Source organism: Frigoribacterium sp. Leaf186 (genome assembly GCF_001423905.1).
GTDB lineage: Bacteria > Actinomycetota > Actinomycetes > Actinomycetales > Microbacteriaceae > Frigoribacterium.
In genome coordinates, this window is sequence record NZ_LMPQ01000001.1 from 1 (window position 1) to 99,481 (window position 99,481).

General features: G+C 70.5%; 102 protein-coding genes. 63 read left to right on the plus strand and 39 right to left on the minus strand.

Going from position 1 to position 99,481, the window contains the following annotated elements:
* Nucleotides 1–104 precede the first annotated feature (104 nt).
* The 4 genes from ASG05_RS16075 to ASG05_RS00025 all read right to left on the minus strand — a co-directional run bounded on the left by ASG05_RS16075 (nucleotide 105) and on the right by ASG05_RS00025 (nucleotide 2,526).
* On the minus strand, nucleotides 105–503 hold the full coding sequence (locus ASG05_RS16075; RefSeq protein WP_157489982.1) for a hypothetical protein: 399 nt from the start codon (nucleotides 501–503) through the stop codon (nucleotides 105–107).
* 160 nt (nucleotides 504–663) lie between these two features.
* Nucleotides 664–1,215 carry a hypothetical protein gene (locus tag ASG05_RS00010; RefSeq protein ID WP_056255868.1) on the minus strand — a complete coding sequence of 184 codons (552 nt, stop codon included), beginning with the start codon at nucleotides 1,213–1,215 and terminating at the stop codon, nucleotides 664–666.
* Between the two features lie 202 nt (nucleotides 1,216–1,417).
* Nucleotides 1,418–1,753 carry a hypothetical protein gene (locus tag ASG05_RS16080; RefSeq protein ID WP_157489983.1) on the minus strand — a complete coding sequence of 112 codons (336 nt, stop codon included), beginning with the start codon at nucleotides 1,751–1,753 and terminating at the stop codon, nucleotides 1,418–1,420.
* Nucleotides 1,754–2,043: 290 nt separating this feature from the next.
* Complete coding sequence (locus tag ASG05_RS00025) at nucleotides 2,044–2,526, minus strand: hypothetical protein (protein ID WP_157489984.1); 483 nt, start codon at nucleotides 2,524–2,526, stop codon at nucleotides 2,044–2,046.
* A 165-nt stretch (nucleotides 2,527–2,691) separates the two neighbouring features.
* On the opposite strand from ASG05_RS00025, the gene ASG05_RS00030 reads away from it, so the two are divergent.
* Together ASG05_RS00030 and ASG05_RS16085 are read left to right on the plus strand one after the other, a co-directional pair.
* Nucleotides 2,692–2,967: a LuxR C-terminal-related transcriptional regulator gene (locus ASG05_RS00030; protein WP_056255879.1), complete on the plus strand. Its 276-nt coding sequence runs from the start codon at nucleotides 2,692–2,694 to the stop codon at nucleotides 2,965–2,967.
* Between the two features lie 559 nt (nucleotides 2,968–3,526).
* Nucleotides 3,527–3,832: a hypothetical protein gene (locus tag ASG05_RS16085; RefSeq protein WP_157489985.1), complete on the plus strand. Its 306-nt coding sequence runs from the start codon at nucleotides 3,527–3,529 to the stop codon at nucleotides 3,830–3,832.
* 46 nt (nucleotides 3,833–3,878) lie between these two features.
* On the opposite strand, the gene ASG05_RS00035 is transcribed toward ASG05_RS16085, so the two are convergent.
* A complete protein-coding gene (locus ASG05_RS00035) occupies nucleotides 3,879–4,088 on the minus strand; it encodes a helix-turn-helix transcriptional regulator (protein WP_235491340.1) in 210 nt (69 codons plus the stop codon).
* On the minus strand, nucleotides 4,085–4,753 hold the full coding sequence (locus tag ASG05_RS00040) for a hypothetical protein (RefSeq protein WP_056255885.1): 669 nt from the start codon (nucleotides 4,751–4,753) through the stop codon (nucleotides 4,085–4,087). Before ASG05_RS00040 ends, ASG05_RS00035 begins: the two co-directional genes overlap by 4 nt.
* A 211-nt stretch (nucleotides 4,754–4,964) precedes the next feature.
* Here ASG05_RS00040 and ASG05_RS00045 point away from each other — a divergent pair, with 211 nt between their 5' ends.
* The gene (locus tag ASG05_RS00045; RefSeq protein WP_056255887.1) at nucleotides 4,965–5,411 is read left to right on the plus strand and encodes a hypothetical protein; all 447 of its coding nucleotides are present in this window, start codon (nucleotides 4,965–4,967) and stop codon (nucleotides 5,409–5,411) included.
* A gap of 72 nt (nucleotides 5,412–5,483) precedes the next feature.
* Here the strand turns inward: ASG05_RS00045 and ASG05_RS00050 are convergent, their stop codons facing one another.
* Entirely contained in the window at nucleotides 5,484–5,960 is a 477-nt protein-coding gene (locus tag ASG05_RS00050; protein WP_157489986.1) for a hypothetical protein, read from the minus strand.
* Between the two features lie 182 nt (nucleotides 5,961–6,142).
* On the opposite strand from ASG05_RS00050, the gene ASG05_RS00055 reads away from it, so the two are divergent.
* On the plus strand, nucleotides 6,143–6,484 hold the full coding sequence (locus ASG05_RS00055) for an ASCH domain-containing protein (protein ID WP_056255892.1): 342 nt from the start codon (nucleotides 6,143–6,145) through the stop codon (nucleotides 6,482–6,484).
* 118 nt (nucleotides 6,485–6,602) lie between these two features.
* On the opposite strand, the gene ASG05_RS00060 is transcribed toward ASG05_RS00055, so the two are convergent.
* The 5 genes from ASG05_RS00060 to ASG05_RS00080 form a co-directional block, all read right to left on the minus strand.
* Nucleotides 6,603–7,019, minus strand: coding sequence for a hypothetical protein (locus ASG05_RS00060; protein ID WP_056255896.1), 417 nt, complete (start codon nucleotides 7,017–7,019; stop codon nucleotides 6,603–6,605).
* A gap of 13 nt (nucleotides 7,020–7,032) precedes the next feature.
* The gene (locus ASG05_RS00065; protein WP_082486181.1) at nucleotides 7,033–7,608 is read right to left on the minus strand and encodes an RNA polymerase sigma factor; all 576 of its coding nucleotides are present in this window, start codon (nucleotides 7,606–7,608) and stop codon (nucleotides 7,033–7,035) included.
* A gap of 100 nt (nucleotides 7,609–7,708) precedes the next feature.
* Complete coding sequence (locus tag ASG05_RS00070; RefSeq protein WP_056255901.1) at nucleotides 7,709–8,362, minus strand: hypothetical protein; 654 nt, start codon at nucleotides 8,360–8,362, stop codon at nucleotides 7,709–7,711.
* 91 nt (nucleotides 8,363–8,453) lie between these two features.
* Nucleotides 8,454–10,241, minus strand: coding sequence for a hypothetical protein (locus ASG05_RS16765; RefSeq protein ID WP_056255903.1), 1,788 nt, complete (start codon nucleotides 10,239–10,241; stop codon nucleotides 8,454–8,456).
* Entirely contained in the window at nucleotides 10,241–11,320 is a 1,080-nt protein-coding gene (locus ASG05_RS00080; RefSeq protein WP_056255906.1) for an ATP-binding protein, read from the minus strand. Before ASG05_RS00080 ends, ASG05_RS16765 begins: the two co-directional genes overlap by 1 nt.
* Before the next feature lie 63 nt (nucleotides 11,321–11,383).
* Here ASG05_RS00080 and ASG05_RS00085 point away from each other — a divergent pair, with 63 nt between their 5' ends.
* The gene (locus tag ASG05_RS00085; protein ID WP_056255911.1) at nucleotides 11,384–11,908 is read left to right on the plus strand and encodes a DUF427 domain-containing protein; all 525 of its coding nucleotides are present in this window, start codon (nucleotides 11,384–11,386) and stop codon (nucleotides 11,906–11,908) included.
* Nucleotides 11,909–12,000: 92 nt separating this feature from the next.
* Nucleotides 12,001–12,441 carry a hypothetical protein gene (locus ASG05_RS00090; protein ID WP_056255915.1) on the plus strand — a complete coding sequence of 147 codons (441 nt, stop codon included), beginning with the start codon at nucleotides 12,001–12,003 and terminating at the stop codon, nucleotides 12,439–12,441.
* Between the two features lie 43 nt (nucleotides 12,442–12,484).
* Here the strand turns inward: ASG05_RS00090 and ASG05_RS00095 are convergent, their stop codons facing one another.
* The 4 genes from ASG05_RS00095 to ASG05_RS00110 all read right to left on the minus strand — a co-directional run bounded on the left by ASG05_RS00095 (nucleotide 12,485) and on the right by ASG05_RS00110 (nucleotide 15,672).
* Nucleotides 12,485–13,075 carry a hypothetical protein gene (locus ASG05_RS00095; protein ID WP_056255918.1) on the minus strand — a complete coding sequence of 197 codons (591 nt, stop codon included), beginning with the start codon at nucleotides 13,073–13,075 and terminating at the stop codon, nucleotides 12,485–12,487.
* Between the two features lie 202 nt (nucleotides 13,076–13,277).
* Nucleotides 13,278–13,820 carry a hypothetical protein gene (locus tag ASG05_RS00100; RefSeq protein WP_082486182.1) on the minus strand — a complete coding sequence of 181 codons (543 nt, stop codon included), beginning with the start codon at nucleotides 13,818–13,820 and terminating at the stop codon, nucleotides 13,278–13,280.
* Between the two features lie 19 nt (nucleotides 13,821–13,839).
* Entirely contained in the window at nucleotides 13,840–14,319 is a 480-nt protein-coding gene (locus tag ASG05_RS00105) for a heme-degrading domain-containing protein (protein WP_056255921.1), read from the minus strand.
* 129 nt (nucleotides 14,320–14,448) lie between these two features.
* A complete protein-coding gene (locus tag ASG05_RS00110) occupies nucleotides 14,449–15,672 on the minus strand; it encodes a glycosyltransferase (protein ID WP_056255923.1) in 1,224 nt (407 codons plus the stop codon).
* 161 nt (nucleotides 15,673–15,833) lie between these two features.
* On the opposite strand from ASG05_RS00110, the gene ASG05_RS00115 reads away from it, so the two are divergent.
* Both ASG05_RS00115 and ASG05_RS00120 read left to right on the plus strand, forming a co-directional pair.
* Nucleotides 15,834–16,091 carry a ribbon-helix-helix protein, CopG family gene (locus ASG05_RS00115; protein WP_056255926.1) on the plus strand — a complete coding sequence of 86 codons (258 nt, stop codon included), beginning with the start codon at nucleotides 15,834–15,836 and terminating at the stop codon, nucleotides 16,089–16,091.
* On the plus strand, nucleotides 16,085–16,426 hold the full coding sequence (locus ASG05_RS00120) for a type II toxin-antitoxin system PemK/MazF family toxin (protein WP_056255929.1): 342 nt from the start codon (nucleotides 16,085–16,087) through the stop codon (nucleotides 16,424–16,426). The genes ASG05_RS00115 and ASG05_RS00120 overlap by 7 nt, the downstream gene beginning before the upstream one ends.
* 13 nt (nucleotides 16,427–16,439) lie before the next feature.
* On the opposite strand, the gene ASG05_RS00125 is transcribed toward ASG05_RS00120, so the two are convergent.
* The 3 genes from ASG05_RS00125 to ASG05_RS00135 form a co-directional block, all read right to left on the minus strand.
* Nucleotides 16,440–17,315: a patatin-like phospholipase family protein gene (locus ASG05_RS00125; protein ID WP_056255932.1), complete on the minus strand. Its 876-nt coding sequence runs from the start codon at nucleotides 17,313–17,315 to the stop codon at nucleotides 16,440–16,442.
* Nucleotides 17,316–17,419: 104 nt separating this feature from the next.
* Nucleotides 17,420–18,469: an MBL fold metallo-hydrolase gene (locus tag ASG05_RS00130; protein WP_082486184.1), complete on the minus strand. Its 1,050-nt coding sequence runs from the start codon at nucleotides 18,467–18,469 to the stop codon at nucleotides 17,420–17,422.
* Between the two features lie 61 nt (nucleotides 18,470–18,530).
* Nucleotides 18,531–19,562, minus strand: coding sequence for an NADPH:quinone reductase (locus ASG05_RS00135; protein ID WP_056255938.1), 1,032 nt, complete (start codon nucleotides 19,560–19,562; stop codon nucleotides 18,531–18,533).
* A gap of 66 nt (nucleotides 19,563–19,628) precedes the next feature.
* Between ASG05_RS00135 and ASG05_RS00140 the strand changes: the two genes are divergently transcribed.
* The 3 genes from ASG05_RS00140 (at nucleotide 19,629) to ASG05_RS00150 (ending at nucleotide 22,727) form a co-directional block, all read left to right on the plus strand.
* Nucleotides 19,629–21,050, plus strand: coding sequence for a sensor histidine kinase (locus tag ASG05_RS00140; protein ID WP_157489987.1), 1,422 nt, complete (start codon nucleotides 19,629–19,631; stop codon nucleotides 21,048–21,050).
* Entirely contained in the window at nucleotides 21,047–21,778 is a 732-nt protein-coding gene (locus tag ASG05_RS00145) for a response regulator transcription factor (protein WP_056258100.1), read from the plus strand. The genes ASG05_RS00140 and ASG05_RS00145 overlap by 4 nt, the downstream gene beginning before the upstream one ends.
* 91 nt (nucleotides 21,779–21,869) lie before the next feature.
* Complete coding sequence (locus tag ASG05_RS00150) at nucleotides 21,870–22,727, plus strand: hypothetical protein (protein WP_056255950.1); 858 nt, start codon at nucleotides 21,870–21,872, stop codon at nucleotides 22,725–22,727.
* 176 nt (nucleotides 22,728–22,903) lie between these two features.
* On the opposite strand, the gene ASG05_RS00155 is transcribed toward ASG05_RS00150, so the two are convergent.
* Nucleotides 22,904–23,866 (minus strand): acetylxylan esterase, encoded by a 963-nt coding sequence (locus ASG05_RS00155; RefSeq protein ID WP_056255953.1) that lies wholly within the window; start codon nucleotides 23,864–23,866, stop codon nucleotides 22,904–22,906.
* A 125-nt stretch (nucleotides 23,867–23,991) separates the two neighbouring features.
* The gene (locus ASG05_RS00160; RefSeq protein WP_056255956.1) at nucleotides 23,992–25,035 is read right to left on the minus strand and encodes an LLM class flavin-dependent oxidoreductase; all 1,044 of its coding nucleotides are present in this window, start codon (nucleotides 25,033–25,035) and stop codon (nucleotides 23,992–23,994) included.
* Between the two features lie 67 nt (nucleotides 25,036–25,102).
* On the opposite strand from ASG05_RS00160, the gene ASG05_RS00165 reads away from it, so the two are divergent.
* Together ASG05_RS00165 and ASG05_RS00170 are read left to right on the plus strand one after the other, a co-directional pair.
* On the plus strand, nucleotides 25,103–25,504 hold the full coding sequence (locus tag ASG05_RS00165) for a hypothetical protein (protein ID WP_056255959.1): 402 nt from the start codon (nucleotides 25,103–25,105) through the stop codon (nucleotides 25,502–25,504).
* Between the two features lie 271 nt (nucleotides 25,505–25,775).
* Complete coding sequence (locus ASG05_RS00170) at nucleotides 25,776–26,393, plus strand: TetR/AcrR family transcriptional regulator (RefSeq protein WP_056255962.1); 618 nt, start codon at nucleotides 25,776–25,778, stop codon at nucleotides 26,391–26,393.
* A gap of 43 nt (nucleotides 26,394–26,436) precedes the next feature.
* On the opposite strand, the gene ASG05_RS00175 is transcribed toward ASG05_RS00170, so the two are convergent.
* Complete coding sequence (locus ASG05_RS00175; RefSeq protein WP_056258102.1) at nucleotides 26,437–27,759, minus strand: MFS transporter; 1,323 nt, start codon at nucleotides 27,757–27,759, stop codon at nucleotides 26,437–26,439.
* A gap of 142 nt (nucleotides 27,760–27,901) precedes the next feature.
* Between ASG05_RS00175 and ASG05_RS00180 the strand changes: the two genes are divergently transcribed.
* From ASG05_RS00180 to ASG05_RS00195, 4 genes are all read left to right on the plus strand, one after another.
* Complete coding sequence (locus tag ASG05_RS00180; RefSeq protein ID WP_056255965.1) at nucleotides 27,902–28,759, plus strand: LysR substrate-binding domain-containing protein; 858 nt, start codon at nucleotides 27,902–27,904, stop codon at nucleotides 28,757–28,759.
* A gap of 55 nt (nucleotides 28,760–28,814) precedes the next feature.
* Nucleotides 28,815–29,219, plus strand: a complete 405-nt coding sequence (locus ASG05_RS00185; protein WP_056255967.1) for a hypothetical protein — start codon at nucleotides 28,815–28,817, stop codon at nucleotides 29,217–29,219.
* Between the two features lie 142 nt (nucleotides 29,220–29,361).
* Nucleotides 29,362–30,831, plus strand: a complete 1,470-nt coding sequence (locus tag ASG05_RS00190; protein ID WP_200936675.1) for an NCS2 family permease — start codon at nucleotides 29,362–29,364, stop codon at nucleotides 30,829–30,831.
* Nucleotides 30,832–30,913: 82 nt separating this feature from the next.
* Nucleotides 30,914–31,399 carry a VOC family protein gene (locus ASG05_RS00195; protein WP_056255969.1) on the plus strand — a complete coding sequence of 162 codons (486 nt, stop codon included), beginning with the start codon at nucleotides 30,914–30,916 and terminating at the stop codon, nucleotides 31,397–31,399.
* Nucleotides 31,400–31,426: 27 nt separating this feature from the next.
* Here the strand turns inward: ASG05_RS00195 and manD are convergent, their stop codons facing one another.
* On the minus strand, nucleotides 31,427–32,665 hold the full coding sequence (gene manD / locus ASG05_RS00200) for a D-mannonate dehydratase ManD (protein WP_056255971.1): 1,239 nt from the start codon (nucleotides 32,663–32,665) through the stop codon (nucleotides 31,427–31,429).
* Between the two features lie 104 nt (nucleotides 32,666–32,769).
* Nucleotides 32,770–33,630 (minus strand): aldo/keto reductase, encoded by an 861-nt coding sequence (locus ASG05_RS00205; RefSeq protein WP_056255974.1) that lies wholly within the window; start codon nucleotides 33,628–33,630, stop codon nucleotides 32,770–32,772.
* A gap of 151 nt (nucleotides 33,631–33,781) precedes the next feature.
* On the opposite strand from ASG05_RS00205, the gene ASG05_RS00210 reads away from it, so the two are divergent.
* From ASG05_RS00210 to ASG05_RS00220, 3 genes are read left to right on the plus strand one after another with little or no spacing between them, the layout of a single operon-like run.
* Nucleotides 33,782–34,201, plus strand: coding sequence for a hypothetical protein (locus ASG05_RS00210; protein WP_056255982.1), 420 nt, complete (start codon nucleotides 33,782–33,784; stop codon nucleotides 34,199–34,201).
* Between the two features lie 3 nt (nucleotides 34,202–34,204).
* A complete protein-coding gene (locus ASG05_RS00215) occupies nucleotides 34,205–34,684 on the plus strand; it encodes a hypothetical protein (RefSeq protein WP_056255983.1) in 480 nt (159 codons plus the stop codon).
* Between the two features lie 47 nt (nucleotides 34,685–34,731).
* Complete coding sequence (locus ASG05_RS00220) at nucleotides 34,732–35,736, plus strand: aldo/keto reductase family protein (protein WP_056255984.1); 1,005 nt, start codon at nucleotides 34,732–34,734, stop codon at nucleotides 35,734–35,736.
* Nucleotides 35,737–35,814: 78 nt separating this feature from the next.
* Here the strand turns inward: ASG05_RS00220 and ASG05_RS00225 are convergent, their stop codons facing one another.
* From ASG05_RS00225 to ASG05_RS00235, 3 genes are all read right to left on the minus strand, one after another.
* Nucleotides 35,815–36,363, minus strand: a complete 549-nt coding sequence (locus ASG05_RS00225; RefSeq protein ID WP_157489988.1) for a YbhB/YbcL family Raf kinase inhibitor-like protein — start codon at nucleotides 36,361–36,363, stop codon at nucleotides 35,815–35,817.
* Nucleotides 36,364–36,435: 72 nt separating this feature from the next.
* Entirely contained in the window at nucleotides 36,436–37,299 is an 864-nt protein-coding gene (locus ASG05_RS00230; RefSeq protein ID WP_056255987.1) for an aldo/keto reductase, read from the minus strand.
* 13 nt (nucleotides 37,300–37,312) lie between these two features.
* Nucleotides 37,313–38,284 (minus strand): aldo/keto reductase, encoded by a 972-nt coding sequence (locus ASG05_RS00235; RefSeq protein WP_056255990.1) that lies wholly within the window; start codon nucleotides 38,282–38,284, stop codon nucleotides 37,313–37,315.
* Between the two features lie 62 nt (nucleotides 38,285–38,346).
* Between ASG05_RS00235 and ASG05_RS00240 the strand changes: the two genes are divergently transcribed.
* From ASG05_RS00240 to ASG05_RS00255, 4 genes are all read left to right on the plus strand, one after another.
* Entirely contained in the window at nucleotides 38,347–38,754 is a 408-nt protein-coding gene (locus ASG05_RS00240) for a TIGR02611 family protein (RefSeq protein WP_082486185.1), read from the plus strand.
* Nucleotides 38,755–38,821: 67 nt separating this feature from the next.
* Complete coding sequence (locus tag ASG05_RS00245; protein WP_056256000.1) at nucleotides 38,822–39,769, plus strand: DnaJ domain-containing protein; 948 nt, start codon at nucleotides 38,822–38,824, stop codon at nucleotides 39,767–39,769.
* An 88-nt stretch (nucleotides 39,770–39,857) separates the two neighbouring features.
* The gene (locus ASG05_RS00250; protein ID WP_056256003.1) at nucleotides 39,858–40,244 is read left to right on the plus strand and encodes a VOC family protein; all 387 of its coding nucleotides are present in this window, start codon (nucleotides 39,858–39,860) and stop codon (nucleotides 40,242–40,244) included.
* A gap of 228 nt (nucleotides 40,245–40,472) precedes the next feature.
* Entirely contained in the window at nucleotides 40,473–41,450 is a 978-nt protein-coding gene (locus ASG05_RS00255; protein ID WP_056256005.1) for an NUDIX hydrolase, read from the plus strand.
* 61 nt (nucleotides 41,451–41,511) lie between these two features.
* Here the strand turns inward: ASG05_RS00255 and ASG05_RS00260 are convergent, their stop codons facing one another.
* A complete protein-coding gene (locus ASG05_RS00260) occupies nucleotides 41,512–43,002 on the minus strand; it encodes a S1C family serine protease (RefSeq protein ID WP_056256009.1) in 1,491 nt (496 codons plus the stop codon).
* 231 nt (nucleotides 43,003–43,233) lie between these two features.
* On the opposite strand from ASG05_RS00260, the gene ASG05_RS00265 reads away from it, so the two are divergent.
* From ASG05_RS00265 to ASG05_RS00275, 3 genes are all read left to right on the plus strand, one after another.
* Complete coding sequence (locus ASG05_RS00265) at nucleotides 43,234–43,722, plus strand: FHA domain-containing protein (protein ID WP_056256013.1); 489 nt, start codon at nucleotides 43,234–43,236, stop codon at nucleotides 43,720–43,722.
* Between the two features lie 2 nt (nucleotides 43,723–43,724).
* Entirely contained in the window at nucleotides 43,725–44,423 is a 699-nt protein-coding gene (locus ASG05_RS00270; protein WP_056256015.1) for a MerR family transcriptional regulator, read from the plus strand.
* 154 nt (nucleotides 44,424–44,577) lie between these two features.
* On the plus strand, nucleotides 44,578–45,126 hold the full coding sequence (locus tag ASG05_RS00275; protein ID WP_043595057.1) for a MerR family transcriptional regulator: 549 nt from the start codon (nucleotides 44,578–44,580) through the stop codon (nucleotides 45,124–45,126).
* Between the two features lie 93 nt (nucleotides 45,127–45,219).
* Here the strand turns inward: ASG05_RS00275 and ASG05_RS00280 are convergent, their stop codons facing one another.
* Nucleotides 45,220–46,032: a ParA family protein gene (locus tag ASG05_RS00280; RefSeq protein WP_056256018.1), complete on the minus strand. Its 813-nt coding sequence runs from the start codon at nucleotides 46,030–46,032 to the stop codon at nucleotides 45,220–45,222.
* Nucleotides 46,033–46,120: 88 nt separating this feature from the next.
* Here ASG05_RS00280 and ASG05_RS00285 point away from each other — a divergent pair, with 88 nt between their 5' ends.
* Complete coding sequence (locus tag ASG05_RS00285; protein WP_056256020.1) at nucleotides 46,121–49,519, plus strand: pyruvate carboxylase; 3,399 nt, start codon at nucleotides 46,121–46,123, stop codon at nucleotides 49,517–49,519.
* A 120-nt stretch (nucleotides 49,520–49,639) separates the two neighbouring features.
* Nucleotides 49,640–50,137: a peptide deformylase gene (gene def / locus ASG05_RS00290; protein WP_056256024.1), complete on the plus strand. Its 498-nt coding sequence runs from the start codon at nucleotides 49,640–49,642 to the stop codon at nucleotides 50,135–50,137.
* Here def and ASG05_RS00295 read toward each other — a convergent pair whose 3' ends face one another.
* Entirely contained in the window at nucleotides 50,138–51,976 is a 1,839-nt protein-coding gene (locus ASG05_RS00295; RefSeq protein WP_056256025.1) for a long-chain fatty acid--CoA ligase, read from the minus strand. It abuts the gene before it with no gap.
* A 101-nt stretch (nucleotides 51,977–52,077) separates the two neighbouring features.
* On the opposite strand from ASG05_RS00295, the gene ASG05_RS00300 reads away from it, so the two are divergent.
* The 3 genes from ASG05_RS00300 to ASG05_RS00310 all read left to right on the plus strand — a co-directional run bounded on the left by ASG05_RS00300 (nucleotide 52,078) and on the right by ASG05_RS00310 (nucleotide 55,172).
* Nucleotides 52,078–53,028, plus strand: a complete 951-nt coding sequence (locus ASG05_RS00300; RefSeq protein WP_056256029.1) for an ROK family glucokinase — start codon at nucleotides 52,078–52,080, stop codon at nucleotides 53,026–53,028.
* 30 nt (nucleotides 53,029–53,058) lie between these two features.
* Entirely contained in the window at nucleotides 53,059–53,748 is a 690-nt protein-coding gene (locus tag ASG05_RS00305; protein WP_056256033.1) for a 1-acyl-sn-glycerol-3-phosphate acyltransferase, read from the plus strand.
* A gap of 95 nt (nucleotides 53,749–53,843) precedes the next feature.
* Nucleotides 53,844–55,172: a class II 3-deoxy-7-phosphoheptulonate synthase gene (locus ASG05_RS00310; RefSeq protein WP_056258110.1), complete on the plus strand. Its 1,329-nt coding sequence runs from the start codon at nucleotides 53,844–53,846 to the stop codon at nucleotides 55,170–55,172.
* An 89-nt stretch (nucleotides 55,173–55,261) separates the two neighbouring features.
* Here the strand turns inward: ASG05_RS00310 and pknB are convergent, their stop codons facing one another.
* Together pknB and ASG05_RS00320 are read right to left on the minus strand one after the other, a co-directional pair.
* Nucleotides 55,262–57,220, minus strand: coding sequence for a Stk1 family PASTA domain-containing Ser/Thr kinase (pknB, locus tag ASG05_RS00315; protein WP_056256036.1), 1,959 nt, complete (start codon nucleotides 57,218–57,220; stop codon nucleotides 55,262–55,264).
* An 86-nt stretch (nucleotides 57,221–57,306) separates the two neighbouring features.
* The gene (locus ASG05_RS00320) at nucleotides 57,307–58,656 is read right to left on the minus strand and encodes a LysM peptidoglycan-binding domain-containing protein (RefSeq protein ID WP_082486187.1); all 1,350 of its coding nucleotides are present in this window, start codon (nucleotides 58,654–58,656) and stop codon (nucleotides 57,307–57,309) included.
* A 193-nt stretch (nucleotides 58,657–58,849) separates the two neighbouring features.
* Here ASG05_RS00320 and ASG05_RS00325 point away from each other — a divergent pair, with 193 nt between their 5' ends.
* Nucleotides 58,850–59,206, plus strand: coding sequence for an Rv2175c family DNA-binding protein (locus ASG05_RS00325; protein WP_056256039.1), 357 nt, complete (start codon nucleotides 58,850–58,852; stop codon nucleotides 59,204–59,206).
* A 16-nt stretch (nucleotides 59,207–59,222) separates the two neighbouring features.
* Here the strand turns inward: ASG05_RS00325 and ASG05_RS00330 are convergent, their stop codons facing one another.
* Nucleotides 59,223–60,344: a polyprenyl synthetase family protein gene (locus tag ASG05_RS00330; RefSeq protein WP_056256041.1), complete on the minus strand. Its 1,122-nt coding sequence runs from the start codon at nucleotides 60,342–60,344 to the stop codon at nucleotides 59,223–59,225.
* 110 nt (nucleotides 60,345–60,454) lie between these two features.
* On the opposite strand from ASG05_RS00330, the gene ASG05_RS00335 reads away from it, so the two are divergent.
* The 21 genes from ASG05_RS00335 to dnaE all read left to right on the plus strand — a co-directional run bounded on the left by ASG05_RS00335 (nucleotide 60,455) and on the right by dnaE (nucleotide 84,874).
* Nucleotides 60,455–60,856 (plus strand): DUF3040 domain-containing protein, encoded by a 402-nt coding sequence (locus ASG05_RS00335; protein ID WP_056258117.1) that lies wholly within the window; start codon nucleotides 60,455–60,457, stop codon nucleotides 60,854–60,856.
* A gap of 277 nt (nucleotides 60,857–61,133) precedes the next feature.
* Nucleotides 61,134–61,565 carry a division/cell wall cluster transcriptional repressor MraZ gene (gene mraZ / locus ASG05_RS00340; protein ID WP_056256045.1) on the plus strand — a complete coding sequence of 144 codons (432 nt, stop codon included), beginning with the start codon at nucleotides 61,134–61,136 and terminating at the stop codon, nucleotides 61,563–61,565.
* 101 nt (nucleotides 61,566–61,666) lie between these two features.
* Nucleotides 61,667–62,617, plus strand: coding sequence for a 16S rRNA (cytosine(1402)-N(4))-methyltransferase RsmH (rsmH, locus tag ASG05_RS00345; RefSeq protein ID WP_056256048.1), 951 nt, complete (start codon nucleotides 61,667–61,669; stop codon nucleotides 62,615–62,617).
* On the plus strand, nucleotides 62,614–63,291 hold the full coding sequence (locus ASG05_RS00350) for a hypothetical protein (RefSeq protein WP_056256051.1): 678 nt from the start codon (nucleotides 62,614–62,616) through the stop codon (nucleotides 63,289–63,291). The genes rsmH and ASG05_RS00350 overlap by 4 nt, the downstream gene beginning before the upstream one ends.
* Nucleotides 63,292–63,410: 119 nt before the next feature.
* Entirely contained in the window at nucleotides 63,411–65,132 is a 1,722-nt protein-coding gene (locus ASG05_RS00355) for a penicillin-binding protein 2 (protein WP_056258120.1), read from the plus strand.
* 14 nt (nucleotides 65,133–65,146) lie between these two features.
* On the plus strand, nucleotides 65,147–66,697 hold the full coding sequence (locus tag ASG05_RS00360; RefSeq protein ID WP_056256055.1) for a Mur ligase family protein: 1,551 nt from the start codon (nucleotides 65,147–65,149) through the stop codon (nucleotides 66,695–66,697).
* Complete coding sequence (gene murF, locus ASG05_RS00365) at nucleotides 66,694–68,100, plus strand: UDP-N-acetylmuramoyl-tripeptide--D-alanyl-D-alanine ligase (RefSeq protein WP_056258121.1); 1,407 nt, start codon at nucleotides 66,694–66,696, stop codon at nucleotides 68,098–68,100. The genes ASG05_RS00360 and murF overlap by 4 nt, the downstream gene beginning before the upstream one ends.
* Nucleotides 68,097–69,200: a phospho-N-acetylmuramoyl-pentapeptide-transferase gene (mraY, locus tag ASG05_RS00370; protein WP_056256058.1), complete on the plus strand. Its 1,104-nt coding sequence runs from the start codon at nucleotides 68,097–68,099 to the stop codon at nucleotides 69,198–69,200. Before murF ends, mraY begins: the two co-directional genes overlap by 4 nt.
* Complete coding sequence (gene murD, locus ASG05_RS00375) at nucleotides 69,197–70,765, plus strand: UDP-N-acetylmuramoyl-L-alanine--D-glutamate ligase (protein ID WP_056256060.1); 1,569 nt, start codon at nucleotides 69,197–69,199, stop codon at nucleotides 70,763–70,765. The genes mraY and murD overlap by 4 nt, the downstream gene beginning before the upstream one ends.
* Nucleotides 70,722–72,029 (plus strand): putative lipid II flippase FtsW, encoded by a 1,308-nt coding sequence (gene ftsW / locus ASG05_RS00380; RefSeq protein WP_056256064.1) that lies wholly within the window; start codon nucleotides 70,722–70,724, stop codon nucleotides 72,027–72,029. Before murD ends, ftsW begins: the two co-directional genes overlap by 44 nt.
* Nucleotides 72,026–73,186: a glycosyltransferase gene (locus ASG05_RS00385; RefSeq protein ID WP_056256067.1), complete on the plus strand. Its 1,161-nt coding sequence runs from the start codon at nucleotides 72,026–72,028 to the stop codon at nucleotides 73,184–73,186. The genes ftsW and ASG05_RS00385 overlap by 4 nt, the downstream gene beginning before the upstream one ends.
* Complete coding sequence (murC, locus tag ASG05_RS00390) at nucleotides 73,183–74,613, plus strand: UDP-N-acetylmuramate--L-alanine ligase (protein WP_056256070.1); 1,431 nt, start codon at nucleotides 73,183–73,185, stop codon at nucleotides 74,611–74,613. The genes ASG05_RS00385 and murC overlap by 4 nt, the downstream gene beginning before the upstream one ends.
* Nucleotides 74,614–74,650: 37 nt before the next feature.
* On the plus strand, nucleotides 74,651–75,862 hold the full coding sequence (locus tag ASG05_RS00395; protein ID WP_235491342.1) for an FtsQ-type POTRA domain-containing protein: 1,212 nt from the start codon (nucleotides 74,651–74,653) through the stop codon (nucleotides 75,860–75,862).
* A 137-nt stretch (nucleotides 75,863–75,999) separates the two neighbouring features.
* Complete coding sequence (gene ftsZ / locus ASG05_RS00400) at nucleotides 76,000–77,160, plus strand: cell division protein FtsZ (RefSeq protein ID WP_056256073.1); 1,161 nt, start codon at nucleotides 76,000–76,002, stop codon at nucleotides 77,158–77,160.
* 6 nt (nucleotides 77,161–77,166) lie between these two features.
* Complete coding sequence (locus tag ASG05_RS00405) at nucleotides 77,167–77,865, plus strand: YggS family pyridoxal phosphate-dependent enzyme (protein WP_056256074.1); 699 nt, start codon at nucleotides 77,167–77,169, stop codon at nucleotides 77,863–77,865.
* Between the two features lie 36 nt (nucleotides 77,866–77,901).
* On the plus strand, nucleotides 77,902–78,426 hold the full coding sequence (locus ASG05_RS00410) for a cell division protein SepF (RefSeq protein ID WP_056256076.1): 525 nt from the start codon (nucleotides 77,902–77,904) through the stop codon (nucleotides 78,424–78,426).
* An 85-nt stretch (nucleotides 78,427–78,511) separates the two neighbouring features.
* The gene (locus ASG05_RS00415) at nucleotides 78,512–78,814 is read left to right on the plus strand and encodes a YggT family protein (RefSeq protein ID WP_056256080.1); all 303 of its coding nucleotides are present in this window, start codon (nucleotides 78,512–78,514) and stop codon (nucleotides 78,812–78,814) included.
* 145 nt (nucleotides 78,815–78,959) lie between these two features.
* Nucleotides 78,960–79,736, plus strand: a complete 777-nt coding sequence (locus tag ASG05_RS00420; protein WP_056256083.1) for a DivIVA domain-containing protein — start codon at nucleotides 78,960–78,962, stop codon at nucleotides 79,734–79,736.
* 4 nt (nucleotides 79,737–79,740) lie between these two features.
* Nucleotides 79,741–80,391: a signal peptidase II gene (gene lspA, locus ASG05_RS00425; protein WP_082486188.1), complete on the plus strand. Its 651-nt coding sequence runs from the start codon at nucleotides 79,741–79,743 to the stop codon at nucleotides 80,389–80,391.
* Nucleotides 80,388–81,311 carry an RluA family pseudouridine synthase gene (locus ASG05_RS00430; protein WP_056256086.1) on the plus strand — a complete coding sequence of 308 codons (924 nt, stop codon included), beginning with the start codon at nucleotides 80,388–80,390 and terminating at the stop codon, nucleotides 81,309–81,311. The genes lspA and ASG05_RS00430 overlap by 4 nt, the downstream gene beginning before the upstream one ends.
* Nucleotides 81,312–81,355: 44 nt before the next feature.
* On the plus strand, nucleotides 81,356–84,874 hold the full coding sequence (dnaE, locus tag ASG05_RS00435; protein ID WP_255354527.1) for a DNA polymerase III subunit alpha: 3,519 nt from the start codon (nucleotides 81,356–81,358) through the stop codon (nucleotides 84,872–84,874).
* A 58-nt stretch (nucleotides 84,875–84,932) separates the two neighbouring features.
* Here dnaE and ASG05_RS00440 read toward each other — a convergent pair whose 3' ends face one another.
* Nucleotides 84,933–85,451, minus strand: a complete 519-nt coding sequence (locus tag ASG05_RS00440) for a flavin reductase family protein (RefSeq protein ID WP_056256088.1) — start codon at nucleotides 85,449–85,451, stop codon at nucleotides 84,933–84,935.
* 33 nt (nucleotides 85,452–85,484) lie between these two features.
* Here ASG05_RS00440 and hisD point away from each other — a divergent pair, with 33 nt between their 5' ends.
* From hisD to ASG05_RS00455, 3 genes are all read left to right on the plus strand, one after another.
* On the plus strand, nucleotides 85,485–86,795 hold the full coding sequence (hisD, locus tag ASG05_RS00445; protein WP_056256090.1) for a histidinol dehydrogenase: 1,311 nt from the start codon (nucleotides 85,485–85,487) through the stop codon (nucleotides 86,793–86,795).
* Between the two features lie 72 nt (nucleotides 86,796–86,867).
* The gene (gene nrdR / locus ASG05_RS00450; RefSeq protein WP_056256091.1) at nucleotides 86,868–87,350 is read left to right on the plus strand and encodes a transcriptional regulator NrdR; all 483 of its coding nucleotides are present in this window, start codon (nucleotides 86,868–86,870) and stop codon (nucleotides 87,348–87,350) included.
* The gene (locus ASG05_RS00455) at nucleotides 87,347–88,399 is read left to right on the plus strand and encodes a quinone-dependent dihydroorotate dehydrogenase (protein WP_056256094.1); all 1,053 of its coding nucleotides are present in this window, start codon (nucleotides 87,347–87,349) and stop codon (nucleotides 88,397–88,399) included. Before nrdR ends, ASG05_RS00455 begins: the two co-directional genes overlap by 4 nt.
* A gap of 89 nt (nucleotides 88,400–88,488) precedes the next feature.
* On the opposite strand, the gene ASG05_RS00460 is transcribed toward ASG05_RS00455, so the two are convergent.
* A complete protein-coding gene (locus ASG05_RS00460; RefSeq protein WP_056256097.1) occupies nucleotides 88,489–89,067 on the minus strand; it encodes a DUF3043 domain-containing protein in 579 nt (192 codons plus the stop codon).
* A 41-nt stretch (nucleotides 89,068–89,108) separates the two neighbouring features.
* Between ASG05_RS00460 and ASG05_RS00465 the strand changes: the two genes are divergently transcribed.
* The 6 genes from ASG05_RS00465 to ASG05_RS16090 all read left to right on the plus strand — a co-directional run bounded on the left by ASG05_RS00465 (nucleotide 89,109) and on the right by ASG05_RS16090 (nucleotide 94,700).
* Complete coding sequence (locus tag ASG05_RS00465; protein WP_056256099.1) at nucleotides 89,109–90,524, plus strand: dipeptidase; 1,416 nt, start codon at nucleotides 89,109–89,111, stop codon at nucleotides 90,522–90,524.
* 135 nt (nucleotides 90,525–90,659) lie between these two features.
* Nucleotides 90,660–91,022, plus strand: a complete 363-nt coding sequence (gene erpA, locus ASG05_RS00470) for an iron-sulfur cluster insertion protein ErpA (protein WP_043594936.1) — start codon at nucleotides 90,660–90,662, stop codon at nucleotides 91,020–91,022.
* Nucleotides 91,023–91,261: 239 nt separating this feature from the next.
* A complete protein-coding gene (gene coxB / locus ASG05_RS00475) occupies nucleotides 91,262–92,119 on the plus strand; it encodes a cytochrome c oxidase subunit II (protein ID WP_082486189.1) in 858 nt (285 codons plus the stop codon).
* A 12-nt stretch (nucleotides 92,120–92,131) separates the two neighbouring features.
* Nucleotides 92,132–93,877: a cytochrome c oxidase subunit I gene (ctaD, locus tag ASG05_RS00480; RefSeq protein ID WP_082059957.1), complete on the plus strand. Its 1,746-nt coding sequence runs from the start codon at nucleotides 92,132–92,134 to the stop codon at nucleotides 93,875–93,877.
* 5 nt (nucleotides 93,878–93,882) lie between these two features.
* Nucleotides 93,883–94,299, plus strand: coding sequence for a cytochrome c oxidase subunit 4 (locus ASG05_RS00485; protein ID WP_056256104.1), 417 nt, complete (start codon nucleotides 93,883–93,885; stop codon nucleotides 94,297–94,299).
* 113 nt (nucleotides 94,300–94,412) lie between these two features.
* Entirely contained in the window at nucleotides 94,413–94,700 is a 288-nt protein-coding gene (locus tag ASG05_RS16090; RefSeq protein ID WP_157489989.1) for a hypothetical protein, read from the plus strand.
* A 501-nt stretch (nucleotides 94,701–95,201) separates the two neighbouring features.
* On the opposite strand, the gene ASG05_RS00490 is transcribed toward ASG05_RS16090, so the two are convergent.
* Genes ASG05_RS00490 through ASG05_RS00505 form a run of 4 tightly spaced genes read right to left on the minus strand, consistent with a single transcriptional unit; the run spans nucleotide 95,202 to nucleotide 99,446 of the window.
* Nucleotides 95,202–96,812: a cytochrome bc complex cytochrome b subunit gene (locus tag ASG05_RS00490; protein WP_056258126.1), complete on the minus strand. Its 1,611-nt coding sequence runs from the start codon at nucleotides 96,810–96,812 to the stop codon at nucleotides 95,202–95,204.
* A gap of 47 nt (nucleotides 96,813–96,859) precedes the next feature.
* The gene (locus tag ASG05_RS00495) at nucleotides 96,860–97,927 is read right to left on the minus strand and encodes a ubiquinol-cytochrome c reductase iron-sulfur subunit (RefSeq protein WP_056256107.1); all 1,068 of its coding nucleotides are present in this window, start codon (nucleotides 97,925–97,927) and stop codon (nucleotides 96,860–96,862) included.
* 37 nt (nucleotides 97,928–97,964) lie between these two features.
* Nucleotides 97,965–98,780: a c-type cytochrome gene (locus ASG05_RS00500; protein ID WP_056256108.1), complete on the minus strand. Its 816-nt coding sequence runs from the start codon at nucleotides 98,778–98,780 to the stop codon at nucleotides 97,965–97,967.
* A gap of 21 nt (nucleotides 98,781–98,801) precedes the next feature.
* Nucleotides 98,802–99,446: a heme-copper oxidase subunit III gene (locus tag ASG05_RS00505; protein ID WP_082486190.1), complete on the minus strand. Its 645-nt coding sequence runs from the start codon at nucleotides 99,444–99,446 to the stop codon at nucleotides 98,802–98,804.
* Between the last annotated feature and the right edge of the window lie 35 nt (nucleotides 99,447–99,481).

A 99,481-nucleotide genomic window follows, 5' to 3' on the forward strand; every position in this document is an offset into this window, starting at 1 on the left:
GCATGCGCCGACGTTCAGCCCTGTAGAAGCGCGTGCTTGGAGCGCCCGATAGGGGATCGGCCAACGGGATGCCGTCGAGCTGCCGCGGCGCAAGCCACAGCGGTCTACGTGAAAAGCGCGAGGGGCAGCGACACCACGAAACATACGGGCGGCACGATCGCGATGCCGCCACAGATGCCGGCCCATCGGCCGGCGCGGCCGCCTAGCGCTCCGGCGATGAGTGCGAGCACTATGGAGGCGACCAGGAGGAATGGCACGGCAAACCAGACCATAGAGGTCCACTCTGCGGCGGAGAACCAGAGCCACGAACCCTCGGCGCAGGCCGTGACGAAGCAGACGAAGAGGGTCACCGGGGCGAGCAATCGAGCCCGACCGGTCGGTTCGATAATGGCCGCGGGGCCTTGACCCGACCAGGCAGACGGGTCAGCGAGGGAGTCACGGTGGGGCAGCGCTGCCACCTCCGCCTCAGCCCGGCGGAGCAGTTCGCGGTCGGCCTCGTTCATGCCCTGACCCTAGCGCCGGCGTGGCCGCCGGCCGCGCTAGCACCCTCAAATTTGTCTCGCATCATCAACGACTCGAGTCATGAGCGTGTCCCGGTAGACGATCGCTTTCAGCGATCAATTCCACTTCGGCATCCGGCAATAGGTCGTGCTGCTGGGCACGTCAGGCGCGCCTGTAGAAGTTCCGAGCCATGCTCTCGAATGACGCTCTCAGTGCTCTCCCGACGGTGTCGTCGGTCATCAGGCGCCCATCAACGGGGTTCATTACCGCCGGGTCGCGATCAGTGGCATGCCGAACAGCCGAGGACATCACCGCGAGGTCGTCTTCCGAGATGCAGAACAAAGCCTCGTCCGTTCGCGGGGAGCTGGCTTCAGAGTCGACCTTGCTCCAAGCTGCCCAGTCGATACGTCGTGCACGGACGGCAGGCGAAGACAGCGGAATTGCCTCGCGTTCCTCAAAGACGCTTTGCCGAAGAAGGCGAAGGTCGTCGGCCCAGCGCAACGCTTCGTGAACGTCGAGCGGCATATGATCCGTGAATTCCCGTCGGTCCATGCTGACGACGACGTCGCAAAGCGACAATTCAATTGTCCGCAGATCTTGTTCTGACAAGGCGATGACGATTTCGCGCCCCTCGTTCAAAGGCGCTTTGGCCTGGTCATCGGCGTCGTCGACGAGCAGTATCGACAGGGCTTCGTCGCGGCTGAGGACGTGCATGAGCTAACTTTTGCACTCGTTCGGCCCGAGAACCGGCCAGATGCCCGATAGGGGATCGGTCATCGGTTCACGCTGCGGTTCTTGCCCCGTGGTGATTGCGTCTTCATCAAGGATGATCTCGTGACGACTCTCGTCAGATCGGTCCCCGCCGGCCTGAGATGTCGACGGGGACCGACTGTGTCGAGCGATGGGCCGTTCGGTGTCAGGACACTCGCGACGTCTGGAAGTGCCATTCCTGCTGCGGGGCGTTGAAGGTCGCGGAGGAGCCCTGCTTCACGAGGGTGCAGCTGGAGTTCTCGATGTACTTCGTGGTCGTGCCGCTGTACTTCATCGAGCCGATCGCGAGGCGCCCTGACCCGTAGCTGGACGGGACCGTCCATGACCCCGAGTTCGTTGTCGTGCCGGTCTTGCTGGCGCCGATGGTCACGCCCACGTCAGCTTTGACGCTCGCGACGACATTGCTCACTGTGACTCCCGTGGTGGCGGTGATGCTGCCCGAGACCGTGAACGAGGTGGAGGTGCTGATCGCGAGGGTCACGCCCGGGCCACCTGTGACCGAGCTGTTCGCCCCCGACGCTTGGGTGAAAGACCCGGCCGAGCTTGACGATTTGTAGACGACCCGGCTTCCCGAGCAGAGGGAGTCGGTGCCGTCAATGGAGTCCGTCCCGTTGGTCGTTGTCGGTGCACTCTGGACACCCGCGGTGGGGACCTCAGCTGCCATCGCGCTTGTGCCACCCGCCAAGACGAGAAGGGCTGTGACGGCGACGGCGGCAAGGCTTTTCTTCATGAGTACTCCTTTTGTTGTCTGGTCCGACTCGCGTCGGCTGGTCACGGCACCGGGATGGCGGTGATCCAGTAGTCAGTCCCCACCGAGACGTCCAGGCGGACGCTCAGGGGGTCTTCCCCGGATGGCAGCGGGATGGTCCCGCTGCTGGTGAAGTCAGGTGTGCAGTCGCCCGAGTAGAACGTGCCGAGAGTGACCGTGAACTCACCGGCTGCGCAGGCGATGTAGAAACGCAGCTGCGTCAAGGACGGGTCGGGCCTGGCCACGTCGAACGTGGCCGCACCTGTGCCGTGTTCGTGCAGCGACGGCGAGACGGTCGTGGCGAGGAAGGCGTCCGAATCGGGGTCCTCGAGCCGTGTCAACGGGTCGACGAGTGTGCCACCGGTTGCAGGAGGCGACGTCGGGCTGATCATCGTCGGGTGGTTCGACGCTGGATCGGTGGAGGATGTCGTGGCGACGCATCCGGTCAGGCTGACGAGGCAGATGGTCGTGGCGAAAGCGCCCGTCCAGGTGGTCTTCGTGGCCATCATGTCTCCTTCACGAGGTGCTGCAGTGAGGCTCATGAAAGACCAGAGGGCCCTCCCGCCACAAGGCGAAACGGCCTGTTCTCGTGAGGACTAGTGATCTGTATAGTGACCGACAGACCGGTCGGAAGGGGCCTCGTGGCACACAAGTCGCGCTGCGCGCATTGCGTGACGCCCACCCAGGCTCAGATCCTGGTCGAGCTCTCGCGTGGCCAGAGCTACGACACCATCGGTCAGCGGCTTTACCTCGCACCGACCACGGTCGCTTACCACGTCGCCAAATTGCAGGCGAAGTTCCGGGTGCCGAATCGTGCAGCGCTCGTCGCGGCTGCATTCGTGTTCGGCATCCTGGCCGGCGACCAGTGGCCGATCGAGGCCTCGGGGCTCTTGCACGCCACGCTCGCTGAGCCTTGTGACGACGCACTCGACGCCTCGACGTCGTAGAACTCATCCGCGCTGGCTTCGGCGAACGAGGTCGGTTTCTCTGAGCCAGGCCGATGTCCTGTGTGGCAGTCGACACCTCGAGTCGGTCAGCTTTGCTGGGATGCTGGAGACCTGCCCTGCGAAGGGGCGCGAAGAGAGGCGTTGAGGGCATGTGGAAGTGGCGTGTGTCGGGCGGCTGCGTCGTCGTTCTGGGGATCGCCACGCTGGTGGTGGGCCTTTGGCTCACGGACGCTTGGCTCGCAGGTGATCTCGAATCCACCGGCCGAGGCCACCCGCTCCTCGTCGTCACGACTGGTGGGCTGATCGCGTGGTCAGGTGTCGGTCTCTTCACTCACCCGACGCGGGAAGCAGCACGTCTGACTCGTGGCGATGAGCTCCTGGCTCGAGCTCGACGAGCTCATGCAACGGCGCGCCAGGACGCGGCTCGACGCGCGCGGCGGAGGGCCCGCTCAGCTCGGTGGCCGTTCAGCTGGTTCGTTCGCGATTGAGGCGCGTTGCCCGTTCGGGGATCGGCCAGCGGGCGCGACTGCTCGGGTCAAAGAATGGGTTTACTCGTGGCATGGGTAGTCACTCCGGGAATCCGACATCTGGCGAACAGCGTGTCCCGATCGAGCAGGCTCTGGCGGGCTTAGAGGTCCATCCACTGGAGGAAGGCGAGACGGCTATTGAGGCGTTCGTACTCGTGAAGACCTTGAATGCCGAGGGGGAAGCGACGTGGGCATACAGAACGACAAACAGGCTCAACCGCGAAGAACTCCTTGGGGCCCTGACGGTTCAGGTCGCAGTTCTTACAAAAAGGAGATGCGCGACGAGTGGGATGACGACTGAGTCCCTGACAAACGTGTTTTGCGTCAACCTGAGTTAGCGCCCGATAGACGATGGTTCTCCGGAGCTCTGCGCAGTGGGCAAGGTTACGAGTCGAAAGTGAGCAGTTGACCGATCGTGCAGTCGAGGGCGTCGCATATGGCCTCCAGGGTGCTGAAGCGGATGGCCTTGGCGTGGCCATTTTTGAGGATCGAGAGATTGACAGTGGTCACTCCCACTCGCTGGGAGAGTTCCACGAGAGTCATGCCGCGATCGTTCAGGAGCGACTCGAGGTGGCATGTGACCCGACCGATCACACGAGGCCCGAACTGTCGTTCTGGTATGCGGCACCGGTTCTGAACACGGCTGCCAGGGCTGCCAGGACAACCGCAACGTAGATGGGCCAGAACGGCACCGACGCCCCGTAGCCACTGCCAACGAACGTTCCCTGGAACGTGGGCTCACTGAAGATGATGTGAGGCTGCGAGATATCGCTGACGACTCTGAGGACACTGGCGCCTTCGAAACCGACGAAGACCACGATCGCCAGGGCGATGAGCGCTCGGGAGCATGCTCGAGCAAAAGGTGCCCCGGAGCCGATCGTGCGGACGAGGATGAAGACGCACAACGCCGCACCGAAGATCGTCAGCGCGGAGACCAGATCGCTCGCACCGTCGAGAACGAGGATCGACACGGGGAGGTCTTTCACCGTGCCGGTCATCTGAGTGATTGCCGAAGTGGTGCCGGCAACGACCGACGGCGCGCCTTCACGAGGCGAGCCCGCGAGCTCACGGATGGGTGCCGTTGTGTTCCAGGTGTAGTCAACGCCGGATGCTCGGTCGTTCAACCGACCAACGAGAGTGACGATCGCGAGGACTGCCTGCCCCAGTGCAGCTAGCATCGCGCCTAGGGACAGGACGAACACCAAGCTGATCGAGTGTTTCTGAGTGAGTGCCCTGGCGGGCTGATCCATCAAGGTCACGGACAGAAGCGTAACGATAAACGTTGTGCCATTCCAGGCCCCAGAGTGGGTACCGTCGGTCCTTCCGTGGCGACGTGCTCTTGGGCCGCGGTCAAGGTCCTCCAGCGATGACTTGCTCAGCCCCGCATTTCCCCGTTGGGGTCGAAGCGTCTTGTCCCGGTAGGGGATCGTCAGCCGGTGCGCTCGGCTTGGGGGCTGCTAGCTTCCGAGCATGACCTGGCCTGTCGTTCACATCTCGCGCTCGCTCGACCACGACGTCGCCGCCGTCTCCAGCGTCGCCGGGAATCCGGCGAATCTGCCCGCGTGGGCGGCCGGTCTCAGTAGCGGGATTCGCCAGGAGGACGGGCGGTGGATCACGGACTCGCCCATGGGTGTCGTCGAGGTGGCGTTCACGGGGCCGGTGGAGCTGGGGATACTCGACCACGACGTGACCCTTCCCGACGGATCTGTCGTGCGGAACTCCTTCCGTGTCGTGGCCAACGACCAGGGCACCGAGGCCATCTTCACTCTCTTCCGCCGGGACGGAATGTCTGAGGCTGACTTCCAGTCCGACGCTGACGCCGTCCGCAGTGATCTAGACCGGCTCGCTGTGCTGCTCGACAAGCGCCTTCCTCGCATCCGACAGGGGAATCCCTCACCGAGATCGGTTTCGGACTGACCCATGGACACAGCTGGCGCCCCGTAGCTGCGGGGAGGGGCCAACGGCCGGCGGTGGCCAGTGACCGATCGGCTACCGAACGGGCGTCGCCTCTCGCCGTGCCAGGCGCCGCAAGGTCGATGCCGCCGTGAGGCCGGCAGCCGACGCGGCGACGAGGCCGACGATCGCGCCGGCAAGAGGGTCGTCGAGGAGTAAGCCCGTGGCTGGGCCTGCTGAGATGCCGACGACCGTTGCCGTGGCCGCCGCCGCACACGCCTGGCTTCTCGATCTGCCCCAGCGGTGACGCTGCCGCCACAGCGACGCGCTGACGAGTCCAGCGACTGCCCCGACGAGGGCGAAGACCACTGCAGCAGGCACTGCGTAGACGAGCGAGATGACGACCCATCCAGCGATCCCGGCGCCGTCGAGTCCGGCGAAGGCACCCCAAGCGACCATCCACACGATGGGGAGCAGCAGCGCGCAGCCGGCGCCGACCGCCGCCCCCGTTCCGACCAAGACGCGCACATCCGATCGCGGCGACCGCACGGAACGCTCCACGGCAATGCTCATCAGGCCTCCTCTTTCCCATGATGCTAGGGCTTGCACCCGGGCATGGACATCCCCCGACCCGGTGCCTCGACACTCCCGGGAAGACGGGCTGTGCAGCACGGTGAGCGGCCCCGAGGCGGGGAGTCTGCGTCAGTGTTCGACAGAGGATCGGTGGGCGGACGATTCTGCGGCAGGCTGGTCCGGTGACTGACGAAGCTCGGCATGTGGTCCATTTCCATCGAAAGCACTACGACGCGATCATCGCTGGCCGGAAGGTGACCACTGTCCGCTGGGGCGAGTCGGTCCGTGTCGGAGCGGCGACGTTCGTGTCCGATGAACACCCGACTGCGCAGCCGATCGCCGGGCAGGTCGTCGCGGTCCGGCAGTACCGCCTCGACGAGCTGACTGCGGAGCAGGCACACGAGCCCCCAGGAACGGACATGACGCTCTTCGCAGCGCAACTGCGCGAGAACTTCTGCCCGGACATGCCAGGCGATGCGGTCGTCGACGTCGCTGAGCTGAGTCTCATCGAGCCGTACCGGTAGAGAATCGTCACCTCGACACGATCTCCAGCTCTTGGTTCACAGATGATTTTCGAAGGGCAACCGCCGATCGGCGCGAGGCGACGACCCGGCAGCTCGTGCTCGAGGGTCGTTTCGGGGACTACCGGAGTCCGATGACGTCCATCACGTCGACGCCGTTCGCCCGAGCGACGTCGGCGCGGCATCGATCGATGTCGTCCGCGAAGCGGAGTTGCTCGTAGCCGTTCACCGAGAAGTGGATGCTCTCCGCGGCGGGGTCGAGGCCGCCGGACGGGGCCAGCCACACGTTCCAGCCCGCGGTTTCGAGGCACGAGGAGACGGCTGAGATGTACGGTGCGGCACCGTTGACCTCACCCTTGGTCTGCGGAGGAAGCAATGTCGATGCGGCCGCGACGCTCGTGACTCCGAGCGCGACGACGCCCGCGGCCATCGCGCCGCGCTGGAGGCGCTTCCGACCCCGTAGCTTGCGCGAAAGGGCGTGCTCGATGCGACCTGCGGCGGCATCGAGGTCGGTGTCGGACCAGTTCGTGTTCGTCATGTTCGCCCTGCTCTCAGTTCTCGTACGTCGTGCCGGTGGTGGCTGTGCGGAAGGAGCGCAACCGGCCGCGGATGCGCTGGACACGCTTGCGTGTCGCGGGAGGCGTCAGGCCGAGTGCCGCTGACGCGTCGTCGTACGAGACGCCTTCGACGAAGCAGAGCCGAACCAGGTCCCGGTCTTCTTGTGGGAGACCATCGAGGGCCTCGCGGAGGTGAGCGAGTTCGTCCGCTGCTGCGCGACGGTCCTGACCGCGTTCCCACTGGTGGAGGTGGTCCACCGTGTCGAGGTCGCCGGCCTCCTGGCGGATGGCCCGGCGGTTGGTCGCGACCGCGATGTGGCGCGTCGTCACGAGCAGCCACGGCAGCAGGGAACGTTCTGGGTCCAGGTCCCTGCGGCGGCGCCAGGCCACGAGCAGGACCTCCTGGGCGACGTCCTCGACACTGCCACGATCAGTCACCACCGAGGCTGCGTACCGGAGGACGCTCCTGACGTGCAGCCGCGTCAGTGCTTCGAACGCGTCGATGTCCCCAACGCGCGCGCGAGCCACCAAGTCGTTCTCGGTCTCGCCCGGTGTCGATCGTCGCTTCATCGATCGCCCTCACTTTCGCTCTCAGTAGTGAAGTGCCAGGCGTGGCCGTTTTGTGACCATGCAGAACGGTTTTCTTCTGCATTGCCGATGAGCCGACAGCTCAGGTCTTGGAGGCCCTGCGGTGTTTCCACGACTTTTTCACTCGATCGAGGTCGCCCCATCTGTCGGCAGCACGCAGCACGACGAGGGCGAGCATGCCGAACAGGACGGCCGGCCCGACGATTCCGAGGAGAGGACTGATGGTGCTGCCGTGGACGATTTCGGTGCCGCCGAAGAGGGCGTTCGGAATCGCGTACGAACGGGACTTTCCGTCCGTTCCCACCGACCCGTCGAGAGCGACGCCGCGGTAGGTCGACTCACCGTCGTCACTCGTCCACGTGCCTACGCTTTCGCAGCCGTATCGGCCACCACCCTCGCAGGTCTCTTCGGTGTAAGTGCCCGATACGCGGGGCTGAGTCGAGTCATGGACGGCCGAAGCGAAGAGCACGGCGATGACCAGAGCTGCCAGGGCGGCCCCGATGTAGGCCAGCGGACGCCAGGCCTGCGCCCCGAGGTCGAAACGACGATGGCTGCTGTCAAGACGCCGGTGCCTCGGTCTGTGGAACGCGTCATCCGCTCCTGAGGTATCGACATCGCCCACATCGGCAAGCGTGCCATACCGCGTGGACGTCCCCGCCCCGCGGTGCATCACCCGCACGACCTGTTCGGGCCCGTCTCGGTCGGGGGATGTGATCAGAAGTGCGTCGATGCCCATCCGTCGCGAGGACGATCAGCCAAAGGCTCGCCACGGCTGCCCCCTTGTCTCAGCAGGGAGGCCCGCTCGTGGAGGGGCCAGGTGACGTCGATCATGAGAACCGGAAGACAGGGCCCTTGGGGCGGAACGGCAGAGATGCTGCAGCGGGGATCAGGAAGGCGTGTGTCCGCCGAATCCGCAGGACGTCGATGAAGCCGTCCGTGATGATCAAGAGGGGACCGTCCTCGGGGAAGTCCGACGCTCGTTCGAGGAGGTCGACGGCTGGCTGCAAGACGGTACCGCCGCGGCCACGCACGCGGATGCCCGCGGCGATGTCGTCCACGTCGAGGTAACCAGCGTCATAGGCTGCGGCGTCGCAGAACACCACCCGGGCGGCGGGCACGTCGTGGGCTCGTGCGTACGACGCGATGGCACCCAGGGCTTTGCCGAGGAGGCGGACGTCCATCGATCCGGAGGTGTCGAGCACGACGCCGAAGGTTCGCTGAGTCATGGGGATCTCGGGTGTCAGCCAGCCGGGTCGCGGGATGTCGGGTGTCGCCGATTGCCGCCGCGACGGGCGAGCGTACGTCTGGACGGGCTCGAGACTCGGGAACATCTCCTCGAACCATCGGGCGAGTTCCACGTCCCACCGCAAGGGCGGTTGAGCGAGGGCGCGGATGGCCGCCACGAGGGCGGACGGGACATGACCGCGGCCCTCGGCCAGGTGCAAGTCGAGACCCGTGCCGAGGGAACGGCGAAGGAGATCATCGAGGTCGACAGATCCGCCAGCACTCGGCAGACGGCCGCCGGAGTCGAGGATGTCGGGCTGAGCGCGACCTCTCAGCGTCGCCAGCTTGCGGTATCGGCGCGAGTCCGTCGCGATCCGGTCGTACACCTCTTCGCTCGACTGGCCCGCGAACTGCGGATCGTGGAGGAGGCCGGAGGGCATCTCACCCACGGCCATCTCGACCAGCCAACCGTTGATGACGAAGTCCGTCGCGAGATTGAAGAGGTAGGGATCGCGTCCACCGGCGCGTGTGTGGTGGGAGAGCGCTGCGTGAAGGGCCTCGTGGGCGAGCACGAACCGCCACTCGTGCTCGGAGAAGACCGCGAGTGGATTGACGTACAGTTCGCCTGCCACCGGGTCGACCGCCGCGATCGGGATGTCCCAGCCGCGGGCCAGCTCGGCGTCGGCGACCACCGTGAGGGTGGACATCGTGGCGCCGAGAAGTGGGTAGGCCGAGAGGAACCAGCGTCGTGCGCGCTCCCACGCGGCCATCGGAGCCGACGGGTCGCTGAGGGAGACCCGCGCTCCGCCCGCGACGTCCATGGCGGCCGAGACCGCATCGGTGAGTCCGTAGGTGAACAGCTGCCGCCAGTCGGGCGCATCACCCCACGGGCGCCGTCCCTGTGTGACGCAGGGTGCCGTCCCCGCCACACCACACGTCTCGAGCCCGGCCGGCACTCCGGTCAGTCGCCACTCCTCGGCGAGACGCCCAGGCGAGCCCATCGGCCAGAGGGCGGGCAGATCGAACGGGGTCCTTCCGAACTTGAGGGAGGCGAGGAACCGGTCGACCTCGACGTCGGCCGCCGTCGCCTCAGCGCGGGTGGCGAAGGATTCGCGCGGGTCCAGGTGACCGAACCCGAGATGCAGCAGCAGGTGAGCGAAGACCCAGGCCCACTGCTCTGGTTCGGCCTGTCGCGTGGGATCGACGACGGTCTCACCCGTCTCGGAATCCACCTGCGCCCACCCGTCGTCAGGGCGGATGCCGTTCCGACGAGTCAGCGTCACGTGCTGCCCGATGTGAGCGAACATGGGGTGGTGTCGCACGGTGCTCCAGCCGAGCAGCACCGCTTCGAGTGCCCTGTCCTTCGGCTCATTCGGGTTCTTCCGGGCCATCAGACCGATCGCTTCTCCGCGAGTCGGGGCACGTCTCGAACGAGCTCCACCAGGAACCAGGCCGGAAGGATCGGCGCTCCTGTCTCATCCGGTGCGACGACGATCTGGGCGATCTCGAGCGAGATGTCGGCCAGGCCGACCAGGAGGTCCTTCGCCCGGATCGCGAACTGCCGTCCGGCCGGTGAGGCGTGGCGGATGTCGGCGGGGAGGTCCTTCGCGAGCCGAGCGCGGAAGGACAGCGCGTGGAAGTGCAAGAGATCGCGGTCGGCGACGTCGGTCGGCCAACGCAGGTCGCCTCGGATGATGGCGTCGAGATCGTAAGCCCGTTCGCGCATCTTGTACCACGCCGTGAACGAGGCGGCATGCGATGCCGAGACGCAGCCCGAGGCGAGCATCGCGACGATCTCGAGGTCAGGACCCTCGCCCCACGAGGTCAGGGCATCAGCGAGCGCGTGCCACGAGCGAGGTGTGGAGAACGCCTCTTCCGTCTTCGGCGGCTCGACGTGCAGGTGGTCGGGACGCTGGGAGATGTACTCCACCACCTGGGGATTGATCTGGGCATCGATGGCCCACGCGAGCCAATCGTCCACTGACGAGCGCAGGTGGACGTGCACGAACCGGTTGAGCAAGGGGGCCGGCATCGGCTTGACCGCCGCTTGGTCGGTCGCTCGGTTGCCCGCCGCGATCACGACGCTGCCGCCAGGCAGGCGGAAGTCCCCGACCTGGCCCGTGAGGACCAACGAGTACAGCGACTTCTGCACCTCGGGTCGAGCCCCGTTGAGCTCGTCGAGGAACAACACGAACGGCTCAGTCCGCACGAGCAGCTCGGGCGGCGCGAACCGCGAGAACGTCACGCCGTCCTGGCGCGTGACGAGTTGGGGCACTCCGGCGATGTCTTCTGGTGCGAGCTGCGTGGCCATCAGCGTGACGCAGTCCATGCCGAGGTCTCGTGCGAAAGCTTCGACCATCGTCGACTTGCCGATCCCCGGCGCACCCCAGAGGTGCACGGGACGCGCCAACGAGACACGAAGCAACACTTCCGGCAGCTGAGCCGGCGTGATCGGGTGGAGAGCGCGCATGTCTCCATTCTCCGTCCCGGCCCGCCGGCGCGTCGTCCCAGCCCCGCGGCGCATCATGGGGCCATGCCCGCCTTCCGCCGCCCGTCACGCCCCGCCCACCCCGTCCGCGTCGAGCCCGGCCCCGGCCAGGAGTCCGTCTGGGACTACCCCCGCCCGCCGCGCGTCGAACCCCGGCACGAGCGCGTCGTCGTGCGCCTCGGTGGCGTCGTCGTGGCCGACACCACGGCCGCGATCCGCGTGCTCGAGACGAGCCACCCGCCGGTGTACTACCTGCCGCGGGCCGACTTCGCCCCCGGGGCCCTGTCGCGTGCCGAGGGCCGCAGCCTGTGCGAGTTCAAGGGCCAGGCCGGCTACGTCGACGTCACCGGCGGGGGAGTCGTGGCCCGCCGCTCCGGCTGGTTCTACGCCGAGCCCTGGCCCGGCTACGAGTCGCTCGTCGATCACATCGCCCTCTACCCGGGCGCGATGGACTCGTGCGAGGTCGCCGGCGAGGTCGTCCAGGCTCAAGAGGGCGACTTCTACGGCGGGTGGATCACGGCCAACCTCGTCGGCCCGTTCAAGGGAGCCCCCGGCACCATGGGCTGGTGACCCGGCCGGGCTGGTGGCCCCGCCGGGACGCGGGCGGTGCGCATGACGGACACCGCGCCTCCTGCGGGTGCGAGCAGGTGCAGACTGGACGGATGTCGAAGCGACCCCGCCCCCGCCCCACGTCCCTCGTCCGCACCCTCGGCCGCGTCGCCCTGGGCGGTGCCCTGGTCTTCGCCGGCACGAGTCACCTGACGTTCGCCCGCGAGCCCTTCCAGGCGCAGGTGCCCGAGTGGCTGCCGCTCGACGACGACTTCGTCGTGCTCGCGTCGGGCGTCGTCGAGATCGGCATCGGGGCGGCCCTGGTCGTCGCCCCCAAGCACCGCGTGACGGTCGGCTGGGTGGCCGCGGCGTTCTTCACCGCGATCTTCCCCGGCAACATCTCGCAGCTCGTCACGCACACCGACGCGTTCGGCCTCGACACCGACGGCAAACGGGCGTTCCGCCTCGTCTTCCAGCCGCTGCTCGTCCTGCTGTCTCTCTGGTCGACGGGCGCCTGGCGTGACCGTCGCAGCATCGGTCGCCGCGCGAAGTAGCAGCGGCAGGCACGGGCACGGCGGCGACCCCAGGAGGCGCGGCTCAGCCCGACAGCGCCGCCACGACCACCTCGGCGTCCGCGAACCACTTCGTGTAGTGGTCGGGGTCGGCATTGACCTGGACGGCGTGGGCCGCCTGGGTCGGCGTCAAGTCCTTCCAGCCCGGGATCGACACGAGTTTCGTGAAGAAGCTCGTCGCCGCGGTGTACGGGTCCATGCGCTGCTCGTAGGTGCCCCACTGCCCGTTGTCGCGCTGCTGGAAGAGCCCGCGGCTGTCGGGCCCGACCGCGTCGCCGTGGTCGATGTTGCGCAGGCTCGACTCGCCCATCGCGGTCATGACGCCGATCGCCTGGGTGTGTTCGCCGATGCCCTGCGCCCGAGCCGCCAGCATGATGTAGGCCGCGTTGACCAGGCGGTCCTGGCAGTAGCCCGCGACCGGGCCGGCCGGCACCTCGATGTCGCCCACCATGACCGGGTCGACCTCGGGGCACGCCGGCAGCGGAGTCGACGTGACGGCCGCCACGTCGTCGTCGCGGGGTGCGGAGAGAGCCGAGACCACCATCGCGATCGCGACGACGAAGGCGACGAGCCCGACGCCGAAGACGACGGAGAGGGCGATCAGCACACGGCGCACGGTGGGCCTCCTCAGGAGTCGGACGGAGCGACGGTCGAGGGGTGACGGCCGGCACGGCACCGTCGCGTGACCGGCACGGAAGACGTCGTCGAGGGTACGCGATCCACGTGGACGACCCGTCTCGGCTGCCTGGACGACCGGTGGATGTCCCTCCGAATGCCCTGAGGGTCCTCCGTCGTGACGCGGCGGCACGCCCCGGGCCCTAGAGCAGCTCGGCCCGGTCGGCGAGGTACGCCGCGAGGTCGCGCACCTCGCCGGCCGCGGTGCCCCAGCGCACGAGCGCGCGCCCGTCACGGACGAGGAGGCGCTGGTCGCCCGCCCGCAGCGCCCCGGTCGACAGGTCCACCGGCTCGTACCCGTAGTTGACGACCTCGCCCTCGGCGAAGTGGCCCCGGACGGCGGCCCGCCGCTCGGCCTTGCGCTGCTCGACCTGGGCGCTGAGGTGCTGCGAGCGGGTCGGCGTGACCGCCCGGGTGATGCGGCCGGTCTCGAACACCCGACCGTCGGTCGCGAGCAGCAGCACTCCTAGGCGCCAGGCCCGGCCCGCCGGTTCGAGCGACTCGGCCGTCTTCACGACGACGATGCGGCGCGCGGGCTTGTACCGGGCGAGGGCCTCGGTACGGGCGTCACGGGCCGCCAGGTCGGCGGCCGCCCGCTCGACGAGGGCGCGGAGCGACTCGGCCGCCTCGTCGTCGGAAGGGGTCTCGGGGGCCGGCACCGCGCCTCCTGCGGTCGGGTCGCTCATGCGCGCCTCGGCGGTGACGTCAGGCGTCGTAGCCGTGGTCGAGGAAGTCCTCGATCACGTCGACGACGAAGGCGTGGTCGTCGGCCTGCGGCAGGCCCGAGACGCCGGCCGAGCCGACGAGGCCGACGCCCGCGACCCGCACGGGGAACAGCCCGCCGTGTGCGGCGTAGAGCCCCGTGTCGAGCCGGGATTTCTCGTCGAAGCTGCCGCCCTGCACCCGGAACGACTCGCCGACCCGGTACGAGCTCTGGCCGTAGCGCTCGACGACGCGGGCCTTGCGGTCGAGCCACTCGTCGTTGTCGAGGCTGCTGCCGGGCAGGGCCGCGTGGAACGCCCGCTGGCGGCCGTGGCGCACGGTGACGGCCACGGGCAGGTCGCGGCGACGGGCCTCGGCGAGCAGGTGGGCGCCCAGGTCGAGGGCGACGTCGAGGGTGAACCGGCGGAACACCAGGCGCTCTTCTTGCTCGACGAGGGTCTTCAGCAGGGTGTCGTCGGTCATCGGTGGCCTCCTGGAAGGGTGGGGCGGACTGCTCGGGTGTGCCGACGCCTCGGCGCGGCACGCTGCGAGCCTAGGCCCGGCCCCCGTCAACGCGCTGGTGGTGCCTCGCGCGGGCAGCCGACCGAGAGGTCAGGCCGACGCCGCGAGGCAGGGCGACCCCTGCCGGGCGAGGAGCCCGCAGTAGACGCCCACGAGGTCGTCGGCGGAGCGCGACCACGGGTGGTCGAGCGCGTGCGACCGGGAGGCGCGCGAGAGCCGGTCACGCAACGCCGCGTCCGCGAGCACCTGCGTCATGGCCCGGGCCCAGGCCTGCGGTTCGCGCGACGTGAGGACGATGCCCGTGACGCCGTCCACCACCGATTCGCGGAGCCCGCCCGACGAGGCCGCGATGACGGGGACGCCGCTCGCCGCCGCCTCGAGGGCGATGAGGCCGTAGGTCTCGGAGTGCGACGGCACGAGCACCAGCGACGCGTCGCGCAGCAGCGCGGCGAGACCCGGCCGCGAGCGCGGTCCGAGGAAGTGCACGGTGAGGTCGAGTTCGTCGCCCAACGCGCTCAGCTCGGACTCGTAGCCGGCGAACTCGGTCGAGGCACCGCCGGCGATGACGAGCTCGGGCCGGACCTCGGCCGGCACCGCCGCCACGGCACGGATGGCGAGGTCGGGGGCCTTGAGGGGTTCGAGCCGACCGGCCACGACGACGTACGGGTGGGCCGGAGCGGGGCGGTCGGCCGCCGCGGGGTGGAACAACTCGGCGTCGACGCCCGGCAGGACGACGTGGACCCGGTCGGCCCGGCCGCCGAGCCGGGACGTGACGGTCTCGGCCTCGGCGTGGCTGATGGCGACGACGGCGTCCGACTCGCGGGCGAGCACCTCTTCGCCGGCGAGGCGGCCGGGCGACTCGGCACGTTCGCCGTGCGAGAGGGGGGTCGAGTCGTGGGCGGCGATCGAGTGGAAGCTCTGCAGGTGGGGCACGCCGAGGGCACGGGCCACGGGCAGGGCGGCCATGCCCGAGAACCAGTGGTGCGAGTGCACGACGTCCCACGGACCGAGCTCGGCGAGGCGGTCGCGGAACTCGTCGACGAACAGCTCGTTGCGGCCCTTCGTGACCGGTTCGGCGGGCCCGGCGTCGAGGAACCTCAGCGTGACCCCGGGCGCGAGCGCGACGCTCGCGGGTTCGTCGGGCGAGGAGCGACGGGTCAGGATCTCGACCTCGTGCCCCGCGGCCCCGAGCGCCTCGGCCTGGTTGCGCACCACGACGTTCATGCCGCCGACGTCACCCGACCCGGGCTCGGCACCAGGGGACGTGTGCAGCGACACGAGGGCGATGCGGAGCGAGGGGGAGGCGGTGGTCACTTCCCGAGGGTACCGGCCCGGCGGCCTGACGGCCTGCCCGTCGCGGGACGATGGTCGATGTCGGCGGTGCGCCCTACGATCCCGACATGAGACATTCCTCCGCAGGCAACACGCTCCCATCCGCCTCCCCGACGGAAGTCATACCGGGTTATACTCGATCGATGAAGACAGCGATCTCCATCCCCGATGCCACGTTCGAACGCGTCGAACGTCGCGTCGCCGAGCTGGGCATCAACCGATCACAGTTCTTCGCTCGAGCCGCCGAGCGTTACCTGGACGAACTCGAGCAACGGTCCGTCACCGAACGGCTCAACGCGGCCATCGCCCTCGACGCGGGGCGCAGCGATTCCGAGACCGCCGACTTCGTGAGGTTCTCGAGACGTCGTCTCGAGTCCGCGACGGCCGACGACGCATGGTGAGCCGGGGCGACGTCTGCTGGCTCGATCTGGACGACCCGAGGCGCAGCTCCCCGGCGAAGCACCGACCCGTGGTCGTCGTGCAAGCCGACGCCTACTCTCACAGCGCACTGTCGACGGTGGTCGTCGTGAGCCTCACCTCTTCCACCTGGCTCGCGGCCCATCCCGGCAACGTGTTCGTGCCCGCCGCGGCCTCGGGGCTCGACCGGGATTCCGTCGCGAACGTCACCCAGCTCTCCACGGTCGACGAGGGCGACCTGGGCCCGACGGTCGCCACGCTCCCCGCGTACCTCCGGGACGACGTCGACGCAGGCTTGCGAGCAGTCCTGGCTCTGTGACCGGCGGCGCAGGTCAGGCGACGCCGCCCGACCAGAACGCGCGGACGTCGTCGAGCACGGCCTCGGCCTGTCGACGGCCGGCCTCGGCCGCGGGACGACGCGTGGTCGTGGCGAGCACGTCGGTGCCGAAGGCCTCGAGCGCCGCGGCGTCGGCCTCGACGACGAAGACCTCGCGCCCGGCCGCGCGGCGCGCCGCGACGACCTGGGGCAGGGTCGGCCCGAGCGGCGAGACGTCGAGCTCGGGCCCGCACGACAACACCAGCACGCGGTCGTAGTCGTCGGCGAGGTCGGCGTTGGTGCCCGACCGCACGCCGCCGTCCATCGTCGGGCGACCGTCGACCTCGACGGTGGGCCAGACCACGGGCACCGAGCAGCTCGCGGCCACGGCGCGGTACAGGTCGACGCCCGAGCCGCCGTCCAGCGGGCGGAACGTGCCGTCGGTGGCGTCCACGGTGCAGACGGTGAGCGCGGCGTCGGGCCAGGTCGCGCCTGCGAACCGGTCGCGCATGGCCGTGACGAGCTCGGGCTCGTCGGCGACGACGGGCGTCTCGCGGGCCAGCGCGCCGATCCGGGCCCGCGCCTCCTGCTGGGTGGTCGCCCCGGCGAGCGCCTGACCGAGGGTCTGCTGGAACACGTCGGGGTCGATCGAGCCCGACGGCAGCTCGACGACGTCCTCGAACTGTTCGCGGAGGCCCTGGTCGACGAGCCCGAGTCGCACCATCGTGCCGACGACCGAGCCGGCCGAGGTGCCGACCACGAGGTCGGCGTCGCCCACGGGCACGCCCGCCTCGAGCAGGCGGGACAGCACGCCGAGCTCCCAGGCGATGCCGGTGATGCCACCGCCGCCCAGGACGAGGGCGGTGCGGGTGGGGGTCGTGGTGGTGCTCATGTCTCTCCTCGGTCGTGGTGACGGCCCGGGCAGGAGGTGCGGTGCGGCTCCCGGGGCCGCGCTCGACAGTAGGCCGCTCGCCCCGACCCCTGCTCGGGCAGGTGTCAGGCCGGGCGCAGCTCGCCGGCCCGGCCGAGCGCCTGCACGTGCCACCCGGTCTGCGCCAGCGCCGAGCCGAGCCGGTAGCCGTGCAGCGAGGCGATGCCTCCGCTCCACGACATGCGCTCGGCGACCTGCCACACGGTCGGCCGGTCGAGCGCGTCGAGGGCCGCCGCGGCGTCCCGGCTGCGGTCGGTGCGGTGGGCGATCAGCGCCTCGGCACGCTCGCGGAGCCCGGTGAAGCGGTACTCGTGGCCCGGGCAGACCTCGAGTGCGTCCGGCCCGGGCACGTCGAGGGCGACCATGCGCTCGAGCGACGCGAGGTAGTCGCTCAGCGGGTTCGTCGGGGTGCGGCCCCCGAGGCCGATGCCGGGGTTGATGCGCGGCAGCACGTGGTCGCCCGTGAAGACGAGGCGTTGCTCGGGTTCGACGAAGCAGAGGTGGCCCGCGGTGTGCCCGGGGGTGTGGACCGCCCGCAGCTTCCGGCCCGTGATCGGCAGCACGTCGCCGTCGGCCAGCAGCAGGTCGGCGGCGACCGCGGGCAGGTGGCGACCCGACCCCCACGAGGCGACCAGCGCCTCCTGGTCCTCGGCCGGTGCGCCCCAGCGGGCGATGTCGGCGTCGGCGGCGGCCGCGTCGGCCGGCCGGTCGGCGAGGGCGGCCTGCTCGGCGGCGTGCAGGGCGATGCGGGCCCCCGAGGCTCGTCGCAGGGCCTCCGCTCCGCCCAGGTGGTCGGCGTGCAGGTGCGTGACGGCGATCAGCTCGACGTCGGCGAGGGCGTGGTCGACGTCGGAGAGGGCCTGCTCGAGCCGGTCGAGGTTGGCGTCGACTCCCCACCCGGGGTCGATGACGGTCAGGGCGCCGTCCGAGCCCTCGACGACGTAGCCGAGCGAGTGGTCGTCGATGCCGTCGCCGAACTCGAACGCGACCGACCAGACGCCGTGCCGGACCTCCTCGACGGGCGGCAGGTCGCCGCGACGGACGGCGTCGGCCTGCACGCGGCTGAGCGGGACGGGAGGCGCAGGAGGCGCGGGTCGGCTGGCGGCGTCGGTCACCCCGCGAGCCTAGCCAGCGGCGCCCGCCACCCGCGCCGCCTGCCGACGCCGCGCCCGCTCCCTACTCGGCGGAGACTTCGATCAGCACCTTGCCGACCACGTCGCCCTCGACAGCCTCGTGTGCGGCCGCCGTCTCGGCGAGGGGGAAGGTGTGCAGCGGCAGGCCGGCGGCCTCGCCGACGGGCAGGACGCCGTCGCGCAGGGCGGCGGTGACGTCCTCGACGGCCGCCTGCAGCGCCTCCTCGCCCACGGTGTAGAGCAGCACGAACTGGAACCGCGTGTTGGTGACCATGTTCGCGCGGATCGGGATCGTGGTCGTGTCGCCGCCGTTGTCGGCGTAGATCGCCACGGAGGCGCGGTGCGCGACGACCTGCGACAGCAGTTCGGCGTTCTGCGAGATCGCGACCTCGACCACGACGTCCACGCCGTCGGGCGCGAGCTCGCGGATCTCGGCGGCGGCGTCGCCCGTGCGGTAGTTGACGACGTGGTGCGCCCCAGCGGCCGTGGCCAGGGCGGCCTTCTCGTCGGAGCTGATGGTCGTGATGACGGTGGCACCAGCCCAGCGCGCGAGCTGGATGGCGGCGTGGCCGACGGCACCCGCGCCTCCTGCGACGAGGACGACGGTCCCGTCGAGGCTGCCGGGGGTGAGGCGGCTCGGGCCGTCCTCGCGGACGGTCAGGGCGCGGTGCGCGGTCATGGCGGGTACGCCGAGGCTGGCGCCGACGTCGAGGCCGACGCCCTCGGGCAGCGGGACGACGCGTTCTGCGGGCAGCACGGTGAACTCCTGTGCGGTGCCGGTGGGGCGCTGGTGAGCCGAGAGGTAGGTCCAGACGCGGTCGCCGACCGAGAGGCCGGTGACGCCCTCGCCGGTCGCGTCGACGACGCCCGAGCCGTCCTGGTTCGGCGTGACCTCGGCGAACGGCAGCGACTCGCCGGGGCCGCCGCCCGCGCGGGACTTCCAGTCGGTGGGGTTGACGCCCGACCACACAACGCGGACGCGCACCTCGCCGGCGGCGGGTTCGGGCAGGTCGCGGTCGACGAGCTGCAGCACGGTGGGGGCGGATCCGGTCTCGGAGTACACGATCGACTTCATGCCCGGAGCCAACCAGACCCGGCCGTGCCGTGTTCCCGGCGCGCGGTCAGGCCGCAGAATGGCGAGATGACGCCCACCGACCGCTCGGTACCGCCCTGGACTCCGGTGGTCTCACCGGCCGACGCGCGCGCCCGTGACACCGTCGACCCGACGCCGCGCCGCGTGGTGACCTGGGTCGCCGTTGTGGCGGTGGTCGTCATCGTCGCCGTCATCGTGGCCGCCCTCGTCGCCGCCCGACGCCTGGCCGAGACCGAGTCGGTCCGCGACGCCGCCGACCGGGCCGACCGCATCGCCGACGTCCTCGTGCAGCCCGAGCTCACCGACGCCCTGCTGTCGGGCGACCCGGGCGCGACCGCCGCCGTCGACGCCGTGGTGCGCGACCACGTGCTGAGCGACAGCATCGTGCGGGTGAAGATCTGGGACGCCGACGGCCGCATCGTCTGGTCGGACGAGCCGCGCCTGGTGGGGCAGCGGTTCGGCCTCGCCGACGACGAGCTCGAGGCCCTCGGTGGCGCGGGCGTCGACGCCGAGGTCAGCGACCTCGATGCCCCCGAGAACGCCTACGAACGCGGTGAGGGCAAGCTGCTCGAGACCTACCGCTCGGTGCGGACCGCCGAGGGCACGCCCCTGCTGTTCGAGGTGTACTTCCGCTACGACGAGGTGCTGCAGCGCAGCGGGCAGCTCTGGCAGGGCTTCGCCGGGATCGCCGTCGGCAGCGTCGTCGTCGTGTTGGCCCTGCTGGCCCCCGTGCTGTGGCGCCTGCTCGCCGCCCTGCGCTCGGCCAGGGTGCAGCGCGAGGCCCTGCTGACGCGGGCGCTCGAGGCCAGCGCCGACGAACGTCGCCGCATCGCCGGCACCCTGCACGACGGGGTCGTGCAAGACCTGGTCGCCACCTCGCTCGCGTTGTCGGCCGAGGGCGCCGCCGCCCGCCGACGGGGTGACGCCGGCACCGCCGACGGCCTCGACACCGTGGCGGGCTCCGTCCGCAGCGGCATCGGCGGCCTCCGCACGCTGCTGGTCGACATCTACCCGCCCAACCTCGAGCACGCCGGACTCGCGTCGGCGCTCGACGACCTCGCGACGGCGACCCGCGCGCGTGGGGTGGCCACCACGGTCGCGATATCCGGTGACCTGCGGCTCGACGCCGACGCCGAACGGCTGGTGCACCGCGTCGTGCAAGAGTGCCTGGTCAACGTCGTCAAGCACGCCGGCGCGTCCGCGGCGACGGTGACCGTCGAGGCGGCGACGGCATCCGCCGGTGCCACGACCGCGGGGCGACCGTCGGGCCAGGCCGGGCCCCGTCGGGTCGTGGTGACGGTGTCCGACGACGGGCGGGGGTTCGACCCGGCGACCGTCGACCACGCGCCCCACGGCCACTTCGGCCTGCGGCTGGTGACCGACGCGGTGCGCGACGCCGGGGCGGCTCTCGACCTCGCCACGAGCCCCGGCCGGGGCACCCGGTGGCGCCTGACGGTGGCGGCCTCGTGATCGGCGTCCTCGTGGTCGACGACCACCCGCTCGTCCGGGCCGGGCTGCGTGCCCTCGTCGAGACCGCGGACGACCTCGTCGTCGTCGGCGAGGCGTCCAGCGGCGAGGACGCCGTGGCGTTCGCCGCCGAGGACGCCCGAGCGGCCCGTCGCATCCCCCTCGCCGTCGTGCTGATGGACCTCTCGATGCCGGGCATGGGCGGCCTCGCCGCCACGCGCCTCCTCGCCGAGGCGCACGACCACCTGCACGTCGTCGTCCTCACCTCGTTCCCCGACCCGGCCTCGGTGCAACAGGCGCTCGCCGCCGGGGCCGTCGGCTACCTGCTGAAGGACGCCGACCCGGCCGGCGTCGTCGCCGGCGTCCGGGCCGCCGCCGGGGGAGGCGCACCGCTCGACCCCCGGGCGGCCCGGGTGCTGCTGCCGACCCGTGACGCGGGAGGCGCGGTCGCGTCACCCGCGCCTCCCGCGTCCGCGACGGCTGCCGCCGGCGCCCCCGGCCCGGTCTCGGGCCGAGAAGCCGAAGTGCTGCGGCTGCTCGCCCGCGGGCTCGCCAACAAGCAGATCGCCGGGCAGCTCGGCATCAGCGAGCGGACGGTCAAGGCGCACGTCGGCAGCGTGTTCCGCCGCATCGGGGTGGCCGACCGGACGAGCGCCGCGCTCTGGGCGCGCGACAACGGGTACGGGGCCGGCGGGCACGGGGCCGGCGGGTCCGGGGCCGGCGGGTACTAGTACCAAGGTCCGATGGTGCCGTGGGCGGAGTCCCACGAAGCTGGGGTCCACAGCGCAGAACGAGCTGTCCACCGCTCTCGAAAGGCCCACCATGCCCAGCACCTTCTTCCGCAGGGCCCGCGCGGCCGTGCTCGTGACGGCGGTCGTCGCCGGCTCGCTCGCCCTCTCGGCCGCCCCCGCCAGCGCCTCGGGCAAGACCAGCGCCGGCGGCGACTACGCCGTGACCGTGAACGGCACGACGTACGACCCGGCCGCCGGCAAGAGCACGAAGCTCGCAGGGATCGTGCCGACCGGCCGCATCGCCGTGCGCGGCGTCAACAACGGCTTCGACATCGACGTCTCGACCCTCGGCGTCTACGACTACACGCTGACCGGCGCCCCCGACACCCAGCGCATGGTCACGAAGCCCACGACGGTCTTCGCCTCGAAGGTGCCGACCCTCACCGCGGCCCAGCGTGCGGGCGCGACGATCAAGAGCCTCGAGATCAAGGACGACACCCTCGTCGTGCTGTTCGGAACCTCGGCCGGCAAGTTCAAGATCCAGGCGAAGGACGGCGCCCAGGGCGGGATCTTCCAGATGGAGTCCGAGTTCGGCGCCCCCGTCGAGTTCGTGCACACCCTCGCGCCGGGCGTGTTCTACTTCGTCAACCAGTACACGGGCAAGGTCAACTTCGGCGACGGGGTCGACGCGGTCGCCTCGGGTGCCGGCGCGCACCAGATGCTGCTCGGCAAGGACAGCCCGCAGGTCGCCACCAAGACGTTCCAATCGGGCACCGTCACGAAGTGGCTCGTGCAGTCCGGCGGACGCCTCGGCGGCGTGCTCGGCGAAGACGCCATCGAGCTGAGTGCCGGCGCCACGAACTGCACCAGCCAGTGCCAGGCGCAAAACCAGATCCGCGGCTCGCTGCCGGTGCCGCCCGACCCGACGAACCCGACGCCGATCGGCTGACCCGCGCCTCCGGGCCCCGGGTCGACCAGGGACGCCACGACCGGCCGCACACCTCTCGGGGTGGGCGGACGGTCGTCGTTCGTGGTCGGGTCGTCCGCGGTCGGGTCGTCGGCGGTCGGACCGTCCGCGGTCGGACCATCCGCGGGCGGACCATCCGCGGGCGGACCGTCGGGGCGTCAGGCCCCCGGGCTGCGGAACAGGGCGAGCGCGAGCAGGTCGTCCTCCGGCCCGCCGCCCTCGTGCCCGTTGTACGGCCAGACCGTGATCTCGGCGGGGCCGCCGTAGGCGTGGAACGCGCCGAACACCGTCGACGGCGGGCAGATCGGGTCCATCAACGCCGTGGTGAACCGGGCGGGCGCGGTCGCCCGCTTCGCGAAGTTGACGCCGTCGAAGTACGCCAGCACGTCGTGCACCGAGGAGGCGCGGTGCCGGTGGACGGCCAGGTAGCGCCCGATTTCCTTGTACGGGTCGGCGTCGGTGATCACGGTCGCCCGCCGGAAGTCGCAGAGGAACGGCACGTACGCCGCCACGGCGGCGAGATCCGGCACGAGTCCGGCGACGGCGAGGGCGATGCCGCCGCCCTGGCTGCCGCCGACGACCGACACCCGGGAGGCGTCGACGACGTCGAGCCCCCGAGCCGCCTCGACGGCCCGCACCGCGTCCATGAAGACGCGTCGGTAGTAGTACGTCTCGCGCGAGTCGATGCCGCGCGTCATGACGCCGGGGTGCGCCGGGCCCGAGCCGTCGGGGTCGGGGGTGGCGCCGATGCTCCAGCCCGAGCCCTGACCCCGGGTGTCCATCTGCAGGTGCGCGAACCCGGCCGACGCCCAGAACAAGTTTTCGACCGCAGCGCCCCGTCCACCGCCGTAGCCGACGAACTGCACGACCGCCGGCAGCGGGCCGCTCGCCCCGGCCGGCACGCGCAGCCAGGCACGCACGGGCTGCCCCGCCCACCCGGCGAACGTCACGTCGTACACGTCGAGCGTCGTCAGCCCCGTCTCGACCCGGTCGACGTGCAGGTCGAGCGGGTGCGCCCGGGTCTCGGCGAGCGTCGCCGCCCAGAACTCGTCGAAGTCGTCGGGGTCGGTCTGGGTGCTGCGGTACTCGCGCAGGGCGGGCTCGAGCAGGTCGGTGAACATGAGCACCTGTCTACCGCAGCCCGCGGCGCCTGCCCCGGACGCACCGCCCACGGGCCTTCCCACACCCCGTCGAGGAGGTGCGGGCACGGGGCGCGGCGCGCGAGGCGCAACTCAGGAGGCGCGGCTCAGCTCGCGCGGGCCAGGTTCGGCACCCAGCCGAACGCCGGGGCGACGTGGTCGGCCACCGTCTGCAGCAGGCGGGCGTTGTACGCCACCCCCAGCTGGTTCGGCACGGTCAGCAGGATCGTGTCGGCGGCCTGCACCGCGGCGTCCGCCGCCAGCTGTGCCGCGATCACATCGGGCTCGCCCACGTAGCTCTTGCCGAAGCGCGACTGCACGCCGTCGAGCAGCCCGACCTGGTCCTGCGCGTCGGCCTGGGCGCGGACGCCGAAGTAGCGGCGGTCCTCGTCGGTCGTGATCGGGATGACGCTGCGACTCACCGACACCCGGGGCTCACGGGTGTGACCCGCGGCGCGGTAGGCCTCGCGGTACAGCGCGATCTGCTCGGCCTGCAGTTCGTCGAAGGGCACCCCGGTGTCCTCGGTCAGCAGCGTACTGCTCATCAGGTTCATGCCCTGCTCGCCGGTCCAGACGGCCGTCGAGCGGCTGCCGGAACCCCACCAGATGCGCTCGCCGAGGCCGGGGGAGCGGGGCTCGACCGACAGCCCCTGCGACCAGCCGGTCATCTTCGGGTCGGACTCCGCGACGTCGGCACCGTCGATCGCGGCCCGGAAGACCTCGGTGTGTCGGCGGGCCAGGTCGGCGTCGCTCTCGCCGTCGCGCGGGACGTGGCCGAAGGCCTCCCATCCGCGCAGGGCGGGTTCGGGTGACCCGCGGCTCACGCCGAGCTGCAACCGGCCCGCGCTGATCAGGTCGGCGGCCGCGGCCTGCTCGGCCATCGAGAGCGGGTTCTCGTAGCGCATGTCGATCACGCCGGTGCCGAGCTCGATGCGGCTCGTCCGGGCGGCCATGGCGGCCAGCAGCGGGAAGGGGTTGGCCGCTTGACGCACGAAGTGGTGGACGCGCACGGCGGCCACGTCGATGCCGATCTCGTCGGCGGCCTCGGCCAGCTCGATCGACTGGACCAGCGCCTCCCGGGCCGTCGGCGTCGCCGAGCCGCGGACGTCCTGGTAGTGGCCGAACGACAAGAACCCGATGCGCTTCTTCATGCCCGGGCGAACCGTCGAGGTCTCCCGGCCATTCCGTCCGGCGTGCGCGCTCGCTAGCGTGGGCGACGTGGAGAACCGCTTTCGCATCGACGGTGACGACCTCGGCATCGACCTGCGCGCCTCCTCGGTCACCCTCGACGGCGACGGGGTCGTGGACGCCCGCATCGTCGCGGCCCGGGTGCCCGAGGTCGCCGACTGGTCGGACGAGCCGCCGTCGCTGGTGTTCCGTGACGTGCCGGTGAAGTTCGACGGCGCCACCTTCGGCGCGACGGTCGACGACGACCTCCTCGACGAGCACGAGATCGTCTTCCGGCTCGGCGAGAACCTCGACGTGCACGGCGTTCTCAGCCTCGGCGCCGGCGACCGGCTGCGCTTCGTGGGCACGACGCACGTGTCGGGCGAACCGAAGGCTTGGCGGCTCGACGTGTCGATCGGCTTCGGCGGGTCGTCGCGGCGCGCCGCTATCTGAGCCGGTCGAGCGTGAGCGCGTCGGGACGAGCAGCCCCGGGAGGCGCGGCTCGAGCGGTCGCGCCCGTGGCGGCCCGCGGTGCCGGGGCGGGGTGCGCGGCCGACGAGTCGACCTGGTGAGGGTCGGGCGGCCGCGCACCCACGCGGTCTCCTGATGATTCGGGTTCACCAGGCGATCCGATCGTAGCGCTTGGATACCCACCGGTATGCGCCCCGTTCGGGGGCGGCACGGGTGACTTCTGACGATCACCCGCAGGCGTTAGGGTCGCACCATGGCCAGCACCGCAGGCGCTCCCGTTCCGCGCACGCCCCGCGCGCAGGTCAAGCAGCGACTGCTCGACGCGGCGTCCGAGCTGTTCTCCCGGCGCGGGGTGCACGCCACGACCCTCGACGACGTGGCCCGTGCCGCCGGCTTCAGCAAGGGGGCGGTCTACTCGAACTTCTCGTCCAAGGACGACCTGGTCGTCAGCCTCATGCGCCGCGAGACCGACGGCGCGCTCGGGGCCCTGCAGGGCATGTTCCTGCCGGGGACGACCCTCGACCAGCTGCCCGAGAAGATCAGCACCGCTTTCGCCCCCTACGGGCCCGGCCAGGTCGAGGACTTCGCCCTGATGAGCGAGTTCCGGGCCCACGCCCTCGCGCACCCCGAGGTGATGGCCGACTTCGTGCGGCAGCGCCGCGAGGTGCTCGACGCCGTGCACGGGCTCGTCGAGGAGGTCTTCCGGGGGCACGCGGTCCAGGTGACCGGGCTCGAGCCCCGCACCCTGGCCCGCGTGCTCGTGTGCATCACGCTGGGCGTCGCCTTCGACTGGCCGGCGACGGGCGAGCAGGCGGCCGGCGACGTCATGGCCGACGTCGTCGCGGCGCTCACCCGCGGTGCCGCGGCCTGACGCCTGCCCGCCTGACGCCTGACCCGCCCGACCCCTGCCGGGCCTAGCGCTGCTCGATGCTGACGACCGGCACGTGCCACCGGGTGCGGACCTGCAGCGTGAGCTGACCCCGCCGCGCCAGCACGACCGCCGTGATCGCCGCGGCGACGGCGGGCACCCCGCCCGAGACGACCATGGCGGCGTGCGTGCCGACAGTCTCGACGATCACGCCCATCAGCGGTCCGCCGATCGCCTGGCCGCCGAGCAGCACGAGGATGTACAGCGACATGACCCGCCCGCGGATCGCGATGTTGCTCGACATCTGCACGAGCTGGTTCGCCGCCGTCAAGAACAGCAGCGAGGCGAACCCGACGCCGACGAGCACGACGGCGAACGGCACGAGCGACGGCATCGAGCCGGCCACGGCCTGCAGCACGCCGGTGACGAGGACGCCGAGCACGATGGTCCGCAGCCGGATGGTCGCCCGGCGGGTCGAGAGCAGAGCGCCGGTGAGGGCGCCCACGGCGATCATCGAATTGAAGAGCCCGTAGCCACCGGGGCCCACGTCGTAGACGTCCGCCGCGAACGACGCGAGCAGCACGGGCATGGTCAGGCCGAAGACGGCGTAGACGCCCACGAGCAGCACGGGGACGACGATCGTCGGCTTCGAGCGGGCGTAGGCGAGCCCTTGGCGCAACTGGCCCCGGCCTCGCGCCGCCGGGGCGACCCGGGTCATCTGCGCCGTGCGCAGCAGCGTCAGCATCACGACGACGACCAGGCACGCCACGCCGTTGACGACGAAGGCCCAGCCCGCTCCGACGGCGAGCAGCAGCACTCCCGCGATCGCCGGGCCGACCATGCCGCCGAGCTGGAACACGCTCGAGTTGACGCTGATCGCGTTGCGCAGGTGGGTGTGGCCGACGAGCTCGGTGACGATCACCTGGCGGGCCGGGTTGTCGACGACGGTGACGAGGCCCGTCGCGAACGCGATGGCGAACACGTGCCAGGCCTCGACGGCGCCCGAGAGGGTGCTGGCCGCGAGGCCGAGGCTCAGCACGGCGAAGACGCTCTGGGTGACGAGCATGAGGGCCCGTTTCGAGAAGCGGTCGACGACGACGCCGCCGAGCAGGCCGAAGAACAGCATGGGGGCGAACTGCATCGCCACGGTCACGCCCACGGCGGTCGCGCTGCCGGTGAGCTCGAGCACGAGCCAGTCCTGGGCGATGCGCTGCATCCACCCGGCGGTCATCGCGACGACGTTGCCGGCCGTCCAGAGCCGGAAGTTCGGCACGCTGAGGGCGATGAAGGTGTGCCGCCACGGCGGGCGCGTCGCGCTGATCGGGAGGGGAGCGGTCGGGGGGAAGTCGGTGCGGGGCGGGGCGGACATCACGTTCCTGCGCTGGTGGTTCGGTTCACGGTCTGCATCGACCGTAAGGGCGGGCTGGTCATTCGGACCCCGGTGGGCGATGATGAATCGCATTGACTTCGTGAATGACGACGTCAGAGGCCCGGCCGACCGAGGAGGCGCGGTGTACGACCCCACGCTGCTCGCGACGTTCCTCGTCGTGGCCGAGACGCGCAGCTTCACCCGGGCCGCGCAGCGCCTCGGCATCAGCCAGCCCACGGTCAGCCAGCAGGTCGGCCGGCTCGAGAAGGCCGCGGGCCGGACGCTCGTCGCCCGCGACACCCGCGACGTGCGCCTGACCGACAACGGCGACGCCATGGCAGGATTCGCCCGCACGATCCTCGCCGCGCACGCCGCCGCCGAGAGCTACTTCAGCGGTTCGGCCATGCGCGGCCGCCTGCGCTTCGGGGCCGCCGACGACCTCGCGATCACCCAGCTGCCGCGCATCCTGCGCCACTTCCGCCAGCTCTACCCGCAGATCAACCTCGAGCTCACCGTCAACCAGTCCGCGCCCCTCCGTCGGCGCCTCGCGGCCGGGCACCTCGACCTCATCTTCGTCAAGCAGACGGCGGGCGAGTCCGACGAGGGCACCCGGGTCGCCGGCGACGCCATGGTCTGGATCGGCCAGGAGAAGCTCGTCGTCGAACCCGGCCGGCCCGTGCCGCTGATCGCCTACCAGGCGCCCAGCCTCAGCCGCCAGATGGCGATCGACGCCCTCGAACGCGCCGGGCGCACCTGGCGCATCACCTGCAACACCCGTGACGTCAACGGGGTGCTCGCCGCGGTCCGCGCGGGCATCGGCGTCGCCGTCTTCCCGTTCTCGCTCATCCCCACCGACCTCGTCAAGGTCAGTGACCGGTTCTCGCTGCCGACCCTCGGCGATGTGGACTACGTGCTGGTCGCGAACCCCGGCGCCGCCCGCGAGCCCGTCGACGCCCTGATGTCGGCCATCACGAGCCGGGGCGTCAGCCGCGCCGTCTGAGCACCGCGGCGCGTCGCCTCCGGCCCACCCCGGGAGGCGCGCGCAAGATGGTCGCATGAGCCACCGCCCCACACGCCACCAGACGTCCCTCGCCCGACGGGACGCCCGCGTCCTCGCCGCGATCCTCGGTGGTTCCGGTCTGCTGCACCTCGCCAAGCCCGCGGCGTACGACGCGGTCGTCCCGCGGAGCGTCCCCGGGCCGGCCCGGTTCTGGACGATCAGCTCGGGCCTCGCCGAGGTCGGCATCGCGGCCGCGCTCCTCGCGCCGCGGACGCGTGCGGCCGGCGGACTCGCCGCGGCCGCGTTGTTCGTCGCCGTGTTCCCGGCGAACGTCTCGATGGCCCTGCGCGCCGCGAAGAGCGAGCGGGCCACGACGGGGCGCAGGGTCGTCACCCTCGTGCGGCTGCCCCTGCAGGTGCCCCTGGTGACGCGCGCGCTCGGCGTGCACCGCGCCTCCTAGGCCCGTCCTCCCCGAGGCGGGCGGACCCGACGGCCCGACGGCCCGACGGCGCGACGGTGGGGGCGTTGCATGGTGCACCGCGGCCACGGCCTATCCTGTCCTTTTCCCCCTCGACGTCCGATCACCCCGGAGACGCATCGCCATGGCCACGAACGCCCCCGCCACCACGCCGCAGAGACCCGGAGTCGGGGGCACGCTCGACCGGTTCTTCGAGATCACGCACCGCGGCTCGACCTGGGCCCGCGAGATCCGGGGCGGCGTCGTCACCTTCGTCACGATGGCCTACATCGTCATATTGAACCCGCTGATCCTCGGCGGGTTCAGCGTCGACCAGGCCGCGACCGACGTCGCCGGCAACTGGCTGCAGAACGGCCAGGTGGGTGCGGTCACGGCGCTGACCGCCGGGGTCATGACGATCCTGTTCGGAACGGTCGCGCGCCTCCCGTTCGCCTTCGCGGCGGGTCTCGGCATCAACTCGTTCCTGGCCGTCAACGTCGTGCAGGACGTCACCTGGCCCGAGGCCATGGGCCTCGTGGTGATCAACGGGCTCGTGATCACGATCCTCGCCGTGACCGGCCTCCGCAGCATGATCTTCACCGCCGTGCCCGCCGCCCTCAAGACGGCGATCACGGTCGGCATCGGCCTCTTCATCGCCTTCATCGGCCTGGTCGACTCGGGCTTCGTCCGCACCAGCGGCACCTCGTCGCCGCCCGTCCAGCTGGGCGACGCGGGCTCGGTCGCGACCCTGCCGACCATCACCTTCGTCATCGGCCTGCTCGTCATCGGCGTGCTGATGGCCCGCAAGGTGCGCGGCGCCATCTTCATCGGCATCGTCGCCACGACCGTCATCGCCATCGCCCTGCAGGCGATCTTCCAGGTGCCGCCGTCGAACGGCCAGAACCTCGACGACTGGAACCTCAACGCCCCCGTGCTGCCGACCCAGATCGTGGCGCTGCCCGACCTCTCGCTGGTCGGCCAGTTCAGCTTCGGCGCCTTCGCCCGCATCGGCGTGCTGTCGGCCGTCATGCTGGTCTTCACCCTCGTCTTCACGAACTTCTTCGACGCCATGGGCACGATGACCGGCCTCGCCAAGGCCGGCGACGTCGCCGACGCCGACGGCACCTTCCCGCGCCTGCGTTCGGCCCTGATCGTCGAGGGCGTCGGCGCGGTCGCCGGCGGGGCGACCAGCTCGTCGTCGAACACGGTGTTCGTCGAGTCGGCCTCGGGCATCGGCGAGGGAGCCCGGACCGGGTTCGCGTCGGTGGTCACCGGCGCGTTGTTCTTGCTCGCGATGTTCTTCACGCCCTTGACGCAGGTGGTCCCGCTCGAGGTCGCCGCCTCGGCGCTCGTCATCGTCGGTGCGCTGATGGTCTCGCAGATCAGCCAGATCGACTGGACCGACTTCTCGGTCGCCCTGCCGGTGTTCCTCACCATCATCACGATGCCGCTGACCTACTCGATCGCGAACGGCATCGGCGTCGGCTTCGTCAGCTGGGTCGTCGTCCGGGCGTTCGCCGGTCGGGCGCGGACGATCAGCCCGCTGCTCTGGATCGTCGCCGCCGGGTTCCTGATCTACTTCGTGCGCGGTCCGATCGAGGCGCTGATCGGCTGACCCTCGCCACGGGCGCGGGGCGGCGCTAACCTGTGCCGCACGGCGGCGACGGCGCCACCGGCACAGCCCGAGGAGGCGCGCCATGCCCCGCATCACCCCCACGCTCTGGTTCGGTCGTGACATCGAGACCGCGGCCGACTTCTACGTCGGCCTGTTCCCGGCGTCACGCGTCACCGACGTCTCGCGCTACCCCGAGGACTTCCCCGACCAGGCCATGGCCGGTCAGGCGTTGGTCGTCGACCTCGAGCTCGACGGCCAGCCGTACCGCCTGCTGAACGGCGGCGACGGCGGCCCGCGGCCCACCGAGGCGACCTCGTTCTCGATCTCGGTCGAGACCCAGGACGAGCTCGACCACTACTGGGACGCGTTCGCCGCCGACGGCGGGCAGGAGGGGCGGTGCGGTTGGGTCACGGACCGCTGGGGGTTCTCCTGGCAGGTCGTCCCCACCGTCATGGACCGCTACCTGGGCGGCCCCGACCCCGAGGGCGCCGCCCGCGCCATGGCCGCGATGATGGGCATGAACAGGCTCGTCATCGCCGACCTGGCGGCTGCCTACGAGGGTGACTGACGCTCTCGCGCGCGCCGCGCCTCCTCGTCACCAGTCGTGGACCGTGCCGTCGGCCAGCCGGTTGTAGGGCAGGTAGGCCTGGGCGTACGGGTACGCGGCCGCAGCCCGTTCGTCCAGTTCGACGCCGATGCCGGGTTGCTCGCCCGGGTGCAGCATGCCGCCCTCGAAGGTGAAGCTCTGCCGGAAGACCTCGTCGGTCCTCGCGCCGTGCTTCATGTACTCCTGGATGCCGAAGTTGTGGATGGCGAGGCCCAGGTGCATCGCGGCGGCCATGCCCACCGGCGAGATGTCGGTCGGCCCGTGCATGCCCGATTTGATCTGGTACTGCGAGGCGTAGTCGAGCACCTTCTTGAGGTGGGTGACGCCGCCCGTGTGCGTCACGGCACTCCGCACGTAGTCGATCAGCTGCTCGCGGATGATCTGCTGGTAGTCCCAGACGGTGTTGAAGATCTCGCCGATCGCCAGCGGGGTCGTCGTGTGCTGGCGGACCAGCCGCAGGGCCTCGGGGTTCTCGGCCGGGGTGACGTCCTCGAGCCAGAACAGGTCGTAGGGCTCGAGGCTCTTGCCGAGCCGGGCCGCCTGGATCGGCGTCATGCGGTGGTGGCCGTCGTGCAGCAGCGGGATCTCGGGGCCGAACTCGTTCCGCACCGCCTCGAAGACGGTGGGCACGTGCCGCAGGTACGACCGGGTGTCCCAGTCCTCCTCGGCCGGCAGGGCGCCGCGCTGCGCGGGCTCGTGGTCGTAGCGCACGCCGCTGTTGGCGTCGAAGGTGGCGTTCGAGGCGATGCCGTAGATCGACGTCAGGCCGGGCACGCCGGTCTGGACGCGGATCGCCTTGTAGCCCTGCTCCTGGTGGTCGCGGACGCTGTCGAAGAGCTCGGGCAGGTCCTTGCCCGAGGCGTGGCCGTAGGTCAGCAGGCCGGTGCGCGACGCGCCGCCGAGCAGTTGGTAGAGGGGCAGTCCGGCGACCTTGGCCTTGATGTCCCACAGCGCGACGTCGACGGCGGCGATCGCGGCCATGGTGACCGGCCCGCGACGCCAGTAGGCGCTGCGGTACAGGAACTGCCAGGTGTCCTCGATGCGGGCGGGGTCGCGCCCGATCAGCAGGGGCACGACGTGCTCGGTCAGGTAGGCGACCACGGCGAGCTCACGACCGTTCAGGGTGGCGTCGCCCAGGCCGGTGACGCCGTCGGAGGTCGTGATCTTCAGCGTCACGAAGTTGCGGTCGGGGCTGGTGACGATGACGTCGGCCTTGTCGATGATCATGCGGTGTCCTCTGGAGCTCGCGTCCGGCTGACATCGATGTCAGCCGGGCTGGTCACTCCACTCTGGTGCATGGGCGAGCGCGAGGCGAGCCCCGGAGGCGCGGGTCACCGCATCTCGAGCGGCACCCCGGTCGTCGGTGCGGGGAACGCCCGCTCGAGCTGCACGAAGGCCTGGTCGTCGAGGTCGATCGCCAGGGCGGCCGCGTTCTCGAGGGTGTGCTCGGCCGTGCCCGCCTTCACGGCGACCATGAGGTCGGGCACGAGCCGGAGCACCCACGCGAGGGCGAGCTGGGCCTGCGAGACGCCGAGGTCGGTCGCCACCTGCGCGAGCACCGGGTGCCCGAGCAGCTCGCCGCCGTCGACGGGGGAGTACGAGGTCAGCGGCACGCCGTGCTCGCGCGCCCAGGGCAGCAGGTCGAACTCGGGTCCGCGGCGGGCCAGGTTGTAGAGCACCTGGTTCGTCTGGACGTTCTCGCCACCGGGCACCGAGAGCAGCTCGTGCAGGTCGTCGGCGTCGAAGTTGCTGACGCCCCAGCCGCCGATCGCGCCCTCGGCGACCAGCGCCTCCAGGGCCTCGACCGTCTCGGCGAGGGGGTGACGTCCGCGCCAGTGCAGCAGGTAGAGGTCGAGGCGGTCGGTGCCCAGTCGCTCGAGGCTGGCGTGACAGGCGTCCACCGTGCCCTGGCGCGAGGCGTTGCTCGGCAGCACCTTGCTCACCAGGAACACCTCGTCGCGACGTCCGGAGATCGCCTCGCCGACGAGCGACTCCGATCGACCGCCGCCGTACATCTCGGCCGTGTCGACCATCGTGAGCCCGGCGTCGATCCCGGCGCGCAGGGCCGCGATCTCGGCCTCACGACGGCGGGGGTCGTCGCCGAGGTTCCAGGTGCCCTGGCCGAGCGCCGGGACGACGCGGCCGTCCGGCAGGGCGACGGCGGGGTTCGTGGGGGTGGCGGGGGTCGTCATGCCGGGGGATGGTAGTCGCCGCTCGGGGCGGCGGGGCCGGGCGCCGTGCCGTCGCCCGGTCGTCTCCTCCCCAGTTCGACGGCCGCCGAGGTCATCCACAGGCCAGCCGGCCGCGTGCCACCGTCGACACCGGGGCCGCCAGCCTAGTCCCATGACGTTCACCGACACCTACCCTCCCGTCCTCGCCCCCCACCCCACAGACGAGCAGCTCGAGGTCTTCGTCCACGAGTTCTGCCTCGAGCCGTCCGACGAACGGGCCCTGCTCTGGATGTACCTCGGGCCCGACGGCGTCCCCGTCGCGCCGCCCGTCGCCCTCGGCGGCCTCCCGGTCGAGCCCGACCGTGACCGGATCGGCACGATCGCGCTCCGCATCGTCGAGGTGGCGGCGTGGGTCGACGCCACGGCCGTCCTCCTCGTGTGGCAGAGCCCCGACGAGTCGCTCTCGGCGTCGTGTGACGACCAGCGGTGGGCCGCGGCGATCCTGTCCGTGATCGAGCCCGGCGACCTGACCGTCCTCCCGCCGATGCGTCGCACCCCGTCCGACGTCCGTCCCCTGCTTCCGGTGGGCTGAGGGGTGCGCGTCCGCGGCAGCTCCGTTCCCGTCGATCCCGATCCCGACCTCCTGCGCCTCCCCGTCCTCGCAGCCGACGCCGACGAGCAGGCCCTGCTCGACCATGCGACCCGGTTGTGCGCCGAGAGGTGCGATCGCGACGTCGTCCACTTCGCCTTCCTCGCCGCCGACGGCCGACAGCTCGCCCCCGCGGGTCGGCTGCACGGCGTTCCGCGCCTGCCTCGTCGGCCCGACGTCGACGAACTCGTCGACCTCTGGCGTCACCAGGGCCTGCGGGTCAGGGCCCGGCAGATGGTCTGCGTCTGGCAGACCGTCGACGACGACCACGTCGACCGGCTCGCCGTCGACGTCTGGGCGTCGGGCATCGCCCGGTCGCTCCGTGCCGGGCCGCTCCGGCTGCGGGCCTTCTGGCACCGCACGCCCTCGGGCTTCACGGTGCCCGACGGGCTCCGCGACCGGGCGGCCGGGGCGGCCCGTGACTAGCGTCGACCGGGTGCCGCATCGACGCGGCACCACCGAGAAAGGTCGTCATGAAGTTCAGGTACCTCGGAAACAGCGGGCTCAAGGTCAGCGAGCTCACCTACGGCAACTGGCTCACCCACGGCTCGCAGGTCGAGAACGACACGGCGACGCGCTGCGTCCGCGCCGCCCTCGACGTCGGCATCAGCTCGTTCGACACCGCCGACGTCTACGCCAACACGCAGGCCGAGACCGTCCTGGGCGAGGCGCTGAAGGGCGAGCGTCGCGAGTCCCTCGAGATCTTCACGAAGGTCTACGGTCCGACCGGCCCGAAGGGGCACAACGACACCGGGCTCAGCCGCAAGCACATCACCGAGTCGATCGACGGGTCGCTGAAGCGTCTCCAGACCGACTACGTCGACCTCTACCAGGCACACCGGTACGACGTCGAGACGCCGCTCGACGAGACGATGGAGACCTTCGCCGACCTGGTCCGCCAGGGCAAGATCCTCTACGTCGGCGTCTCGGAGTGGAACGCCGAGCAGCTCCGCGAGGCGCACGCCCTCGCCCGTGAGCTCAAGATCCAGCTCGTCTCGAACCAGCCGGAGTACTCGCTGCTCTGGCGGGTCATCGAGGACGAGGTGGTCCCCGCCTCCACCGAGCTCGGCATCTCGCAGATCGTCTGGTCGCCCGTCGCCCAGGGCGTGCTGACGGGCAAGTACAAGGTCGGTGCCGAGCTGCCAGAGGGCAGCCGGGCGACCGACCAGAAGGGTGGCGCGGGCATGATCGAGCGCTGGCTGCGCGACGACGTCCTCGACGCCGTGGCCCAGCTCGAACCGATCGCGGCCGACCTGGGGCTGACGCAGGCCCAGCTGTCGTTGGCGTGGGTGCTCGCGAACGAGAACGTCGCGTCGGCCATCATCGGGGCGTCGCGCCCCGAACAGGTCGAGTCGAACGCGAAGGCGTCGGGCGTCACGCTCGAGGCCGACGTCCTCTCGCGCATCGAGTCGATCTTCGAGGGCCTGGCCGAGACCGACCCGCGCAAGACCCAGATGCCGAGCGGCCGCGAGGCCTGACGCCGGCCTCTGACGCGCGACGACGCCCCGCCACGATCTCGTGGCGGGGCGTCGTCGTGTCGTCCCCGGGGTGTCGGGTCAGGCCGCGGGCACCTCGAAGGTGGCCGAGATGACGGCGCGAGCCAGGGTGTGGAAGTGCAGGTTGAAGCCGAGGTACGCCGGGCTTGCGGTCTCGTCGACGCCGATCTTCTCGACGTCGAGGGCGTGCACGGCCACGAAGTACGTGTGCGGACCGTGGCCCTCGGGCGGGGCCGCGCCGACGTAGCGGGCCAGGCCTCCGTCGTTCTTCAGCTGGATCGCGCCCTCGGGCAGGCCGGACCCCTGGTCGTCGCCCGCGCCCGACGGCAACTCGGTCGTGTCCCCTGGCAGGTCGGCCACGGCCCAGTGCCAGAAGCCTGAGCCCGTGGGCGCGTAAGGGTCGTAGATCGTGACGGCGTAGCTCTTGGTGCCCTCGGGTGCTCCGGACCAGCTCAGCTGCGGGCTGGCGTCATCGCCGCCGGGGCCCATGATGCCGCTCACCTGCGGGCGTCGCAGCTCGCCGCCGTCGGTGATGTCGGTGCTCGTGAGCTCGAACTCGGGCACGATGCCGATGATGTCGTAGGGGCGGGTCAGGTTGGCGTCGGCCATGGTTTCTCCTCGTCGGTTGGGGTGGTCGTGGCGGTGCGCCCGCCCCGAGGGGCGGGCGCACCGGTGATCGGGTCAGGCGGCGTCGAGCCGCTGGATCTCGTCGGCCGAGAGCTTGATCGACGTCGCGGTCGCGGAGTTCATGATCGTCTGAGGCCGTGTCGACCCCGGGATGGGGATCACGAGTTCGGACTTCGCGAGCTCCCACGCGAGGGTGAGCACCTGCGGGGTCACCCGTCGGGCGTTGGCGATCTCGGCGAACACGGCGTGCTTGGCGCCGAGCTCACCGGCGTTCGTGATGCCGCCGAGCGGGCTCCACGGCAAGAACGCGATGCCCATCTCGTCGCACAGCGCGAGCTCGACCTCGCTCGACCGGAAGGCGGGCGAGTACTGGTTCTGCACCGAGACGAGCCGGTCGTCGAGGACGTCGTTCGCCTCGCGGATCTGTTCCGGCGTCGCGTTCGAGATGCCCGCCATGCGGATCACGCCTTCGTCGAGCAGCTCGACCAGGGCCCCGATCGAGTCGGCGTAGGGGACGGCGGGGTCCGGCCGGTGGAACTGGTACAGGCCGATGGTCTCGACCCCGAGCCGCTTGGCCGAGGCCTTCGCGGCCTCCTTCAGGTACGCCGGGTCGCCGTTCTGCGCCCACGCACCCGCCTCGGGGCGCAGGTGACCGCCCTTGGTGGCGACGAGCACCTGGTCGGTGTCGGCGTGGTAGCTCTTCAGTGCCTTGGCGATGAGCAACTCGTTGTGGCCGACCTCGTCCTTGCCCGCCTGGTGGTAGGCGTCGGCCGTGTCGATCAGGGTGACGCCCTGTTCGAGCGCGGCGTGGATGGTCGCGATGCCCTGCTTCTCGTCGGGTCGGCCCTCGATCGACAGGGGCATCCCGCCCAAGCCGATGGCACTGACCGTCACGTCTCCGATGGTCCTGGTCTTCATGTCGTCCTCCGGTTCACCACGCGTAGTCCTCGGGCGACGTGTCGTGCCCGGGGAAGATCTCGTCCAGCCGCGCCAGCGCGGCCTCGTCCAGCTCGACGTCGACGGCAGCGACCGCCGACTCCAGTTGTGCCATGGTCCGCGGGCCGGTGATCGGCCCGGTGACGCCCGGCTGGTGCAGCAGCCACGCGAGGGCGACCTCGCCCGGGGCGTGGCCGAGTTCACGCGCGAAGGCCTCGTAGGCCTCGAGCTGCTCACGGTGGGCGGCGACGTAGTCGGCGCTACGTCCCTCGAGGCGACGCGAGCCCTCCTCCGTCTTCTCGATGACGCCACCCAGCAGTCCACCGTTCAGTGGCGACCACGGGATCATGCCGAGACCGTAGTGGCGGGCCGCGGGCAGGGTCTCCCGTTCGACGTCACGCACGATGAGGTTGTAGATCGACTGCTCGCTCACGAGCCCCGTGAAGTGCCGGGCCTTCGCGGCTTCCTGCGCCTGGGCGATGTGCCAGCCCGCGAAGTTGCTGCTGCCGACGTACAGCACCTTGCCCTGCTGCACGGCGACCTCCATGGCCTGCCAGATCTCGTCCCAAGGCGTCTCGCGGTCGACGTGGTGGAACTGGTAGAGGTCGATGTGGTCCGTCTGCAGGCGCGAGAGGCTCGCGTCGAGGGCGCGGCGGATGTTCAGCGCGCTGAGCTTGCCGTCGTTGGGCCAGTCGCCCATGTCGCCGTACAGCTTGGTGGCGAGGACGGTCTTCTCCCGTCGCCCCCCGCCGCGGGCGAACCACCGCCCGATGATCTGCTCGGTGATGCCTTCGCCCTTCTCCCAGCCGTAGACGTTCGCCGTGTCGAAGAAGTTGACGCCGAGCTCGTGGGCCCGGTCCATGATCGCGTGGGAGTCGTCCTCCGTGGTCTGCGGCCCGAAGTTCATCGTGCCGAGCACGGCCCGTGAGACGGACAACCCTGTGCGTCCGAGGTGTGTGTAATCCATGTTCCCTGGTTACCCCCTCCTCCACGGTGTCGCTCACAGGAACGCCCCTTAGCGTCGGGTCCATGACCGAGCAGCCCGAGAGCCCGGACGGCATCCCGCCGACGCCCCCTCACGATCGTGCACCGCATCGCGGGCGCCGGCGACGCGCGCTCCACGAAGCCCATGCCCGCATGCGCCTCCGGCTCGACTCCCGTCCCCGGCTCCGACTGCTCTACAAGGTCGGCGTCGGCGTGCTCGGCGGCCTCGTCGTCGTGGTCGGTCTGATCCTCGTGCCGCTGCCCGGTCCGGGTTGGCTCGTCGTCTTCCTCGGGGTGGCCCTGCTGGGCACCGAGTTCCCGGCGGCGCACCGCATCACGCAGTGGGTGCGTCGCCTCGTCCGCCGGGCACGGCTCCGCTGGCGCGCCTGGCGCGTCGCCCGCTCCGCCCGCCGGGCCACCGCCACGCGACCGGCGGCCACGCCGACGCGGTGATCGGCCGAACCATCCCGGGCCCGGGCACCGACCCGTCGCCCAGGAGGCGTTCGGTAAGGTCGCCGTCGTGACGCCCAGCCCCGCCTCCGCCACGCCCTACGAGGTGCTCGGCGTGCCGTCGACGGCGTCGACCGACGAGCTGCGTCGGGCCTACCGGCGCCTCGCTCGCCAGACCCACCCCGACCTCGGCGGCACGGCCCAGGCGTTCCGCGACCTCCAGCACGCCTGGCAGCAGGTCGGCACGCCCGAGGCCCGCGCCGACTACGACCGCGGCTCGGGCTCGCGCAGCACCGCTCCGTCGGGCAGCGCGCGGTCGGCCGGGTCGAGCGCCCCCGGGTGGTCGCCGCCACCCCGCGAGCCCGCCCGCACCGACTCCAAGCCCAAGGCCCGCGTCCACGGGCACCCGGGAGGCGCGAACCGCGAGCGGTACCTCGGCCTGATGCGCGAGTGGGTCGGTCGGGGCGTTCCCCTCGACGACCCGTACGACGAGCGCCTCGTCCGCACCGCGCCTCCCGAGATCCGCCACGTCCTGGCTGACGCGATGGCCGAGGAGGCCACCGTCGCCGCCGTCACCGAGCTCGGCATCGGGTTCACGATCTGGAGCGACGTCGACGCCGGCGCCGAGGGCAAGCTCGACCACGTCGTGCTCGGCCCGTCCGGGCTGTTCGCGATCCAGTCATCCGACTGGGGCAGCGAGGTGCAGGTGTCCCGCGGCGAGCTCGTCGGTCGGGGCATCCCCGACGACGAGGAGCCCGTGCGCGACCTCACGCGACAGGCCCGCGCCGTCCGTCGCGAGACCCGCGTCTCGTTCACGGCTCAGCTGATCGTCGTGCCGGACGACGACTTCGCGCCCGCCCTCGAGAAGGTCGGGCGTCGGGCCGGGGGCACCTGGGTGCTCCGGCGCTCGTTGTTGCCGCAGGTGCTACGTCACGGGCCCGAACTCGGTGACCGCACGAGCATCTCCGACGTCTTCGAGGTCCGGGCCCGGTTGCAGCAGGCCATCCGCTTCGTCTGACCGGGGCTGGTGCGCGAGCCGCGCAGGGTGCACGCTGGGCGTGACGCCGGCGTCGGTCGGTCGTCCCCGTCCGAGAGAGGGGCACCCCGTGTTCCGTCCGCAGTCCGGCTACTCCGGCTTCAGCGTCGACGACGTGGCCGCGGCCGTCTCGTTCTACCGTGACGTCCTCGGCCTCGAGACCGAGGTCGTCGTCGAGGGTCAGATGGTCCGCCTCCGTCTGCCGGGAGGCGCCGCGTGGGTCTTCGTCTACGGCAAGCCCGACCACGTACCGGCGTCGTACACCGTGCTGAACCTCGTCGTCGACGACCTCGACGCGGCCCTCGACGACCTGGCCGATTCCGGGCTCGAGCCGCAGCACTACGGCGGCCACGCCGACGGACGGGGCGTCCTGCGCGGCCGCAGCGTCGGCATGGGGCCCGACATCGCCTGGTTCACCGATCCGGCCGGCAACGTCTTCTCGGTGCAGCAGCCCTAGGGCTCCGCCCGGGGCGGACCGAGGAGGCGCGGCGCCGGACGCCGGTGGAGGCGCGGCACCCGAGACGGGCAGGACTGGCCCGGCATCGGGTTCCGGGCCAGTCCCAGGTGTTCCTTCGGAGCGCGTCGGCGCATCGGTTGGGTCGGGACGCGACCGGCCGGGCGCTCGAGGCGACCGGCGTCGCGGACGCGAGCACCGCCTCCCGGTCGCTGTGGCAAGCTCGTCCGTGTGAACACGCACGAGCCCGCGGACGGCTGGGTCGAGGCCCCCGACGGGCGCCGGTTCTGGGGCCGCGCCGGGGCCGCGGGGCTGCTCGTCGTCGACGAGGGCGGCCGGGTGCTGCTGCAGCACCGGGCCGACTGGAGCCACTTCGGGGGCACCTGGGGGCTGCCGGGGGGCGCGCGTCACCACGACGAGAGCGCCGTCGAGGGTGCCTTGCGCGAGAGCGGCGAAGAAGCCGCCGTCCCGGGCGACGCGCTGCGGCTGCTCTTCTCGTCCACGCTCGACCTGGGCTTCTGGTCGTACACGACCGTCGTCGCCCGGGCGCTCCGGCCGTTCGAACCGGTCGTCTCCGACCCCGAGAGCATCGCCCTCGGCTGGGTCGCGGCCGACGACGTGGCCGACCTGCCGCTGCACCCGGGGTTCGCGGCGTCCTGGCCGAGGCTCCGCGCCGAACTCGAGAGCGAGGTCCACGTCGTCGTGGACGTCGCCAACGTCCTGGGCTCGCGGCCCGACGGGTGGTGGCGCGACCGCGTCGGTGCCACCGATCGGCTGCTCGCCGTCCTGTCGCGCAGCGCCCGTGCCGGTGTCGCCGCCTCGTCGCTGACGCCGGACGGGGACGAGTCGTCCGCGGGCCGCTCGGCCGCGCCGGCGTCGGCCGCGGGCAGCGACGCCCGTGCCTTCGCGGACGACTCCGCCACCGAGCCGCCGGGGGCGCCGACCTGGCGCTGGCCCACGGTGACCGCGGTCGTCGAAGGCGAGGCCCGCGCGGTCGGCGACGCGTTCGACGCCGTGACCGTCGTCCGAGCCGAGACGGACGGCGACTCGGCCGTGGTGGCCCGGGTGCGGTCTCTCCTCGCGGCGCCGGGCCCCGTGCCCCGCGTGGTCGTCGTGACCGCGGACCAAGCCCTGGCCGACTCGGTCCGTGCCGAGGGAGCAGTCGTCCTCCGCCCCGGGGCGTTCCGGCGCGCGGTCGGACTCGACTGAGACGCACGACGGCCCGTCCCACCGGGGTGGGACGGGCCGTCGTGCGGTCGTGGCCGGGGGATCAGGCGGCGGGGCCGTCGCCCAGCGTGACGGTCGCGGTGTGCGAGGCCCCGGCGGCGTCGGTCCAGGTCACCGAGACCTGGTCTCCCGACTCGTGGGCCTGGATCGCCGCCGTGAGGGCCGACGCGTCGGCGACGGGCGTCCCGTCCACCGCCGTGATGACGTCGCCCGCGACGAGCCCTGCCGACGCCGCGGCGCTTCCCTCGACCGTTCCCGCGATCGTGACGCCGCCCGCAGTGCCCGTGGCCGTGCTCGAGATCTGCGCCCCGAGGAAGGCGGGCAGTCCGATCTGCACGGTCGAGCTGCCCGTGCCCGACTCGATCTGCTTCGCGATCGCGAGGGCGTGGTCGATGGGGATGGCGTACCCGGTGACGGTCGACGACCCCTGGGACGCCGCGGTCACGATGCCCACGACGTCGCCGTCGGCGTCGCGCAGCGGGCCGCCTGAATCACCCGAGACCACGTCCGCGTCCACCTCGATCAGGCCCGAGAGCGACTCGGTGCCCGAGCCGGACTCGCTCTGCACGGTGATCGACTGGTCCGTCGCCCGCACGGTGCCCTGGGCGGTGACGAGGTCACCCGTGCCCTCGGCGTTGCCCGTCGAGTGCACGGCGTCCCCGGTGGCGACGTCGCCCGACGAGTCGAAGCTCACCGGGTCGAGGCCCGTCGCGTCCTGCAGCTTCAGCACGGCCACGTCGTTGGTCGCGTCGGTGCCCACGACGTCGGCCGTGTAGGTCTTCCCCGTCGACTCGACGGTCACCTGGATGCTGGTGGCGCCCTGGACGACGTGGTTGTTGGTCAGGACGAGTCCGCCCGAGGTCAGGATCATGCCCGTGCCCGCCGACTTGTACGAGGCGTCGTAGTTCAGGGTCGAGACGATGGTGACGACGCCGGCCTTCTCGTCGTCGGTCGCCGCGGTGGCGCTGCTCTGGGTCGACGAGCCCTGCGAGGTCGACCCGCCCTGCGACGACCCGCCCTGCGACGACCCGCCCTGCGGCGTCGATCCACCGAACGGCGAGGTCGAGCCGTCCGACCCGCTTCCGGGCTGCGTGAGTTGGGGCAGCAGCTCGAGCGCCTGGCGTTCGCTCGCGGCCTGGGCCGCGGCGGCACCGGCCGTCCGGCCCGCGGCGTAGGCCCCGCCGCCTGCCGCACCCGCGACGATGACGAAGGCCGCGGCCGCCCCGGTGAGGGCCAGCCACTTCTTGGACCGGCGCGGTCCGGCCGGGCCGCCGAAGGCCGGGGGCACCGTTCCCGGGGCGCCGTCACCGGCGCCGCCCGCCGGCGGGGTGACGGACGTGGCGTCGTAGGACTGGTGCGAGTCGTCACCGGCCATCCAGGTCGGTGCGGCCGACACGTATCGCGCGTCGGACGAGCCGGAGACGTGGGGGAGCGTCCGTGCCTCGGCGGGCTGCTCGGGGGTCGACGCGGCGGGGGTCGTGGGCGTCGCGTCGTTCGGGGTGCCGGTCGTGGCGTCGCCGTCTCGGTCGTTCATGGTGTGCCTCCTGTGGCGTGGTGGTGACGATGGGTCCATGGAACGGGGCGATCCCAAGAGATACCTATGACGAGGCCTCGAAGCGGTCGGGAGTCGCATGTGGAGGCGCGGTGAGCGAGATCGAGGCGGCCTCCGCTTTCCGGGGGCTGCCGTCCGGACGAGCCAGCTGCGAAATCGGTTCTCGACGAGGGTCGGAGTTCCGATACGCTGGGACGTCAAAGGAGGTCCACGATGGCAGAGCCCGCCAACCCGGCACCCGGCGAGCAGGACCGCGCTCCCGGCGCCCCTCGCGAGGTCGACACGACCCTCAGCTTCAACGAAGAGTTCCAGGCACAACTGGCCGCTCTCGAGGGCGGCGTGTCCACCGACGAGCGTGACGCCGTCGCCGCACTGCCCTCGGGCTCCGCATTGCTCGTGGTCCGCCGTGGCCCGAACATCGGTGCGCGGTTCCTCCTCGACTCCGACGTCACCGTCGCCGGTCGCCACCCCGACGCCGGCATCTTCCTCGACGACGTCACGGTCAGCCGCAAGCACGCCGAGTTCCGCCGCGAGGGCACCTCGTTCAGCGTGCGCGACCTGGGGTCGTTGAACGGCACGTACTTCGACGGGGTCCGCATCGACGAGGCCCGTCTCGCCGACGGGGCCGAGGTCCAGGTCGGCAAGTTCCGCCTGACGTTCTACGCATCGCGGGTCGATCTCGCGAACCTGGCGATCAAGTAGTCGTGCCCCGCACCGCCGTCGCCCGGTCGTCGCAGACCGGGCCGTCCGACCTGTTGACGATCGGGCAGGTCCTCTCACGGCTCAAGCCCGAGTTCCCCGACCTGTCGAACAGCAAGCTGCGCTTCCTCGAAGAACGCGAGCTGGTCACCCCGGTGCGCACTCCGTCCGGCTACCGCAAGTTCTCCCCGGCGGACGTCGAACGACTCCGCTTCATCCTGGGCCTGCAGCGCGACCACTACCTGCCCCTCAAGGTCATCCGTCAGCACCTGGCCGACCTCGACGCCGGCCGGCCGTCGTCCCTGCCCTCCGGCGCCGCACCCGTCTCGATCGTCACGCACGGACGGCGACTGGGCCGTGACGAGCTGCTGCGCGAGGCCGGTGCTCCGGCCGGCCTCCTCGACGAAGCCGTGTCGGCGTCCCTCCTGCCGGCCTCCGGTCGGTACGGCGACGACTCGGTGACGGTCCTCTCGGCACTGGTCGAGCTCGGCAAGTCCGGCATCGAGCCGCGACACCTGCGCCCGGTCCGCGCGTCGGTCGACCGCGAGCTCGGCCTCATCGAGACGGCCCTGGCGCCGCTCGCGCGGAAGCACGACGCGGCCTCGCGGGCTCGTGTCGCCGAGCTCTCCCGCGAGCTGGCGGCGCAGGTCGACGTGGTCCGATCGGGGCTCGTCCGGTCCGCGCTCGGACGCCTCGACGCCTAGACGCCCACCCTCCGGGCGAATATTCTCGACACGCCGACCCGTCGGAGCGGATGTCGCCCAGGCAGCTCCCCGTTGTGGGTACCGTGAGTCCTGTACAACCATCAACCCGATGTTGAACGTTGAGCTCCGGAAGAAGAACGTGGAAGGCAACAGCATGAGTGAGTCAGGTTCCCCCGAGGAATCCCGCTACGAGCTGGGCCTGCTCTTCACCGACGGCCTGCCCGAACACGACGCCGACAGCGGCTACCGCGGCACGGTCGCGGCCAAGGCGGCCGGCATCAGCTACCGCCAGCTCGACTACTGGGCCCGCACCGAACTCGTCGAGCCCACGATCCGCGGGGCTGCCGGCTCCGGGTCGCAGCGCCTCTACGGGTTCCGCGACATCCTCGTCCTCAAGCTCGTCAAGCGCCTCCTCGACACGGGCATCTCGCTGCAGCAGATCCGCACGGCCGTCAACCAGCTGCGCGAGGCCGGCGTCAACGACCTCGCCCAGACGACGCTGATGAGCGACGGGGCCAGCGTCTACCTGTGCACGTCGGACGACGAGGTCATCGACCTCGTCAGCCGTGGCCAGGGCGTCTTCGGCATCGCCGTCGGCAAGGTGCTGCGCGAGGTCGAGTCGAGCCTGGTCGAGATCGACAGCACCCCCGCCGCCGATCCGTCCGACGAACTCGCGGCGCGGCGCGGCACGCGCGCCAGCTGACACGCGACACCGCGCGTCTCGCGCCCACCGACGACGAAGGCCCCGCACGAGATCGTATGGGGCCTTCGTCGTCGGGCCCCGGGGGCCTTTCGCTCAGCGCGCGGCGGGTTCGGCGTAGTCGCCGATCTTGGCCGTCCGCATGATGCGTTCGAGCAGTTGGTCGAAGTTGCGAGCCATCTCTTGAGCGCTCTCGCCGGGCCAGGCGTGCAACGGCTTCGCCGCCCCCTGGGCCTGCTGCAGCGACGTGCGCTCGGGCAGCTGGGGGGACAGGACGAGGGGGCCGAACATGTCGCGGAGCTCTTTGATGCGGAACTGGTGCTCGAGCGACTGCACCCGAGCCCGGTTGACGATGATGCCCAAGGGCTGGAGGCGCGGCGAGAGGCCGCGACGGATCTCTTCGATGGCGCGCAGGGCCCGGTCGGCGGCGGCCACGCTGAACAGGCCCGGCTCCGTGACGACCGTGACGCGGTCGGACGCGGCCCAGGCCGTGCGGGTGAGGGCGTTGAGCGACGGGGCACAGTCGATCAGCACGAGGTCGTAGTCGGCCTCGACGTTGGCGAGTGCCTCTTCGAGCTTCCAGATGTCACGGATCGAGGGGTGCGGGCCGTCGAAGTTGATGGCCGAGGGGCTGCCGATCATGACGTCGACCGTGCCCTGACGGCCCTTCGTCCACCCGCTCGGGGCGATGGCGGCCCGGACCGTCTTCTCCTTCGGCGAGGCCAGGACGTCGGCCACGTTGAGGTGACCCGAGACCGTGATGTCGAGGCCGGTCGAGACGTCGGATTGGGGGTCGAGGTCGACGACGAGGGTCCGCAGACCCTTGGCGAAGGCGGCCGACGTGAGTCCGAGCGTCACCGTCGTCTTGCCGACGCCCCCTTTGAGAGAGCTGACGCTGAGTACATGCACGACACAGACGATACCTTCACTACTGTTGAATCACCCAACAGCCACGTCGACGCGGCGTGCGACCGCCACCGACGAAAAGAGTCCGCGCGTGTTCTCCAAGATCCTCGTCGCGAACCGCGGGGAGATCGCGATCCGGGCGTTCCGGGCCGCCTACGAACTCGGTGCCCGCACCGTCGCGGTGTACCCCTACGAAGACCGTGGGTCGATGCACCGCCTCAAGGCCGACGAGGCCTACCAGATCGGTGAACGGGGGCACCCCGTGCGGGCGTACCTCGACGTCGCCGAGATCGTCCGGGTCGCGGTCGAGAGTGGCGCCGACGCCATCTACCCGGGCTACGGGTTCCTCAGCGAGAACCCCGAGCTGGCCGAGGCGGCACGGGCCGCCGGCATCACCTTCATCGGGCCGGGCGCCGACGTCCTCGAGATGGCCGGCAACAAGGTCACGGCGAAGGAGCACGCGACGGCGGCCGGGGTGCCGGTCCTGGCGAGCACGCCGGCGAGCCGCGACGTCGACGAGCTCGTCCGGGGGGCCGAGGCGCTCGGGTTCCCCGTGTTCGTCAAGGCGGTCGCCGGGGGCGGTGGTCGAGGCATGCGACGGGTCGACCGTCCCGGCGACCTGCGCGCGTCGCTCGAGGCCGCCATGCGCGAGGCCGACAGTGCCTTCGGCGACCCGACCATGTTCGTCGAGCAGGCGGTGGTCCGCCCCCGCCACATCGAGGTGCAGATCGTGGCCGACGCCACGGGCGAGACGGTGCACCTCTTCGAACGCGACTGCTCGGTGCAGCGCCGCCACCAGAAGGTCGTCGAGATCGCGCCCGCGCCGAACCTCGACGAGGCGACCCGACAGGCCATGTACCGCGACGCCGTGGCGTTCGCCCGATCGATCGGCTACGTCAACGCCGGCACGGTGGAGTTCCTCCTCGACACCGCGGGGGAGCGCGCGGGGCAGCACGTCTTCATCGAGATGAACCCGCGCATCCAGGTCGAGCACACGGTCACCGAAGAGGTCACCGACGTCGACCTCGTGCAGACCCAGATGCGCATCGCTTCCGGGCAGACCCTCGCCGAACTCGGCCTGCGACAGGGCGAGATCCAGCTGCGCGGGGCCGCCCTGCAGTGCCGCATCACCACCGAGGACCCCAACGACGGGTTCCGTCCCGACACGGGCAAGATCACCACGTACCGCAGCCCGGGCGGTGGTGGCATCCGCCTGGACGGCGGGACGATCGACCCCGGCACCCGCATCAGCCCGCACTTCGACTCGATGCTCGCCAAGATGACCGCGCGGGGCCGGGACTTCCCGGCGGCGGTCGCGCGCGCCAAGCGAGGGCTGGCCGAGTTCCGCATCCGGGGGGTCTCGACGAACATCCCGTTCCTCCAGGCCGTGCTCGACGATCCCGCCTTCGCCGCGGGCGACCTCAGCACCTCGTTCATCGACGAACGGCCGGGGCTCTTCCGTACGCACGTGTCGAAGGACCGCGGCACGAAGATCCTCGCCTGGCTCGCCGACGTCACGGTCAACCAGCCCCACGGCCCCGGGGTGCAGACGGTCGACCCCGTCGAGAAGCTGCCGTCCGTCGATCTGTCGAGCGCGCCTCCTCGGGGGTCGCGCCAGCGACTGCTCGAGCTCGGACCGGTGGCCTTCGCGTCCGCCCTGCGGGCCCAGACGGCCCTCGCGGTCACCGACACGACGATGCGGGACGCCCACCAGTCGTTGCTCGCGACCCGGGTGCGCACGACCGACCTCCTCGCGGTCGCGCCCCACGTCGCGCGCACGACGCCCGAGCTGCTGAGCGTCGAGGCCTGGGGCGGGGCGACCTACGACGTCGCGTTGCGGTTCCTCGGCGAAGACCCGTGGCAGCGCCTGGCGGGGCTGCGCCAGGCGTTGCCCAACGTGGCGATCCAGATGCTGTTGCGCGGTCGCAACACCGTCGGCTACACGCCGTACCCGACCGCGGTGACCGAGGCGTTCGTCCACGAGGCGGCGGACCAGGGGGTCGACGTCTTCCGGGTCTTCGACGCGCTCAACGACGTGTCGCAGATGCGTCCGGCCATCGACGCCGTCCTCGCCACGGGCACCACGGTCGCCGAGGTCGCCCTCTGCTACACCGCCGACCTGCTCGACCCGGCCGAAGACCTCTACACGCTCGACTACTACCTGCGACTGGCCGAGCAGATCGTCGAGGCCGGTGCCCACGTGCTCGCCGTGAAAGACATGGCGGGCCTGCTGCGCGCCGGGGCGGCGGAACGCCTGGTCGGCGCCCTGCGCGAGAACTTCGACCTGCCGGTCCACGTGCACACCCACGACACCGCCGGCGGCCAGCTCGCCACCCTGCTCGCCGCGTCCCGTGCCGGTGCCGACGCCGTCGACGTCGCCAGCGCCCCGATGGCCGGGACGACCAGCCAACCCAGCGCGTCGGCCCTCGTCGCCGCCCTGGCGCACACGGAGCGCGACACCGGGTTGTCCCTCGAAGCGGTCTGCGACCTCGAGCCGTACTGGGAAGCCGTCCGCAAGGTCTACGCGCCCTTCGAGTCGGGGCTGTCCGGTCCGACGGGTCGCGTGTACCGGCACGAGATCCCCGGCGGGCAGCTGTCGAACCTCCGCCAGCAGGCGATCGCCCTGGGGCTCGGCGACCGTTTCGAGGCCGTCGAGGACTGGTACGCCGCCGCCAACCGCATCCTCGGGCGACCGACGAAGGTCACCCCGTCGTCGAAGGTCGTGGGCGACCTGGCCCTGCAGATGGCCGCCGCCGACGTCGACCCGGCCGACTTCGAGGCCGATCCCGCGCGCTACGACATCCCCGACTCGGTGGTCGGCTTCCTCGCCGGTGAGCTCGGCGACCTGCCCGGCGGATGGCCCGAGCCGTTCCGCAGCAAGGTGCTCGAGGGGCGCACGGTCGACATCGGGGTCACGCCCGTGTCCGACGTCGACGCGACGGCCCTCACCAGACCGGGGCCGGAGCGGCGGGCGACCCTCAACCGACTGCTCTTCCCCGGGCCCACGGCCCAGTTCGACCAGGTCCGCGAGACCTACGGCGACCTCTCGGTCGTGTCGACGGCCGACTACCTCTACGGCCTGCGGCCGGGGCACGAGCACGTCGTGCCGGTGTCACGCGGGGTCGACCTCGTCGTCGGCCTCGAGGCCATCGGCGAGGCCGACGAGAAGGGCGTCCGCACCGTGATGACCACCCTCAACGGGCAGCTCCGCCCGGTCTTCGTCCGCGACCGCGGCATCGACGTGCAGGTGACGGCGGCCGAGAAAGCCGATCGCACCGTCCCGGGTCAGGTGGCGGCACCGTTCTCGGGGGTCGTCACCCTCAAGGTGGCGGTGGGCGACCGGGTCCGCCCCGGCGAACCGGTCGCGACCATCGAGGCCATGAAGATGGAGGCGGCGATCACGTCTCCCGTCGCGGGCGTCGTGACCCGCCTCGCCGTCCCCGTCACACAGCAGGTCGAGGCGAACGACCTGCTCGTCGTCGTCGAGTAGGCGTCGGGCGCCACCCGGCGACGGGGGCGTCCTCCGCGCGCCCGGTCGCTCGACCACGACACCACCGCACGAACCCGCAAGCCATCACCACCACACCAGAGACACCCCAGGAGGCGCGCCGTGAGCGTGAGAACCATCCGCCTGTTCGGCGACCCCGTCCTTCGATCGGCATCCGACCCCGTCACCGTCGGCGATCCGCGCCTCGCGTCCCTCGTCGAGGACCTGCTCGACACGGTGCGCGAGCCCGGCCGTGCGGGCGTGGCCGCCGCACAGATCGGGGTGTCGCTCCGGGCCTTCAGCTACAACGTCGACGGGCAGGTGGGGTACGTGTTGAACCCCGTCGTCGTCGAGGTGTCGGGTGAGAAGACGCTCGTGGACGAGGGTTGCCTGTCGGTGCCCGGGTTCTGGTTCCCCACGCCACGCTACGAGTACGCCCGGGTCGAAGGGGTCGACCTCGCGGGCGAGAAGGTCGTGCTCGAGGGGACGGGCCTCATGGCCCAGGCCCTGCAGCACGAGACCGACCACCTCGACGGCACGCTCTACGTGCTCACCCTCGAGCCCGAGACCAAGCGCGAGGCCATGCGCGAGATCCGCGCCGCCGACTGGTGGCGGGCCTGATCAGCGTTCTCGCCCCGTGACCGTGCGGACGGACTCGGTGTCGGGGTGCGCCGTGTAGATGTCCGCGATCTGCTGGGCGAAGTCCTCGAGCACCACGGAGCGCTTGACGCTCATCTTGGGCGTCAGATGGCCGCCGGCCTCGGTGAGCTCGACGGGCAGGATCTCGAACTTGCGGATCGACTCGGCCCGCGAGACGGTGGTGTTCGCCGCGTCGACGGCGCGCTGGATCTCGGCGCGCACCTTCGGATGCGACGCGGCCTCGGCCAAGGGCATGTCGGCCGCCTCGCCCGCGTTGTTCAACCAGACGGGCAGCATCTCGGAGTCGAGGGTGACGAGGGCGGCGATGAACGGCCGCTGGTCGCCGACCACGACGACCTGCCCGACGAGCGGGTTGGCCCGGATGGGGTCCTCGAGCACGGCAGGAGCGACGTTCTTGCCGCCGGCCGTGACGATGATCTCTTTCTTGCGACCGGTGATGGTGAGGTAGCCGTCGGCGTCGAGCGCGCCCAGATCGCCGGTGCGGAACCATCCGTCGTCCATGACCTCGGCCGTCGCCGCGTCCGCCTTCCAGTACCCGGCGAAGACGTTGACGCCCTGGACGAGCACCTCTCCGTCGTCTGCGATGCGGATGCCCACCCCGGGCAGCGCCGGGCCGACGGTGCCGATCTTGAACTTCGAGACCAAGTTGACGGCCGCGGGGGCCGTGGTCTCGGTGAGCCCGTAGCCCTCGAGGATGCGGATGTCGAGGCTGCGGAAGAAATGGCCGAGTCTCGTGCCGAGCGGTGCCGAACCCGAGACGGCGTAGCGGATGTTGCCACCCATGGCCTTCTTGAGCTTGCCGTAGACGAGCCGGTCGAACAGGGCGAAGCGCAGCTTCAGCCCGAGGGGCACCGTGCCCTCGTCCAGTGCACGGCTGTGGGCGATCGCGACGGCGACGGCCTGCCGGAAGATGCTGCCCTTGCCTCCGGCCTCGGCCTTCTGCTCGGCCGAGTTGTAGACCTTCTCGAACACGCGGGGGACCGCGAGCAAGAAGCTGGGCTTGAACGACGCCAGCGACGGCAGGAGCTGCTTCGTGTCGGCCTGGTGGCCGACCTTCACCCCGGCGTGGACCGACATCACCGCGATGAAGCGGGCGAACACGTGGGCCGTCGTGACGAACAGGAGGGTCGACGACCCGGGCGCGACGACGTCGCTCATGGCGACCGCGGCGTTGCGACTGGTCTCGACGAAGTTGGCGTGCGTCAGGACACAGCCCTTGGGCCGCCCCGTGGTGCCGGACGTGTAGATGATGGTGGCGACGTCGTCGCCGACTGCGAGGCGGCGACGTCGTTCGAGCTCGTCGTCCGACACGTCGACCCCCGACGCGGCGAGCTTGTCGAGGTCGCCGAGGTCGACCTGCCAGACGCGGGTCACGGCGGGCAGCTCGGGGTGCACCTCGTCGAACCGCGAGAAGTGGTCGGCGGTCTCGACGATGACGGCCACGGCCTCGGAGTCGCTGAGGTTCCAGTGCACCTGCGCGGGCGAGGACGTCTCGTAGACGGGGACGAGCAGCGCGCCGGCGAACCAGGTGGCGAAGTCGATCAGGGTCCACTCGTAGCGCGTGCGGCACATGAGGCCGATCTTGTCGCCGGGTTCGACGCCCGAGGCGACGAGCCCCTTCGCCAGCGCCCGCACCTGCGTGAGGAACTCGGCGGCCGTGATGTCGCGCCACCCACCGGTGCCGTCGGGCACCGAGAAGAGCGGTTCGTCGGGCGTGGCCGCGGCCCGGGCCAGCAGGAGGTCGGTCGCGTTGGCGGACGGGTCGGCAGGGACGACGGGTGGGACGATGTGTTCGTTCACGGCAGCTCCTTCGGTACCGAACGATGGTCGTCCAACCCTAACGTGACCTCGCCGGAGACGATGCCCGAGGTGACGGGTCGTCGAGGATAGACTCGATCTTCGTGCAGGCAATCGGAATCGACATCGGCGGGACGAAGATCGCGGGCGGGGTGGTCACCGAATTCGGTGAGATCGTCGACGAAGAGCGCGTCGCGACGCCGGCCGGCGACGCCGGGGCGATCGTCGACGCTGTCGTCGACATGATCACCTCGCTGCAGTCGCGTCACTCCGACGTCGTCGCAGCGGGGGTCGCGGCTCCGGGGTTCATCGACGCCGCCCAGTCGACCGTCTACTACACGCCGAACATCGCGTGGCGGAACGAGCCGCTCCGGGCACGACTCTCCGAACGGCTCGACCTCCACATCACGATCGACAACGACGCGAACGCCGCGGGGTGGGCCGAGTTCCGCTTCGGCGCCGGCCGTCTCGCGAGCGACATGACCATGCTGACCATCGGCACCGGCGTCGGGGGCGCGATCGTCGCCCAGGACCGCCTCCTGCGCGGTGGCTTCGGCACCGGTGGCGAGCTCGGCCACATGCGCATCGTCCCCGACGGCCTGCCCTGCGGGTGCGGCGCCCGAGGGTGCATCGAGCAGTACGGTTCGGGCCGCGCCCTGCTGCGCATCGCGGGCGAGGTCGCCGACGAGGGTGGGGCCGGTCGCGCCCTGGCCGACCTCCGGGCCGAGACGGGTCAGCTCTCGGGGCACGACGTGAGCCTCCTCCTCCAGTCCGGCGACCCGGGCGCCGTCGAGGCCCTCCGACGCCTCGGCACCTGGCTGGGCCAGGCCGCCGCGTCCCTGAGCGCGATCCTCGATCCGCAGGTCTTCGTCTTCGGTGGGGGCGTGGCCCAGTCGGGCGAACTGCTCCTCGCGCCGGTTCGTGCGGCGTACCTCGAGCACCTCCCGGCGCGGGGCTACCACCCTGAGCCCGAGTTCGTGATCGCCGAGCTCGTGAACGACGCGGGGGTCGTCGGGGCGGCCGACCTCGCCCGCCTCCACGCGTCCGACCGCTAGACTCCCGACGCCCCGACGAGAGGAGCACCGATGCTCTACTGGTTCCTGAAGACGATGGTCGCGAGTCCGCTCGTGCTGTCGATCTTCCGTCCGTGGGTCAGCGGTCGCGAGCACGTCCCCGAGTCCGGAGCCGTGATCTTCGCCAGCAACCACCTGTCCTTCGTCGACTCGATCTTCCTGCCGCTCGCACTCGACCGGCGCATCTCGTTCCTGGCCAAGAGCGACTACTTCACCGGCAAGGGGCTCAAGGGCTGGGCCAGCCGCCTCTTCTTCACGGCCACGGGTCAGCTCTCGATCGACCGTTCGGGCGGCAAGGCGTCCGAAGCGTCGCTCGCGACGGGTCTGTCGGTGCTCCGCCGGGGCGAGCAGCTCGGAATCTACCCCGAGGGCACCCGCAGCCCCGACGGCAAGCTGTACCGAGGGCGCACGGGGGTGGCCCGCATGATCCTCGAGGGGCACGTCCCCGTCATCCCCGTGGCCATGATCGGCACCGAGAAGGTCATGAAGACCGGCACCAAGATCCCCCGCCTGCACCGGGTGGGCATCGTCTTCGGAGAACCCCTCGACTTCAGCCGCTTCGAGGGCATGGAGGGCGACCGGTTCATCCTGAGGTCGATCACCGACGAGATCATGTACGAGCTCAACGCGCTCAGCGGCCAGCAGTACAGCGACGTCTACGCGACCAGCGTCAAAGAGAAGCGCCCCACCCTTTCACGGTAGGCTCGCCTGTCGAGGTCGTTCGGCCTCGAGACCGTCAACTGGCAAGGAAGACCGTGGCCCAGCTCACCGAACCGTTCGTCGTCACCGATCCCGACGTGATCGACGGTCTCGACCATTGGCGCACGCTCCCCATCAAGCAACAGCCCACCTGGCACGACGGTGCGGCCGTCGAGGCCGCATCGGCCGAGCTGTCCACCCTGCCGCCGCTGGTCTTCGCGGGCGAGGTCGACACCCTGCGCGAGCGCCTCGCGTCGGCTGCCCGAGGTGAGGCCTTCCTGCTCCAGGGCGGTGACTGCGCCGAGACCTTCGCCGGAGCGACGGCCGACCAGATCCGCGACCGGGTCAAGACCATCCTGCAGATGGCGGTCGTCCTGACCTACGGCGCGTCCGTGCCGGTCATCAAGATGGGTCGCATGGCGGGCCAGTTCGCCAAGCCGCGGTCGAGCGACACCGAGACCCGCGACGGGGTCACGCTGCCGGCGTACCGCGGCGACATCGTGAACGGCTACGACTTCACGCCCGAGTCCCGTCGGGCGGACGCCTCGCGGCTGGTGAAGGGTTACCACACCTCCGCTTCGACCATCAACCTCATCCGCGCCTTCACGCAGGGTGGCTTCGCCGACCTCCGCCAGGTCCACAGCTGGAACAAGGGCTTCGCCAGCAACCCGGCGAACGCCCAGTACGAACACCTCGCCCGCGAGATCGACAAGGCGATCCGCTTCATGGAGGCGGCGGGCGCCGACTTCGACGAACTCAAGCGCGTCGAGTTCTACACGAGCCACGAGGGGCTGCTCATGGACTACGAGCGCCCCCTCACCCGCATCGACTCGCGCACGGGCACGCCGTACGTGCTCTCGTCCCACTTCGTCTGGATCGGTGAGCGCACGCGAGAACTCGACGGTGCCCACGTCGACTTCCTGTCCCGGGTGCGCAACCCGATCGGTGTGAAGCTCGGCCCGACGACGACGCCCGACGACATGCTGCGCCTGATCGACAAGCTCGACCCCGAGCGCGAGCCCGGGCGTCTGACCTTCATCACGCGCATGGGAGCAGGCAAGATCCGCGACGCCCTGCCTCCCCTCCTCGAGGCCATCAAGGGCGCGGACGCGACGCCTCTCTGGGTCAGCGACCCCATGCACGGCAACGGCCTGACGACCCCCACCGGCTACAAGACGCGCCGGTTCGAAGAGATCATGGACGAGGTGAAGGGCTTCTTCGAGGCCCACCGTGCCGCGGGGACCCACCCGGGCGGCATCCACATCGAACTGACCGGTGACGACGTCACCGAGTGCCTGGGTGGCTCCGAGCACATCGACGAGGCGACGCTCGCCACGCGGTACGAGTCGCTCTGCGACCCGCGTCTGAACCACATGCAGTCGCTCGAACTGGCCTTCCTCGTCTCCGAAGAACTGGCCGCCGACTAGTCGCCTCCTCATGACGAAGGCCCCGCGACCATCGGTCGCGGGGCCTTCGTCATGACCAGGGGCCGTCGGCTCGTCGGTGCCGTCGCAGGTCATTCCACCCGGTACGTCAAGCCGATGGTCGCCCCCTTGGTGGCGGTCAGGCCGGCCTCGGGGTTGCTCGCGGTGACGGGCAGGCGCGCCTCCCAGTCGTAGAACGCGCAGGTGAACGCCGTGCACCGGGGGTAGCTCACCCTGAATCCGAGACCCTGGAGCTGTGCCGTCGCGGCGTCGATCGTCTTGCCCCGGACGTCGGGGATCTCGATGGGCGGCGGCCCCTTGGACACCACGAGGTTCACGGTGTCGCCTTGGTGGAGGGGCCCTTCGGCCTGCTGCTCGTAGCGGATGACCTCACCGGCGGCGACGCCGTCGCTGAACTCGGTGCCGCTCTCGACGCCCGTCAGCTGGACCTCGGTGAGGGCGCCCTGGGCATCCGCGACGGACAGGCCCGCCACGTCGGGGACGGGGCCGAGCGAGACCGTGAGGGTCACCGGCTGCTGCTCGCCGTACTGGGCGGCCGAAGCGAGGTCGACCGCGGCGCCCGAGCCGTCCACGCCGCTGACGGCGAGGACCGTGCCGGCCGCCGCCTCGTCGAACTGGCTCGAGCTCGGTTCGAGCGTGAAGTCGGAGAGGGCGTCGGCCGCTGCCGACTCGGTCTCGCCGACCACGGCCGGCACCGACAACTGGCGAGGTCCCTGCGACACCACCAGGGTGATCGTCGAGCCCTTCTGCACCCGGGTCGAGGCGTCGGGGTCGGTGCGGGAGACCTGGCCGGAGGGGATCACCGGTGAGAAGTCCGACTGCGGGTCGGCGGCCACGACGAAGCCCGCCGACGTCAGGGCGGCCGAGGCCGCCGCCGGGTCCTGACCCGAGACGTCGGGGACCGAGGCCTGGGCGCCGGGACCCGAACCGAACCACCAGCCGACTCCACCGGCGAGGAGCGCGACCACGACGACGAGGGCCATCAGGACGCGACCGCGCCGCCGACGCCGATCGGAGAGGTCGCCGAGGGTCGCGGCGGCGTCGCCGGTCTCGGCCTGGACGGGACCGGTCCGGTGACGAGCCCTGGGCAGCACCTGAGTCTCACCCGTCGGGCCGGTGGGGAAGGCCGACGTCATGGCGGCCGCCGGCAGCACCATCGTCCGGTTGGCCGGCGGGCCAGAGGGGTCGGCCAGGACCCGCTGCACGTCGACGAGTTGGTCGAGCAGGGCCCGGGCGTCGCGAGGGCGCTGCTCGGGGTCTCGTGCCGTCGCCCAGAGGACGAGCTCGTCCAGCTCGACGGGCACGCGGGGATTCGCCGTGCTGGGCGTCGGGACGGTGTCGTTCGCGTGCTGGTACGCGATCTGCATGGGCTGATCGCCCTTGTACGGCTGCTCACCCGTGAGCATCTCGTACATCATGATGCCGAGGGCATAGATGTCGCTGCGGGTGTCGGCGATGCCCCGGGTCACGAGTTCGGGGGAGAGGTACGCGATGGTGCCGAGCAGCGCGGCCCCCGTGGCCGTGTTGGCCGTGGCGGCGCGGGCCAGGCCGAAATCGCCGATCTTGATGCGGCCGTCGTCGGCGAGCAGCACGTTCTCGGGCTTGAGGTCGCGGTGCACGATGCCGGCCCGGTGCGCCGCCGCGAGGCCGGAGAGCACGGCCTCGAGGATGTCCATCGCCTGCTCGGGCGTCAGCACCTTGTGGTCCTGCAGCAGCTCGCGCAGGGTGATGCCGGGCAGGTACTCCATCACCAGGTAGGCCGAGTCGTCGTCCTGCCCCTGGTCGAAGACGTTGACGACGTTCGGGTGGGCGAGCCGGGCGGCCGAGCGTGCCTCTTGGATGAAGCGTTCCTTGAACGAGGCGTCGTCGGCGAGGTGGCCGTGCATGATCTTGATGGCCACGCGACGTTCGAGCCGGAGGTCGGTCGCCAGGTAGACGGTGGCCATGCCCCCGCGGGCGATGCGCGAACGGACCTCGTAGCGACCCTCGATGAGACGGCCGATCATCGGGTCAGTCTGGTTCACGCTCACCCACGCGATTTTACGGACCCGCGGCCTCGCCGGGGTCCCAACTCACCGCTCGGCGACAAACCGCACCCCTGCGTGTCGTCGACGGGTCAGCCGAGCGTCGCCAGCCAGGTGGTGGCCGGAGCCTCCCACTTGGCGTACGCGTCGGGGAAGGCCGAGTACTGGACGGCCTGGGCGGCCGTCGTGAGCGACATCGACTGCCAGCCCCTCACGTCGAGCAGGCCTCGGGTCTTGCCCGGGTTCGGGTTGCTCGCCCCGCCGAAGAACAGCTTCGTGGCGTGCACCGGGTCACGCAGCTGGGCAGGGGTGCCCCAGCCGGTGCTCGGCCGCTGCTGGAACAGGCCGAGGGAGTCCCGGTCGCCGTGGTCCAGGTTGCGGAGGCTGCTCTCTTGCGCGGCCGCCGCCAGCGCGATGACGATGGCTCGGTCGCCGACGCCGAGCTGGCGTCCCACGGCGATGACGGTGCGGGCGTTCGCGGCCTGCTCGGCGGTCAGGGTCGCGCTCACCACGAGGGGAGCGGCCGACGTCGACGCCACCACGGTCGTGGCCGTCGGGGCCGAGGCGCCCGGCAGCGTGAGGGTCTTGCCGGCGTAGATGGTGCTGGTGAACGACAGTCCGTTCGCGGCGAGGAGCGCCTTGACGCTCGTGCCCGACTTGGAGGCGATGGACGCGATGGTGTCGCCGCGCTGGATCACGTAGCTGCCGACCGCGGGGCCGGCCGAGGGAGCAGGCGTCGAGGAGGCGGCCGCCGACGACCCCGAGGGCACGGACAACGTCTGGCCGGGGTAGATGATGCTCGACAGGCCCAGCCCGTTCGCCTGGAGGAGCGCGCTCGTCGTCACGCCGTGGGCCCGGGCGATCGAACTCAGCGTGTCGCCGCGGACGATCACGTACCGGCCACCCGTGGCCTTGGTCGGGGCCGGTGCGGGCGACGCCTTGCTCGCGCTGCTGGCCGAGGCGCTGAGGCTGAGGGTCTGACCGGGGAAGATCGTGGACTTCCAGCTGAGTCCGTTGAGCGCGAGCACCGAGGCGGTGCTCAGGCCGAACGAGCCGGCGATGCTCGCGACCGTGTCGCCGGAGGCCACCGTGTAGGTCGCGGGTGCGGCCGCGAACACGGTGGCCGAGCTGCCGGCGGTCTCGACCGTGGTCGCCGACCTCTGCTCGGGAGCCGACAGTCGGGGCGGCAGCGCGGGGCGTGGTGACGCGTCCGGCTTCTTGGCGGGAGCGTGGTCGAGGGCGAAGACGGGGCCCGTGACCCCCATGCTCAGGGCCATCGAGCCCGCGACGACGATGGGGACCGTGTTCAGCATCGACCGGGCCATGCGGGAGAGCGGGGTGCGCTCGTCGGGGCTGCGCAGGGTGCCGAAGGCACTGGTCGACCGGACGCCGTCGGCCGTCGCGGTCTCGGGGTCGGGGCGGACGGAACTGACGTCGTTCATGGGCTGATCCTCGGTTCGGGGGCGGGGACACGGTCGCTGGGTGATCGGGGAGCCGCGGTGCCACGTCGTCCCAAGTTGGCACAGGACCATATTCAAGTCAATCAACGGGGCGCATGTTGCGGATGTGACGTGGACCGGGGGAGTCACCTGAGGAGGCGCGGCGAGGGTCGCGAACCCGTGGCAAGGTTGTCGCGTGACCGATCTCTCTCAACGTCCCTGGTTCGCCGACACCGAATGGCTGACCGTGCCCGACCTCGTCGAGCGTCTCGGCCTCGGGGTGAGCCGCGTCCGTCGACTGCTCGAGGAGCACGTGCTCGTCGGCACCCGGGTCGACGGCGTCACGAAGGTGCCGGCGGTCTTCCTCGACGGCTCCGAGCCGCGTCACGACCTGCGCGGCACCCTGACCGTCCTCGCCGACAACGGCTTCGACGACGACGAGGCGCTCGACTGGATGCTGTCGCACGACGATGCGCTGGGCACGAGCCCCGTCGCCGCCCTCCAGGCGGGTCGGAAGGCCGAGGTCCGCCGGATCGCCCAGAGCCTCCTCTGAGAGGTCGGAGCCTCCTCTAGGAGGTGCGGCGCGTGACGGTCTCGGCCAGTCGCGTCAGCTGCGTCCTCGCCGACGGAGCCAGCCCCGACCGTTCGAGGGCGTGGACGGCGCGTTCGACCTGGTCGGTGATCGTCTGCTCGACTGCGTCGACGGCTCCGCTGTCGCGAAGCGTCGCCTGCAGCATGCTGATCTGGTCGTCGTCGAGCTCGGGGTCGCCGAGGAGTTCGTCGAGCAGTCGGACGGCGCCGGGGGGCAGGGCACGCCGAGCGGTCGCGACCAGGACCGTGCGCTTGCCCTCGCGGAGGTCGTCGCCGGCGGGTTTGCCCGTGACGGACGGGTCCCCGAAGACCCCGAGGAGGTCGTCGCGCAACTGGTAGGCGATGCCGAGGGGGAGTCCGAAGTGGCGCAGCGACTCGAGGGCCGACGAGTCGCCGCCGGCCATGGCGGCACCGACCGTGAGGGGGGCCTCGACGCTGTACTTGGCCGACTTGTAGACGATGACCCGTTGCGCCCGGGGCAACAGTCGGAGTTCGTCGACCGTGCGCCACGCGTTCTCCTCGAGGATGTCGAGGTACTGGCCCACCGTCACCTCGGTGCGCATGCGGTTCAACTCGGCCCGGGCGGCCCGTGCGGCGTCGCGCGAGGGGAGCGAGTCGAGCGCGTCGCTGAGCAACTCGTCGCTCCAGGCCAGCAACAGGTCTCCCATCAGGAGGGCGCCCGACCGCCCGAAGGCCTCGGGCGATCCGAGCCAGCCGCCGTCGCGGTGCAGGCCCTCGAACCGCCGGTGGGCTGCGGGCAGGCCACGGCGCGTGTCGGAGTTGTCCATGATGTCGTCGTGGACGAGCGCCGCGGCGTGGAAGAACTCGAGCCCGGCGGAAGCCGTCATGACGGCGTCGATCTCGCGCTCGTCGCGGGCCTCGCCGAGGGGGTCGAAGCCGGTGTCGAGTCCGGCCACGGACTGCCAGCCCCAGTAGCAGAAGAGCGCCCGGAACCGCTTGCCGCCACGGAGCAGATCGCTCGAGTACGACGCGAAAGAATCGAGGTCGGGAGCGATGCCCGCGAGGGCCGGTCGCTGCCGGTCCAGGAAGCGATCGATGCGCTCTTGAACGACGTCCACTAACCGCGTACTCTCAGCCACGCTGCCTAGCCTAGCGATAGCTGGCGGGCATACACTCGCAGCTACTCATCGCGTCGATCCCGAGGCTCTCGCCTCGCGCTTGAGAGCCCGTGCTCGAAGGGAACACCAAGATGCCACTTTCCGAACAGGAGCAGCGGCTCCTCGAAGAGATGGAGCGGAGTCTCTACAACAACGACTCCGACTTCGTGGCGACGGTCGGCAACCACGGTGGCCGACCCAACTACACGCTCGTCGTCGTCGGCGTCCTCGGGGCGCTCGTCGGCATCGCCGTCATCGTCGCCGGCGTCATCTTCCGTCAGCCGCTCGTCGGGGTGGCGGGCTTCATCGTGATGCTCGCCGGGGCACTCTTCGCGATCGCACCGCCGAAGCGAAAGGGCTCCGCGTCGTCCTCGATGCCGTCCGCTCCCCGCTCCTCCACCTCGCGTCCCGCGAACCCCGCCAAGGGTGGTCTGATGGACCGCCTCAACGACCGGTGGGACCGACGTCAAGACGGCGACGGACGCGACTCGTAGCCAGCCGGCACCACCACCACGACCTCAGGGGTCGGCCTTCGGGCCGGCCCCTTTTTTCGTGCGCCGGGGACGCCGACGGTGGCCTCGACACGCGAGTGGCGCCTCCGTGGGTGCAGTCGACCTCCACCTTCCTCCACCCCCGTGACCCCCGAACTGGAGCCGATCCCACGGTCGACACGGTCGTCGGGTCGCGGCGTTTCGTTGATCGGTGGTGCGTTGTGGAGTAAAGTGGAGGAACGGGCCACAGAGGGGCGCGGGGGCGAGGGGAGACGGGCGCATGTTCCTCGGCACCCATTCGCCCAAACTCGACGAGAAAGGGCGCATCATCCTCCCCGCGAAATTCCGTGACGAACTGGCCTCCGGCCTCGTCATGACCCGTGGGCAAGAACGCTGCGTCTACGTCTTCAGTCGGCACGAGTTCGAAGACATGCACTCGCGCATCCGCCAGGCTCCGGTCACCAGCAAGCAGACCCGTGACTACATGCGCCTGTTCCTCTCGGGTGCCAGCGACGAGATCCCCGACAAGCAGCACCGGGTGACGATCCCGGCCACCCTGCGCGAGTACGCGGGCCTCGGTCGCGAGCTCACCGTGATCGGCGCGGGCAACCGAGCCGAGATCTGGGCCACCGACGCGTGGAACACCTACTACGAGGCCCAGGAGGCCGACTTCGCCAACACCACCGAGGAGGTGATCCCCGGGCTCTTGTGACCCGTGGGCCCCGACCCTCAGCCGTCAGCCCTGGCGCACCTTCCCCGGTGCCAGGTCCCGACGGATGGGGATCAGGGTCGACGAGCACAGCCCGTGTCGTCATGGCCGAACAGATCCACACCCCCGTCCTCCTCGACCGGACCCTGGAGCTCCTCACCCCGGCGATCTCCCGCCCCGGCGCCGTGGTCGTCGACTGCACCCTCGGCATGGGCGGTCACAGCGAGGCGATGCTCCAGGCGTTCCCCGAGCTCACCGTCGTCGGGCTCGACCGCGACACCGAAGCCCTGGCCCTCGCCGGTGCCCGGCTCGCACCGTTCGGCGACCGCGCCCGTCTCGTGCACACCACCTACGACGGCATCGCCGAGGCCCTGGACGGCCTCGGCCTCGACACCGTCGACGGGGTGTTGTTCGACCTCGGGGTCTCGTCGCTCCAGCTCGACCGGGTCGAGCGCGGCTTCTCGTACTCGAAGGACGCGCCGCTCGACATGCGCATGGACCCGACGTCGCCCGTCACGGCCGAACGCGTCCTCGCCGAGTACCCCGAGTCCGAACTGCGGCGCATCTTCTACCAGTACGGCGAAGAGAAGCTGGCGCCCCGCTACGCCCGGCGCATCGTCGAGCACCGTGCCGACTCTCCCCTCACCCGCAGCGGGGAGCTCGTCGACCTGCTGATCGCCGCGACGCCGATGGCCCTGCAACGCGCCGGCCACCCCGCCAAGCGCGTGTTCCAGGCGTTGCGCATCGAGGTCAACGGTGAACTCGCCTCACTCGAGGCCGCCGTCCCCGTGGCCCTCGACCGGCTCGCCGTCGAGGGCCGGATCGTCGTCCTCGCCTACCAGTCCCTGGAAGACCGCTTCGTCAAGCGTGAGCTGGCGGCACGGACGACGTCCACCGCGCCCCAGGGGCTTCCGGTCGAGCTGCCGGAGCACCGTCCCGACTTCCGCCTCCTCGTGCGGGGTGCCGAACTGGCCTCCGACGCCGAGCGCGATCTCAACCCCCGAGCCAAGCCCGTGCGACTGCGAGCCGCCGAACGAATCCGGAGAACAGCATGAGCAGCAACCTGGCCATCGCGACCCCGTCGACCCGTCCGCAGCCCTCGTCCTCGCCCGCCGCGCGGCCGGTCGAGATCGTCACGAGCCGTGAGCAGCGACGCGCGCGGCCGAAGATCGCGTACGCCCTCATCGCCACCGCGGCGCTCTTCGTCCTGTTGCTCGCGCAACTCGCCATCAGCATCGCCCTGAGCGACGGCGCCTACAAGATCTCCGACCTGCAGGCTGCGAAGACCGAGCTCGTCCGTGACCAGCAGAAGTTCAGCGAGCAACGAGACGTGCTGTCGTCGCCGCAGAACCTCGCCGCCAACGCCGACGAACTCGGGATGGTGCGCAACTCGAACCCCGTGTACCTCGATCTCACCACGGGCGCCGTGCACGGGTCCCCGGCCCCGGCGGCGGGCGCCGACGAGGCGACGTCCGGCAACCTGATCCCCAACACGCTCCTCGAGGGCGTCCCGCTGACGACCAAGGCCCCCACGAGCTCGGCTGACGCCTCGGCGACGGACGGCTCCGCCGCGACCGACGCGACGGGTGGCGCGACGACGTCGATCGGCGCGCCGACCACTGCCGGGGCCACGGCGGTTCCGTCCGGGACAGGCGCGGCGGACGCAGGATCGGCCGACGAGTCGGTAGCGTCGGCCCCGAACGAGCTGGCGGCTCCGCAGACGCGCTAGCTGCGCGCCGTCACCGGTACATCGATCGACGACAGCGGGTCGGGCACCAGCCCGACCGCGGTGAGGAACCTCTCGTGCAAGCAGCCCCCCGTAGCCGACGGCTCCGCGTGACGCTCGCGATGGCGCTCATCATCGCCCTCGTCGGAGTCTTCGTCGTGCGCCTGGCCGACATCCAGCTGGTGCAGGCGGCCGAGCTGAACTCGCAGTCCCAGAACAAGCGCGAGATCGTGCAGACGACCTACGGCGACCGGGGCGACATCACCGACGTCGACGGCACGGTCCTCGCGGGCAGCGTCACCCGGTACAACATCACGGCGGCACCGGCGTTCGCGACGACCGCCAAGGTGAAGGACGACGACGGCACGACCGTCGAGCTGACCGTCGACCAGGTCGTCGAGCGCATCGCGAAGGTCACGGGGGGCGACGCCGAGGCCATGACCAAGGCTCTCACGGCCGATCCCGAGGCCAACTTCGCCTACCTGGTCAAGGGCGTCGACGTCGACGCCTTCCGCGCGGTCCGCGAGATGAAGGTGTCGTGGGTCTACTTCCAGCGGCAGGCCGCGCGGACGTATCCCAACGGTGCGGTCGCGGGCAACCTCACCGGCTTCATCGGCACCGACGGCCCCCAGGCGGGCCTCGAGCTCAGCCAGGACTCCTGCCTCGCCGGCACCGACGGCTCCGAGACGTACGAGCGGGGCGCCGACGGGGTGCAGCTGCCGGGCAGCACGGTCACGACGAAGGAGGCCGTCGCCGGGGGCACGCTCCGCCTGACCATCGACGGCGACCTGCAGTACATGACCCAGCAGGCCCTCGGCGAACAGGCCGAGGCGATCGGGGCGGAGTCCGCCACGGCCGTCGTGATGAAGGCGAGCGACGCGTCCCTGCTCGCGGTCGCGGACTACCCGGCGGTCGACCCCAACGACGTCAACGGCACGGCCGTCGACGACCTCGGCAGCAAGGCCTTCACCTACTCGTACGAGCCGGGCTCGACGTTCAAGGCCATGACGGCCGCCATGCTGCTCGACTCGGGCAAGGCCGACCCGGCGACTCGGGCGACCGTGCCCTACTCGCGCAGCTTCCCGTGGGGCGGCGAGATCCACGACGCCACGTTCCACCCGACCGAGAACCTCACCCTGACCGGAATCCTCCGAGACTCGTCCAACGTCGGCATCTCGCTCCTCGGCCAGTCCCTGACGGCTCAGCAGCGTCACGACTACATGGTGAAGTTCGGCCTGAACGACCCGACGGGCGTGGACTTCCTCGGCGAGCCGACGACCGGCATCCGGCCCGCCTCGCAGTGGGACCAGCAGACGAGCATCAACACCATGTTCGGCCAGGGCGTCTCGACGACCGCCGTCCACATCGCGAGCATCTACCAGACCCTCGCCAACCACGGCGTCCGGTTGCCCGTCAACCTCGTCGCGGGCTGCACCGCCCCCGACGGCACCGTGACCGAGGCGCCGTCGACCGAGGGCAGCACCGTCGTGTCGCCGTGGGCGGCCGACACCACCGTCAACATGCTCGAGAAGGTCGTCAGCGACGGCGACCTGAAGGACGTCCTGAGCATCCCGGGCTACCGCGTCGCGGCCAAGACCGGCACCGCCGAGGTCGCGCGGTCCGACGGAACCGGCTACGGTTCTGACCGCATCGTCTCGGTGGCGGGCATCGCCCCGGCCGAGAACCCCCAGTACGTCGTCGTCGTGACCTTCACGAAGCCCAGTACCATCAAGACGTCGGCAGCTGCGGCGCCGACGTTCAACAAGATCATGTCCCAGGTCCTCGAGATGTATCGGGTCCCTCCGTCGACGGAGCCGGCACCCAGCCTGCCCGAGACCTGGTGAGAGAAGAGGATTCTTTGAGCGCCCGGATCCCCCCGGTCCTTCGACCGGAACATCCGTCGGCGAGGTCACTCGCCCAACTGGTCAGCGAGTTCGGACTCGAGCACGAGGGCTCCCTCGACGGCATCGAGATCACCGGCATCACGCTGAGCACGGCGGACCTCCACCCCGGCGACCTGTACGTCGGCGTGCCCGGCGCGCACCGGCACGGCGCCGAGTTCGCCGAGCAGGCACGCGACGGCGGTGCCGTCGCCCTGCTGACCGACGCGGCCGGTGCCGAGCTCGCCCGCACGAGCGGTCTGCCGGTCGTCCTGGTCGACTCGCCCCGGGCCGCCCTCGGCGAGCTCTCGGCCTGGATCTACCGCACCGACAGCGACGACGCGCCCCTGCTCCTCGCGGTCACGGGCACCAACGGCAAGACCAGCACCTCGTACCTGCTCGAGGGCGTCCTCCGTCAGCTGGGCCTCGTGACCGGTCTGAGCAGCACGGCCGAGCGGCACATCGGAGACCTCACCGTCGTCAGCCGTCTGACGACCCCCGAGGCCAGCGAGATGCACGCCCTCCTGGCCCGCATGCGCGAGAGCGAGGTCCGCGCGGTCGCCGTCGAGGTCAGTGCGCAGGCCCTCAGCCGCAACCGCGTCGACGGACTCGTCTTCGACGTCGCGGCCTTCACGAACCTCAGCCACGACCACCTCGACGACTACGCCGACATGGAGGAGTACTTCCACGCGAAGCTCCCGCTGTTCCAGCCGGACCGGGCCCGCCGAGCCGTCGTCTCGCTCGACTCGCCCTACGGCCAGCGCGTGGTCGACAACGCCCGCATCCCCCTGACGACGATCACGATCCTCCCCGACGTCGAGGCCGACTGGACGATCGAGATCCTCGACGAGCAGGCCGCCTACACCGAGTTCCGCCTCTCCGGCCCCGAACAGCGGTCACTCGTGACGCGCGTGCCGTTGATCGGCTGGCACATGGTCGCCAACGCCGCCCTGGCGATCGTCATGCTGGTCGAGGCGGGCTTCGAACTCGAGGCCATCGGCCAGGCGCTCGACGCCGACGGCGGCATCGTGGCCTACCTCCCGGGACGCACCGAGCGCGTCTCCGGTGACACGGGCCCGAGCGTGTACGTGGACTTCGGGCACAGCCCCGACGCGTTCCTCACCACCCTGGCCGCGGTGCGCACCTTCACGCCGGGCAAGGTCATCATGCTCTTCGGTGCCGACGGCGACCGCGACACCACCAAGCGGGCCGAGATGGCCCGGGTGGCCGCCGCCGGGTCCGACATCCTCGTCGTCACCGACCACCACCCCCGCTTCGAAGACCCCGCTTCGATCCGCACGACCCTCGTCGACGCGGCCCGCGAGGCCTACCCCGATCACGAGATCCACGAGGTCAGTCCGCCCGAGGCCGCCATCCGTGCGGCCGTGGCCCTGGCAGGCGAGGGCGACTCGATCCTCTGGGCCGGTCCGGGTCACCAGGACTACCGCGACATCCGTGGTGAACGCACCCCCTACTCGGCGCGTGACGAGGCCCGTGCGGCCCTCCGCGAGGCCGGGTGGTCCGAGTGATCGCGCTCACCCCCTCCCGCATCGCCGAGATCACGGGCGGTCGTCTGGTCCACCCCGAGGAGGCGCGGGCCGAGATCCCCGTCGACGGCTCGGTCGAGACCGACTCGCGTCTCGTCACCCCGGGGTCGATCTTCTTCGCCCTGCGCGGCGAGGTCACCGACGGCCACCTCTTCGTCGAGGCCGCCACCGCGGCCGGCGCGGCTCTCGTGGTCGCCGAGCGCGAGGTCGAGATCGACGTGCCCCTGGTGGTCGTCGACGACGGCGTCGTCGCGCTCTCCCGCCTGGCCGCCGCCGTCGTCGAGCACGTCCGTCGTCTCGGACGGCTCAAGGTGGTCGGCGTCACCGGGTCGAACGGCAAGACGAGCACGAAGAACATGCTCCGCGCCGTCCTGAGCGACGTCGCGCCCACCGTCGCACCCGAGGGCTCGTTCAACAACCACGTCGGCGCTCCGATCTCGATGTTGCGCATCGACGAGGCGACCGAGTACCTCGTGGTCGAGATGGGTGCGAGCGGGCCGGGCGAGATCGCCCGCCTCGTCGAGATCGCCCGTCCCGACACGGGTGTGGTGCTCAAGGTCGGCCTCGCCCACGCCGGCGGGTTCGGCGGCATCGAGGGCACGCGCGCCGCGAAGTCCGAGATGGTGACCGACCTGCCCGCCACGGGCACGGCCGTCCTCAACGCCGACGACGACCGCGTCGCGGGCATGGCGTCGGTGACCGCCGCGCGGGTCGTGGCCTTCGGGCAGGGGCCGACGGCCGACTACCGCGCGTCCGACGTCGACGTCTCGGCCTCCGGCACCTCGTTCACCTTCGAGCACGCCGGCACGAGCCGGCCCGTCTCGCTGCGCATCCTCGGCGAGCACCACGTGATGAACGCGCTGGCGGCCCTCACGGTCGTGGGCGAGTGGGGCGTCGACCTCGACCGTGCCGTCTCGGTGCTCGAGGGCGTCACCCGTGCCGAGCGCTGGCGCATGGAGGTCCTCGACGCGCCCGGCGGCGTGACCGTCGTGAACGACGCCTACAACGCGAGCCCCGATTCCGTGGCCGCCGCGCTCAAGACGTTGGCGCAGATCACCGGTCCCGACCGTCGCTCGGTGGCGGTCCTCGGCGAGATGGCCGAACTGGGCGAGTTCGCCCGCGACGAGCACGACCGTGTCGGGCGCCTCGTCGTCCGGCTCAACGTCCGCCAGCTCGTGGTCGTCGGCCACGAGGCGCGGCACATCCACATGGCAGCGGGCCTCGAGGGCTCGTGGGACGGAGAAAGCGTGCTGGTCGACACGATCGACGAGGCGTACGACCTGTTGCAGGGCAGCCTGCGGGCGGGGGACGTCGTCCTGGTGAAGTCGTCCAAGTCGGCCGGCCTGCGCCTCCTCGGCGACCGGTTGGCCGGGGTGACCGCGTGATCGCGCTGCTGATCGGCGGCGGGTTCTCCCTCGCCTTCACGCTCCTGATGACGCCCGCGTTCATCAAGCTCTTCCACCGCCTCGGCTGGGGGCAGTTCATCCGTGACGACGGGCCGCAGTCGCACCACACCAAGCGGGGCACGGCCACGATGGGCGGCATCGTCCTCATCATCGGCACGGTGCTGGGCTACTTCGTCGGCCACCTGGTCGGCCGTGACGAGTTCACGTTGAGCGGTCTGCTCGTGCTGTTCATGATGGTCGGCCTCGGCGTCGTGGGGTTCCTCGACGACTTCCTCAAGGTGCGCAACCAACGCAGCCTGGGGCTCGGCGGCTGGGCGAAGATCGCCGGCCAGGTCGTCGTCGGCGCGGTCTTCGCCGTGCTGGCGCTGTCGTTCACGAACGACCGCGGCCTGGCGCCCGCCTCCACCATGATCTCGGGACTGCGCGACATCCCGTGGCTCGACTTCATGTTCTTCGGCACGATCGTCGGCGGCGGGCTCTTCCTCATCTGGGTCGTCCTCATCACCGTGAGCACGTCGAACGGCGTCAACGTCGCCGACGGGCTCGACGGTCTCGCGACGGGCGCGTCGATCCTCGCGATCGCGTCGTACATCTTCATCGGGTTCTGGCAGAACAACCAGCTCTGCACGAGCGTCCGCCTCGACGAGGCCACGCGCGCCGCCTGCTACCAGGTGGCCGATCCGCTCGACCTGGCCGTCGTGGCCGCCTGCATCTGCGGTGGCCTCATCGGGTTCCTCTGGTGGAACACCTCACCCGCTCAGATCTTCTTGGGCGACACGGGGTCGCTCGGCCTGGGCGGCGCCCTGGCCGCCCTGGCGATCCTCAGCCGCACCGAACTGCTGCTCGTGCTCATCGGTGGCCTCTTCATCGTCGTCACCGGGTCGGTGATCCTGCAACGGGCCTACTTCAAGATCACCAAGGGCAAGCGGATCTTCCTGATGAGCCCGCTGCACCACCACTTCGAGCTCAAGGGCTGGGCCGAGGTGACCGTCGTGGTCCGCTTCTGGATCATCGCCGGGCTCTTCGTCGCCGCCGGCGTCGGCACCTTCTACCTCGAATGGATCCTCCGCACCTCATGAGCGACGGCAGCACCGACCCCCTCCTCGTCGACCGACTGGCGGGGCTCGACAGCTGGCGCGCCGACTGGGCGGGCCTGCGCGTGGCGGTCCTCGGTCTCGGCTCGACCGGGTTCGCCGTGGCGGACACCCTGGCCGAGCTGGGGGCCGACGTCCTCGTCGTCGCTCCCGCGGTCGACCCCGACAAGGCCGAACTCCTGCAGCTCATCGGGGCGAGGCTCGACGAGGTCGAGTCCACGGACGCCCCGTCGGCGGTGCTCACGGCGTTCGACCCCCAGCTCGTCGTCGCCAGCCCCGGCTTCGCCCCGCACCATCCCCTCATCCGCTGGGCCGTCGAGGGGGGCCTCGCCGTGTGGGGTGACGTCGAGCTGGCCTGGCGAGTCCGCGACAAGGTCGAGCGCGTGGCCGAGTGGGTGCTCGTCACGGGCACCAACGGCAAGACCACCACGACGCAGCTCGCGGCGGCCATGGCGGCGGCCGACGGGCGTCGCGTCGCCCCCTGCGGCAACATCGGCGTCCCCGTCCTCGACGCGGTGCGCGACCCCGACGGCTTCGACCTGTTCGTGGTCGAACTCTCGAGCCACCAGCTGCACTACCTGCCGACCAACGGGCCCGGCGCCCTCCGTCCCCGCGCCTCCGTCTGCCTGAACCTCGAGGCGGACCACCTCGAGTGGCACGGCGGCGCCGACCGCTACCGGGCGGCCAAGGCCAAGGTGTACCAGAACACCGTCGTCGCCTGCGTCTACAACAAGGCCGACGAGGCCACCCGGCGCATGGTCGAGGAGGCCGACGTCGCCGAGGGCTGCCGCGCGGTGGGCTTCGGGCTCGACGCACCGGGGCCGAGCGAGGTCGGCATCGTCTCGGGCGACGGCGTCGCCGTGCTCGCCGATCGCGCCTTCCTGGCCGAGCGTCGGACGCAGGCACTCGAACTGACCACCCGGGAGGCGCTCCAGGGCGTCGGCCTCGGGGCCGACCACCTCGTCGAGGACGTGCTCGCCGCCGCCGCGCTCGTCCGTGCGGTGGGCGTCGCCCCCGTCTCGATCCGTGACGCCCTCGCCGGCTTCGCGGTCGACCACCACCGCACCGAGGTCGTGGCCGAGTCCGGCGGCGTGACCTGGGTGGACGACTCCAAGGCGACGAACCCCCATGCCGCGCGCGCCTCCCTGACGGCCTTCCCGTCGGTGGTGTGGATCGTGGGCGGCCTGTTCAAGGGCGTCGACGTCGAGCCACTCGTGCGCGAGTCGACGGCCGCGGTCCGGGCGGCCGTCTTCGTCGGCGTCGACCGCGAGCCCCTGCGGCAGGCCTTCTCCCGACACGCGCCCGGCATCCCCGTCTTCGAGGTGGACGCCACCGACACTGGGCAGGTGATGCCGACGGCCGTCCGTCTCGCTGCGAGCGTGGCCCGGCCGGGAGACACCGTTCTCCTCGCCCCGGCGGCGGCGTCCATGGACCAGTTCACCGACTACACGGCCCGCGGGCGATCGTTCGCCGAGGCCGTACACGAGCACTTGAGGGGTGACATCGATGGCCAACCCGCCGTCCAGCCTCCCGCGTCGCCGACCGACTGAGTCGGGCCGTCCGAGCCGCGGGCACGCCGAGCCGACCGACGACGCGTCGTCCCGCCTCGGGGCCACCACGCGCACCTCGGGTGCCGTCGTCCGCGTCAAGAAGCTCTTCGCCGCCGAGACGGGGTCGTACTTCGTCATCCTCGGCACGACGTTGTTCATGGTCGTGCTCGGCCTGGTCATGGTGCTCTCGTCGTCGTCGGTCGAGCAGTACATCGCGTCACGGCACACCTCGTTCTTCGGGGCGTTCATCCGACAGGGCACGTACGCCGCGGTGGGAATCCCGCTGATGCTCATCGTGTCCCGCCTGCCGGTGTCGTTCTTCAAGCGGTGGGCCTGGCACATCCTGGGTGCGACGATCGTGCTCCAGCTGCTGGTCTTCACGCCGCTCGGCTACGAGATCGGCGGCAACCGCAACTGGATCGACCTCGGGTCGTTCACCGCTCAACCGTCCGAGGCCGTCAAGCTCGCCCTCGCGATCTGGCTCGGCATGATCCTCTCGGTCAAGCGCGACCTGCTCGACGACTGGAAGCACCTGGCGATCCCGCTCCTGCCCGTGGCCGGCCTCGCGATCGGCCTCGTCGTCCTCGGTGGCGACCTCGGCACGACCATGATCATGCTGCTGCTGGTCTTCGCGGCCGTCTGGTTCGCCGGGGTCCGCCTGCGGTACCTGCTCGCGCCGCTCGCGTTCCTCGCGGTGGTCGTGCCGCTCATCGCGCAGGGCTCCAGCTCGCGCAACTCGCGCATCGCGGCGTGGATGTCGGGGTGCACCGACTCGAGTGCGTACCAGGCCGAGTGCTGGCAGACCCTGCACGGCACGTGGGCCCTGGCGTCCGGCGGACTCTTCGGCGTCGGACTCGGCAACTCGAAGTCGAAGTGGTCCTGGCTGCCCGAGGCCGACAACGACTTCATCTTCGCGATCGTCGGAGAAGAGCTCGGGTTGATCGGCGCGGTCGTCGTGCTGGCCCTCTTCATCGTGCTCGCCGTCGGCTTCGTCAAGATCATCCGCCGCACGAACGACCCGTTCGTCCGCGTGACGACCGGTGCGATCACGGCGTGGATCATCGGCCAGGCGCTCGTGAACATCGCCGTGGTGCTGGGTCTGTTGCCCGTCCTCGGCGTCCCCCTGCCCCTCATCTCGGCCGGCGGGTCGGCCCTGATCGTGACGCTCGTCGCCATCGGCGTCGTCCTGTCGTTCGCCCGGGTGCCCGAACAAGCCGGGGCGCCCGAGAGGCTGCCGCGACAGCGGGTAGGGTCTCTGCGGTGACGACGTATCTCCTCGCCGGCGGTGGCACCGCCGGGCACGTGAACCCCCTGCTCGCCGTGGCCGACCGACTCCGTCGACGTGAGCCCGACGCCACCGTCCTCGTGCTCGGAACCGCCGAGGGGCTCGAGGCACGCCTCGTCCCGCAGCGCGGCTACGAACTGCTCACGGTGCCCCGCCTGCCCTTCCCGCGTCGGCCCTCGGCGGACGCCCTGCGGTTCCCCGGCCGCCTCGCCGGAGCGATCGCCGGCATCCGGTCGCTCCTCGCCCAGCACGAGGTCGACGTCGTCGTCGGCTTCGGCGGGTACGCCGCCGCCCCCGCCTACGTGGCGGCCTGGCGTTCGAAGGTGCCGGTGGTCGTCCACGAGGCCAATGCGAAACCCGGCATGGCGAACGTCCTGGGCTCGTTCCTGTCGTCGCACGTCGGCGTCGTCTTCCGGTCGACGCGCCTCCGGGGTGGTCGTCAGGTCGGCATGCCCCTGCGCGACGAGATCGAGACGCTCGACCGCCGCGCCCACCGTGACGAGGCAGTCGCCGCCTTCGACCTCGACCCCTCGCGACCGACCCTGCTCGTGACGGGCGGCTCCACCGGTGCCCGGCGCCTCAACGAGACGATGTCGCGCGCCGCCGTCGCCGTGCTCGGCGCGGGCTGGCAGATCCTGCACATCACGGGCGAGAAGTCCGACCTCACCTCGACCGACCTCGACGGCCACCACCTGCTGCGCTACTGCGACCGGATGGACCTCGCCCTGTCGGCGGCCGACTTCGTCGTGTCGCGGGCCGGCTCGGCGACGGTCAGCGAGCTCACCGCCCTCGGCCTGCCGTCGGTGCTGGTGCCGTACCCGGTCGGCAACGGTGAACAGCGGCACAACGCCACCGACGTCGTCGGTGCCGGGGGAGCCGTGCTCGTCGCCGACGCCGATTTCACGCCCTCGTGGGTCGAACGGACGCTCGTGCCGTTGTTGCTCGACCGCGCCGTGGTGGCCGACATGGCCGTCCGTGCGGCCTCGGTCGGGGTGCGCGACGGGACCGACCGCACGGTCGACCTCGTCCTCGACGCCGTCGGCCGCGCCTCCTCGTCCGCCCCGGTCGACCGTCAGGCCGACGCGGCCCCCGAGGCCACCACCCGCACGAACACCGACCTCAGCGAGACATCATGATCAAGCCAGACCTCGACCAGCCGATCCCCGCCGAGCTGGGCGCCGTCCACTTCGTCGGCATCGGCGGCTCCGGCATGAGCGGCATCGCACGGGTCTTCCTGGCAGCCGGCCACCGCGTCACCGGATCGGACTCCCGCGACAGTGCGGCCGTCCAGTCGCTGCGGGCGCTGGGCGCCGAGATCGCGATCGGGCACGACGCGGCGAACGTCGGCGACGCCGACACGCTCGTCGTCACCGGTGCCCTCTGGCAGGACAACCCCGAGTACCAGCTGGCCCTGGCGACGGGGCTGCCCGTCCTGCACCGCTCGCAAGCACTCGCCTGGCTCGTCGGTCAGCAGCGGCTCGTGTCGGTCGCCGGCGCGCACGGCAAGACGACGTCGACCGGCATGATCGTCACCGCCCTGCTGGCCGCCGGGAACGACCCGAGCTTCGTCAACGGCGGGGTCATCCAGACGCTCGGCGTGAGCGCCCGTGGCGGCGACGACGACCTCTTCGTGGTCGAGGCCGACGAGTCCGACGGTTCGTTCCTGCTCTACGACACCTCGGTCGCGCTCATCACGAACGTCGACGCCGACCACCTCGACCACTACGGCTCCCACGAGGCGTTCGACGACGCGTTCGTGCGGTTCGCCTCGGCGGCGCGCGAGTTCGTCGTGGTGTCGAGCGACGACGCCGGCGCCGTCCGGGTCACCGAACGCCTCGACCACCCTCGCGTCGTCACCTTCGGTGAATCCGCCGACGCCGACGTCCGACTCACCGACGTCGCGCAGGCCGGGCCGGTCTCGTTCACGCTGCACGCCGAGGGTCGTTCGTGGCCCGTGCAGCTGCGCGTGCCGGGGCGGCACAACGCGGTCAACGCCGCGGGGGCCTTCGCCGTGCTCGTGGGCCTCGGCGTCGACGCCGAGGCCGCCATCGCCGGGCTCGAGACCTTCGGCGGGACCGAGCGCCGGTTCGAGCTGCACGGCGTGGTCCGGGGGGTCAGCGTGTACGACGACTACGCGCACCACCCGACCGAGGTCGCCGCCGCACTGCAGGCCGCGAGGTCGGTCGTGGGCGACGGCCGCCTGATCGCCGTCCACCAGCCGCACCTCTACAGCCGCACGCGCATGATGGCCGGCGAGTTCGCCGAGACCTATGAGCGCCTCGCCGACCACACGATCGTGCTCGACGTCTACGGAGCGCGCGAGGACCCCGAGCCCGGGGTGACGGGCGCCCTCGTGTCCGAGCGGTTCGCCGACCAGGGGCGGGTCGACTACGTCGCCGACTGGCAGGCCGCCGCCGACCGCACCGCCGAGGTCGCCCGCGACGGCGACTTCGTCATCACCCTGGGCTGCGGTGACGTGTACCGCATCGTTCCCCAGCTGCTGGGCTCGCTCGACGCGGCACACGAGCCGGTCGATGCCGTGGCGGAGGACTCCGCGCAGTGACCCGTGACACCAGGTCCGTGCCGTCGGGGGAGCCCCGGTGAGGCGTCCGGAGGGGTTCGACGAGCCCGACGCCCCCGAGCCCGCCGAGACCGCCCCCGGCCGCCGGCGCCGGCGCCGTCGCCGTCGCCGTCGAGACGACGACCCGGACTCGACGGGTCCCCTTGCGGTCGTCGGCGGTGCGCAGCCCTCGCGGCCCTCCGGCCGAGCGGCCCCCGAGGCGTCCGAGGTCTCCGAGCCGCGATCGTCGTCGTGGCGCGATCGACTGGCCGGCGTCGCCGGTGCCTCGCCGTCCCTGCGCGACCGTCTGCCGGGCGGCCTCCGCGCGGGCGCGTCCGGCCCCGACGCGTCCGAAGCCACCTCGACGGGCGCCACCTCGACGGGCGCCACCTCGACGGGCGCCACCGGGGCGTCCGAGCCACCACGCATCGTCGCCCCCGACGGCACGGCAGCCGAGGCGAAGGCCCGGGTCGTCGCAGCCCGCCGGCAGGCCCGTCGGGCCACCAGCGAACGGAGGCGCGTCGAACGCGTCGAGGTCCGTCGCTTCACGCGCCGCAGCCGGCACCGTCGGGCGACCCTGGTGTCGCTCGGGGCCGTCGTGCTCCTCCTCGTCGCGTCCGTCGCGGTCGCCGTCTTCTCACCGTTGCTGTCGCTGCGGACCATCCGCGTCGAGGGGACGGAACGCGTCGACGCGTCGGCGGTGCAGGCGGCGCTGGACGGCCAGCTGGGCACGCCCCTGGCCCTCATCGACTTCGACGAGGTGACCGACGAGCTGGCCGCGTTCCCGCTGATCGCCAGCTACGTCACCGAGACCGCCCCGCCGCACACGCTCGTCGTCCGCATCCAGGAGCGCCAGCCCGTGGCCACGGTCGCCGCGGGCGACGGCTTCGAGCTCGTCGACCCGGCAGGCGTCGTCGTGCAGTCGCTCGACGCCCGTCAGGAGGGCGTCCCGCTCGTCGACGTCGGGGGAGCGGCCCTCGACGGGCCCGCCTACCGCTCCGTGGCGGAGGTGCTGCTGGCGCTGCCGGTCACCCTGCGGTCCACCGTCGACACGGTGACGGCCTCGACGACCGACGACGTGACGTTGCAGCTCACCTCGGGCGAGCGCGTCGTCTGGGGCAGCGCCGACCAGTCGGCCAAGAAGGCCCAGGTGCTCGCGGGCCTGATCGCGGACCAGGCCCGGCGCGACCCGGGGGCGAGCGTCGAGTACGACGTCTCGGCACCCGACAACGGGATCATCAGGACGAGATGAGGAGGTGTGTTCGCGACACGCGGTCGCCCTGGCGACAGGGCCTGCGGCGCACCCATACCTTGTGACTGCAGAACTTGCATACCATGTACAACTTTAACCTTCAACTGCAGAGTTAAGGTTCAAGCGGAGGCCCGGACGTGACAACGAACCATAACTACCTAGCCGTGATCAAGGTCGTCGGTGTCGGCGGCGGTGGCGTCAACGCCGTCAACCGCATGATCGAACTCGGGCTCCGCGGGGTGGAGTTCATCGCCATCAACACCGACGCCCAGGCGCTGCTGTTGAGCGACGCCGACGTCAAGCTCGACGTCGGACGCGAGCTCACCCGCGGCCTCGGTGCCGGGGCAGACCCCGAGGTCGGCCGTCGTGCCGCCGAGGACCACGCCGAAGAGATCGAAGAGGCCCTCGCGGGTGCCGACATGGTCTTCGTCACGGCCGGCGAGGGCGGTGGCACGGGCACCGGCGGCGCCCCGGTCGTCGCTCGCATCGCCAAGTCGATCGGCGCCCTGACCATCGGCGTCGTCACGAAGCCGTTCGGCTTCGAGGGCAAGCGCCGTCAGGCGCAGGCCGAGGCCGGCGTCGCCGCGCTGAAGGACGAGGTCGACACCCTCATCGTCGTCCCCAACGACCGCCTGCTCGAGATCAGCGAGCGCGGCATCAGCATGGTCGAGGCCTTCGGCACGGCCGACCAGGTGCTGCTCGCCGGCGTCCAGGGCATCACCGACCTCATCACCACCCCCGGCCTCATCAACCTCGACTTCGCCGACGTCAAGTCGGTCATGCAGGGGGCGGGTTCCGCCCTCATGGGCATCGGTTCGTCGCGCGGTGCCGACCGGGCGATCAAGGCGGCCGAGCTGGCCGTCGCCTCCCCGTTGCTCGAGGCGAGCATCGACGGGGCCCACGGCGTGCTGCTGTCGATCCAGGGCGGGTCGAACCTCGGCATCTTCGAGATCAACGACGCCGCGCGCCTGGTGCAAGAGGCGGTCCACGCCGAGGCCAACATCATCTTCGGTGCCGTCATCGACGACACCCTGGGCGACGAGGTGCGGGTCACGGTCATCGCGGCCGGCTTCGACGGCGGCGAGCCCTCCACCAAGGTGAAGGACCGCCGCTCGAGCTTCGTCGACTCCGACGGGCCCACGGCGACCTCGGTGGCAGGCGTCTCGGCGATCGCCGACAGCGGTGCCACCCACGAGCCCGCCGCCTGGAAGCGTCCCGACGAACCGGCGACCCAGGCCGTCGACCCCGCCTTCGACGACGGTGACGACGACCTCGACGTGCCGGACTTCCTCAAGTAACCACGGGTGACCGAGACGACGACCGGCGACGGCGACCTGGGCGAGCGACTCGCCCGGGTCGTCGCGGCCGTCGACGCGGCTTGCGACGCCTCGGGCCGATCGCCCGGTGAGGTCACGACGGTCGTCGTGACCAAGTTCCACCCGGCGTCGCTGATCCGAGAGCTCTACGACCTGGGCGTCCGCGACGTCGGCGAGAACCGACACCAGGAGGCGCAGGGCAAGGCGGCCGAGTTGGCCGACCTCGACGGGCTGCGGTGGCACTTCGTCGGCCAGCTCCAGTCCAAGAAGGCCCGACAGGCCCGGCGCTACGCGTCCACCGTGCACTCGCTGGACCGTGACTCCGTCGTCGACGCCCTGGCCGACGACTCCGGCGTGATCCTCGACGGTTTCGTCCAGGTCGCCCTGACCGACGACCCGGGACGCGGGGGAGTCGCCGTGGGCGACGTCGAGCGGCTCGCCGAACGGGTGCTCGCGACCCCCGGCCTCCGGCTGCGGGGCGTCATGGCCGTGGCGCCGCTCGGCGAGGAGGCGCGACCCGCCTTCGCGCGCCTCCGTGCGGTCTCCGAACGCCTGCAGGCGATCGCCCCCTCGGCCGACGCCGTCTCGGCCGGCATGTCGCACGACTTCGCCGCGGCGATCGCGGAGGGCGCGACACACCTACGGATCGGCACGGCAATCACGGGTTCTCGCCCCGAAGCTCGTTAATGTCGACCTGACGATCCACTGACTCGGAGGAACACCATGGCCAACCCGCTGCGCAAGACGATGGTCTACCTGGGCCTCGCCGACGAAGAGCTCGAGTACGACGAGCAGCCGCACGAGCGAGCCCAGCCTTCGTCGTCGCGACCGCAGGCGGCCACGCACGCTCCTGCCCCCGTCGCGCCGGTCCACGCGGCCCCCGCCGCCGCTCCCGCGCCCACGCGCGCCCCCGTGACGCCCCTGCGTCGCTCCTCGCCCCCGAAGAACACGGTGCCCCACGACATGAACGAGATCCTGACCGTCCACCCCCGCGAGTACAAGGACGCCCAGGCCATCGCCGAGAGCTTCCGCGACGGCATCCCGGTCATCATCAACCTGTCGCAGATGACCGAGGCCGACGCCCGTCGCCTCGTCGACTTCGCCAGCGGACTCTCCCAGGGTCTCTACGGCAAGATCGAGCGCGTCACCAACAAGGTGTTCCTGCTGTCACCGGCCCACATCGCGGTCAGCGGTGAGCAGGCTGAGGTGGAGTCCGACATCGAAGCGTCGTTCTTCGCCCAGTCGTGACACGTCCGTCGTCGCGGCCCCGTCGCGACGACCTGCCCGACCGCGAGCCCACTCGCGCCGACTCGTGTGAGCTGATGACCCCCCGATGATCGTCTCCCTGATCGCCACGATCGCGTACTACCTGCTGCTGATCTTCTTCCTGCTGATGTGGGCGCGGTTCGTGCTCGACCTCGCCCAGTCCTTCAGCCGCGGATGGCGGCCGAAGGGCCCCGTGCTGGTGCTCGCCGAGGTGGCGTACACCGTCACCGACCCCCCCATCCGACGGGTGCGCAAGATCCTCCCGCCGGTCCGGCTCGGATCGGTGGCGCTCGACTTCGGCTGGAGCATCATCATGCTGGCCGTCATCATCCTGATGAGCGTCGCGGGCAACCTGCGCGCCTTCGGCTGACGACGCTGACGCCGACCGACAGGGTAGGCTCATCGCAGCGCCCGAACGGCACGACCCCGGCCCGACCGGGCCTCGCTCCTCTACGGTGTAGAAGAACGACCCAGACCACGATCACACGATCCAACAGATTCACGAGGTGACGGCAATGGCTTTGACGCCGGAAGACGTAGTCAACAAGCGGTTCCAGCCGACGAAGTTCCGTGAGGGGTACGACCAAGACGAGGTCGACGACTTCCTCGACGAGGTCGTCGCCGAGCTGCGACGTCTCAACCAGGAGAACGACGAGCTGCGCCAGCGCCTCTCGTCGGGCGACGCGGCTCCTGCCGCGCAGGCCGCCCCCGCGTCGGCTCCGGTGGCCAGTGCCCCGGCTCCGGCCTCGGCGCCCGCGCCGGCGTCCGCCCCCGAGGCGGCCGAGCCCGAGCCCGTCGTCGAGCCCGAGCCCGTCGCGGCTCCCGCCGCCGTGGCCTCGGCTCCCGCGTACGCCGCTCCGGCGGTCTCCGACACGGACGACGAGACCACCAGCACCAACAGCCTGCTGCAGCTCGCCCGCCGCCTGCACGAAGAGCACGTCCGTGAGGGCATCGACAAGCGTGACGCGCTCATCGCCGAGGGTCACGCCACCGCCGCCCGTCTCGTGTCCGAGGGTGAGGCCAAGCAGCGCGAGGTCGTCGCCGAGGCCGAGACCAAGTCGCGCGACATCGTCGGTGCCGCCGAGACGCAGCAGCGCGAGATCCTCGACCGCCTCAACACCGAACGCTCGAGCGTCGAGCGTCGCATCGACGACCTGCGGTCGTTCGAGCGCGACTACCGCGCGAAGCTCAAGAGCTACATCGAGGGCCAGCTGCACGAGCTCGACGGCGACGGCACGGGCGAGGCCGCCCGGCCCACCCCGGCCAGCGCCCAGGGCTTCGGCTCGAACTAGGGTCTTGTCGAACGACAAGCCCACCTCGAAGGCCAGCGTCCGCGTTCTCGCGACGCTGGCCTTCGTCGCGGTCGTGGCCTACGGCCTCGACCAGGGCACCAAACTGCTGGTCACCCGCACCCTCGTCGAGGGTGGCTCCGTCGACGTGATCGGCGAGTTCTTCCAACTGCACTTCGTGAAGAACCCGGGGGCAGCCTTCTCGTTCGCGAGTGGCTCGACCTGGATCTTCTCCCTCGCGGCCGCCGCGGTCGCCGTAGCCATCGTCGTCGTGGCCCGGCGCATCCGGTCCCTGGCCTGGGCCGTCATGCTCGGCATGCTGCTCGGCGGCACCCTGGGCAACCTCACCGACCGACTGCTGCGCGAGCCGTCGTTCGGCCAGGGGCACGTCGTCGACTTCATCTACTTCCCCTCGCTGCTGCCCGCCATCTTCAACGTGGCCGACGTCTTCATCGTGTCGAGCATGGGCTTGCTGCTGCTGCTGACGCTCCTCGGCATCGGGCTCGACGGCACGCGAGCCCCGAGCGCGAAGAAGGCCCGTCGCGACGCCGCGGACGCGCCGTCCGTGACCGGAGCGACCGCCGACACCGCGCCTCCTGCCGACACCGCGCCTCCTGCCGACACCGCGCCTCCTGCCGATCGTTGGAACGCCTCGTGAGCGAGACCCGGGCGCTCCCGGTCCCCGACGGGCTCGCCGGCGAACGCGTCGACGCCGCCCTGGCCAAGCTGCTCGGCTTCAGCCGCACCTTCGCCGCCGAGGTCGCCGCCGCCGGCGGCGTGACCGTCGACGGTCGCACGGTCGGCAAGTCGGACCGGCTCGAGGCCGGTGCCTGGCTCGACGTCACGTGGTCGCCCCGCGAGGCGCCCGCCGTGGTCGCCGTCGAGGTCCCCGGCATGGCCGTCGTCCACGACGACGACGAGATCGTGGTCGTCGACAAGCCCGTGGGCGTGGCGGCCCACCCCTCGGTGGGCTGGACGGGCCCGACCGTGCTCGGTGGCCTCGCGGCTGCCGGCTTCACCGTGTCGACGTCCGGTGCCTCCGAACGGGCCGGCATCGTGCACCGACTCGACGTGGGAACCAGCGGGCTGATGGTCGTCGCGAAGACGGAACGGGCGTACACGCTCCTGAAGCAGGCCTTCCGCGAACGGACCGTCGAGAAGATCTACAACGCCGTCGTCCAGGGGCACCCCGACCCCCTCACCGGCACCGTCGACGCCCCCATCGGACGTCACCCCTCGTCCGACTGGAAGTTCGCCGTCGTCGTCGACGGCAAGCCGTCGGTCACCCACTACGAGACGGTCGAGGCGTTCCCGGCGGCGTCCCTGCTCGAGGTCCACCTCGAGACCGGTCGGACGCACCAGATCCGGGTCCACATGGCGGCCCAGCGGCATCCCTGCGTCGGCGACACGACGTACGGTGCCGACCCGACCCTGTCGGCGACGCTCGGCCTCACGCGCCAGTGGCTGCACGCCGTCCAGCTCGGATTCCGGCACCCCGGCACGGGTGAGCCGGTCGTCTACCGGTCGACCTACCCGGCGGACCTGCAGCACGCCCTCGATGTCCTCCGTCGCAGCTAGGCTGTTCCCCTAGTCGCCAGATCCACCACCAGACGAGGAGCCCCGTGGCCTCGAGCAAAGACTCATTCGTCCATCTGCACGTGCACAGCGAGTACTCGATGCTCGACGGTGCGGCCCGGGTCAAGCCGCTGGTCACCGAGGCGGCGGCGCAGGGCATGCCCGCGGTCGCGGTGACCGACCACGGCAACGTCTTCGGTGCCTACGACTTCTGGAAGACCGCGACCGAGGCGGGCGTCAAGCCCATCATCGGCACCGAGGCCTACATCACCCCGGGCACGCACCGCAGCGACAAGACGCGGGTGCGCTGGGGCGACGGCGGGCGGGACGACGTGTCGGGCTCGGGTGCCTACACGCACATGACCCTGCTGTCCGAGAACACCGCCGGCATGCACAACCTGTTCCGGCTGTCGTCGCGGGCCTCACTCGAGGGCTACTACTTCAAGCCCCGCATGGACCGCGAACTCCTCTCCCAGTATTCGGACGGGCTGATCGCGACCACCGGGTGCCCGAGCGGCGAGGTGCAGACGCGCCTGAGACTGGGCCAGTACGACGAGGCGGTCAAGGCCGCGTCGGACTTCCGCGACATCTTCGGTCGCGAGAACTACTTCGCCGAGATCATGGACCACGGGCTGGGCATCGAGCGCCAGATCATGGGCGACCTGCTGCGCCTGGCCAAAGACCTCGACCTCCCGCTCGTCGCGACGAACGACCTGCACTACACGCACGAGCACGACGCCACCAGCCACGCGGCACTCCTCTGCGTGCAGTCGGGCTCGACCCTGAACGACCCGAATCGCTTCAAGTTCGACGCCGACGAGTTCTACCTGAAGTCGGCGCAGCAGATGCGTCACCTCTTCCGTGACCACCCAGAGGCCTGCGACAACACGCTGCTCATCGCCGAGCGGTGCGACGTGCAGTTCAACACCTCGGCCAACTACATGCCGCGCTACCCGGTCCCCGAGGGCGAGACCGAAGAGACCTGGTTCATCAAAGAGGTCGAGAAGGGCCTCGTCTACCGGTACCCCGACGGCATCCCCGACGACGTGCGCAAGCAGGCCGAGTACGAGATCGGCGTCATCACGGGCATGGGGTTCCCCGGGTACTTCCTCGTGGTCGCCGACTTCATCAACTGGTCGAAGGAGAACGGCATCCGGGTCGGTCCGGGTCGTGGCTCGGGGGCCGGGTCGATGGCCGCCTACGCGATGCGCATCACCGACCTCGACCCGCTGCGCCACGGCCTGATCTTCGAGCGGTTCCTCAACCCCGACCGCGTCTCGATGCCCGACTTCGACGTCGACTTCGACGACCGTCGTCGCGGCGAGGTGATCCAGTACGTCACCGAGAAGTACGGTGACGAGCGCGTCGCGCAGATCGTCACCTACGGCACGATCAAGGCCAAGCAAGCCCTGAAAGACAGCTCACGCGTGCTGGGGTTCCCGTTCGGCATGGGCGAGAAGTTGACGAAGGCCATGCCGCCGGCCGTCATGGGCAAGGACATCCCGCTCACGGGCATCTTCGACAAGCAGCACGACCGCTACAAAGAGGCTGGCGACATCCGCACGGTGGTCGAGTCCGACCCCGAGGCGAAGACGGTCTTCGACACCGCCCTCGGCCTCGAGGGGCTCAAGCGCCAGTGGGGCGTGCACGCCGCCGGCGTCATCATGTCGAGCGATCCGCTGATCGACATCATCCCCATCATGAAGCGCGAGCAGGACGGCCAGATCGTCACGCAGTTCGACTACCCGGCCTGCGAGTCGCTCGGGCTGATCAAGATGGACTTCCTGGGGCTGCGCAACCTCACGATCATCAACGACGCCCTCGACAACATCAAGACGAACCGCGGCCTCGACCTCGTGCTCGAAGACCTCGAGCTCGACGACCGGGCGGCCTACGAGCTGCTGGGTCGGGGCGACACCCTCGGGGTGTTCCAGCTCGACGGTGGCCCCATGCGCGGCCTCCTCCGGCTGATGAAGCCCGACAACTTCGAAGACATCTCGGCCGTCATCGCCCTGTACCGCCCGGGGCCGATGGGGGCGAACTCGCACACGAACTACGCGCTCCGCAAGAACGGCGCGCAAGACATCACCCCGATCCACCCCGAGCTCGAAGAGCCGCTGAAAGAGATCCTCTCGACCAGCTACGGCCTGATCATCTACCAAGAGCAGGTCATGGCCATCGCGCAGAAGGTCGCCGGGTTCTCGCTCGGTCAGGCCGACATCCTGCGGCGAGCCATGGGCAAGAAGAAGAAGTCCGAACTCGACAAGCAGTACGCCGGTTTCGAGCAGGGCATGTTCGACAACGGCTTCTCTCCCGACGCCGTCAAGATGCTCTGGGACATCCTCCTGCCGTTCTCCGACTACGCCTTCAACAAGGCGCACTCGGCCGCGTACGGCGTGGTCTCGTACTGGACGGCGTACCTCAAGGCGCACTACCCCGCCGAGTACATGGCGGCGCTGCTCACCAGCACCGGCGACTCGCGCGACAAGCTCGGCCTCTACCTCAACGAGTGCCGCCGGATGGGCATCAAGGTGCTGCCGCCCGACGTCAACGAGTCGATCGGGTTCTTCGCCGCCGTCGGTGACGACATCCGCTTCGGCATGGGTGCCGTCCGCAACGTCGGCTTCAACGTGGTCGACCACGTCATCGCGGCCCGCCAAAAAGAGGGCGCGTTCACGTCGTTCCACGACTTCCTGCGCAAGGTCCCGCTGCCGGTCGCGAACAAGCGCACCGTCGAGTCGTTGGTCAAGGCGGGCGCGTTCGACTCGCTCGGGTCGACGCGACGGGCGCTGGTCGAGATCCACGAGTCCGCCGTCGAGGCGGCGGTGGGCGAGAAGCGAGCCGAGGCCAACGGCCAGGTCGGTTTCGACTTCGACTCCCTCTGGGACGAACCACAAGACGTCCAGCACGTGCCCGAACGTCCCGAGTGGTCCAAGCGCGACAAGCTGGCCTTCGAACGCGACATGCTGGGGCTCTACGTCTCCGACCACCCCCTCGCGGGGCTCGAGCTGCCGTTGGCGAAGCACGCCCAGACGACGGTCACCGACATCCTGGCCAGCGACCCGGCGACCATCGACGGCGAGACGGTGACGATCGCGGGCCTCATCACCAGCGTGCAGCACCGCGTCGCCCGCAACTCCGGCAACCCGTACGGCATCATCACCGTCGAGGACTTCGGGGGCGAGATCTCGGCGATGTTCTTGGGCAAGACGTACCAAGAGTTCGGGCCGTCGCTCGTCGGCGACTCGATCATCGTGCTCAAGGGCCGGGTCAGCGTTCGCGACGACGGCATGAACATGCACGCAGCGAGCATGTTCATGCCCGACCTGGGGGTCGGCGTCACCCACGGGCCGCTGCTGTTGCAGATGCCCGAACACCGGGCGACGCACGACACGGTCACCGAACTCGCCGCGGTCCTCGGTCGTCACGCCGGGGGCACCGAGGTGCGCCTCCGGCTGGTGAAGGGCGAGGCCGCCCGGGTGTTCGAGATCCCGATGCCGGTCGACGTGACGGCCGACCTGTTCGGCGAGCTGAAGAGCTTGCTGGGCCCCGGCTGTCTCGTGTGAGTCGCCGCCTCGTGTGAGTCGCCGCCTCGTCTGAGGTGCTGCCTCGCGTGAGTCGCCGTCAGTCGTCGAGGTGGACCGGCCTCAGGTAGTGCCGGTCGTGGTACAGCAAGGCGTCGTCGTCCTCACCGACGCCGCCCGTGCCGATGCGCACGACGACGACCGCACTGCCGTGGACCGGGACGCGTTCGACGATCGTGCCCGTCATCCACGCGGTGACGCCGTCGAGCAGGGGGACCCCGTTCGGGCCGTCCGTCCAGTGGTCGCCGTCGAACCGCAGGGCGGCGGGCCCCGCCATGCGTCGCGCGAGATCCCGGTTGCGCAGGCCGAGCAGGTGCACGATGACCTCGTCCGTCTCGGCGACGGCGGGCCACGAGCTGGCCGAGCGGGCCATGTTGAAGGTCGCCAGCGGTGGGACGGCGGCCAGGGAGGCCAGCGACGTGGCCGTGAAGCCGACCGGCGTCCCCTCGGCGTCGCGCGCGGTCACGATAGCGACGCCGGCCGCGTGCCGTCGGAAGGCTTCCTTGAAGACCTCGAGCGGCTCGTCGGTCGTCGGGGCTGCCAGGTCGTCGTCCGTCATGCTCACGACCCTACTGACTAGGCTGGGCGGGCCATGATCCAGACCACAGATCTGCGCGGTCTCACGCCGACGCACGCCCAGCTGCTCGACCTCGTCCCTCGATCGCACGCCGACGTCGGCGCCGCGACGGACGCCGCCCGCCGCCTCGTCGACGACGTCCGCGAGCGGGGTGCCGCCGCGTTGCGCGACCAGGCGGCTCGCTTCGACGGCGTGCGTCCCGACGCACTTCGGGTGGCCCAGCAGACCATCGACGACGCCGTCGCCGCCCTCGACCCCCTGGTCAAGGAGGCGCTGGTCGAGTCGATCGCGCGCGTCACGCAGGCCAGCAGGGCTCAGGTGCCCGCGGCCACGACGACCCGTCCCGCTCCGGGGGCGGTCATCGAGCAGCGGTGGCAGCCCGTCACCCGGGCCGGCGTCTACGTCCCCGGGGGCAAGGCCGTCTATCCGTCGAGCGTCGTGATGAACGTCGTGCCGGCCCAGGTGGCCGGCGTCTCGTCGATCGCGCTCGTCTCACCGGCCCAGCGTGAGCACGCCGGGGGAGTCCACCCCGTGATCCTCGGTGCCGCGGGCCTGCTCGGCATCGGCGAGGTCTATGCCATCGGCGGCGCGGGCGCGATCGGCGCCCTCGCCTACGGCGTGCCCGAGCTCGAGCTCGAGCCGGTCCAGGTCATCACCGGTCCGGGCAACAACTTCGTCGCGGCTGCCAAGCAGCTCGTCCGCGGTCGCGTCGGCATCGACTCGGTGGCCGGCGCGACCGAGATCCTGGTCATCGCCGACGACTCGGCCGACGCCACGCTGGTGGCCGTCGACCTCATCAGCCAGGCCGAGCACGACGAAGAGGCCTCGGCCGTGCTCGTCACCGACTCGGCGGCCTTCGGCGACGCCGTCGTGGCCGAGTTGACCCGGCTCGTGCCCCGCACGCTCAGTGCGGCACGGGTGCGGACGGCCCTCTCCGGGCGTCAGTCCGCCGTCGTCCTGGTCGACGACCTCCGACAGGCGGCCGCGTTCAGCAACGCCTACGGTCCCGAACACCTCGAGATCCAGACCCGCGACGACGACGCCGTCCTGGCCGACATCACCGATGCCGGGGCGATCTTCGTCGGACCGGACACCCCCGTCAGCCTGGGTGACTACCTCGCGGGCTCCAACCACGTCCTGCCGACGAGCGGTCAGTCGCGGTTCTCGTCGGGGCTCGGGGCGTTCACGTTCCTGCGCCCGCAGCAGATCGTCCGGTACGACGCCGACGCCCTCGGCGTCGTGGCGGATCGACTCGTCGCCCTCTCGAAGGCCGAGCTGTTGCCGGCCCACGGCGAGGCCGTCGCCGCCCGCCTCGCGCGTCCCTGAGGGGGCCCGTCGGGTCGGCCGGCTGCTCGGTCGTCCGACGGCGGGCCGTGGGTCCGATAATCTGGCCGGACCATGTTCTGCCCTTTCTGCCGTCACCCCGACTCCCGAGTCGTCGACTCCCGCACCAGTGACGACGGCATGTCGATCCGACGCCGTCGGCAGTGCCCGAACTGTGGCCGTCGGTTCAGCACCACCGAGACCGCGAGTCTGAACGTGGTGAAGCGCAACGGCGTCCTCGAGCCGTTCAGCCGCGACAAGATCATCTCGGGCGTGCGCAAGGCGTGCCAGGGGCGCCCGGTCACCGACGGCGACCTCGCCGTCCTGGCGCAGAAGGTCGAAGAGGCCGTCCGGGCGAGCGGCGCCTCGCAGATCGAGGCCAACGACATCGGCCTGGCCATCCTGCCTCCGTTGCGCGACCTCGACGAGGTCGCCTACCTGCGCTTCGCCAGCGTCTACCAGGCGTTCGACTCGCTCGAGGACTTCGAGGCCTCCATCGGTCAGTTGCGCGAAGAGCACGCGTCGCGTCCGCGTCCGACCCGGTCGGTCGACGAATGACCACCCCGTACCGCCTCCTGTTCGACGCCGTCTTCGCCAAGATGGACCCCGAAGACGCCCACCACCTGGCGTTCCGGGTCATCACGGCGATCCCCAAGCTGGGGCTCGCCGGGCTCGTCGGTCGTCTGACGGCTCCGGCACCGTCGCTCGCGGTGGACGCCCTCGGGCTGCACTTCACCTCGCCGTTCGGCGTCGCCGCCGGGTTCGACAAGGACGCCAAGGGCGTCGCCGGTCTCGGGGCCCTCGGCTTCGGCCACGTCGAGGTCGGCACGATCACGGCCAGGGCGCAGCCGGGCAACGAGCGCCCTCGACTCTTCCGGCTCGTCCCCGACTACGCCGTCGTGAACCGGATGGGGTTCAACAACGCGGGCTCCCACGCGGCGGCCCTCGAACTCAGCAGGGCACGCTCGGCCGCGTCCCGGCCCGTCATCGGCGTCAACATCGGCAAGAGCCGCGTCGTCGACGTCGACGACGCGATCGACGACTACCTCGCCAGCACGCGCCTCCTGGCCCCCCTGGCCGACTACCTGGCGGTCAACGTCAGTTCGCCGAACACGCCGGGGCTACGGGGGCTGCAAGAGCTCGACAAGCTCGCGCCGCTGCTCGAGGCGGTCCGCGACGCCGCGGGTGCGACGCCCGTCCTGGTCAAGATCGCCCCCGACCTCGACGACGAGGGGGTCCGTCGCATCGGCACGTTGGTGACCGACCTGGGCCTGGCCGGCGTCATCGCCACCAACACGACCCTGTCGAGGGACGGGCTCGACACCGATCGCGCCGTGGTCGAGGCGGCCGGGGCCGGCGGCCTGTCGGGTGCCCCCCTGGCCGCCCGGTCGCTCGAGGTGCTGAGGCTCGTGCGTGAGTCCATCCCCGCAGAGACCTGCGTCATCTCGGTGGGAGGGGTCTCGACTGCCGCCGACGTCGACGAGCGCCTCCGTGCCGGGGCGACCCTGGTGCAGGGCTACACGGCGTTCCTCTACCAGGGCCCGCTCTGGGCCCGTCAGGTGAACCGCGGGCTGGTCGCACTGCGTCGTCGTCGGGCACGACGCTGACGACGGCCGGAGGGTCGACGCGCTCCACCACGCACGAACGGCGTCACCCTCGGGGGTGACGCCGTTCGGCGACGGGGGAGTGGCGCAGGTCAGGCGGTCGGGTACTCGCCGCGCTTGACCTGGGGCTTCGGCAGGCGCATGGGCTTGAGCTGCATCGCGCGCATGGCGGCGTACCAGCGGTTGCCCTTGCGGACGTTCTCGGCGCCGTACTTGGCCGCGAGCTTGCGGTTCACGCTGCGGCCGACGATCAGGCAGTCGACGACGGCGAGGGCGAAGAAGCCCCAGAGCACGAGCAGGGTGATGGACTGGATCGCGGCGGACTGCACGAGCGTCAGGGCGATGACGACGACCATGATCGGGATCATGGCCTCGCCGACGCTGAAGCGGGCGTCGACGTGGTCGCGGATGAAGCGACGCTGCGGGCCCTTGTCGCGGTCGGGCAGGAACTTCTCCTCGCCGTTGGCGAGCCCGACGCGAGCGCGGTCTCGCTGCTCGGCGAGCCGGGCGCGCTGGGCCTTCTGGGCTTCTTTGCCCGAGGCGACGAGGGGACGCTGGTTGGCGGCCTCGCGCTCGCGTCGCGTGGGGGTCGGTCGTCCCTTGCCGACCGCGGTCGACTCGGGTTCGGCGACGGTGGTCGTCTCGGTCGTCTTGCTGTCTGGCTTGGCCACGGGAGATCCTCAGGGTTGTCCGAGTTCCTAAGATTACCTGCATGAGCGACTCGCAGCATCCCGTCCGACCGACCGATCCCCGTACTGTCAGCGAACTCGCGGAGGCCGTCCACGCCGGTCTGCCGACGACGATCGCCGACCTCGGCGCACTCGTGCGCATCCCCTCGGTGTCGTGGGACGCCTTCGACCCCGAGCACGTCCGACGCAGCGCCGACGCCGTGGCGGCACTGGTCGAGGGCACGGGCCTGTTCGATCAGGTGTCCGTCAGCAGGGCACCGATCGGCGACGACGGCGCCCTCGGGCAGCCCGCCGTCCTCGCCCGCCGCGCGGCCCGCGACGGCCGGCCGACGATCCTGCTCTACGCGCACCACGACGTGCAGCCCCAGGGCGACGACGCGGACTGGGACACCCCTCCGTTCGAGCCGACCGTCAAGGGCGACCGGCTGTACGGGCGCGGCGCCTCCGACGACAAGGCCGGCGTGATGACCCACGTGGCCGCGCTCAGGGCGGTGCGTGAGGTCCTGGGCGACGACCTGCGCGTGGGCGTCTCGCTGTTCGTCGAGGGAGAGGAAGAATTCGGCTCGCGGTCGTTCGCCGAGTTCCTGGCGCAGCACCAGGACGACCTGCGGGCCGACGTCATCGTGGTGGCGGACTCCGACAACTGGAGCACGACGGTGCCCGCCATCACCGTGGGCCTCCGCGGCAACGTCACCTTCCGCCTGACCGTCCGCACCCTGGCGCACGCGTCCCACTCGGGCATGCTCGGCGGCGCCGTCCCGGACGCCATGATGGCCATGGTGAAGTTGCTCGCCACCCTGCACGACGACGTGGGTGCCGTGGCGGTGGCCGGGCTCACGAGCCGCGACGCCGACCACCCCGAGCAGACCGAGCAGCAGCTGCGCGACGACAGCGGCCTGCTCGACGGGGTGACCCCGATCGGGCGGGGGCCGATCCTCAGTCGCGTCTGGTCGCAGCCGTCCATCACGGTGACGGGGATCGACGCGCCGTCGGTCGCCAACGCGTCCAACACGCTGAGCCCCGAGGTGTCGGTCCGCATCAGTGCGCGGATCGCACCCGGGCAGACCGCGGACGACGCCTACGCCGCGCTCGAGGAGCACCTGCGGGGCCACGCCCCGTTCGGCGCGCACGTCCGGATCGACGACGTGGACAAGGGCGATCCCTTCTTGGTCGACACGTCGGGCACGGCCATCGCCGATGCGACCGTCGCCATGACCGAGGGCTGGGGTGAGGCCCCGGTGCAGACCGGCATCGGCGGATCGATCCCGTTCATCGCCGACCTCGTCCGCACCTTCCCCGAGGCCCAGATCCTCGTGACCGGCGTCGAGGACCCCGACACGCGCGCCCACAGCCCCAACGAATCGCAGCACCTCGGCGTGCTGCACCGGGCGATCCTCAGCGAAGCGATCCTGTTGGCGCGGTTGGACGCGAGGGGCTGACCGGCGCGACCCGCGCCTCCTCGGCGCCGTGGACGAACGACGAGGAGGCGCGGGTGCGGAACAAAACCGGCCCACCGCTGCTTACACTGGTCGACGACGAGTGCCCCGCACTCGACCCGGCCCGAAGGAGGCACCATGACCGACATCGCAACCGCTCCCGTCGACGCGAAGGCGCACGGCGTGACGATCACGTCCACCGCCGCGGACAAGGTGAAGAGCCTGCTCACGCAAGAGGGCCGCGACGACCTGCGCCTCCGCGTGGCCGTGCAGCCCGGCGGCTGCTCGGGGCTCATCTACCAGCTGTACTTCGACGAGCGCATGCTCGACGGTGACGCCACCGTCGACTTCGACGGCGTCGAGGTCATCGTCGACAAGATGAGCGTCCCCTACCTCGACGGCGCCGCCATCGACTTCGAGGACACCATCCAGAAGCAGGGGTTCACGATCGACAACCCCAACGCCCAGGGCAGCTGCGCCTGCGGCGACAGCTTCCACTGATCGCGGCCGCCGGCACGACCGGCGAGCGGAAGGGGCCATCCGGACGGATGGCCCCTTCCGTCGTCCGGGCGGGTTCTCACTCGACGTCGAGAGGCTTTGGGCGCGTGCCGTGCGTTGGGCGTCCCATCCTGCGAGTAAGCTAGGCAAGTCCCCGTCAACACTGGGAACACCCCCACTGTCGTGTCATCCGAGAGGTCACAGTGCGCTCTAACCGCCGTCTTCGTTGGGCTGCCGCCCCCATGGCAGTCGTCCTGGCTCTCGTGCTTGCGGGGTGTACCACCGACCAGCTCCAGGGCTGGCTGCCCACCACCGCAGGCACGACCAACCACGTGGACCGCGTCATCGGCCTCTGGGTCACCTCGTGGATCGTGCTGCTGATCGTCGGCGTCATCGTCTGGGGTCTCATCATCTGGGTGTGCGTGGCCTACCGCCGTCGCAAGGGTCAGACCGGCCTCCCCGTGCAGCTCCGCTACAACATGCCGATCGAGATCTTCTACACGGTCGTGCCGCTGATCCTCGTGCTCGGCTTCTTCGCCTTCACCGCCCGTGACCAGGCGGCCATCGAAGAGCCGACCGCCAGTCCCGACGTCAAGATCGACGTGTACGCCAAGCGCTGGGCGTGGGACTTCAACTACATCGACCAGCAGAACGAAGACGAGAGCGTCTACTACCAGGGCATCCAGGCGCAAGAGCTGGGTGACGGCACCATCGACGAGAGCCAGCTCCCCGAGCTCTACCTGCCGGTGGGCAAGACGGTGCAGATCGACCTCAAGTCGCGCGACGTGGCGCACTCCTTCTGGATCATCGACTTCTTGTACAAGAAAGACACGATCCCCGGCAAGACGAACTCGATGTACTTCACGCCCGAGAAAGAGGGCACGTTCAGCGGCAAGTGCGCCGAGCTCTGCGGCGAGTACCACTCGCTGATGCTGTTCAACGTCAAGGTCGTCTCGCAGTCCGAGTACGACCAATACCTGCAGACCCTCGACGCCGAAGGCAACACCGGCCTCCTGGGCGACCAGTACAACACCAACACCAACCAGCCCGGCACCGAGGCCCCCGCCAACGCCGCCGGCACCGAAGACTCCGAGAAGTAAGGCACAGGTTCGATGAGCTCAGCCACCGCCACCCGTCCCACCACCGGCGGGACGTCCTCCGGTCAGAACTTCGGCGCCTCGAAGGTCGGCCGCAAGGGCAACGTCGTCGTCAACTGGATCACGTCGACCGACCACAAGACCATCGGGTACATGTACCTGATCACGTCGTTCCTCTTCTTCTGCCTCGGCGGGGTCATGGCGCTCATCATCCGCGCCCAGCTCTTCGCACCGGGCCTCGAGATCGTCGCCACGAAAGAGCAGTACAACCAGCTCTTCACGATGCACGGCACGATCATGCTGCTCATGTTCGCGACGCCCCTCTTCTCGGGCTTCGCCAACGTGCTCATGCCGCTCCAGATCGGTGCCCCCGACGTCGCGTTCCCGCGGCTGAACGGCTTCGCCTTCTGGCTCTACTCGTTCGGCTCGATCATCGCCGTCGCCGGCTTCCTCACCCCGCAGGGTGCCGCCTCGTTCGGGTGGTTCGCCTACGCACCACTCAGCGACACGACGTTCTCGCCAGGCCTCGGCGGAAACCTCTGGGTGTTCGGCCTCGGCCTGACCGGCTTCAGCACCATCCTGGGTTCGGTGAACTTCATCACCACCATCGTGTCGATGCGTGCCCCCGGCATGACCATGTGGCGCATGCCGATCTTCACCTGGAACACCCTGATCACGTCGATCCTGGTGATCATGGCGTTCCCGGTCCTGGCCGCCGCCCTCTTCGGTCTCGGCTTCGACCGCGTCTTCGACGCCCAGGTCTTCAATCCGGCCAACGGCGGGGCCATCCTCTGGCAGCACCTCTTCTGGTTCTTCGGCCACCCCGAGGTCTACATCATCGCCCTGCCGTTCTTCGGCATCGTGTCCGAGGTCTTCCCGGTCTTCAGCCGCAAGCCGATCTTCGGTTACAAGACGCTGGTGTACGCGACCATCTCGATCGCCGCCCTGTCGGTCACCGTGTGGGCCCACCACATGTACGTCACCGGGTCCGTCCTGCTGCCGTTCTTCTCGCTGATGACGATGCTCATCGCCGTTCCGACGGGTGTGAAGATCTTCAACTGGATCGGCACGATGTGGCGCGGGTCGGTCACCTTCGAGACGCCCATGCTCTGGGCCATCGGGTTCTTGATCACCTTCACGTTCGGTGGTCTGACCGGTGTCATTCTCGCGTCGCCTCCGCTCGACTTCCACGTGTCGGACACCTACTTCGTGGTGGCGCACTTCCACTACGTCGTGTTCGGCACCGTCGTGTTCGCCATGTTCTCCGGCTTCTACTTCTGGTGGCCGAAGTGGACGGGCAAGATGCTCAACGAGCGTCTCGGCAAGATCCACTTCTGGATGCTCTTCGTCGGGTTCCACACGACGTTCCTCGTGCAGCACTGGCTCGGCGTCATGGGCATGCCCCGTCGTTACGCGACGTACCAGCCCGAGGACCACTTCACGTGGATGAACCAGCTGTCGACCATCGGGGCCATGCTGCTCGGTGTCTCGATCCTGCCGTTCCTCTACAACGTGTACATCACCGCTCGCCGGGCTCCCAAGGTCGAGGTGAACGACCCGTGGGGTTACTCGCGCTCGCTCGAGTGGGCCACCTCGTGCCCGCCGCCGCGGCACAACTTCACGTCGATCCCTCGCATCCGCTCGGAGTCGCCTGCCTTCGACCTGAACCACCCCGAGGCGGGCCTGCCCGTCGGCATCGGCCCCGTGAAGGACGCGCCTGACGCTCCGACGTACGACGCGTCCAGCGAGAAAGTGAAGTAGTCCCGATGAAGACCAACGCGACGCTGTTCTGGATCCTCGCGATCTTCTTCTTCCTCATGTGCGCGGTGTACGTGCTCTGGAGCCTGCTCGACACGGGCAGGGTGGAATGGGCCGGCACGCTCGGCATCGGCCTCGCCGGCATGCTGGGTGCCTTCCTGGCCTTCTACATGGGTCGTTCGCACGCCACGCAGGGTGGCGAACTCCCCGAGGACCGCCTGGACGCCAACATCGACGACGGCGACCCCGAGATGGGCTTCTTCAGCCCGTGGTCGTGGTGGCCCATCATCCTCGCCGCCGGGTGCAGCTTGATCTTCCTGGCGCTGGCCGTCGGCATGTGGATCATCTACATCGGTGCGGCCCTCACGGCTGTGGCACTGGTCGGCTGGGTCTACGAGTACTACCGAGGCAACTTCGCCCACTGAGCACGGGCACAGCACCACCTGACCGGGCGTCGATCTCCGGATCGGCGCCCTTCGTCGTCTGCCCGGGCCACCGCCCGCGCGACGGGTGGAAGCCGACAGGGTCGAGAATCGCCATGATCATGGCGATTCCGGGCGGAGAGGTCACCGTCGGCGAGCTGTCGAAAGTGCAGTCGAAGCTCCATCGGGCACTCGCAACGTCGTCGATCTGCCGGATCTCGCGTGAGATCGACGCCATGGAACGCGTCGACGGATTCGTCGTGGCCTCGGCGCGAAGTGACTGCTCATCGCCCGAACGATGGACGGCGGCCACATGGTCGGCACGGCGCCGGCGGCTGTACCGCCTGAACCGACCGGGGAGTCCCCACTGGATGAACCCGCTGACCCGTATCCCTCTTCGCTGACCGGGCGAGTCCATCCGCGTCCGTCCTCCCGCGCGTGGTCGACGTCGCGTGGTCCCTGTTGGCAGAACCGTCGCGAGGCGAATCACGTGCCGTTCAGGTCAGTCTTCTGTTCTTCGCCGGGGGAGCGCTCTGCGGACTCGCGGTGGTTGCCGGTCACTCGTCGGAGCCAAGGACGACGAAGCCCAGCCAGGGAGCGTGCCCTGGTGAGGCTGACGTGCGGGACGGCTGGGAGCTGCCTTCCCGCACACGCGCGGACCGCAGGCGGACGTCCTGCGTGGTCGTGAGAGCCTCCGACTGTCGTGCCGGCCCGGCCCTGGTCCAGGCACTCATGTCGTGCCAGAGGAACTCCTGGCTCGTCTCCGGCTGCTTGACGACCGTCGACTCCGATGTCGTGCGACGTGCGGTCGGAGGACGTCCCGAGAGGGGACACGGCATCTGACAGCGAAAGCCCGGTCGCACGAGGTGTGCGGCCGGGCTTCCGGGTATCAGAAGGTCTGCGTGTCAGTGACCTTCGTCGTGGTGCGATGCTTCGATCTCAGAGCGCTTGACCGGGGCGATGCGATCTTCGAAGAAGAAGGACGACGCCGAGGCCCGCGCCCGCTGGAGCGCGGTGATCTTGCCGTTGGCGTTCGGCCGGACCATGAGGGGCTCGTACTCGTTGAAGTCGAGCAAGCGCCAGCGCTCGTACTCGTCGAGCTGCTCGTGCACCTCGATGTACTCGCCACCGGGGAGGCGGACGATGCGACCTGACTCGTAGCCGTGGAGGGCGATCTCGCGGTCCTTCTTCTGCAGGGCCAGGCAGACGCGCTTGGTGACCCAGAAGGCGATGAACGGTCCGAGGATCAACGCTGCCTGGCAGGCGTGGATCACGTAGTTCAACGACAGGTGGAAGTGCGTTGCCATGATGTCCGAGCTCGCTGCGGCCCAGAGGCTGGCGTAGAACACGATGCCCGCAGCACCGATGGCGGTGCGGGTCGGAGCGTTGCGGGGACGGTCGAGGATGTGGTGCTCTCGCTTGTCGCCGGTGACCCATGCCTCGAAGAACGGGTACAGCAGGACCACGACGATGAAGAGACCGAGGACCGTGATCGGTACCAGGATGTTCATCGAGACGGTGTAGCCGAAGGCGACGAACTCCCAGCCCGGCGGCACGAGGCGCAGGGCGCCGTCGGCGAAGCCGATGTACCAGTCGGGCTGCGTACCAGCCGACACGGGGGAGGGGTCGTACGGGCCGTAGTTCCAGATCGGGTTGATCGTGAAGAGCGAGGCGATCAGGACGATGACGCCGAAGACGATGAAGAAGAATCCACCGGCCTTCGCGGCGAACACGGGCATGACGGGAACGCCGACCACGTTCTGGTTCGTCTTGCCGGGACCGGCGAACTGCGTGTGCTTGTTGATGATCAGCAGCAGGAGGTGCACGCCCAGCAGTGCGATGAGCAGCGCCGGAAGCAGCATGATGTGCAGCGAGTAGAAACGACCCACCATGTCGGTGCCGGGGAACTCGCCACCGAAGACCAGGTACGAGATCCAGACGCCGATGACCGGGATGCCCTTGATCATGCCGTCGATGATTCGTGCACCGTTGCCCGAGAGCAGGTCGTCGGGCAGCGAGTAACCGGTGAAGCCCTCTGCCATGGCGAGGATCCAGAGCGTGAAGCCGACGACCCAGTTGATTTCGCGAGGCTTGCGGAACGCTCCGGTGAAGTACACGCGGAGCATGTGCAGCATGATCGCGGCCACGAACAGCAGCGCCGCCCAGTGGTGGATCTGGCGGAACAGCAGACCGCCGCGGATGTCGAACGAGATGTCGAGCGTCGACGCCATGGCGGCCGACATGTTGAGGCCCTTGAGCGGGACGTACGACCCGTTGTAGTTGACCTCGGCCATCGACGGCTGGAAGAAGAACGTCAAGAAGGTGCCCGAGAGCAGGATGACGACGAACGAGTAGAGGGCGACCTCGCCCAGCATGAAGGACCAGTGGTCGGGGAAGATCTTGCGACCGACCTCTTTGACCAGGCCGGACATGCTGGTGCGCTCGTCGATGTAGTTGGCCGTCGCGCCGAGGATCTTGTTGGTCTTCGTCGGTGCGAACGCCGGTGCCTTGCCGATGTTGTCGGACGTGGCCGGCTCGGCGCCGTGTGTCGGGGTGGTGGTGATCACTTTTCGCGCTCCCAGAAGCTCGGGCCCACAGGTTCGTGGAAGTCGCTCTGCGCGACGAGGTACCCGTCGGCGTCGACGGTGATGGGCAGCTGCGGCAGCGGGCGCTTGGCGGGCCCGAAGATCACTTCGCAGTTGTTGGTCACGTCGAACGTGGACTGGTGGCAGGGGCAGAGCAGGTGGTGTGTCTGCTGCTCGTAGAGTGCCACGGGGCACCCGACGTGCGTGCAGATCTTCGAGTAGGCGACGATTCCGTCGTACTGCCAGTCTTCGCGACCCTCGGCCGGGTGGAGGTCTTCCGGCTTCAGGCGCATGAGGAGGACGGCCGCTTTGGCTTTCTCTTCGAGCAGGTGTTCTGATTCGTTGAGGTTCTCGGGGATCACGTGGAAGACGGAACCCAGGGTGACGTCGGACGCACGGATGCGGGCGCCGGCAGGGTCGGTGGCGAGGTGCATGCCCTCTTCCCACAGGGTGTGCCGCAGGACCGCGTTGGGGTCTTCGGCCGGAGCCAGGTCGCGGAACAGGACCACGGCAGGCAGGGGAGTGGCGACGAGCGCGCCGATGAGGCTGTTGCGGATGAGCGACCGACGTCCGAAGCCGCTCTCGTGGTTGCCCAGGGCGAAGACCTCGACGGCCTTCTCGCGCGTGGGCTCGGACCCGCGGGTGTCGTGTCGCATCTCGGTGATCTCGCGAGCCGGCATGAGCGTCTTGGACCAGTGCACCGCACCGATGCCGACCGAGAGGAGGCCGAGGGCGATGCCCAACCCCAGGAAGAGGTTGTTCAGTCGGACCGAACCCGAGTCGCCCGACGTGATGGGGAACGCCACGTAGGCCCCGATGGCGGCGATGCTGCCGACGATGGAGAGGAAGAAGAACAGGCTGACCTGTCGTTCGGCACGCTTCTCGACCTTGGGGTCGATGTCGGTGACGCGGTCGCGGTGCGGCGGCTCGCCAGGGTTCTGGAACACGTCGGACGTCACGACCGCCGTGCCGGCCGAGACCTGTCGAGGCTCGCGCTTCTCGACAGCCGAGCCCGCCGTGGGGGCCTCGTCGTCGTGCTCTGCCATTGTTTCTGCCTTTCGTGAAGTACGGAGAGAACGCGGGTCAGTTCGACCGGGCGGTCAGCCAGATGGTGATCGCGACGATCGCACCGAGCCCGAAGATCCAGATGAAGAGGCCTTCGGCGACCGGGCCGAGGCTTCCGAGCTCGAATCCACCCGGGGACGGGGTGTTCTCGACGTACTTGAGGTACGTGATGATGTCGGCCTTGTCTTGCGGCGACAGGTTGAGGTCGTTGAAGACCGGCATGTTCTGCGGGCCGGTCTGCATGGCCTCGTAGATGTGGTGCGACGTGACGCCGTCGAGCGGCGGGGCGTACTTGCCCTGCGTGAGCGCACCACCGGCTCCGGCCACGTTGTGGCACATGGCGCAGTTGATGCGGAAGAGCTCGGCGCCGTTGGTCGTGTCACCGTCGGCCTGCAGCAGGGACTCGTCGGGGATGGCGGGGCCGGGGGCCAGCGAGGCGACGTAAGCGGCCATGGCGGCGACCTGCTCGTCGGTGAACTGGGTGGGCTTCTGTTCTGCCTGCGGTCCGTTGACGGCCATCGGCATGCGACCGGTGCCGACCTGGAAGTCGACCGAGGCGGCGCCGACGCCGATCAGGCTGGGACCGCTGTCGGTGCCGGCGGCACTGAGACCGTGACACGTGGCGCAGTTCGAGGCGAAGAGCTTCTGGCCCTCGTCGATGCTCTGCTGCGAGGTCGCGGTCGCGCTGCTCTCGTCCGCCGAGGCCGTCGACGAGAAGAGGGCGTAGGCGCCACCGGTGGTGAGCAGGCCGACGAGCAGCAAGGAGGCGGTGGCGACGGGGCCGCGGCGGCCGGCCTTCTTGGTGCGTCGCGAGGACGAGGTTCTGGAGAACATGCTGTGCAGACGATCCAATGCCTATTTGAGGAGGTAGATGACGATGAAGAGGCCGATCCAGACCACGTCGACGAAGTGCCAGTAGTACGACACGACGATGGCCGTGGTGGCCTCTTTGTGCCCGAAGTTCTTGACGGCGTAGGCACGACCGATGGTGAGGAGGAAGGCGATGAGCCCACCGATGACGTGCGCACCGTGGAACCCGGTCGTCATGTAGAAGGCCGAACCGTAGGCGCTCGAGCTGAGGGTGACGTGCTCGGAGACGAGGGTCGCGTACTCGAAGACCTGGCCGCAGACGAACACCGCCCCCATGGCGTAGGTGAGGAAGAACCACTCGACCATGCCCCAGCGGCCGACCTGGAACAGTCGCCCGGTCCGGTGCGGCTGCATGCGCTCGGCGGCGAAGACGCCGAACTGGCACGCCACCGACGAGAGCACGAGGGTGATCGTGTTCGTGAGGGCGAACGGCACGTTGTGCAGCGCCGTCTGGTCGGCCCAGAGACCGGGAGACGTCGAGCGCAGGGTGAAGTAGATCGCGAAGAGGCCGGCGAAGAACATGACCTCGCTGCCGAGCCACACGATGGTGCCCACGGCAACCGTGCTGGGTCGGTTGACGACCGGGCCGCCAGAAGGTCTCGAGAGAGAGGTACTTGTCACGAGGTCCATTATGCCTGGTAACTCGCCCTGGGTTTGCGTCGCAA

Bases quoted from the DNA above. Each gene is read 5' to 3' on its own strand.
- ASG05_RS00465 (WP_056256099.1), top strand. From the start codon at position 89,109: ATGAGCGACTCGCAGCATCCCGTCCGACCGACCGATCCCCGTACTGTC.
- ASG05_RS00305 (WP_056256033.1), top strand. From the start codon at position 53,059: ATGCTCTACTGGTTCCTGAAGACGATGGTCGCGAGTCCGCTCGTGCTG.
- murD (WP_056256060.1), top strand. From the start codon at position 69,197: ATGAGCGACGGCAGCACCGACCCCCTCCTCGTCGACCGACTGGCGGGG.
- manD (WP_056255971.1), bottom strand. From the start codon at position 32,665: ATGATCATCGACAAGGCCGACGTCATCGTCACCAGCCCCGACCGCAAC.
- ASG05_RS00120 (WP_056255929.1), top strand. From the start codon at position 16,085: ATGGTGAGCCGGGGCGACGTCTGCTGGCTCGATCTGGACGACCCGAGG.
- ASG05_RS00275 (WP_043595057.1), top strand. From the start codon at position 44,578: ATGAGTGAGTCAGGTTCCCCCGAGGAATCCCGCTACGAGCTGGGCCTG.
- ASG05_RS00170 (WP_056255962.1), top strand. From the start codon at position 25,776: ATGGCCAGCACCGCAGGCGCTCCCGTTCCGCGCACGCCCCGCGCGCAG.
- ASG05_RS00455 (WP_056256094.1), top strand. From the start codon at position 87,347: ATGACCACCCCGTACCGCCTCCTGTTCGACGCCGTCTTCGCCAAGATG.
- ASG05_RS00230 (WP_056255987.1), bottom strand. From the start codon at position 37,299: ATGAAGACCAGGACCATCGGAGACGTGACGGTCAGTGCCATCGGCTTG.
- ASG05_RS00420 (WP_056256083.1), top strand. From the start codon at position 78,960: ATGGCTTTGACGCCGGAAGACGTAGTCAACAAGCGGTTCCAGCCGACG.
- rsmH (WP_056256048.1), top strand. From the start codon at position 61,667: ATGGCCGAACAGATCCACACCCCCGTCCTCCTCGACCGGACCCTGGAG.
- ASG05_RS00350 (WP_056256051.1), top strand. From the start codon at position 62,614: ATGAGCAGCAACCTGGCCATCGCGACCCCGTCGACCCGTCCGCAGCCC.
- ASG05_RS00505 (WP_082486190.1), bottom strand. From the start codon at position 99,446: ATGGACCTCGTGACAAGTACCTCTCTCTCGAGACCTTCTGGCGGCCCG.
- ASG05_RS16085 (WP_157489985.1), top strand. From the start codon at position 3,527: ATGGGTAGTCACTCCGGGAATCCGACATCTGGCGAACAGCGTGTCCCG.
- ASG05_RS00070 (WP_056255901.1), bottom strand. From the start codon at position 8,362: ATGGGCATCGACGCACTTCTGATCACATCCCCCGACCGAGACGGGCCC.
- ASG05_RS00495 (WP_056256107.1), bottom strand. From the start codon at position 97,927: ATGGCAGAGCACGACGACGAGGCCCCCACGGCGGGCTCGGCTGTCGAG.
- ctaD (WP_082059957.1), top strand. From the start codon at position 92,132: ATGAGCTCAGCCACCGCCACCCGTCCCACCACCGGCGGGACGTCCTCC.
- ASG05_RS00500 (WP_056256108.1), bottom strand. From the start codon at position 98,780: ATGTTCTCCAGAACCTCGTCCTCGCGACGCACCAAGAAGGCCGGCCGC.
- ASG05_RS00335 (WP_056258117.1), top strand. From the start codon at position 60,455: ATGCCACTTTCCGAACAGGAGCAGCGGCTCCTCGAAGAGATGGAGCGG.
- ASG05_RS00220 (WP_056255984.1), top strand. From the start codon at position 34,732: ATGAAGTTCAGGTACCTCGGAAACAGCGGGCTCAAGGTCAGCGAGCTC.
- ASG05_RS00050 (WP_157489986.1), bottom strand. From the start codon at position 5,960: ATGAGCATTGCCGTGGAGCGTTCCGTGCGGTCGCCGCGATCGGATGTG.
- ASG05_RS16075 (WP_157489982.1), bottom strand. From the start codon at position 503: ATGAACGAGGCCGACCGCGAACTGCTCCGCCGGGCTGAGGCGGAGGTG.
- ASG05_RS00025 (WP_157489984.1), bottom strand. From the start codon at position 2,526: ATGGCCACGAAGACCACCTGGACGGGCGCTTTCGCCACGACCATCTGC.
- ASG05_RS00100 (WP_082486182.1), bottom strand. From the start codon at position 13,820: ATGAGCGACCCGACCGCAGGAGGCGCGGTGCCGGCCCCCGAGACCCCT.
- ASG05_RS00150 (WP_056255950.1), top strand. From the start codon at position 21,870: ATGCCCAGCACCTTCTTCCGCAGGGCCCGCGCGGCCGTGCTCGTGACG.
- ASG05_RS00225 (WP_157489988.1), bottom strand. From the start codon at position 36,363: ATGGCCGACGCCAACCTGACCCGCCCCTACGACATCATCGGCATCGTG.
- ASG05_RS00210 (WP_056255982.1), top strand. From the start codon at position 33,782: ATGACGTTCACCGACACCTACCCTCCCGTCCTCGCCCCCCACCCCACA.
- erpA (WP_043594936.1), top strand. From the start codon at position 90,660: ATGACCGACATCGCAACCGCTCCCGTCGACGCGAAGGCGCACGGCGTG.
- nrdR (WP_056256091.1), top strand. From the start codon at position 86,868: ATGTTCTGCCCTTTCTGCCGTCACCCCGACTCCCGAGTCGTCGACTCC.
- ASG05_RS00205 (WP_056255974.1), bottom strand. From the start codon at position 33,630: ATGACGACCCCCGCCACCCCCACGAACCCCGCCGTCGCCCTGCCGGAC.
- coxB (WP_082486189.1), top strand. From the start codon at position 91,262: ATGGCAGTCGTCCTGGCTCTCGTGCTTGCGGGGTGTACCACCGACCAG.
- ASG05_RS00135 (WP_056255938.1), bottom strand. From the start codon at position 19,562: ATGAAGTCGATCGTGTACTCCGAGACCGGATCCGCCCCCACCGTGCTG.
- ASG05_RS00160 (WP_056255956.1), bottom strand. From the start codon at position 25,035: ATGAAGAAGCGCATCGGGTTCTTGTCGTTCGGCCACTACCAGGACGTC.
- ASG05_RS00090 (WP_056255915.1), top strand. From the start codon at position 12,001: ATGTCGAAGCGACCCCGCCCCCGCCCCACGTCCCTCGTCCGCACCCTC.
- ASG05_RS16090 (WP_157489989.1), top strand. From the start codon at position 94,413: ATGATCATGGCGATTCCGGGCGGAGAGGTCACCGTCGGCGAGCTGTCG.
- ASG05_RS00155 (WP_056255953.1), bottom strand. From the start codon at position 23,866: ATGTTCACCGACCTGCTCGAGCCCGCCCTGCGCGAGTACCGCAGCACC.
- ASG05_RS00260 (WP_056256009.1), bottom strand. From the start codon at position 43,002: ATGAACGACCGAGACGGCGACGCCACGACCGGCACCCCGAACGACGCG.
- ftsW (WP_056256064.1), top strand. From the start codon at position 70,722: ATGGCCAACCCGCCGTCCAGCCTCCCGCGTCGCCGACCGACTGAGTCG.
- ASG05_RS00265 (WP_056256013.1), top strand. From the start codon at position 43,234: ATGGCAGAGCCCGCCAACCCGGCACCCGGCGAGCAGGACCGCGCTCCC.
- ASG05_RS00010 (WP_056255868.1), bottom strand. From the start codon at position 1,215: ATGCACGTCCTCAGCCGCGACGAAGCCCTGTCGATACTGCTCGTCGAC.
- ASG05_RS00195 (WP_056255969.1), top strand. From the start codon at position 30,914: ATGCCCCGCATCACCCCCACGCTCTGGTTCGGTCGTGACATCGAGACC.
- ASG05_RS00485 (WP_056256104.1), top strand. From the start codon at position 93,883: ATGAAGACCAACGCGACGCTGTTCTGGATCCTCGCGATCTTCTTCTTC.
- ASG05_RS00065 (WP_082486181.1), bottom strand. From the start codon at position 7,608: ATGAAGCGACGATCGACACCGGGCGAGACCGAGAACGACTTGGTGGCT.
- hisD (WP_056256090.1), top strand. From the start codon at position 85,485: ATGATCCAGACCACAGATCTGCGCGGTCTCACGCCGACGCACGCCCAG.
- ASG05_RS00140 (WP_157489987.1), top strand. From the start codon at position 19,629: ATGACGCCCACCGACCGCTCGGTACCGCCCTGGACTCCGGTGGTCTCA.
- ASG05_RS00175 (WP_056258102.1), bottom strand. From the start codon at position 27,759: ATGTCCGCCCCGCCCCGCACCGACTTCCCCCCGACCGCTCCCCTCCCG.
- ASG05_RS16765 (WP_056255903.1), bottom strand. From the start codon at position 10,241: ATGGCCCGGAAGAACCCGAATGAGCCGAAGGACAGGGCACTCGAAGCG.
- ASG05_RS00045 (WP_056255887.1), top strand. From the start codon at position 4,965: ATGACCTGGCCTGTCGTTCACATCTCGCGCTCGCTCGACCACGACGTC.
- ASG05_RS00235 (WP_056255990.1), bottom strand. From the start codon at position 38,284: ATGGATTACACACACCTCGGACGCACAGGGTTGTCCGTCTCACGGGCC.
- ASG05_RS00080 (WP_056255906.1), bottom strand. From the start codon at position 11,320: ATGCGCGCTCTCCACCCGATCACGCCGGCTCAGCTGCCGGAAGTGTTG.
- mraZ (WP_056256045.1), top strand. From the start codon at position 61,134: ATGTTCCTCGGCACCCATTCGCCCAAACTCGACGAGAAAGGGCGCATC.
- ASG05_RS00185 (WP_056255967.1), top strand. From the start codon at position 28,815: ATGAGCCACCGCCCCACACGCCACCAGACGTCCCTCGCCCGACGGGAC.
- ASG05_RS00440 (WP_056256088.1), bottom strand. From the start codon at position 85,451: ATGACGGACGACGACCTGGCAGCCCCGACGACCGACGAGCCGCTCGAG.
- ASG05_RS00085 (WP_056255911.1), top strand. From the start codon at position 11,384: ATGCCCGCCTTCCGCCGCCCGTCACGCCCCGCCCACCCCGTCCGCGTC.
- ASG05_RS00115 (WP_056255926.1), top strand. From the start codon at position 15,834: ATGAAGACAGCGATCTCCATCCCCGATGCCACGTTCGAACGCGTCGAA.
- ASG05_RS00060 (WP_056255896.1), bottom strand. From the start codon at position 7,019: ATGACGAACACGAACTGGTCCGACACCGACCTCGATGCCGCCGCAGGT.
- ASG05_RS00410 (WP_056256076.1), top strand. From the start codon at position 77,902: ATGGCCAACCCGCTGCGCAAGACGATGGTCTACCTGGGCCTCGCCGAC.
- murC (WP_056256070.1), top strand. From the start codon at position 73,183: ATGATCAAGCCAGACCTCGACCAGCCGATCCCCGCCGAGCTGGGCGCC.
- ASG05_RS00240 (WP_082486185.1), top strand. From the start codon at position 38,347: ATGACCGAGCAGCCCGAGAGCCCGGACGGCATCCCGCCGACGCCCCCT.
- ASG05_RS00355 (WP_056258120.1), top strand. From the start codon at position 63,411: ATGGCGCTCATCATCGCCCTCGTCGGAGTCTTCGTCGTGCGCCTGGCC.
- ASG05_RS00125 (WP_056255932.1), bottom strand. From the start codon at position 17,315: ATGAGCACCACCACGACCCCCACCCGCACCGCCCTCGTCCTGGGCGGC.
- ASG05_RS00415 (WP_056256080.1), top strand. From the start codon at position 78,512: ATGATCGTCTCCCTGATCGCCACGATCGCGTACTACCTGCTGCTGATC.
- ASG05_RS00320 (WP_082486187.1), bottom strand. From the start codon at position 58,656: ATGAACGACGTCAGTTCCGTCCGCCCCGACCCCGAGACCGCGACGGCC.
- ASG05_RS00105 (WP_056255921.1), bottom strand. From the start codon at position 14,319: ATGACCGACGACACCCTGCTGAAGACCCTCGTCGAGCAAGAAGAGCGC.
- ASG05_RS00190 (WP_200936675.1), top strand. From the start codon at position 29,362: ATGGCCACGAACGCCCCCGCCACCACGCCGCAGAGACCCGGAGTCGGG.